Below are 115,343 nucleotides of genomic sequence, written 5' to 3'. Positions count from 1 at the left end.
TTGGATGCTGTAGCTTTGGCCACCATATAGGGCTAAAACTTCCACACCACGAGTATGCTTAGCATATTGTTCGAATGCCTCAGCTACTTGGATCGCAAGTTCACGCGTAGGCGTTAAAACAAGGATCTGTGGCTGCTTCACAGACGGGTCAATATTATTTAGTAACGGCAGTGCAAATGCTGCTGTTTTACCTGTACCCGTTTGCGCTAGTCCCAGTACGTCCTTTCTTTCTAGCAATAACGGTATACATTGAGCTTGGATTTCAGATGGAGTCTTGTAACCCAACTCTTCAACTGCTTTAAGGATTGCAGGAGAAAGATTTAGAGATTCAAACGTGACTGGTTCTGACATTAATACGCCTCAACGAATTTAAAGAGGCGCGCATTGTATAGGAAATACAAGGCAATTGCTTGTATAAATTACAACTAATTTGTATGTGGTTGATGTTGGTCATAATTTAATCAATTTAAATTTGCAAAAATCAACCACGTTTACAATTTATTGATATAACCCTAAATTTTCTTTAGCGTATGCTTCGAACTCAGTGAAGCCACCAATGTGGGCTTGGTCAATAAAAATCTGTGGTACGGTTGGGCAAGGTTTGCCAGCAGACTGCTCTAAATCTGCTTTGCTGATCCCTTCTTTGATGATATCGATATAGCGGTATTTAAAATCATCACGCTCATTAGCTAGTTTTTCAGCAACGTCTTTTGCACGTACACAGTATGGGCAGCCTTCACGGCCAAAAATTACAGTTAACATATCGCTCTCCTCGATGGTTTATCTGGTTATCATCTTAACGAATTAAATGAATAAAAACAGTGCATAAAATCGATTGTACTGTTCTATTTTTTCTCAGCAAATGTGATTGAGCTAATCAAGTGTGCGTATTCTGAGGCCAAGCTCTGTTGAGTAACCCATAGAATGCGCAGTGATAGCCAGCTGCTCATCAATAACATAATAAGTTGGGTAGGCACTGATTTTATAATCTTGGCCTGTACTTTTACTACCAAGTAACACAGGCATGGTTAATTCGAGTGAATCAGTAAACTGTCTTACTTCAGTAATATTCTCATAATCGAGGGCAATCGCTATCGCATTTAACTTACCTTGCTGATAGGCAGTTTCTAAATTTGGCATACTGTAGCGGCAAATTGAGCACCATGGCGCAAAGAAATACACCACTGTTTGCTTTCCTTGCAATTGCGCAATGGTCATCCGCTCTGTCGGGTCTTTTAACGTGGCCAAATTAAAATAGGGGGCAGGGGTTTTATCAGTTGAGAGTAAATTTCGCTGCTGAAATGTGGTCACGGCATACACAATGACTGCCATTAACACGACATTTTTTAGCACACTTAAAAATTTTTTTAAAAAAGTTGGATTTTTTTTCATTGTTATTTTGTACGTGGTTAGCCCTTTAAAATCAACTTATTCAGACCAGTTTGAGAGAACTTAACTTTCATTTAATTTAAAAAAATTGCAATTTTTTTTGCTAAAAATCTTGAAAAGAATTTACCCGCCCATAAATAGTTTAGTGAGGACGCCTGATGGGTCCAAAACAAACTAAAGTAATTGAAATATATAATATTAATTTAACTTTGTTAGCGCTGGTTCAATAGAAGAGCACTAACAAAATATCGCTTAAATATGAGGATATAATTATGCGTACAGTAGACTTATCACCACTTTATCGTTCATTCATCGGCTTCGATCATTTAGCATCATTAATGGATGCGGCAGCTCGTACAGACAAGCAGCCAAGTTTTCCTCCGTATAACATCGAAGCACTCGATAAAGACAAATATCGTATCACTATGGCTGTAGCTGGTTTTAGTGAAAGTGAATTGACCATCGAGTCAGAAAACAACACATTAAAAGTCAGTGGCACAAAAGCTGACAAAGAAGACAATGCAGAGCGTAAGTTCATTCATCAAGGCATTGCTGAGCGTAACTTTGAACGTAAGTTCCAATTAGGCGACCACGTTAAAGTATTAGGCGCTGACCTTGAAAACGGCTTACTAAGTATCGATTTACAACGTGAAATTCCAGAAGCGCTGAAACCACGTAAAATCGAAATTGGTAATGGTAAATTACTCGAGAATAAGTAATTTTATACTTATCAACAAAGCATTGTTTCCCTAGTTATTTGTTAGTAATAAGCCGCCTCAATTGAGGCGGCTTTTTTATTACAGCTTTTCTAAATTATTTAAACACCAGTTGGCTCGCTCAAGCGTCGCTTGCTGAAGAGCTTCATCTTGTTTATACCAGTTTTTATAGATCATACCGATCCGTGGGTTTTGCGATAACTGTTCCTCATGCTCTAACATAAAGTGCCAATATAAACTGTTAAATGGGCACGCATCGTCAGTGGTTTTCTCTTTTACTTTGTAGCTGCAGTGCTTGCAGTAATCACTCATTTTATTAATGTAATTGCCACTAGCAGCATAGGGTTTAGTGGCAATTAACCCACCATCAGCAAACTGACTCATTCCCCGAGTATTGGGCATTTCAACCCATTCAATAGCATCGATGTAAATACCTAGATACCATGCATCAACTTCAGTTGGCTCGATTGCGGTCAATAAGCAAAAATTCCCAGTGACCATTAAGCGTTGTATGTGATGGGCATAAGCTGTTTCAAGGCTTTGTTTGATGGCATGCTGCATACAATTCATGTTTGTTTTACCATGCCAAAAATACTCTGGCAGGGAACGCTGTGCATTTAAGTGATTTTTTTCACTGTATTGAGGCATATTCTGCCAGTAAATCCCTCTTACATACTCGCGCCAGCCGAGGATTTGTCTAATGAATCCTTCAACTTGCGCAATATCTATATCATCAGTATGTTGCTCGTAGGTGTCTAACACTTGTTTAATGACTTGCATCGGATGCAGCATCTTGGTGTTAAGAGCAAATGACAAGCGGCTATGATACAAAGACCATTGATGCTGTGAATTGCAGGTCATTGCGTCTTGAAATTGGCCAAAATGGGGCAGCAGGTTTTCACAAAAAAAGCGCAGCAGTTGTTTGGCATCATTACGTGTAGTTGGCCACAGCAAAGTTTTTCCGCATTCGCCAAATGTATTTACTTTATGTTTTTCGATACGTTTTAAGATGTGGCTCACGTCATGGCTAAAACATAATGGAGCTGGGATTTTATCAAGGTCGTTTTGTTTTAACTTATTTCTGTTTTGCTGGTCAAAATTCCATTGCCCACCGCAAGGTTGATTATCGTCGTCTATGAGAACATTAAAGCGCTTTCGCATTGCACGATAGAAAAATTCCATTTTGACGTGTTTATCTTTTTTAAAGTGCGTACTTATATCTTCAAACTGCAGGAGAAAGTGCTCTGTATCGTAGCCTTTGACGTCTAAATCACTTTGCTCAGCAAATTCTGACATTTGTTTTTTTAGTCTGAACTCATCAGGGTATTGATATTCAATAGTGCTGCACTGATAGTGTTTGGCCAGTCGGGTCAATAATTCACACAAGGTGCTGTCATCTTTTGTATCATCAAGCGTAAGGTGTAGGCAATTTAACCCGACTTTATCAAGCGCCTTAGCAAAGTTTTCCATGGCTGCGAAGAATGCTGCTACCTTTTGGATATGGTGCTTCACATAGTTTGTTTCTTGTTTTAATTCGGCAACAACATATAGTATATGTTGTTGATCTTGCTCTTTGTACCAGCTGTGGTTGGCGTTTAGCTGGTCGCCAAAAATAAATCGGATGGTAGAAAATTGCACGCTGTGTAGACCCAGTCTGAGGTAAATTATGCTTTACGACGAAAACCTGAATATCGATCTATTATAGAATATGAATAGCTATTAGGGTGTTACCATTTTATTGATGTACACCACTACGGAAGGTGAAATATGAACAATAATGTCATTCAATTAGTAATTGTCATCACAGGGGTGTTGGCAAGTTCAATTGCAAATGCGGCCATTTACAAGTGCGAGCATGATGGTACTGTTGAGTTTAGTCAGCAACCATGTGGTTTTGATGCAAAGCTGATAGTTATCGAAGACCATCAGCTTCAAACTAACCCTAACTCAGTACCTAAACCTGTCGCACTTGCTAAGCAAAATGATGAGCTTGATAGATATATTCGTTTGAAACAAATCGCTGTGAAAAAGGCTGAGCATTTCGATAAGATAGATACCTATACCGCGCGATTAAATAGTGAAATAGCTGCATTGAATAATCAGGCAGATGAGTACTTTCGCTCTTCATTTGGAGCAAAAAAGGCAGCCGCAGTTGCTGAACAAATGACTGCTGTTTCAGAGCGTTATAATTTATTAATCGATAATGAACAACGTAATATTGATAGATTAAATGCAGAGCAAGCTAGCTTAGAGTCAACGCTATCAAAGACTGAAAACACCGAGATTTATAGCTATATTCGCAGTGAACAGATCAAGCGAAAAATGACTGAACACAAGAACAAGATAGACAGCTATTACGATGAATTGAATCAACAGATAGCCAAATTACAACAGCAAGCTGATAAACAGGCAATTAATCTTAGTAATGTGAATAAAGATTATGCGTTGTCCGCCAAAATGAGTGCAGTAACTAAAAAGTACAATACTCTAATTGCAGTAGAACAACGCCAATTAGACAGATTGAGTAATGAGCTGGTTAAATTATGAGGTTCGTCTTACTGCGAAATTATCTTGCAGTGGTATGACATTGCTGTATGAAAACAAATAGCACTTAACGATATTTGCAAAAAGGCGAGTTGCTAACTGCCACGCATCTTTAAGTTGTTCACTCATAGGTTCTTGCATTGATTCAACGGTTTTCATAAAAGCATTCGTTAAATTATCTATATCTTGACTTGTTACGTTTAAAAAACTGAGGTTGTTGGCTAAGTATTCTATGAAAGGTGTTACTTGTTTCAAATCATCTAAGTGCATGACAACTTTATTCAAAGCACAAAAAAGCAGATAACTACGTCTATTAATACTTTCTTGACTGGGCAGGGTCATGTGTAAACTATGCTTATTGGCCAGTGTGTGAAACTGTAAAGTAAATTGATGGAAATTAGGTTTTAAATGTTTAATGTTTTGCTGTAAAAGCCTTTTTTGTGCAGTGGATAAACTCATCGCAGCTCACTTATATAGTCTTGGCTATAGGTTGTTCTTATTATATGACTTAATATAGACCAGATTTAATAAAACAATAAATTTTATGACAATGCTGTCATAAAATTTTTAGGTAAAAAATAGTCTAACTAATTCATGCTGGAAGGTTGCTAATTGAGCGCTACATGCTTATAATGGCCGCCATTGAATTGAGGTGTTAATACTCGATTAGAAGATATTAAGTAATTTACTTTAATATCGATTGGCGCGGGATGGAGCAGCCTGGTAGCTCGTCGGGCTCATAACCCGAAGGTCGTCGGTTCAAATCCGGCTCCCGCAACCAACTACATACTAAGGCATTTTAAATGCGCTTAGTGTGCTCAGTAATTAATTTACTGTATGAAGTCGCGCATTCTGGGTAATGCGCGTTTTGCGTTTAGGCTATCTAGTTTAATTTAGTCAGATATTTGACTCGCAACCAAGCTTGGCCCTAGGCCACACAGTTTTATGCTTTAGGTGTGACGCCCCGCTTGGTTCGGGGCGTTGTTGTATCTGGTCTAGCATGATGTGTTTTAATCATCATTAAACTCAGTATTTCAGGGCTTTATGCCCTTTTTTTGTTTGTATGGAGGATTTTCGTGACAAAACTTGAGCAAGATTTAGTAACCATGCTCTCACCAGCCGTAGAAATGTTAGGCTTTGAGTTACATGGTCTTGAGTTTGTGCAAGCTGGTCGCCACTCTACATTACGTGTTTATATCGATCACGATGCAGGGATTACGGTTGACAATTGTGCCGACGTAAGTCGTCAAGTTAGCGCAATTTTGGATGTCGAAGATCCAATTACAAATGAATATGATTTGGAAGTGTCGTCTCCTGGTGTTGATCGTCCATTATTCAAACAAGATCATTACGAGAAGGCGCAAGGAGAAGAAGTACGCGTGCGTACTAAGCTTCCACAAGATGGTCGTCGTAACTTTAAAGGCGACTTAGTATCAGTTAGCAGTGATATGATCACACTTTCGGCAGATGGCACTGAGCATATGATTATGCTTAGTAATATCGAACGTGCGAACATCATCGCAAAGTTTTAATTCGAGTGCGAAGGAATAGGGCAAGCGAGGCATAACCCATGGCAAAAGAAATATTATTGGTTGCTGAAGCCGTCTCCAATGAGAAAGCGGTTCCAAAAGAAAAGATTTTTGAAGCGTTAGAGTTCGCATTAGCGACTGCTACAAAGAAAAAACACGATGGCGAAATTGATGTTCGCGTAGCAATTGATCGTAAAACAGGTAATTACGATACATTCCGTCGTTGGAAAATTGCAGAAGTTCTTGAAGATGGTTCATTAGAACATCCTTACAGCGAAATCACATTAGAAGCAGCACAAGTTGAAGACCCGTCTTTACAACTTGGTGATTACGTTGAAGAGCAAATCGAATCAATTAAATTTGACCGTATTACAACGCAAATGGCGAAGCAAGTTATCGTACAAAAAGTACGTGAAGCTGAGCGCGCACTTGTTGTTGAAGAATATAAAGATCAACAAGGTGAATTAGTAACAGGTGTTGTAAAAAAAGCAACACGTGACGCTATTATCCTTGACCTAGGTAACAATGCTGAAGCGGTTATTTACCGTGACGACATGCTACCGCGTGAAAACTTCCGTCCGGGTGACCGTATTCGTGGTTTACTTTACGAAGTAAAACCAGAAGCACGTGGAGCACAATTGTTCGTAACACGTTCTAAGCCTGAGATGCTAATGGAGTTATTCCGCATTGAGGTGCCAGAGATTGGCGAAGAAATGATTGAATTACGTGCCGCGGCGCGTGATCCTGGTTCTCGTGCAAAGATCGCTGTTAAATCAAACGACAAACGTATTGACCCTGTGGGTGCGTGTGTTGGTATGCGTGGTGCACGTGTACAAGCTGTTTCTACAGAGCTTGGCGGTGAGCGTGTTGATATCGTTCTTTACGATGACAACCCAGCTCAATTCGTTATTAATGCGATGGCACCAGCAGAAGTTGCGTCAATCGTAATGGACGAAGACACGCATTCAATGGATATCGCTGTAGAAGCAGATAACCTAGCGCAAGCAATCGGTCGTAACGGTCAGAACGTACGTCTTGCTAGCCAATTAACTGGCTGGGAATTAAACGTAATGACAGTTGATGAAATGCGTGAAAAGAATGAAGCTGAGTCTGATAAACTAATCAATTTATTCACTGAGTACCTAGATATTGATGATGAGTTTGCAACATTACTTATCAACGAAGGTTTCTCAACACTTGAAGAAGTTGCTTACGTTCCAGCATCAGAATTCTTAGAAATCGACGGTTTAGATGAAGAAACAGTTGATATCTTACGTTCACGTGCAAAAGACGCGTTAACAACAAAAGCGCTTAAGACAGAAGAAAGCCTTGAAGGTGCAGAGCCTGCAGAGGACTTACTTGCACTTGAAGGTCTTGAGCGTCACCTTGCATTTGTTATGGCAAGTAAAGGTGTAGTAACACTAGAAGATTTAGCAGAGCAAGGCATTGATGAGTTAGTGGATATCACTGAACTTTCAGAAGAAGAAGCTGGCAAGCTAATTATGGCTGCGCGTAACATTTGTTGGTTCGCAGAAGAGTAATTTATTAACGGAGGTATTACACACTATGGCAGAAGTAAATGTTGAAAAACTAGCCGGAGATATTGGTACAACTGTTGATAAACTACTACAGCAGCTTGAGCAAGCCGGTATTTCTAAAAAAGCAGGTGATATGGTAACTGAGTCTGAAAAGTCGACGTTACTTGACCACTTGAGCAAGCAGCATGGCGGTACGGGTTCTGAAGGCCCAGCCCGCATGACTTTGCAACGTAAAAGCAAAAGCACGCTTAGCGTGACTGGCTCAACAGGTAAAGCAAAGTCTGTCCAAGTTGAAGTACGTAAAACTCGTACTTATGTTAAGAAAAGCGCCATTGAGCAACAGCAAGAAGAAGAGCGTTTAGCTGCAGAAGAAGCTGCCCGTAAGGCAGCAGAGCTTAAAGCCCAGCAAGAAGCTGAGGAGCTTAAAGCGAAACAAGAGGCAGAACGTAAAGCGAAAGAAGAAGCTGACCGTAAAGCCAAAGAAGAGGCTAAACGCAAAGCTGAAGCTGAGCGTAAAGCGAAACAGAAGCAGATGACCCCAGAGCAAAGTGCTAAGTCTGAAAAAGATCGCGCCGAAGCTGAGCGTCTGCAAAAAGAAGCAGAAGAGGCCGCATTGAGAAAAGCTGAAGAAGAAGCGAAACGTCAAGCAGAAGAGGCAAGAAAGCTAGCTGAAGAAAATGAAGCTCGCTGGAAAAAGGAAGAAGAAGAGCGTAAGCAGCGTGAAGAAAACGCTGATCACCACCTTACAACTTCAACTTACGCACGTGAAGCAGAAGATGAGTCTGATGCACGTGAAGAGCAAAGCGCTCGTCGTAAGAAAAAGAAAAAAGGACCTCAAAAAGAGAAAATGCCTGTTGGTCCTAAAGGCAAAAAAGGCAAGCTTAAAGCACCAACGTCTTTACAACATGGTTTCCAAAAACCAACGGCTGACGTGAAAAACGAAGTTCGTATCAGTGAAACAATCACTGTTGCAGAGCTTGCATCACGTATGGCGGTTAAAGGTGCTGAAGTTGTTAAAACAATGATGAAGATGGGTGACATGGTTACCATCAACCAAGTGATCGACCAAGAAACAGCACAACTAGTTGCTGAAGAAATGGGCCACAAGGTTATCATCGTTAAAGAAAACGAATTAGAAGAGAAAGTACTAAGCGACCGTAGCGAAGAAGGTAAAGCCATTCCTCGTGCACCGGTTGTGACAGTAATGGGTCACGTTGACCACGGTAAAACGTCAACACTTGATTACATTCGTTCAGCAAAAGTTGCTTCTGGCGAAGCCGGTGGTATTACTCAGCACATTGGTGCATACCACGTTGAAACAAATGGTCACATGATCACATTCTTAGATACTCCGGGCCACGCCGCGTTTACATCAATGCGTGCTCGTGGTGCGAAAGCAACAGATATCGTTATTCTAGTTGTTGCTGCGGATGATGGTGTAATGCCACAAACTAAAGAAGCGGTTCAGCACGCCCGTGCAGCAGGCGTTCCTTTAATCATCGCAGTTAACAAGATGGATAAAGAAGGTATCGACCCAGATCGCGTTAAGAACGAGTTAGCTCAGTTAGACGTTATCCCTGAAGAGTGGGGCGGTGATACGCAATTTGTACACATCTCTGCAAAAACTGGTTTAGGTATCGATGACTTACTTGAAGCTGTATTAATGCAAGCTGAGATCTTAGAACTTACTGCACCAGCAGAAGGCATGGCGGCAGGTGTTGTAATTGAGTCACGTCTTGATAAAGGCCGTGGTCCAGTTGCGTCAATCCTAGTTCAGTCTGGTACGCTTAACCAAGGTGATATCGTACTTTGTGGTCTTGAATATGGCCGTGTACGTGCGATGAAAGATGAGAACGGTAAAGACATCAAGTCTGCAGGTCCATCTATCCCAGTTGAGATTTTAGGTCTATCTGGTATCCCTGCTGCGGGTGATGAAGCTACTGTTGTTAAAGATGAGCGCAAAGCGCGTGAAGTAGCACTTTATCGTCAAGGTAAATTCCGTGAAGTGAAGCTTGCTCGTCAACAAAAAGCGAAGCTTGAAAACATGTTTACTAACATGACGGAAGGCGATGTTTCAGAAGTTAACATCGTACTTAAAGCTGACGTACAAGGTTCGATTGAAGCGATTGCTGATTCACTAACTAAGCTTTCTACTGATGAAGTTAAAGTGAAGATTGTTGGTTCAGGTGTAGGTGGTATCACTGAAACTGATGCAACGCTTGCTGCGGCATCTAACGCAATCGTTGTTGGCTTTAACGTACGTGCTGATGCTTCAGCTCGTAAAGTGATTGAGTCAGAAAACCTAGACTTACGTTACTACAGCGTAATCTACAGCCTGATTGAAGAAGTTAAACAAGCGATGTCAGGTATGCTTGCTCCAGAATTTAAGCAAGAGATCATTGGTCTTGCTGAAGTTCGTGACGTGTTCAAGTCACCTAAGATTGGTGCAATCGCAGGTTGTATGGTTACTGAAGGTATCGTTAAGCGTAGCGCGCCTATCCGTGTACTTCGTGATAACGTGGTTATCTATGAAGGTGAACTTGAGTCACTACGTCGCTTTAAAGATGACGTACAAGAAGTACGTAACGGTATGGAATGTGGTATCGGCGTTAAGAACTACAACGATGTTAAAGTTGGCGACCAAATCGAGGTATTCGAGACGGTTGAAGTACAACGTTCACTTTAATTTCGTTTAAGTCACTATTTTAAATGGGGGCCTAGCCCCCATTTGTGTATTCGTAATTAAATTAACTTATTGTTTAACATCAATAAGTTATTATTTTAGAGTGAAATGAAATGAGAGAATTTTCTCGCACTGATCGTGTTGCTCAGCAAATTCAAAAAGAGATTGCTGTTATTCTTCAACGCGAAATCAAAGATCCACGCTTAGGCATGGTGACAGTGTCTGCGGTTGAGGTATCTCGCGACTTATCTTATGCAAAAGTATTTATCACAGTGTTTAATACTGATGATGAAGATAAAGCCAAGCAAAGCGCTAAAATCTTAAATGAAGCAACGGGTTATATTCGTTCTTTATTAGGTAAACGCATTCGTGCGCGCATCATGCCTGAGTTACGATTTGTAATCGACAACTCGCTAATGGAAGGTATGCGTATTTCAAACTTGGTTGACTCAGTTATTCGTGAAGATAATGCCAAGCATGTAAACGAAGATGATAGCGAAGAAGGCACTAAAGACTAATGGCTAGACGCAGTAAAGGTCGTGCTATTGACGGCATTTTATTACTTAATAAGCCGCAAGGTATTTCATCAAACAAAGCATTGCAGCAGGCAAAGGGTATTTTCTTTGCACAAAAAGCAGGCCATACCGGTGCGCTTGATCCGCTCGCGACGGGTATGCTGCCAATTTGTTTTGGTGAAGCGACTAAGTTTACCCAGTTTTTGCTTGATACAGACAAAACTTATGTTGTACGCGCAAAACTTGGCGAGCGAACTACCACCTCTGATTCAGATGGTGAAATCGTTGAGACGCGTGAAGTATCAGTTACGCGTGAGCAATTAGCTGAGCAAATTGCCAGTTTTATAGGTGAGTCGGATCAATATCCTTCAATGTATTCAGCGCTTAAATACCAAGGTCAGCCTTTGTATAAATATGCGCGAGAGGGCATTGAAGTGCCGCGCAAGTGTCGAAAAATTAATGTATTTAGTTTAAAGCTTGATGAGTTTGACGAAGCGAACAACGAAGTACAAATGACGGCGCATGTGTCTAAAGGTACCTATATTCGTACAATTGTTGACGACTTAGGTGAAAAGCTAGGTTGTGGTGCGCATGTTATCATGTTACATCGCAGTGCTGTGGGCCATTATCCTAGTGAGAAAATGGTCACTCTTGAGCAACTTGAAGAAAAGCTACAACAAGCAAAAGCAGATGATTTGGCACCTTCAAGCTACCTAGATGAGCTACTTTTGCCAATGGATACCGCACTGGTTGATTTACCTGTGATTGAAATTACACAAGAGCAGGGCGTGGCGTTCAGCCATGGTCAAACAGTGGTAATTGGTAAACCTGTGCCTGATGGCGTGGTAAAAGTTATGGCTGATGGCGTGTTTATTGGCACTGGTGAGCGTCATAAAGATGGGCACCTAAAATCAAAGCGCGGTTTATCAAATCAATTGCCTGAGTAAAGATTACCTTGTAGTTATTACTAAAGCTGGTAGAATACGCCCGCTCAATCGTTTTGGCTGAATTAGTGATCGGCTAAAACACAATTTAAATTAATTTTTGGAGTTACTATGTCACTAAGCAATCAAGAAAAAGTTGAAATCATCGCTAAATTTGCACGCGCTGAAGGCGACACTGGTTCACCTGAAGTACAAGTTGCACTTCTAACTTTCGATATCAACAAGCTTCAAGGTCACTTTGCTGATCACAAGCACGACTTCCACTCACGTCGTGGTCTTTTACGCAAAGTAAGCCAACGCCGTAAACTGCTTGATTACCTTAAAGGTAAAGACATTGCACGTTACACTGCGTTAATCCAAGAGCTTGGCCTACGTCGCTAAGAACTAGATTACGAGAAAAGGGGCTATATAGCCCCTTTTTTTGTGCGCTTATGAAAGGTATACTAGCGCACATCTTAGTAGGCAAATCTGCTAAGTGATTGAAAAAACATCATTGCCAATTGTAGTACTTAATTAATTTTTCTTAAGTTTAATTAAGTACTGTAATTGGTACTTTGATGGACTATTTTTTACCAATTCGGAGCACTGCTCTGAGTTGCTTTTACATTTAAAGGACATTTTTAAGTGCAAGCAATTATTAAAGAATTTCAACTAGGTCAACACACTGTGACTCTAGAAACAGGTGCTATCGCTCGTCAAGCTGACGGCGCAGTACTAGCAAGCATTGGCGACACTTCAGTATTAGTTACTGTTGTTGGTAAGCGTGATGCACAACCAGGTCAAGACTTCTTCCCACTAACAGTTAACTATCAAGAGCGTATGTACGCTGCGGGTCGTATCCCTGGTGGTTTCCTTAAGCGTGAAGGTCGTCCAAACGATGGCGAAACACTTATCGCTCGTCTAATCGACCGTCCGATTCGTCCACTTTTCCCAGACGGTTTCGTAAACGAAGTACAAGTAATCGCGACTGTTGTTTCTGTTAACCCAGAAATCCAACCTGACATGGTTGCTATGATTGGTACTTCAGCAGCACTTGCTATCTCTGGTATTCCATTTAATGGTCCTATCGGTGCAGCACGTGTTGGTTTCATCAACGGTGAATACGTACTTAACCCAACACTCGCTGAGCTTGAAGAAAGCCAATTAGACCTAGTTGTTGCAGGTACTGATAACGCAGTACTTATGGTTGAATCAGAAGCTGAAACACTATCTGAAGACGTCATGTTAGGTGCGGTTGTTTATGGTCATGAGCAATCTCAAGCTATCATCAACGCAATCAACGAGTTCAAAGCAGAAGCTGGTAAACCAGCTTGGGATTGGACTGCACCAGAGAAAAACGTAACTCTTGCTGAGAAAATCTCTGCAACCGCTGCTGAAAAAGTAGGTGAAGCTTACCGCATCACTGACAAAGTAGCGCGTAAAGAAGCACTTGGTGTTGCGAAAGAAGAAGTTGTTGCTAAATTAACAGCGGAACTTGCTGAAGGCGAAGAGCTAGATACACAAGAAGTTGGCAAACTATTCGGTTCTTTAGAAAAAGAAATCGTTCGTGGTCGTATCATCGCTGGTGAAAAGCGTATCGATGGTCGTGAACCAGACATGGTTCGTGCACTGGACGTGATGACGGGTGTTTTACCACGTACTCACGGTTCTGCAATCTTCACTCGTGGTGAGACGCAAGCACTTGTGACTGCAACACTTGGTACTGAGCGTGATTCACAGTTAATCGACGACTTAACTGGTACTAACAAGCATCACTTCATGCTTCACTATAACTTCCCTCCGTTCTGCGTAGGTGAAACAGGTTTTGTAGGTTCTCCTAAGCGTCGTGAAATCGGTCACGGTAACCTAGCTAAGCGTGGTATTGCTGCGGTATTACCAACATTAGCTGACTTCCCATATTCAATCCGTGTTGTTTCAGAAATCACTGAATCAAACGGTTCATCGTCTATGGCATCAGTATGTGGTACATCACTAGCACTTATGAACGCTGGTGTACCAATCAAAGCATCTGTTGCTGGTATTGCGATGGGTCTAGTTAAAGAAGGCGACGATTTCGTTGTTCTTTCTGACATCTTAGGTGATGAAGATCACTTAGGTGATATGGACTTTAAAGTAGCGGGTACTTCAAACGGTATCACAGCACTACAAATGGATATCAAGATCGAAGGTATCACTAAAGAAATCATGCAAATCGCGCTTAAACAAGCGAAAGCTGCACGTTTACACATCTTAGGTGTTATGGACGAAGCGATTTCTGCTCCTTCTGAAGAGTTATCTCAGTTCGCACCACGCATCTACACAATGCAAATCCCTGCGAAGAAAATCGCTGAAGTTATCGGTAAAGGTGGCGCAACTATCCGTCAACTTACTGAAGAAACTGGCACAACGATTGAAATCGAAGATGACGGTACAATCAAGATCGCTGCAACTGATGGCATGAGTGCAAACGAAGCTATTAAGCGTATTGAGCAATTAACTGCTGAACTAGAAGTAGGTGCAATCTACACTGGTAAAGTTGTACGTATCGTTGATTTTGGTGCGTTCGTTAATATCCTTCCGGGTAAAGACGGTCTAGTGCACATTTCACAAATCAGCACTGAGCGTGTTAACAACGTAACTGACCACCTAAGCGAAGGCCAAGAAGTTAAAGTTAAAGTTCTTGAAGTAGATCGCCAAGGTCGTGTACGTTTAAGCATCAAAGAAGCAATGGAACCAGCTGCTGAAGAAAAAGCTGAAGAGCCAAAAGACGCTTAATGATGATTGAGTAGCCAGTTATTTGCTGGTTATAAGAAAAAGGGGCTGTTTAGCCCCTTTTTTTATGCTTTAATGAAACCTATTAGCTTCGATTTTGTCTACAGAAAATTCAGGTATTAAGGAATTTAATGATTTTTAAACACTTAGCATTGACCGCAGTGGCTATTTTTTCTTTAAGTGCGTGTCAAACAACCTCACAACCTGAGTCAGTTCCGATTGTTAATGTTCCATTTACTGCGCCGCTACTGCCTGATTTCCGCAATGAAATTACGATTGCGCGCTACTCTGAACTTTTAAATCGTGCAGATTTGAGTGCAGAACAACAAGCCAAACTTTATTATGACCGCGGTGTATTATTTGACAGCTTAGGCATGTCGACACTGGCACGTATCGATTTTAACCGTGCGATTAAGCTTAAACCTGATTTAGCTGAGGTGTATAACTTTTTAGGTATTCACCACACACTCATGCAACAGTATGAACAAGCTTATGAGTTTTTTGATTCAGCACTAGAATTAAATGAGCAGCATGAATATGCTTATTTAAACAGAGGGATTGCGCTCTACTATGCTGATCGCCCGTTACTTGCTCAAGATGATTTGCAACAGTTTTTAAATCGCTCACCAAGCGACCCATACCGTGTACTTTGGCTTTACTTAGCTCAATCAGAAGCCGATAAAGCACAGGCCTTAATTGACTTAAAAGCAAATGCACAAGGTGTTGACGAGTCTCAATGGGGTTACCAGTTACTTGCACTGTATCTAGGCGATGTCAGTGAGTTTGAATTCTTGTCTGGTATCATCGAAGGGGTTACCTCTGAACAAGAGTATGCACACCGCTTATGTGAAGCCTATTTTTACCTCGCTAAGATGCATCAAGCGGCAGGTGATAATTACTTGGCTGCTGATTACTTTAGACTTGCCCTTGCCACCAATGTGCATGAGTTTGTTGAATATAAATACGCTCGCTTAGAACTTGAGTTAATGGCTGGTGAAGACGCGAGCTAGTGTTTATTTGCTGGTTATTACTTTACTGAGCTTGGGCTGTGTTTCAAGCTCAGTATCATTGTTTTCTCCAAGTTACGTTTTTTACGCTCAGAAGAGACCTTCCCAAGCCGTTGCTATTTATCACCTAGCGCCTAATGCCCTCAACACGCAATTGGACACACTTTCAACCCTGCAATTACGAAGGCTCGCTGAACTTAAAAATATTAATGCAACCTATCAACTTGCCATGCGATTTTTACAAAAGGGTGATTACTCTGCTGCGCAATTATGGTGGCAAACTCGGTTTGATAGCTTCAGTCGTTTACAGCAACAACGCTTAGCTGATCATCTGGCAGCGGATCAACAATGGCAGGCTATTTCTATGCTGTGGCGTAGCGGCCAATTACCAAATGGTAATGCCAAACAATCTTGGTATTTACGACAAAGCATGGCAACAGCAAATATAAGTCCTCAATATGCAGAACAACATCAATTTGTGTTATCGCTAAATGATTTGAAAGCACAGCCACAGTGCCATTTTAATGTGCTGATGATGACTGATCACGCTGATGGAATTGCTACGCTGAAGTTGTTTAAGCAACGTTACGAGTCAAAGCCAGAACCTTCGCTCAACAGTTTTTGTTTTAGCGAAGTTGTTTATGTCGCAGACCAATTTCAATGTAACAGCAGTGATAATGTGCTGCAGTGTGATTGGTATCAGGCAGAAGATTACACGTGGCCCGCTGGATTTGATTTTATTATTATGATGTCTGAACAGGGCAGTGCTAACGTGCGTGGCGGAATAATGCATATTAATTCAACACAGCCTTATGCTGTGTTTTTACATGAGTTGATGCATTTTAATGGCTTTGAAGATGAATACACATTGCCAACTCAAAAGCAGCAGTGGCTATGTCAGCAGCAGGGTCATGTTGCACCAAATTTATTTATAGCGCGTCAGCTTAAACCTCCAGTAGGCTGGCAAAAGAGTATCGCTTGTAATAATAATTTGGCCTATAAGCCAAGCCCTGATTGGTCAATTATGCAGTATCAGTTAATGGGGCTGTCTGAACAGTATCGACAACTTTGGCAAAAGCAAATTAACCAGCCCTTAACAAAGCCTGTTCGATTTTTAGATTACTTTGCTTTTTTGGGCTTAAAACCTTCAATTACAATGGCTTCAACTAAACATAGTTTTTCTGACTAATCGTCAATTTATTGCTATTTTAGTATGCAAAGTGGTTAAAACTTGTGCGAATAGGTGTGGCTGCTATAGACAAAATAGCCCCTGAACAGTATAACTATACGCATTGTAAGCTTTTTTTGAAGCCAACTTTTAACCATCCAAATGAACAGTACGCAACTAATTATAACTAGCAGCAGTATTGATATTCTTATGACACTAAAAGGCTCTTAATTATGACTTTGCTCTGGATACCCCTGTTATCCTTAATCGGCAGTGTTATTTCATCCTGCACCTCAAAACTAACGCGTAATCAAAGTACCGCTTTGACTATGCTAGCGCCTTTGCTTGCCCTTGGAATAGTATTCTCGTACACACCTGCGGTATTTTCTGGTGAAATGATTCGCTACAGCGCAGAGTGGATCCCGTTATTAAACATGCAAGTGTCTTTTAGACTTGATGGTTTAACCTTACTCTTTTTATACATGATCTTAGGTATTGGTACCTTAGTGATTTTCTATGCGCGTTATTATTTAAGTAATAACGACTCCCTGCCTAAGCTTTATTGCTACTTAATGCTATTTATGACCGCGATGGTCGGAATAGTAATGTCGAATAATGTTATCCAGCTTTGGCTATTCTGGGAGCTTACCAGTATTAGTTCCTTTTTGCTTATTAGCTATTGGTGGCATAAATCTGAAGCCCGTAAGGGGGCACGCATGGCGCTTGCTATTACAGGGGCGGGCGGTCTTGCGCTATTGGCAGGCTTATTATTGATTGGTGACATCGTTGGTAGTTATGATCTGGATGTTATCTTAGCGAGTAAAGCACTAATTCAATCTCATGCGCTCTACGAAGTAGCGTTAGTATTGGTGCTTTTGGGGGCGTTTACTAAATCGGCGCAATTCCCGTTTCATTTTTGGTTGCCGCATGCAATGGCTGCACCTACACCTGTCAGTGCCTATCTACATTCAGCTACCATGGTTAAAGCTGGTATCTTTTTGCTTGCCCGTTTCTACCCAGCATTAGCAGGCACTGATACGTGGTTTATCTTGGTTGCTATGACTGGTCTTGCTACTTTATTGGTTGGCGCTTATATCGCATTATTCAAGCATGACTTAAAAGGTCTACTTGCTTATTCAACCATCAGTCATTTGGGTCTTATCACGTTATTACTTGGTTTAGATACTGAACTTGCCACGGTTGCAGCGATTTTCCATATTATTAACCATGCAACGTTTAAAGCCTCATTGTTTATGGCGACCGGTATTATTGATCATGAAACGGGTACTCGTGACATGCGCAAACTAAACGGTATGTGGCGCTTTATGCCTTATACTGCCACGCTTGCAATGGTTGCTGCGGCTGCGATGGCTGGTGTGCCATTGTTAAATGGTTTCTTATCCAAAGAAATGTTCTTTGCTGAAACCTTGCATCAGCAAGTACTAGGTTCGATGTCGTGGCTCATTCCGGTTTTAGCAACTATAGCTGGTGCTTTATCGGTCGCTTATTCTGCACGTTTTATTCATGACGTGTTCTTTAATGGTGACCCGATTGATTTACCTAAACAGCCACACGAACCGCCACGTTACATGCGTGTGCCAATCGAAATTTTAGTGGTGTTATGTTTATTAGTGGGTATGTTCCCTCACTTTGCTGTGAGCGATATTTTAGCGTCTGCTTCGTACGCGGTACTTGGTGATGCAGCTCCAGATTATAAGCTCTCGGTATGGCATGGATTCAACTTACCTTTATTAATGAGCTTTATTGCTACTTGCTGCGGTGTGCTTATTTATGTGCAACGTAAGCACCTGTTCCATTTCCAAGCTTCATTACCGACATTAAATGCTAAAAAAGGCTTTGAACGAGGCCTGTATTCTGTGATCAAATGGTCACAAGCTAAAGTTAACCGTATTGAAAATGGTTCATTGCAACGATACGCTTTTGTAATGATTGCGGTTGTTTTGATGTGTGCTGGTTGGCCATTGTTTGAGATGCAACAACTCGCGGGCACAAGTGAATTAACACCTATTGATTTTCATAACGCCATTGGCGCGGGTCTGTTAATTATCGGTGCGCTTGTCACTGTTATTTGGCATCGTTCGCGAATGATATCTTTGATTATGATTTCAATTGTAGGTCTGATGGTATCTGTAGCTTTCACTCGATTCTCTGCGCCAGACTTAGCACTGACTCAGTTAACAGTTGAAGTTGTCACTGTGATGCTACTGATGCTCGCATTATTCTTTTTACCGCAGCGAACCCCTAAAGAATCCAGTTCATTGCGTGTCTTGCGTGACTTAGGGATTTCCTCTGCTGTTGGGGTTGTTGTGGCCAGTATCTGCTACGCGCTGTTGACCAGACCGCTTGAATCAATTTCTGATTTCTTTATTGCCAATGCTAAAACTGGCGGTGGCGGTACTAACGTTGTAAACGTGATTTTAGTTGATTTCAGGGGCTTTGATACCCTTGGTGAAATAACCGTACTGGGTATTGCCGCATTAGGTATTTATAAATTACTTATTAATCTGCCATTGTTTATGCCGGCAAGTGATAGCGAAGGGCGCCCATGGGCTAGAGAGCGTTATCCAATCTTACTGTCGAGTATTTCGCAAAGTCTATTACCACTGGCATTATTGGTGTCTGCTTATATTTTCTTACGAGGTCACAATTTACCGGGTGGTGGTTTTATTGCAGGTCTAGTAACAGCGATTGCGTTTATTTTGCAATATATGGCAAATGGTTCACACTGGATTGCAGACAGATTTGATGTGAATTATCGCAAAATTATTGCATCAGGTATTGCCATTGCGTTGTTCACAGGTGTGGGGAGTTGGTTCTTTGACCGTCCGTTCTTAACAACGTGGTTTGATTATTTTGATATTCCGTTAGTCGGCAAAACAGAACTTGCCAGTGCTATCGTATTTGATTTAGGTGTGTATTTAACTGTTGTAGGTGCAACGCTGATGATTTTGGCAAGTTTAGGTAAATTGACTGCCGATACACCCAAGCGAGAGGTAAATATTTAATGGAAGTATTGTACGCATCATGCGTGGGCGTGCTGGTTGCATGCGGGATTTTCTTAATATTAAGAGCACGTACCTTTCCGGTTGTGCTTGGTTTAACCATGTTATCGTACGCGGTTAACCTATTTTTATTCTCGTCAGGTCGCTTAACGATTAATAAAGCTGCAGTACTAGGCAGTGCTAGTGAGTATGCGGATCCATTACCGCAAGCACTTGTGCTTACCGCTATAGTTATCGGTTTTGCGATGACCGCCTTTGTGGTTATTTTAGCTATTCGTGGTCGTGCTGATTTGGGTAATGATCATGTTGACGGTCATTTATTAAAATCATCTAAGGAGCAAAAATGATTCAGCATTTAGCTTCTTTACCCATTTTAATCCCTATGTTGGCGGGCGTTATTTTATTAATGCCACCGTGCGGTAAAAACTTACATATTCGTCGTGTAGCTTCCGTTATTTTATCGATAGTTACGTTGCTAATAAGTGCTTATTTGCTATTTCATGTTAATACTACTGCATCACTGGTTTATGCTATCGGTGATTGGTCAGCACCTTTTGGTATTGTGCTTGTGGCTGATAGGCTCTCTGCATTACTGGTGCTACTAACGAGCCTATTGGGCGCAGTGATTGTGCTTTATAGCTGTGCAGGTGATGACAAAAAAGGCAGCTTTTTTCACCCGCTAGTCCATTTTTTAATTCTGGGTGTGAATGGTGCTTTTCTAACTGGTGATGTGTTTAACCTATTTGTATTTTTTGAGGTGTTACTGATTGCCTCTTATTCGCTATTGATGCATGCCGGTGACAAACACAAAACACGAGCAGCACTGCAGTACGTGATATTAAACCTAATTGGTTCAAGTGTATTCTTAATCGCGTTAGGTATTCTATATGGTGTCCTAGGAACATTAAATATCGCTGATTTAGCACAAAAAGTCCCTTTACTAAAAGGTGATGATGTATACCTTGCGAAAATAGGTGGCTTGTTACTGATTGTCGTGTTTGCACTAAAGGGCGCGCTCTTACCTTTACATTTATGGCTACCAAATACTTACGCAAGTGCAATGCCATTGGTGGCTGCATTATTTGCGATTATGACTAAGGTAGGTGTCTATGCCATGCTGCGTGTATACACCGTTATATTTGGTGAGAATGCAGGTGAGCTTGCTCATATGGCACAGCCTTGGTTGTGGGGCTTAGCACTGGCGACAATTGTGATGGGCGCTATTGGTGTTTTAGCTAGCCAAGATTTCCGTAAGTTGATTGCCAACTTGGTGGTGGTGTCGGTTGGTACTCTCGTTGCGTTGGTGGCCATTCAAAATGTCTCTGCCACAGCTGCGTTACTCTACTATTTAGTTCATTCAACTGTAATTTGTGCTGTCCTGTTTTTATTGGCTGATTTAATTGCGCAGCAGCGCGGTAAGGTCGCTGACCGATTAGTGGCGGGGCGTGCAGTTGCTCAGCCATTCTTGTTAGGTATTTGTTTTGTTATTGCGGCACTTGCCGTGGTGGGTATGCCACCATTGTCAGGTTTTGTCGGTAAAATTTGGATTTTAAAGAGTACTCTAGATAGCGAAAAAGCCATGTTGTTTTGGCCTATTTATATTTTATCTAGTTTGGCACTGTTGGTTGCGATATCGCGTGCTGGTACAAGCCTTTTTTGGGATCACAAATATAAAGATAGTGAAGCAATTGAGGGCGTAAAAGCACACCCTTTACAAGTGACTGCGGTCATTGTGCTGTTAGCATGCTCGCCGTTAATGGTTATTTTTGCAGGGCCAATATCTGAATATATGCTAGCAACCTCTGAGCAATTGTTTGATATAAACCAAGGCATTCAGAATGTATTACAAGGAGGCCAATAATGCGTTTAGAAGCTCGTTTTAGTTGGCTACCGACTCCATTTCGTAGTGTATTACTTTTTGTTGTTTGGTTATTACTCAATAATAGCGTGTCGCCAGGGCATCTGCTGTTAGCTGCTTTTTTTGCTATAACAATTCCGTGGATCACTTTTCCATTTCGCGATCCACAGCCCCTTATTGTTAGACCAGGATTGGCGTTTAAGTACTTACTTTTAGTGCTGTACGATATTGTCACTGCCAATTTACAAGTTGCGCTTTTAATACTCGGGCCGACTAAAAAGTTGCGTCCGGGATTTATAAAAGTACCACTTGATTTAAGTCATGAAATGCCAATCACTATTTTGGCAAGCACTGTGTCACTAACCCCAGGCACAGTTAGTGCAGAGGTTTATCCTATTCCTGAGTCACTCGAAGAGGGCGAAGAAATTGAGCAGCGCTATTTACTGATCCATGTGCTCGATTTAGCAGATGAACAGGCGTTAATTAATACTATTAAGCAGCGCTATGAAGCACCGCTTAAGGAGATTTTTAGATGCTAGATACCGTATTTTTAATTGTCTATGCGATGATCGCCATCTCGTTATTACTAAATTTATGGCGCTTAATAGTGGGTCCATCGGTACCTGACCGTATATTAGCGCTAGATACGATGTTTATTAACACCATTGCGCTGATAATTCTTTATGGCATGAGTATGGATACCGGGCTTTATTTTGAGGCCGCTTTATTAATTGCCATGCTTGGTTTTGTTAGTACCGTTGCAGTATGTAAATATTTGCTGCGCGGCGATATTATTGAATAAGGTAACAAATAATGAGTGAATGGATTGTATCAATCTTACTGTTAATTGGTGGTTGCTTTATTTTGATTGGTTCGATTGGCTTAGTGAAAATGCCAGACTTTTTTATGCGTTTACATGGGCCAACTAAAGCCACTACTTTAGGAATGGCATCATTACTTATCGCTGCAATGGTGTATTTTAGCTATCACCATGATGGAGTGAGCGTTAAAGAGATCCTAATTTCAATTTTCTTACTGATCACCGCACCTATCAGTGGTTACATGTTGATTAAGTCAGCTATTCATCACAAACTTCGCGCTAAAGAAGGTACCAAGGGCTTAGACAACGTTGAGGACGATTAAAAACTAATCGTGCTAACAGGGTGAAGTACAAGGGTGCTTTTATTGCGCGAGCAGATCGCATAAAATGCCCTGTCATTTAGCACAGTAGGTAAATAGATCATTATGCGAGTAGCACTTGGAGTAGAGTACAACGGCGCCCGTTACAGTGGTTGGCAACGTCAATCACATGTCAATAGCGTACAGCAAGAAGTAGAAACGGCGTTGTCGCGGATTTGTAATCACCCAGTCGAAATCGTATGTGCTGGCCGCACTGATGCTGGTGTTCACGGCACAGGGCAAGTGGTTCACTTTGACACTCATGCAGAACGTGAAATGGTTGCATTCACAATGGGCATGAATACCCTGTTACCGAAAGATATTTCTATTCGGTTTGCCGAGCCTGTCAGTGAAGATTTTCATGCTCGTTTTAGCGCCACAGCTCGTCGCTATCGTTACGTTATTTATAATTACACCTATCGCGGTGCAATCATGAGCGAAGGGGTGACGCATTTTCATCACCCACTCGATGAAACTAAAATGCAAGAAGCCTGTCAGTATTTAATTGGTGAGCATGACTTTACCTCTTTTAGGGCACTGCATTGCCAAGCGAATACAGCAAATCGTACGATTCACCATTTGTCGGTAAAACGCCAAGGTGACTATGTGATAATTGATATTAAAGCGAATGCATTTTTACATCATATGGTACGAAATATTACTGGCTGTTTGATGGATATTGGTCTGCATAAACATGAACCAGTCTGGTTAAAAGAATTACTTGATTTAAAAGAACGCGCTAAGGCAAGTGCCACAGCAAAGGCTGCTGGTCTTTACTTAGTGGATGTGGATTACCCTGAACACTTTGGTATTCCTAAAACACCATTAGGACCTCTGTTTTTACCTGATTCAGATAGTTAACTGAAAGTGCTGCACTACTAAGACCAGTTTTTTATATCGTCTACGGGTAATTCATGTTTTAATTGAAAAAATCTGTCTGTTTAATTACTAGAAGTAGTGCATCGAGCATACTTGATTAAACAGACTGCGACACAGAACAGCATTTAAGAGAGTTGCAAATGAGTTGGTTAGAAAAAATCTTACCTAAAACGACTAAATCATCAGGTCGTAAAGAAATCCCTGAAGGGGTTTGGGCTAAGTGTACAGACTGTGATTCAATTTTATACAAAGCAGAATTAGAAAAAGCACTCAACGTATGTCCTAAGTGTGATCATCACATGCGCTTAAGTGGCCGTAAACGTTTAGAAAACTTTTTAGATGATGCTGATCGTCACGAAATTGGTGCTGAACACGAACCAAAAGACGTATTAAAGTTTAAAGATTCTAAAAAATACTCTGACCGCATCACCCAAGCACAAAAAGCAAGTGGTGAAAAAGACGCACTTGTTGCAATGAAAGGCCGTTTAAAAGGCATTCCTGTTGCTGCTGTTGCATTTGAATTCTCATTTATGGGTGGTTCAATGGCGTCAGTAGTAGGTGCACGTTTTGTTGAAGCTGTTGACCAATGCTTAGAGCATGATATGCCACTTATTTGTTTTTCTGCATCGGGTGGTGCACGTATGCAAGAAGCCCTTATGTCATTAATGCAAATGGCTAAAACAAGTGCTGCGCTTGCAAAGATGAGCGAAAAAGGTTTACCGTTTATTTCAGTATTAACTGATCCAACAATGGGTGGTGTATCTGCATCGCTGGCAATGCTTGGTGATGTGAACGTTGCAGAGCCTAAAGCATTAATTGGTTTTGCGGGTCCTCGCGTAATCGAGCAAACAGTACGTGAAACGCTACCAGAAGGTTTCCAACGCAGTGAATTCTTGCTAGAGCATGGTGCAATCGACATGATTGTTGACCGCCGTGAAATGCGTGACACCCTTGCACGTATCTTAGCGAAATTTATGAACTTGCCTTCTACTGAACAAGAGCATAGAGTAGCGTAAATTTCAGCTTAACTGATTAAACGCTATGACAGAAATCCTTCCTAGCCAATCATCAAGCCTTGATGATTGGCTTTGTTATTTAGAAAGTGTACATCCAGCCAATATCGAAATGGGTCTTGAGCGCGTAGACCGTGTGGCAAACCAAGTCGGCTTACTCGATACATCAAGCAAAATAATCCTTATTGCAGGTACGAATGGTAAAGGAACGACAGCTCGTTGCTTAGAAAGCTTACTGCTTGCACAAGGTTTTAGTGTCGGGACTTATGCTTCTCCGCATCTTATTCGTTACAACGAACGCGTGCGTATTAATGGCCAAGAGCTTGATGATCAATACCATGTTGATGCTTTCGATATGCTCGAAAAAGGCCGAGGTGACACACCACTGACTTATTTTGAATACGGAACACTGGGCGCTTTAGCTATTTTTAAACGCCATGCGGTTGATTATGTACTCTTAGAAGTGGGTCTAGGTGGTCGTTATGATGCTACTAATATAGTCAATCCATATGCTTGTGTGATCACCACCATAGATTTAGACCATAAAGAATACCTAGGTGATACTCGTGAACTTGTTGGGTATGATAAAGCCGGTATTTTCCGTACCAATACGCCCGCAATCGTTGGCGATTTAGCTATTCCACACACAGTAACTGATTACGGTAATGAAATTAACGCCGATATGGTGTTATCAGGTCGCGACTTTAAATTTACAGAAGACAGTGAAGGCTTTAATTGGCAATACAAAGCCAATGACTGGCGTTTAGCTAAACCTGCGATCCCTTGTCAAAATGCTGCCACAGCATTGACTCTACTTAGTAAGCTTGATTTATTACCAAATGAACAACAAGTAAGAGACTGTTTAGCAAACTTAACGGTTGAAGGTCGCTTTCAGCAGCTAAGTGAGCAACCACTTATTTTTACTGATGTAGCTCATAACCCAGAGTCGGCTCGTTATTTAGCACGTAAATTAAGCGTGTATAAAGATCAAGGGTTTAAAATTCATGCATTAGTCGCTATGCTTGCAGATAAAGATAAAGTGGCTGCTATGTCGGCTGTGGCCGATGTAGTTGATGAATGGTCGTTGGCGAGTTTAGACTGTTTTCGCGGAGATACCGTCGAAAACCTTGCCAGCGCATTAGCAGAAACGCCATCAACAGCGCCTAGCACCCATTATAAGAGTGTTGAAGCTGCATTAGATGCAATGTTACCAAAGCTAGATAAAAGCACCTTATTGATTGTGTTTGGGTCATTTATAACTGTGGCTGCTGCTATCAATTACTTTAAAGAATAGAGAGGAAATCGGTGAACGCAGGGTTTATTAATCGCTTAGTAGGAACCACCATTGTGGTTGTAGCGGCTATTGTCTTCATTCCAAATATTTTGGACGGAGAGAAAGTTCATCATGCAGAAAACTTTAAAGCGATCCCTGACCGCCCTGAGTTCACCACGATTGACTTACAACAAGCTATAGACAATAAAGTGGCATCAGCTGAGCAACCCGCCGAAGTTGCTGTTGAAGATGTTAAAGCTAATGATGCCGAGTTAACGGCAACAGAACAGCAATCATTTAGCGATGCCCCGAAAATGATTGAAGCATCAATAGATGAGCCTGTGATTAATCAAGCTGAGCCAAAAGTTGCAGTGCAAGAGCCTGCAAAGCCGGTCGCTAATACTCCTGAGCCAACCCGTAAGCCAGAAGAAAACCTCACCAAAATGGCGTATGTTATTCAATTGGGGAGTTTTTCTCATGCACCTAATGTGAAATCGCTTCAAGAAAAACTAAAAGCGAATGGTTTCAAAACTTTCACGCGCCCGATAAAAACCCCGAACGGCACACTGACAAAAGTCTTTGTAGGTCCTTCACTTAACAAGAAAGAGTTAGAGAGTAAGCTTCCTGAGTTAAAGCAGTTAACCAAGTTAAATGGTAAAGTTACTCAGTTTGAAATTACAAAGTGATTTAACTTTGAAGCGCCCGAAGGGCATGGCTAAAACGTATTTATTCTGCGTTATTGATTTTGCTAATGGGTACACCATTACCTACAATCAATGCCTTGCCTAAATACGTTTTATCTCATGCTGAATTCTTGCATCTACAGGTGGTTCTTATACCCAAACCACCTGTAGATCCATGATTCAGCGCTATCACAGGGCTTTCAATACACGGCGTGGCAATACAGGAATGTAGGTACCTTTCAAGTTGCCACAACACAGTAGTGGAAGCTCTGTGAAGCGCCCGAAGGGCATGGCTAAAACGTATTTATTCTGCGTTATTGATTTTGCTAATGGGTACACCATTACCTACAATCAATGCCTTGCCTAAATACGTTTTATCTCATGCTGAATTCTTGCATCTACAGGTGGTTCTTATACCCAAACCACCTGTAGATCCATGATTCAGCGCTATCACAGGGCTTTCAATACACGGCGTGGCAATACAGGAATGTAGGTACCTTTCAAGTTGCCACAACACAGTAGTGGAAGCTCTGTGAAGCGCCCGAAGGGCATGGCTAAAACGTATTTATTCTGCGTTATTGATTTTGCTAATGGGTACACCATTACCTACAATCAATGCCTTGCCTAAATACGTTTTATCTCATGCTGAATTCTTGCATCTACAGGTGGTTTGGGTATAGAATGCGCCCCAAATTAACGACTAGTTGGTTCTTATGATCTGGGTTGATTACGCCATACTTGGCATTATTGCACTATCCACTATCATCGGTTTAATACGTGGCTTTATAAAAGAAGCAATGTCTTTAGCGGTGTGGGCTGGCGCATTTATCATCTCTAGTTTGTTTTACCAATATTTAGCATCCTTCCTAACAAGTATTTCAGAACCCCTTTTAAGAAATGCAGCCGCAATTGCCATATTATTTTTTGCGACACTCCTGTTGGGTGGTTTACTAAACTATATTTTAGGTGAACTTGTACAGCGTACTGGTTTATCTGGCACAGACCGTGTTTTTGGCATTGTGTTTGGTGCTCTTCGTGGCGTGTTGGTCGTGAGCGCGTTACTTTTCTTTCTTGATGCTTTTACCGGTGCACCAAATACGCATTGGTGGGGCAACTCTATTTTGATTCCAGAATTTGGCTTTGTTGTTGAGTGGTTCTTTTCGTACCTCGAAAACAACTCAAGCTTTTTAAATTCGGTAAACCGTTAATCGGCGAGGATAAATTTAATGTGTGGTATCGTTGGCATAGTCGGCACTTCTCCTGTTAATCAGGCGTTATATGACGGCTTAACTGTTTTGCAACACCGTGGTCAAGATGCAGCGGGCATCATTACCATTGAAAACAACACGTTTAGCTTACGCAAAGCCAATGGCCTAGTGAAAGATGTGTTTCATACCCGTCATATGAAACGTCTGCAAGGCACTATTGGTATTGGCCATGTACGCTATCCGACAGCTGGTTCATCTAGCTCGTCTGAGGCGCAACCTTTCTATGTTAACTCGCCATTTGGTATTGCGCTTGCGCACAATGGTAACTTAACAAATGCAGAAGCATTAAAGCAGCAATTATTTTCAGAAGCTCGCCGTCATGTTAATACAACATCAGACTCTGAAATCTTACTTAATATCGTGGCGCATGAGTTAAGTAAGTCAAATAAGCTTAAGTTAGATGCAGAAGATATTTTCACCGCGGTAACCGAAGTTAATAACAAAGTGACAGGTGGTTATGCAACAATTGCAATGATCATTGGCCACGGTATTGTTGCTTTTCGTGACCCTAACGGTATTCGTCCATTAGTTTTTGGTAAGCGTGAAACTGCAAATGGCACTGAATATATGTTTGCATCTGAAAGCGTTGCATTAAAAACTGATGGTTTTGAGTTTGTGCGTGATGTTGCGCCAGGTGAAGCAATTTACGTTACTGAAGACGGTCAGTTTTTCTCGCAAGCGTGTGCAGAAAAAGCTACTTACTCACCATGTATCTTCGAGTTTGTTTACTTTGCGCGCCCAGATTCAACAATTGACCGTATGTCTGTTTATGCAACGCGTGTAAACATGGGTACTAAGTTAGGTGAAAAAATCGCTCGCGAATGGGCCGACAAAGACATCGACGTTGTTATTCCAATTCCTGAAACATCATGTGATGTAGCACTTGAGATTGCCTCAGCTCTTAACTTGCCATACCGCCAAGGTTTTGTTAAAAACCGTTACATTGGCCGTACTTTCATCATGCCTGGTCAAGAGATGCGTAAGAAATCAGTTCGTCAAAAACTGAATGCTATTGACCGTGAGTTCAAAGGTAAAAACGTATTACTTGTTGATGACTCAATTGTTCGTGGTACAACGTCAGCACAAATCGTTGAGATGGCTCGTGAGTCAGGTGCAAAGAACGTTTACTTCGCTTCAGCTGCGCCTGAGATTCGTTTCCCGAACGTGTATGGTATCGACATGCCATCGGCTGCAGAGTTAATTGCTCATGGTCGTGAAGTTGAAGATATCAATGCTAGCATTGGTGCGGATGGTCTTATCTATCAATCGCTAGATGACTTGATTGCGGCGGTTAGCCAAGAGAACCCTGAAATCACTCGTTTCGAAACGTCTGTATTTGATGGCCAGTACATCACCGGCGATATTGATCAAGAGTACCTAAACCACATTGACCGTTTACGTAACGATTCAGCAAAATCAACGCGTGAAAATGCTATGTCTGCGGGTTTAGAACTTCATAATCAAGAAGAAAATAGCGCTGACTAGTCACTGTTTTCAAGATGATAAAAAAGGAGCTTTACAGCTCCTTTTTTGTTTTGGAAAGAAAGGAAATAATAATGAGATCAAGTAAACATGGGGTGAACAATACCGTTTGTCCAGAGTATAGCTGTTGCAGCTAAAATAATTACTAACAGAATAAGCCCGCAAGTAACGACCGAGCTTGCATAAATAAAACCTCTTTCCTCAGGAATGTGCATGAGAATAGGCACGCCTGTGTAAAGTAGGTAAACAGAATAGGCAAGTGCAACTAAGCCAACACACACTACAAACCAAAGCTCTGGCAAAAATGCTGCAAATGACGACATAAACACTGGCGTTGCTGTATAAGCGGCAAGTTCTAGGGTTTGTGTGAAAGTGGGTTTAGCACCAAATGTTACTGCCATCCAATGAGCTAGATAAGCAAGCGCAAATACGCCTACTATGAGTGCAAAATACATCGCTACTGCGATCATCAATGCACTATCATGGGTTAAAAATACAGCTTCACCAGAACCAATACTCCATCCTAAGTGAACCGACGAATAGTAGCCCATAATTGAAGGGATACATGCAATTAATAGGATATGAGATAGGCTATAGCGCAAACTCTCATGGCGATTATCAATCGTTTGCCATTCTTCGAGTGGATGGGCGTATAAGCCCCATAAGTGGTTTAAAATCATAATTGTTGCCCCTGTAAAAAAGGAATAGTAGCTGTTTTATTTTTGTACAGCTTTGATTAAGTTATGGTTCAGTAATTAAATCTTGTCAAGAAGCTGAAATAATCGAAACAGTCGATTGAATGTAACTCTTTAGTGCATATAGGAAATTACTTTGCACTGATATGGGTCATGGAATGCAGGCTTAATTATGTGGTAAAATCAAACCAAGATTTTTGATGAGAAGTTATTCAGTGCCTTATTCTGATTTGTTAGCGCCAATTCATGCTTTTTTAAAGTGCGAAACGCCTGATGAGTGGATTGCTGCGGCAACCAAAAAAGAAAACTTAGATATAGTTTTAATCGATCACCTTATTTGTGAGTTAAAAGCGGCGCAAAGCGCGATGTTCTTAATTCGCAAATATGCCGTTGATAAAGAAAGTAGCGACGCTTTACTTGAATGGTTGAAGCCTTTTGAGACACTTATTTACAAGCGTGAAGGTGATTGGCGAGAGCTTGCAGATAAAAACAAGCTGACTAAGTCGATGATCCCAAAATCAAACTCTCCATATGGGCAAGATCTCATTGATAAAATGGTCATGCTTATTAAAGAAGAGCTGCACCACTTCTATCAAGTGTTGGAGATCATGGATGAGTACGGCATTGAATATAAAAGTATTACTCCGTGTCGTTATGCTAAAGGCATGCTTCGCCATGTAAAAACTTACGAGCCAGATGCTTTAGTTGATAAGTTAATTATCGGTGCTTACATCGAAGCCCGCTCTTGTGAGCGTTTTGCTAAATTAGCCCCGCATGTTGATAAGCGTTTAGGTGATTTTTATATCTCACTCCTGCGCTCTGAAGCGCGCCATTATCAAGATTATCTAACCCTTGCGCAAGAAATCAGTGAGTTTGATATTACTGAGCGTGTTGAATTTTTTGGTCAACTTGAAGCTGAGCTTATTTCAACCCCAGATGAAGACTTTAAATTTCACAGCGGTGTGCCTGCATAATATATTAAATCAGAGCGCCTGTTTGGCGCTCTAGTTCATTTATCTTGCCAAGTTTAGTGGGTTTTACCCCTATCCAAATTAGCTAATTCTCATTACTTTTCTAATGCTTATTCATTTATTGTTTTAGTAAATAATTTGTACCTTTTAAAATCTTGCACTACCTTTGACCTAGGTTGCTATTAACATTCGTAAAATAGAATCATAAGTTGTTAAAAGGAGAAGTCATGCGTGATTCTAATGTGCCTTTCGAGTTTAAAGAAGATGCTTCTGAACAATCGTATGCCCAAAAAACATGGAAAGTTTTAACGGTTGAAGATGACTTAAACTACCAACAAGCATTACTAAACAGTTTTAATGCCATATCTCTAGATAACAATGAGTCTCTTGAGGTATTAACGGCAAATTCAGTGTCAGAGGCATCGTCTGTTTTATCGCGCCATAAAGATATCGCTATTGTATTTCTTGATGTGGTAATGGAAGAAGATGATTCAGGCCTAAGGCTTGTAAATACCATTCGCCACGTTTTAGGCAATAACGATATACGCATAGTGCTATTAACAGGACAACCAAGCTTTGCTCCTGAACCACAAGTAATGCAATCGCTTGATATTGACGAATACTGGAATAAGTCAGATATGACGGTAGATAAGCTTAAATCTATCGTTAGTAGCCATCTTCGTACGTATCAATACATTTCGCAAATCTCAAGTGCTAAACAAGGACTGCAGCTAGTGCTCGATGCAGCAAGAAGCATTAATAGTAAACACGATATACGTGCGTTTTCTCACGCGGTGCTAGATGAAATAGGTAAAATTTTGCACCTATCTAAGGGAGGCGGCGTATTATGCGTTGGCAATGAAATGCACTTTGATAAACACCCCAAAGTTATAACTAGTATCGGCTGCTATAGAGGGCTTGATGGTAAAGAGCTCAGCACAGATGTGCTCAGTGAAGAAGCACAGGAATCGTTTATTTCAGCCAGAGATAAAAAAGAGCATGTGTTTTCTGAGCATTACAGTGTTTTTTATTTTGATACCGCAGACGTTGATATTAGCTATTACATCACGATTGTTAAATCAGATGTTCCCATCGACGAGCATAATGTATTTTTACTAAAGGTATTTAGTGAAAATGTCAGTACAGGCTTTTCGAATATTGCACTGATGAACCGGCTTACTGAGCTTGCTTACACCGATATAACGCTAAACATGCCCAACAGGAACTGGCTCCAGCGCGAAATCGATAATATGAACAAATACGAACAAGCAGAAACTCAGTTAGTGGTGTTTGAGATACTTCAGTTTGACGAAAAATCTTTTCGGTTTGGCTATGAATTTTGTAAAAAAACACATCTAAAAATGCGCGAGAATATTTTGCAAGCCTTAGCGCCATATCACCCTCGTATCGCTGTTTTTAAAAGTGATTGTTTAGGTGTTTTAGTGTCAAGCCATGCATTTGAAGATGAAAGTATTATTGACTCTTTAAAACGTCAATCTTTTGAAATTGATGGGGTAAAACAGTTTTTAGATGTGCGTATTTTAGTTATGCAGCTAATCGCCTTTGAAGATCATAACGCAGAGCAAATATTCAATTTAGCAGAGTCTACTCTTAATGATGAAAACTCACAAAGAGCTGAGCTTCTCTATTATACGTTAGATAATACCAAAGCAATCACCCGGCGCTATGAGCTTATGCAAGAGTTGCGCACTGCAATTCGCAACAAAGAACTTCAAGTAGCCCTACAGCCTAAGATTAATTTAACCACAGATGAAGTGATTGGTTTTGAAGCATTGGCGCGATGGCAAAGAGATGATGGAACATTTGTCAGACCCGATGAGTTTATTGCACTTGCCGAAACTGCAGGGCTTATCAGTGAGTTAGACAAACTTATTTTCGATAAAATAATGCAGACGATTAAGCAATTTGCAGAGCAGGGCGTTAGTTTGCCAATCGCGTTTAATGCATCGACGTTTGATTTGTTAGCCGATGATTACTTTGTTGAGGTTGCAGCACGCATTGAGGAGTATGGCATTTCACCTTCGTTACTTGAGCTTGAAGTAACAGAGACTCAAGCGATTTTTAACTATGAAAAGATCAATACATGTTTATGTCGTTTTGCGGGCTTGGGTATAAAAATTAGTATTGATGATTTTGGTACTGGCTATTCGTCACTTGCCCATATTAGCGAAATTCCTGCGCAGATAATAAAAATAGATCGCTGCTTTGTAACCGATATTCAAGAGTCAAAATCTAACCAACACATTATCGAAATGATAATGTTGCTGGCAGAAAAATTCGGCTTTGAAGTAACAGCTGAGGGCATTGAAACAGAAGCTGAACACAACTGGCTTATTGAAGCTGGGTGTTACATAGGGCAGGGCTACTATTACGCAAAACCCATGTTTTATGATGATGCATTGCAGTGGCTAAAGGGCAGGTATAATTAACTATTATGGTAGAAGTAACAAGCCAATATAAGTCACTGAAAAAAAGTCTACTTTTTAAATTTATGGTGATGGTTGCTGTTAGCTTATTAATTAGCTTGATGGTTTATGTGATCCAGTATCAAATACAAAAAAGTAGTATCACGCTTTTGCAAGATAACACCTTACTTGCCGCTCATAACACCTTAAGCAGAGAGCTTGGCGATGTGCGAAAAGTGGTTAAGTTGCTGGTGGCCGATGACATATTAAAGCAAAGTGATGAAAACGAATTACTTGAGCAACAAATACAAACCCATTTTGTGAACTTTGGTTTAGCCGCAGAAAACATTTCTCAAATTCGTTGGTTAGATAGTGAAGGCCAAGAAAAGTACCGTGTTAACTTTAAGGCAGGACAAGCAGAGCTAGTACCAAAACAACAGCTACAAAATAAAAGTAGTCGTTATTATTTTACCGAGGGGATGGAGCACAGTAAGGGGGACGTTTATATCACGCCAATAGATTTAAATGTCGAGCGCGGCGCAGTTGTTACACCACATGAACCAACATTAAGAGCATCTTATCGAACCATAAGCGATAGCTTTATTCTAAACGGGTTAATTGTTGTCAATTTTGACCTGTCGAAAACTCTGCAGCAAATAAAGTCACTCAGTACCATGCAAGCACAAATACAATTAATTAATGGTGAAGGTTATTGGTTGTTACATCCACGCAAAGATAAAGAGTGGGGGTTTATGCTGGATCAGCCGATGCTGACACTCGGTAAAGAAGATAGCCAATTATGGCAAGTCATCACCCAGCTGCCAAAATCTCAGGATCTTATTGCATCGCATAGTCATGCAACTAGCTTTTTAAAAATGACCTTAGGTAATAATAGCGCAAATGGTACAAACGATATTATTGTACTGGTAAAGGCTGATGATTCGGTGCAAAACGAGATTGTTTTATGGTCTTTTTTTATTGCTTTTGCATGTGCTGTAAGCTTGATATCAATTTCTGGCTTATATCTGAAACGCAGTTATCGTGACCAACGTCAGATTATTAAAGCCAGAGCACACTTAGAGCACGAGCAGCAGGAGCTGTTAGCAGCCAATACTAAATTACAACGTTACATAAAACAGCAGCATCAATTACAGGGTGAGCTTATTGAAGCACAAAGGTTGTCATCACTCGGTTTAATGGTGGCAGGTGTGGCCCACGAAATGAATACACCATTGGGTGGTGCTGCTATTTCACTATCAAATGCGCAATTAATTAATCAACAACTCAAAGATAAAATTGACCAAGGGTTCACAAAACAGTTTTTAGAAACGAGTGTTGAACGTATTGCCGATAATTTGTCGCTCTCAAAAGTAAATTTAGATAAAGCGATCGCTCATGTGAAAAGCTTTAAAGAAATGGCCCATGATCGCTCGAATGATCAACTTGTTAGCTTTAATATCGAAAAAGTCATCCATGATCTTCTACTGGGTTTAAAATCTCGCTTTAAAGCCTCAAAAGTAACCATAGAAACTAAAATCGATGTCAAAAAAGACATTATTAGTCGCCCTGGGATTATCTCTCAGGTTATCGAGAGTTTAATCGTTAATGCAATTTCTCACGCCTTTGACGAGGTTGATAACAAACAAATTCAATTGCATGTACATTTAAATCAACAAGGTGACCTTTGTATTAGCGTTTCTGATAATGGTTGTGGGATTGATAACTCTTTGCGTAGTAACTTATTTGACCCCTTCGTGACTACATCTAGAAACCATGGTCATACAGGGTTAGGTTTGTATCTTGTGCATGAATGGGTTACGAGTGTTCTTAACGGAAAAATCCAGCTAGTTGCAAGCAAAGACCTACCTGAAGGAATAGCAACCAAGTTTAAGATAACCTTGCCAGGCTTGAAAAAGAACAAAATTAGTTAGCATAGGTTTTTTCATATAGTTGCGTAATGTGACTAATTTCTTTTTCATTCAGTTTATAATGCTTCAGTATCTCTAAAAGCTTGCCTGACGCCGTAATTGCTTTAAGACCTAAAGATAAACTTTGCTGAAAAAGCTCAGCCTGAGGGTGATTTTTATCAGTAATCACATGTAAGTGTTGAGTAGCAAGATAGGGGGTAACTATTTCTAACTCTGTTTGCTTTGCTTGCTGTAGGCGTTCGCTATTATCGAGCCAATACAAGGCAACTTCTTTTGTGCCTGCAACTAAATCAACACGACCATGCTTTAATAGCAACAAGCTCTCAATCAAGCTACCTGTGGTTGTCACGCTAAGGTTTGGGTGGTGCTCAAATTGCTCACTTACCACATAGTCTTCACCTTTACTGATTGTATATGGCTTTAATGAATACAAAGAGCCAGTGTAAGTTATTTTGCTATCAACACGCTTGAATAACACTGTATGTGCGGTTGCTAATGAAGGTGAATATGTAAAATCTCTCGCTCTTTGCTTTGTATAAAAAGCACCTAGCACTGCGACACGTTTATGGCGCTTGGCAAGCTTTAGCGCGCGAGCCCAATGTGTGTATTCAATAGTGGCTTGATGTTTTTGTGTTTTCAGTGCTGCGATGATGACTTCGTGCAGCCAGCCCGGCTTATTTGGCTCATCAATAAAATAAGGAGGAAACGGCTCTGTGACCAATTGCCAAGTTTGGCAATTGATTGAAAAGCTAATTAGTAAACAACAACATAAAAGGCTTAACCGACTCATCATAGATAATGCATTTTTTGACAATACTGGTTAAAGCATAGTTAAAAAATTGCTTATTTAAAGGGCGTGTGGACTAGTTTTTGCTGCTCTGGAGTAGCTCTTAAGTATGAACCTTGCTCATACCAGTCACCCAGTACAGTGCGGGTTAGTGTTTTTCCATTTTGCTTATAGTGATGCACATTAGGGCGGTGAGTATGACCGTGGATCATATTAGTAACCTGATGCTTTTCAAACATGGCTAAAACCGCATCTTCGGTCACATCTAAAATCTCTAATGTTTTACCAGCTTGGCTTTGTTTTGATTTTTCGCGGGCGTTGCGAGCAATCTTCTTGCGATACCAAAGCGGCATAGCAAGCATTAATTTTGGCCACCACCAACCACGGCTTTTTTTGCGAAACTTTTGATATTCAACATCTTGGGTGCACATTTCATCACCATGCAGGATAACCGTTGGGGTGCCGTATAAATCAATAACAACTTGTTCGGGTAATAAAGTCATACTCGCGCTTTTGGCATAGCCTTCACGCATAATGAAATCGCGGTTACCATGAATAAAAAACACCTTAGTACCACTTTCACTTACCTGGCTTAAACGTGTGGCAACGCTCACTGAAAGGTCAGTTTGATAGTCATCACCTACCCATACTTCAAAAAAGTCACCTAAAATATACAGGGCATCAACGTCATCATTAATAATCTTGCTATCAAGAAAATCAAAAAATGCCGCAGTGATGTCTGGGCGGTTTTCTGTTAAGTGGAGGTCGGCAATAAAATAACTTTGTTTCATGGTTACTCGCAAAAAAGCGGGCAAAGGCCCGCTTAAAAAAGTACTAAACGATTAAATTAGCTAACCGTTACTTTTTCGATAATTACATCTTCAAGTGGTACGTCTTGGTGGAAACCTGCGCTGCCAGTTGCAACACCTTTGATTTTGTTTACCACGTCCATACCTTCAACAACTTCTGCAAACACGCAGTAGCCCCAGCCTTGTGAAGTTTCACTGCTGAAGTTTAAGAAGTCATTGTCGTTAACGTTAATGAAAAACTGCGCAGTTGCTGAATGTGGATCCGGCGTGCGCGCCATTGCTAATGTGCCTACTTTATTTGCAAGGCCATTGTTTGCTTCATTTTCGATAGGGTTGTTTACTTCTTTTTGAACCATACCTGGCTCAAAGCCACCGCCTTGTACCATAAAACCATCAATTACACGGTGAAAGATAGTGCCGTTGTAAAAGCCAGAGTTTGCATACTCTAAGAAGTTTTTAACTGTGTTTGGTGCATCGTTTTCGTGCATTTTGATGGTGATGTCACCAAAGTTTGTGTGTAGTACAACCATGAGGTTTCCTATATCTGGTTTAATAATGGCACTATTTTATAGTAGTTGTCTTTGATTAACAAAGAGCTTGTTTAAAACGATTAACAAAGTGCTTATTCAATTGATAAAGCGCTAGAGCAGCGGCTTTGCAAGTGTTAACATAGAGAATCTCGAAACACCGTTAAGGACATTTTATAAATGGTACAAATTTACAACACACTTACGCGACAAAAAGAGCAGTTTAAACCCCTTGTTGATGGCAAAATCGACATGTATGTGTGTGGTATCACCATTTATGATTACTGCCATATCGGTCATGCACGTACATTTGTAGGGTTTGATGTAATTGTTCGTTACCTTCGTCACATCGGCTACGATTTAAAATATGTACGTAACATCACCGATGTTGACGACAAAATTATCAAACGTGCTAACGAAAAAGGCGAGTCTATCAATGATTTAACGACTCGCATGACTAAAGCAATGCATGAAGACTTTGACAGCTTAAATATGTTGCGTCCTGATGTTGAGCCAACCGTAACAAACCATATGGATGAAATCATCGCTATGGTTGAACGTTTAATTGCGAAAGGCCATGCCTACATTGCAGCTGATGGTGATGTATTATTTGATGTCTCTACATTTGAGCAATACGGTGCTTTATCACAACAAGACTTAACCATGCTACAAGCAGGTTCACGCGTTGAAGTTGCACAAGATAAGCAAGATCCACTTGATTTCGTGCTATGGAAAAAAGCCAAGCCAGGTGAGCCTTCGTGGTCATCACCATGGGGTGAGGGTCGTCCAGGATGGCACATCGAATGTTCGGCAATGAGCTCTAAGCATTTAGGTGAGCATTTTGATATTCACGGTGGTGGTTCAGATTTACAATTCCCACACCATGAAAACGAAATTGCTCAGTCATGCTGCGCAAATAACGGCAAGTACGTTAATACGTGGATCCACACAGGTATGGTACAGGTTAATAAAGAGAAGATGTCTAAGTCATTAAACAACTTCTTTACCGTGCGTGACGTATTGAAAGAGTACGATGCTGAGTCAGTTCGTTACTTCTTAATTTCAGGTCATTACCGTAGCCAACTTAACTATTCGCAAGAAAATTTAGAGCAAGCGCGTTCGTCACTTGAGCGTATTTACACCGCACTGCGCGGGGTGACACCAATCGAATGTGATTTAGCCAGCAATGAATACGTGGCTAAATTCAGAAAAGCAATGGATGATGACTTTAATACGCCAGAAGCACTACCTGTGTTATTTGAGCTTGCGAAAGAACTAAATCGTGTTAAAGACAGCGATGCAGAACAAGCTGGTAAGTTGGCTTATGTACTTCGCAGTGTTGCAGAGGTATTAGGCGTTGCACAACAAGACCCAGAAGCCTTCCTACAAGGTGGCCAAGCTGATGACGAAGTCGCACACATCGAAGCCTTGATTGCAAAACGTAACGAAGCTCGTGCCAGCAAAGATTGGGCAGCTGCTGATGAAGCCCGTGATGCACTTAATGCACTCGGTGTTGTACTCGAAGATTCTGCGGGTAAAACAACATGGCGTAAAGCTTAAGTATCCACCGAGATATTACAAATTGAAAAGGTTGCCGAGAGGCAACCTTTTTTGTTTTTAACTGGGCATAGCTATTGACCTAAACCTTACTTGAGGTTTTATTTTTACGCTACTTTTCACTAACAAGGACAGACATTGAATATTTTACTTGCCATGATCCCTGCTTTTTTATGGGGTACTACCTATGCTGTGACTAAATATGCCACTCCAGATTGGCCGCCATTATTATTAGGTGCATTGCGCGCATTGCCTGCAGGATTATTACTTTTATTACTTAAGCCTAGTTTACCAACTCGATCGCAGTGGCCAAGTTTATTGACTTTAGGTGCTGTGAATATAGCGCTGTTTTTTGCCTTTATTTTTATCATGGCGGTGAATCTTCCTGCAGCTATTGCTGGGGTGGGGATGGTGTCAGTGCCGGTTGTCGCTTTGCTGTATGCATGGATTGTAAAAGGACAGCGTCCAGCAAGAGTTCAAGCATTTTGCGCCATAGCCTTGGTTGTACTGGCGTGGTTATTGTTTGATCCAGCTTACGTCACATTAAATGTATTGGGAGTAGCGGCTTTATTGGGGGCCTTACTGACTATTGTGATTGGTAGCACCTTAGTACAAAGTTTGTCGGTGCACATACATTGGTGGGTGGTACTTACTTGGCAGTTAATCATTGGTGGCAGCATATTATTGCTAGCTGCTTTTGTCGATGGAAGTTTGCTAAACCCAGAGCAATACCAAGTGGTATTTGAGCCTATTTCAGCGCTGCAATACTCTGCGCTATTTTGGTTAATCGTGCCCAATACTGCCATTGCCTATACTCTGTATGTTTGGTTATTAGGGCGCATGAGTGTGGCTGAGTTTTCATTTGGCACCATTGCCAACCCAATCGCGGGAATAGTATGCGCTGTTTTGCTCATAAACGAACAATACCAAGACTGGCAATACCTATTGATGTTTATGATGATTGTATTTTCAGTGCTACCTCAGATGCTAAAGCTTAAGCAGTTAAAACTACAAAAAACTTAAAAGCAAAAAAGGCTGCCCATTGGCAGCCTTTTGCAATAATTCAGCTCTTCTTAGCTGTGATATTTTTCACATGCTTCAAGCGTATTTTCAATTAAGCTTGCAACAGTCATCGGGCCAACACCACCTGGTACAGGTGTAATGAAATGCGCTTTTTGTTCAGCCACATCATATTGAACATCACCAACAAGCTTTCCTGATTCAAGACGGTTAATACCTACATCAATCACAATAGCGCCTTCTTTCACCCAGTCACCCGGAATAAATTCAGGTTTACCAACCGCAACCACTAATAAATCAGCGCGGCGAACATGTGTTTCTAAATCTTGTGTAAACTTGTGACATACCGTTGTTGTACAGCCAGCAAGTAAAAGCTCAAGCGACATAGGACGACCAACAATGTTAGAAGCACCAACAACGACTGCATGCATCCCTTTATAACGAACACCTGTAGAGTCGAGTAGGGTGATGATCCCCTTTGGCGTACAAGGACGAAGTGCCGGCATACGCTGTGCTAAACGACCAATATTGTAAGGGTGGAAACCATCAACATCTTTATGAGGAGTAATACGCTCAAGAATTTTTTCAGCATCAAGGCCTTGTGGTAAAGGCAGTTGCACTAAGATACCGTCTACTTCTTTGTCTTCATTAAGTTGGTCAATTAAAGCAAGTAAGTCGTGTTCTGTGGTGTCGCCAGGTAAATCGTAAGACTTAGATACAAAGCCGACTTCTTCACATGCTTTACGCTTAGAGCCAACGTAGACTTGGCTTGCTGGGTCTTGACCAACTAACACTACTGCTAGTCCTGGTGCACGTAAACCGTTTGCTACACGCTCTGCAACACGTTCAGCTACATTACTGCGTACTTGTTTAGCTATTGCTTTACCATCGATGATGTTTGCCGTCATGGGTGACCTTTCATTGGGGTTAGTTAACTTGATACTGATACATCAAAATATGATCATCCAATAAAGGGGGCGTGGATACACAAATCGTGTTTGTTTGATCATATTTATTAATGTTGTGTATTTTCGCAGAAAAGCATCATAGCGCCAAGATGCAATTGTATATAAAGCGATACTTTATAAAAAAGAGTTCAAATTTTAGCTTATATTTGCAATATTTAACCATTATGAACTAAAAGTGACCGATTGAATTATTTTCTTAAAAAAAAGTTTGACCTAACACGGCCAAATCACTATTATGCACCCCGTTGTTAACGAGGTCACTCGCAAACAACAGTAAGCATCGGCGATTAGCGCAGTTTGGTAGCGCACTTGGTTTGGGTCCAAGGGGTCGCAGGTTCAAATCCTGCATCGCCGACCACTTCTTCTTTAAGAAGCGGTGCTTACAGGCAAACTTTTGAAGTTTTCGATGCGCCCGTAGCTCAGCTGGATAGAGCAACGCCCTTCTAAGGCGTTGGTCGAAGGTTCGAATCCTTCCGGGTGCGCCATTTGAAAATATGTAAATGCCGTGGTGATTGTAGCTCAGTTGGTAGAGCCCCGGATTGTGATTCCGGTTGTCGTGGGTTCGAGCCCCATCAGTCACCCCAATTTACTTAAGATATCGGCGATTAGCGCAGTTTGGTAGCGCACTTGGTTTGGGTCCAAGGGGTCGCAGGTTCAAATCCTGCATCGCCGACCACTTCTTCTTTAAGAAGCGGTGCTTACAGGCAAACTTTTGAAGTTTTCGATGCGCCCGTAGCTCAGCTGGATAGAGCAACGCCCTTCTAAGGCGTTGGTCGAAGGTTCGAATCCTTCCGGGTGCGCCATTTGAAAATATGTAAATGCCGTGGTGATTGTAGCTCAGTTGGTAGAGCCCCGGATTGTGATTCCGGTTGTCGTGGGTTCGAGCCCCATCAGTCACCCCAATTTACTTAAGATATCGGCGATTAGCGCAGTTTGGTAGCGCACTTGGTTTGGGTCCAAGGGGTCGCAGGTTCAAATCCTGCATCGCCGACCACTTCTTCTTTAAGAAGCGGTGCTTACAGGCAAACTTTTGAAGTTTTCGATGCGCCCGTAGCTCAGCTGGATAGAGCAACGCCCTTCTAAGGCGTTGGTCGAAGGTTCGAATCCTTCCGGGTGCGCCATTTGAAAATATGTAAATGCCGTGGTGATTGTAGCTCAGTTGGTAGAGCCCCGGATTGTGATTCCGGTTGTCGTGGGTTCGAGCCCCATCAGTCACCCCAATTTACTTAAGATATCGGCGATTAGCGCAGTTTGGTAGCGCACTTGGTTTGGGTCCAAGGGGTCGCAGGTTCAAATCCTGCATCGCCGACCACTTTTAAAGATTTATGGTCAAAGAACGATTGGTTTGGGTATATCCAATTCAGTCGCAGGTTCAAATCCTGCATCGCCGACCACTTTTAAAGATTTATGGTCAAAGAACGATTGGTTTGGGTATATCCAATTCAGTCGCAGGTTCAAATCCTGCATCGCCGACCACTTTTAAAGATTTATGGTCAAAGAACGATTGGTTTGGGTATATCCAATTCAGTCTCAGGTTCAAATCCTGCATTGCCGACCACTTCTTAATATCTAAATACCTCCTTTAAATCAGCCTAATTTAACTTTGTTATTTTACTGCGTTCGTTTTTTCAGCACTTAAACGCTGAATGCTGCTATATACGCCAAATAATTGCCCCCTAGACTCGACTATCATAAATATTAGGTTATAATGCCGCGTCTATTGTTTAACATAGTGCCCATAGAGGCAAAGCAGCAATGGTATCTCATGGTTACAATGCGCCGTTTTAAGTTGAATTTTTCAGCATTAAAACTTGCTATCACTCATGGAGATCACCTTGTTTGTAAGGAAGGCGAACAGTCGCCAAAATTGAAGATTGAGGTAAATCATGCAAGTTTCTGTTGAGACGACTCAAGGCCTTGAGCGCCGTCTGACCATCACCGTTCCTGCAGAGAACGTTGAGACTGAAGTTAAAAAACGCTTACAACAACTGTCTAAAACCCAGCGTATCGATGGTTTCCGCCCAGGTAAAGTACCTGCGTCTATCATCAACAAGCGTTACGGTGCAGCAGTGCGTCAAGAAGTTGCTGGCGAATTAATGCAACGCAACTACATCGAAGCAATCGTTTCAGAAAAAATTAACCCAGCGGGTGCTCCAACTTTCGCACCTAAAGCATTAGAAGCTGGTAAAGATTTAGAATTCGATGCAACGTTTGAAGTTTACCCGGAAGTTGAAATCCAAGGTTTAGATAAAATTGCTGTTGAAAAACCAGCAGTATCTGTAACTGACGAAGACCTAGCTAACATGCTAGAAACTCTACGTAAGCAACACGCTTCTTGGGCTGAAGTTGATGCAGCTGCAGGCGAGAACGATCGTGTAACTATCGACTTCGTTGGTTCTATCGACGGTGAAGAGTTTGAAGGCGGTAAAGCTGAAGACTTCCCACTAGAACTTGGTCAAGGTCGTATGATCCCAGGTTTTGAAGACAACATCGTTGGTAAAAAAGCGGGCGAAGAAGTTGTTGCTGAAGTAACTTTCCCTGAAGAGTACCATGCTGAAAACCTTAAAGGTAAAGCTGCTTCTTTCGCAATCACTGTTAAGAAAGTTGAAACTCAAGAGCTTCCTGAGCTTAACGATGAGTTCGCAACTAAATTCGGTGTAGCTGAAGGCGGTGTTGACGCTCTTAAAGAAGAAGTTAAAAAGAACATGACACGTGAGCTTGACCAAGCGGTTAAAGCTAACGTTAAAGACCAAGCTATCAAAGGTCTTTTAGCTAACAACGAAATCGAAGTGCCTAAAGCGCTAGTTGATCAAGAAATTGATGCACTACGTCAGCAAGCTGCACAACGTTTTGGTGGCGATGCTAAAAACATGCCTGAGCTTCCAGCTGAATTATTCCACGAGCAAGCTGTAACTCGCGTTAAGACTGGCCTATTACTAGGTGAAGTTATCAAGGCGAACGAGCTTAAAGTTGACGACGCTAAAGTTGAAGAGTTAATCGCAACTGTAGCTTCTGCATACGAAGATCCAACTGAAGTTGTAGAATACTACAAGTCAAATGATCAACTTATGCAACAAATGCGTAACGTAGCGATGGAAGAGCAAGCAGTTGAAGCTATCCTAGCTAAAGCAAACGTGACTGAAGTTGAAAAAGCATTCGACGACATCATGAATCCACAGCAAGGTGCTTAATAAGTCATTGACTTAAGCTCTCGCTAGCGATTAAATGGCTCGTGTTACTCTGTATATTTACAGCGTACCCGGGCCATTTTAGTTTGTGGTAGCAAGTTTCACAAAAACCGACAATACTAGATGTTATTTCAGAACATTTTTCAGTAAAGATTGAAATAGTGCCGAACCGTTCACATATAGTTAAAAAGATTGAACAGTTACTTTAATTAACATTAGTATTAATGTGCTTTCCTTATAGTAAGGATGAGTCGCAGCGGATAAGGAATTAAATAAGAATGAATAGCGGTATGATAGACCCTCTAAACGCATTAGTCCCTATGGTTGTTGAGCAAACAGCAAAAGGGGAGCGCTCATATGATATTTACTCACGTCTTTTAAAAGAGCGCATTATTTTCTTAACAGGCCAAGTTGAAGATAACATGGCAAACCTGATTCTTGCACAAATGCTGTTTTTAGAATCAGAAAACCCAGAAAAAGATATTTATCTTTATATCAATTCGCCAGGTGGCTCTGTAACTGCTGGTATGGCAATCTACGATACAATGAATTTCATTAAACCTGATGTAAGCACTATTTGTGTGGGTCAAGCAGCTAGTATGGGTGCTTTTTTGTTATCAGGTGGCGCTAAAGGTAAGCGTTTTTGTTTACCTAACTCACGCGTGATGATCCACCAACCATTAGGTGGTTTCCAAGGTCAAGCATCTGACTTCGAAATTCATGCGCGCGAAATCTTATCGATTAAAGATAAGTTAAACCGTTTGATGGCAGAGCACACAGGTCAACCATTAGAGGTCGTATCACGCGATACTGACCGTGATAACTTTATGAGCGCAAGCGAAGCGGTTGAATACGGCCTAGTTGACTCTGTATTCTCTAGCCGCGAAACGAAGTAATCTGAATAGCTAATAATAACGTATTGTTAGCTATCACCCTTTACTATGCGAAAACTGATATTCTTTGATATAGTTAAACATAGTGAATTAGCAGTAGCCCAGTGCTACTGCCAACGTAATAAATGAGGTAGCTGAATGTCTGACACTCCTACAGACGGCGACAAAAGTAATAAATTGTTATACTGCTCTTTTTGTGGCAAAAGCCAGCATGAAGTTCGTAAACTTATTGCAGGCCCTTCAGTATACATTTGTGATGAATGTGTTGAGCTGTGTAATGATATCATCAGGGAAGAAATCAAAGACATTGCGCCAAAGCATAATGCGTCTGATAAATTACCTGTTCCAAAAGAAATTCGTAATCACTTAGATGATTATGTTATTGGCCAAGATCATGCAAAAAAAGTGCTGTCGGTAGCGGTATACAATCACTACAAACGCCTTCGTAATCAAAGTATTAATGCAGAAATTGAGCTAGGTAAGAGTAACATCCTATTAATTGGTCCTACTGGTAGTGGTAAAACATTACTTGCTGAAACCATGGCTCGTTTGCTCGATGTACCTTTCACTATGGCTGATGCGACTACGCTAACAGAAGCAGGTTATGTTGGTGAAGATGTTGAAAACATCATTCAAAAGCTACTGCAAAAATGTGACTACGACGTAGAGAAAGCGCAGCGTGGTATTGTTTACATTGATGAAATTGACAAGATTTCTCGTAAGTCTGATAACCCATCGATCACTCGTGACGTATCGGGCGAAGGTGTGCAACAAGCGTTACTTAAACTGATTGAAGGTACGGTTGCGTCTGTACCACCACAAGGTGGACGTAAGCATCCGCAGCAAGAATTCTTGCAAGTTGATACATCGAAGATTCTATTTATTTGTGGCGGTGCATTTGCTGGCCTTGATAAAGTGATCGAACAGCGTAGCCACAAAAATACAGGTATTGGTTTTGGCGCTCAAGTTAAGCAATCGGCAAGTAGCCGTAGTCTAAGCGAAACGTTTAAAGATGTAGAGCCAGAAGATCTTGTTAAATACGGCTTAATACCGGAATTTATTGGTCGTCTTCCTGTTGTCGCTACATTGACAGAACTAGATGAAGCGGCACTTATTCAAATTCTTAGCGAACCAAAGAATGCTCTAACTAAGCAATTCTCTGCATTATTTGCAATGGAAGATGTTGAGCTTGAGTTCCGTGAAGATGCGCTCAGTGCGATTGCTCACAAAGCAATGGAGCGTAAAACAGGTGCACGTGGCTTGCGTTCAATTGTTGAGGGTGTGTTACTTGATACTATGTATGAGTTGCCTTCAATGGATGATGTAAGCAAAGTGGTTATTGATGAAACCGTTATTAAAGGTGAATCAGACCCAATCTTAATTTACCAAAGTGGTAATCAAGATAAAGCTGCATCAGAATAAAGCTTTAATAGATTAATATTTAATCAGTTAAGTATAAAAAAGGAGCCAAAGGCTCCTTTTTTTACAAATATGTTGAACTTTCCCTTACATATCCCCATATACTTGAGTAATCTTTAAAATAAATGAAGTGCGAAGAGAATATAATGACGCTTGAGAGAACCGATCGAGTCGAAATCCCCGTGTTGGCACTGCGCGATGTTGTGGTATACCCGCACATGGTGATCCCGCTATTTGTTGGTCGTGAAAAATCAATAAAATGCCTAGAAGCGGCGATGGACAAGGACAAACAAATTTTCCTAGTGGCGCAAAAAGACGCCTCTGTTGATGATCCGCAGCAAGACGATATCTACCGTGTTGGCACCATTGCCACAGTACTTCAGTTATTAAAACTACCTGATGGCACCGTTAAAGTGTTGGTTGAAGGCACTCAACGCGCGAAAGTAGAAACATTTCTAGACAATGTTGATTTCTTTGTAGCTGAAGCGCAGTTTATTGAGTCAAACCATATTGATGAACAAGAGCAGGATGTCTTCATACGCAGCGCAATTAGCCAATTTGAAGGCTATGTAAAGCTTAATAAGAAGATTCCACCAGAAGTACTCACTTCTGTATCAGGTATTGATGAAGCCGCACGTCTTGCAGATACTATGGCAGCTCATATGCCACTGAAAGTGCCTGAAAAGCAAAAAGTACTTGAGATAGCTGATGTCACTGAGCGTCTTGAATACCTAATGGCGCTGATGGAAGGTGAAATTGACTTACTGCAAGTTGAGAAGAAAATCCGTACTCGCGTTAAAAAGCAGATGGAAAAATCGCAGCGAGAGTATTACCTCAACGAGCAAATGAAAGCGATTCAAAAAGAGCTTGGCGAACTTGATGATGTACCCGATGAATTCGAAGCAATTAAAAAACGCATCGAAGAGTCAGGTATGCCTAAAGAAGCGCAAGAAAAAGCGAACGCAGAGTTATCTAAATTAAAAATGATGTCGCCTATGTCGGCTGAAGCAACCGTAGTGCGCTCGTACATTGATACGCTTATCAATGTGCCTTGGAAAAAACGCTCTAAGGTGAAAAAAGACTTAGCTGGCGCACAAAAGATTTTAGACAGCGATCATCATGGTCTAGATAAAGTAAAAGAACGCATTATTGAGTATCTTGCGGTACAACAACGTACTAATAAACTCAAAGGCCCAATTTTATGTTTAGTCGGCCCTCCTGGTGTGGGTAAAACCTCATTAGGTCAGTCAATTGCACGTTCTACTGGTCGTAAATATGTTCGTATGGCCCTTGGTGGCGTTCGTGATGAAGCGGAAATCCGCGGTCATCGTCGTACTTACATTGGTTCTATGCCTGGTAAGTTAATCCAGAATATGACCAAAGTCGGCGTGAAAAACCCATTATTCTTATTAGATGAAATCGATAAGATGTCTTCTGATATGCGTGGTGACCCAGCATCAGCATTACTTGAGGTGCTTGATCCTGAGCAAAATAGTCATTTTGCTGATCATTACCTAGAAGTTGATTACGATTTATCAGACGTAATGTTCGTTGCAACATCAAATAGCTTCAACATTCCAGGCCCATTACTAGACCGTATGGAGGTTATTCGTCTATCGGGTTACACCGAAGACGAGAAGCTGAATATTGCTAAGCAGCATTTAATTCCAAAGCAAGTGAAGCGTAATGGTCTAAAAGAGGGTGAAGTTGAAATAGCTGATAGTGCAATTATTGGCATTATTCGCTACTACACTCGCGAAGCCGGTGTGCGTAACCTAGAGCGTGAAGTATCTAAACTTTGCCGTAAAGCTGTTAAGAATATCTTGTTAGATAAAGACACTAAAAAAGTGACTATCGATGAAGATAATCTAGAAGAGTTTTTAGGTGTACAACGCTTTGACTATGGTAAAGCTGAAGATGGTGACCGCATTGGTCAAGTAACCGGATTAGCGTGGACTGAAGTAGGTGGTGATTTACTGACTATCGAATCAGCTGCTGTTCCAGGTAAAGGTAAACTTACTTTCACCGGTTCACTTGGTGATGTAATGCAAGAGTCGATTCAAGCGGCCATGACGGTTGTTCGTAATCGTGCTGAAAAATTACGTATTAATAGCGACTTCCATGAAAAACGTGATATCCATGTTCACGTACCAGAAGGAGCAACACCAAAAGATGGCCCAAGTGCGGGTATTGCAATGGTAACTGGTTTAGTCTCGAGCTTAACAGGTAACCCGGTACGTTCTGATGTTGCTATGACAGGTGAAATCACTTTACGTGGTGAAGTGTTACCGATTGGTGGCTTAAAAGAAAAGTTACTAGCGGCTCATCGTGGTGGTATTAAAACCGTTATTATTCCAAAAATTAACGAACGTGACTTAAAAGAGATCCCAAACAATGTATTAGAGGGCCTTGAAATTCACCCAGTTACATGGATTGATGACGTTTTAAAACTGGCTTTAAAGCACCCAGTTGAGAGTTTTTCTGTCGAAACTGAAAAAAACCAGTAAAAAACCGCAAAAAAGTGCATTTAGGGGCTTTTCAAATACTAAGGGTATGATAAGTTAAGCACTAGTTTTCAAGCCTAGGCCTTATGTGGCCTAGGGTTGAGAAAAATATAATAAACTGAGCATAAATTTAATTTGCTTATAAATTTTCAAAACAGTGATGTTATTTTTTAAAAAATAATCGCTCTTGATAATAACAATGAAAGAGGATGATATTGTGAATAAATCTCAATTAATCGATCAAATCGCAGCTGACGCTGACATTTCTAAAGCGGCTGCAGGTCGTGCACTAGATTCATTCATCGAGGCTGTTTCAGGCGCTCTTAAAGATGGCGACTCAGTGGCGCTTGTTGGCTTTGGTACTTTCTCAGTACGTGAGCGTGCAGCACGTTCAGGTCGTAACCCGCAAACTGGTGAGACTATCCAGATTGCTGCGGCAAATATCCCTTCTTTCAAAGCAGGTAAAGCGCTGAAAGACGCAGTAAACTAATCAATAAGATTAGTTGGTGAGGATACCTAAGGACACTTAAATAGAATTTAGGTAACTTATCACCAGTTACTTCAAGTGAAAAAGCGTATCTGGTAAGATACGCTTTTTTTACATGAGCAGGGTTGATATCAATCAGCAATCATCCTTGATTATGCTAATTGGTATATTTTGTACCTGATCAGAATAGAGATAGATAAATGCTTGAGAAAATCAGAGAAGGTTCGCAGGGACCTGCAGCCAAAATTATTTTAGGCGCGGTGATTTTATCTTTTGCTTTAGCTGGGATTGGTGGTTATTTAGGACAAACCACAGAGCAACCCGTTGCAGAAGTAAATGGAGTTAAAATTAGCCAAACCGAGTTCAGCCGTGCTTACCAAAATGAACGCAATCGTTTAGAGCAACAGTTTGGTGAATACTTTGCACAAATCGCAGCTGATCCAAATTACATGGCACAAATTCGCCAAGGCGTGATTGACCGCTTAGTACAACAAGAATTGCAAACTCAACTAGCGGCAGAGTTAGGCCTTCGTGTAAGTGATGAGAGTGTTCGTAAAGCTATTTTAGAAATGCCTTACTTCCAAGTTGGCGGCCAATTTAGCAACGATCGTTACTTACAAGTTATTCGTCAGATGAACTTCCAGCCAGACGCTTTCCGAGAGTACTTACGTAAAGACATGACTCGCAGCCAACTTGTTGGTGCAGTTGCTGGTACTGACTTTATTCTTGAAAACGAATTAAATAATACTGTAGCGCTTCAACAGCAAACTCGTAGTATTGACTATTTAGTTGTGTCAAAAGAATCATTACAAGCGGGTATTGAAGTAACAGAGCAAGAAATTGCAGATTACTATGAATTAAATCAACCGCAATTTTTAGCGCCTGAACAAGTATCTGTCAGCTATATTGATTTAAATGCTGCAAACTTAACGTTGGATTCAAGTGTTTCAGAAGAAGATATCAAAGCATACTACGATCAAAACAGCGCACAATATATTGAGCCTGAAAAGCGTCGTGTATCACACATCTTAATTGATAACAGTGAAGACGATGATGCAGCAAAAGCGAAAGCTGAAGAGCTATTAGCACAACTGCAAAACGGTGCTGATTTTGCTGAACTAGCTGAATCATCTTCGGATGACGTTGTGAGTGCTGAAATGGGCGGTGATCTTGATTGGATCGAACGTGACATGATGGACCCAGCTTTTGAAGATGCAACGTATGCACTTGAGAACAAAGGTGACATTTCTGACGTTGTTGAATCAGAATTCGGCTATCACATCATCAAGCTCACTGATATTCAAAAACAGCAAGTTAAACCGTATGCTGATGTAAAAGATGAGCTTCGTGCTGAACTTGAACGTACTAAGAAAGTGAATGCGTTTTATGAAAAGCAAACTCAAATGGGAGAAATTGCTTTTGAAATTTCTGATACATTAACAGACGCTGCAGACGCAGCCGGTGTTGAAGTACAGAAAACAGAACTTGTGACACGTAACTCATTACCAGAGCCTTTAAATAACCCGCAAGTTGTTACTGCAATTTTCTCTCCTGAAGTGTTAGAAGATCGTATGAACTCAGAGGTTATTGAAGTGGGTGATGAGCACGCTGTTGTTGTTCGTGTAAACGACCATAAACCAGCAACGACTAAGCCACTTGAAGATGTATCAGAGCAAATTAAAGCAACACTGGTTGCACAGAAAGCCTCTGAACTTGCTAAAGAAAAAGCACGTACTTTATTTGCAGATATCGAAGCAGGTAAGAGCTTAAATGATGTTGCTACTGCCGAAGGTATTGAAGTGCGTCAAGAGTCTGCACTTGCTCGTCAAGCGTATACTGTGTCTCCGGCAATTGTACAGCAAGTATTTAAAATGCCGCATCCTCAGGATACGCCAGTGGTAGATGTTGTTGATCTGAATAATGGTGACTCTGCTATTGTTGCTTTAAAAGCAGTGAATGAAGCACAAAGCACCGATATTAACGAACAACAAAAACAAAACATCACTATGGCTCAAGTGAATAAAAACTACATGGTATTCATTGCTGCACTTAAAGCGCAAGCAGATGTAAAAGTACCAAAAGTTGTACAAGCTGCTGAATAAGTAGCAAAACAACTTAAATAAAAGGCGCCTTATGGCGCCTTTTTTGTTAACTTTTCAGGTAATTCTAACTCGTGAATAGGTATCAAAGGAGCATTTATGGAGTATCGCCTAATAGAGCAGTTACCAAGTGCGGAAGAATACTGTGCAATGCGCCTTAAGGCCGGCTTATCAGCTCGTTCATTAGCTGCGGCGAAAGCAGGGCTGCCAAACTCTCTTTATGCTATTTGTGTTCGCAAAGACGATGAGTTGATTGGCATGGGCCGTGTTATTGGTGATGGTGGTTGTAATTTTGAGGTAGTTGATATTGCTGTATCACCAGAATATCAAGGGCAAGGGTTAGGGCGTGTGATTATGGAACATGTTGACCGCTACATCGAATCTGCCGCCTTTGAAGGTAGTTATGTCACTATGGTCGCTGACAAACCAGGCTTTTACGAAAAGCTTGGCTACAAGTTTGTCGCACCACAAAGCCAAGGGATGTATAAAAAGTTTTGAGCACTATAGATAAACAAACAGCAGAGCACTACAAGTGGGGCAACAACTGTGATGGATGGCACTTAGTAAAGTCCAATACATTAAGTATTATTCAAGAGCATGTCCCAGCAGGTGAGGCTGAAGTAAAACACTACCATAAGCATGCAGAACAATTTTTCTTTGTACTTAGTGGCTGTGCCACCATTGAACTTGATGGCCAAATACACAAAGTGACTGCGCAACAAGGTTTGCATGTAAGTGCTGGCCGAGTTCATCAGCTAAGTAATCAAGGTACTGAACCACTGCATTTTATTGTTACATCTACACCACCAAGCCATGGTGATAGAATTGATGTGAAAAGCAGCAAGGAAAAAGAGTAAAGTTAATAGAGATATCAACATACTCGCGAAGGGAGGCGTTTAACGCCGAATTAAATTTAAAGTTGACGGCTGACACTTCAATGTCAGCAGTTCAACAATTTCTGTGTTACTTTAGATTGTGGATCTTGGAAAATTGCTTCGGTTTGGCCGTATTCAACAATCTCGCCGTGATCAAGTACTACGAGCTGGTCGCTGATGTGGCGCACCAGACTTAGATGATGGGTAATAAGCACATAGCTAAGTCCAGTATCTTTTTGTAGGCGTAGTAATAAGTTTACCGTTTGTGCGCGCACAGAAGGGTCTAGAGACGATAAAGCTTCATCAAGCACTACAACCTTGGGATCTAAAATTAAAGCCCGTGCAAGTGCTATACGTTGCATTTGGCCACTACTAAACATGTGTGGGTAATAATGTTGATGATCTAACAGCAAGCCCACCTTTGCGAGAGTTTGTTTAATTTTTTCTTCTCGCTCATCTTTATTTAAATCAGTGTTGTACTGTAAACAATCGTTCAGCATGTCGCCAATAGTTAAACCCGGATTTAATGACGCCTCAGAATCTTGGAAAATCAAGCGAATGTGGCGGCAGTCGTTATCACGTATGCCATCATTTTCTATAATATTGCCATCGAGCAATATCTGCCCTTTATCGGCACTGTCAGCGCCCGCTAATAACTTTGCAAGAGTACTTTTGCCTGAGCCAGTTTCACCGATAATAGCAATGGTCTCACCTTGGCTTAAGCAAAACGAAATATCTTTTAAAACAGAAAAGCGTTTTCGAGCAAACAAACCTGCTCGCAAGTTAAAACTTTTCGATAACGCTTGAACTTTTAGCAGCGGTTGCATTATTTCATCGCCTTAATTAACGGAAAATGACAGGCATAACTGTGACTATGGTGTTTAGTTAATTTTGGTGTAACCACACACTCTTTTTGCGCTTGCGGACAGCGCGGCCCTAGTCGGCAGCCTATTGGTAAATGCTGCAATGTAGGTATTGTGCCTTTAAGCGCATAAAAAGGTTCTTTGTGAGCAAGGCCTTGTTCGTAGTCAGGTAAGCTTTTTAATAGCGCTTGTGTATAGGGGTGATGTGGCTGGCTAAAAATACGGTTCGTCGGGCCAGCTTCAACCATTTGTCCGCAGTACAAAACATGCATACCGTGAGACCACTCAATAATCTCTTCAAGCTCGTGAGAGATCATCAAAATCGACATATTCTTTAGCTGATTCAAGCTTTTTAATAGTCTAAATACTTGCGCACGCGTGGTGCTCTCAAGGGCGGTAGTTGGCTCATCGGCAATCAATAGTTTTGGAGTACGCGCAATGGCCATGGCAATCATCACTTTTTGACAAATACCTTCAGAGAGCTCATGAGGGTAGCTGTCGAGTACCTTTTTATGATCTTTAATACCTACCTTGTGGATTAACGCTTTTACTCTGTCTTTACGCTGTTTATTACGTTTTAAGAAAAAGCCACTGGTCGCTTGTGTAGGTAAAGTTTCGGCAATTTGGTCAAATATCTTGGCAGTTGGGTCAAGACAGCGGCTTGGATCTTGGTAAATCATTGCAATGTCTTGACCAACTAGTTTACGGCGCTGTTCGTTTGATAAACGCATTAAGTCAACACCACGCCAGTGCATGCGATCAGCCGTAATATGCCAACGTTTATTTAATACGCCGACAATAGCTTTAGCGATGAGACTTTTACCTGAACCTGATTCACCAACTAATGCGTGTACTTCACCTTCTTTTAAGGTCAAACTGACCCTATCAACCGCACGAATAACGGTATCTGAGGTGCGTAACTCTATCGTTAGATTGCGAATGTCGAGTAATTGCATAGTTAGTCGGCCTTACGTTCTTTAAGCACTTGGCGTAACCCATCACCCACTAAATTGGTAGACAGTACCGCTAAAAATAATAATACGCCCGGTAAGCCTACAGTCCAAGGGGCAAGGTAAATTAAACCAAGGTTTTCTGCCAAAATTGCTCCCCACTCAGTAGTGGGTGGCTGTGCCCCCAGTTTTAAAAAGCCAAGTGCCGAGATATCCAAGATGGCTGTAGAGAGCGCCATGGTAAAAATAACCACAATGTGTTCGTAAATGTTCGGAAAGATCCCACGAGCAAGAATATGCCAGTTTGAAGCGCCATCAAGTTTAAACGCTGTAATGTAGTCTTTGTTGAGTTCTTCAACAATCAAATTACGTACCGAGTGAATGAACTGTGGCAATAAGGCTAAAATAATCGCCCAAACAGTATTCATAAGGCCAGGGCCTAAAATTGCAATAATAATGATGGCCAGCAACAGCGATGGAATTGATAAGGTAATATCGAGTAAGTGGTTCAAAAAGCTTGAGCGAATACCACGGCTGATACCCGCAAAGGTGCCCACTAACACGCCAATCACAGTAGTAATTAAGGCCGCAACAACCGACAAACCAAAGGTGTAGGTTGCGCCATTCATTAGCCTTGAGAGTACATCCCGGCCTAAATCATCGGTACCTAATAAAAAGCGCACATCGCCTGCGTCATGCCATGATGGAGGCAGCAATAGGGCGTCGCTATGTTGTTGATTCACACCATATGGCGCAAGTAATGGTGCTGAAATCGCCAGTAGTGCAAAAGCAATAAACAACCATAAGCCAACAAGGGCTGGGTGATTATTTTTGAATTTCCGCCAAAATCGCGCTAGTGGCGATTTATTCGACTCTTCAGAGAATAAATTAAACTTTGCCATGAGCTTGATTCCGCGAGAGTGGGTCGAAAAGGGTATAGGTTAACTCGGCAACGATAGTTGCTAAAATTACAAACATAGACACAGCCAACAACCCACCTTGAATTGCGGGGTAATCACGTTGATAAATGCTGTCTATTAACCAACGACCAATGCCCGGCCATGAGAAAATAACTTCGGTGATCATTGCAAGGGTGATCAAAGTACTAAACTGTAAACCGATTTGTTTGATAACCGGTAAAAGAGCATTACGAAGCGCATGGTGAAGGATTAATTGTGCACGGTTTAAGCCTTTTGCACGGGCTGTTTTAATGTAGCTTTGATCTAAAACTTTAAGCATAGAGTCACGGGTAAAGCGCACCAGTACGGTGGTTGGGTACATTGCAAGGACAATTGTTGGCAGTGTTAGATGATGTAGCGCATCCAAAAATGCCATGCCGTGATAGGGAAAATCAGTTGCAATAATATCAATAAGAATAAAGCCAGTAACCGGCTCTATTTCGTAAAGTAAGCCCATGCGACCAGACATAGGAAACCAGCCTAGTTGCAGTGAAAAAACCATGATTAATAGCAGCGCGAGCCAAAACACTGGCATCGAATAGCCAATAAGCGTGCCAGAGTTAATCAGTTTATCAGGCCAACGCTTGTAGTAGGCTGATGCTAAAATACCGCTTGGCACACCAACGGCCACAGATACAAATAACGCATAAAGGCTTAATTCAAGTGTGGCAGGGAATAGGTCTTTTATGTGTTGGAAAACACTCTCGCCAGATGCAAAAGAGACACCCCAATCGCCCTGACTAATTCGCTCTAAGAATGCAAAATACTGCACCACATAGTTTTCAGTAAAATGAAACCTTTCTTCAAGCGCATTAGTTTGCGAAAAGGTACTGTTTGTAATACCACTTAAGTTAGTAAGGGCATCACCGGGAAATAAAAAACTTAATGAAAACGTAAAGACGCTCAGAGTCAGCATCATAAACATTAATAGCGCTAGGCGGCGAAGAATATAATCGAGTATCATTATTCTTTCCTCGCATTAGCCAGTGATATACCGCCAAACGGGCTTAAATTGATACCTTTAACATCGCTACTTGCAGCTTGAAAGCGCATACCATGGGCTATCGGTAAAATAGGCAGTTCTTGCACGATAATACGCTGTGCCTGATTATAAAATTGCTTACGCTTTTCTAAATCAGTGGTATCAAGCGCTTGGGTCAGTAATAAATCGAATTCAGGGTTACACCAGTTAGCTGGGTTTTTACCGCTAAAGGTAGCAGTACAACTTAATAATGGACTCATAAAGTTATCAGGGTCAGGAGTGTCGGCAGCCCAGCCCAGTAAAACGCTGTCGTGGCGGTGTTCGCCAACCCGTTGTAAAAAAGTATTCCACTCATACTCGACGATATTAACGTTCACACCAATTTTGCGTAAATCGCTTTGCATTAGCTCTGCCATTTTACGTGCGTTGGGATTATAAATACGGCTTACCGGCATGGCCCAAATATTCATATCAAAGCCATTTTTATAGCCTGCTTCGGCAAGTAATGTTTTGGCAAGTGCAGGGTTAAATTCAGGCATGGCTTTTTGCGCTTCAAATGCCCAAGAGGCCGGAGGCAGTAATGACTGCGCCTTAATGCCGTTGCCGTAATAAACCGCTTGCATTATTTTGTCGATATCGATGGCACTGGCCAGTGCTTGACGAACGCGTACGTCATCAAAAGGTGGTCGCTCAGTGTTAAAGGCCCAATAACCAATATTTAAGTTTTGCTCTTTTTGAACAGTGATGTCGTCTCGCTGCGATAAAATACTCAACTGTGCACTGCTTGGGTGCGCAGTTACATCGCATTCTTTAGTGAGCATTTTCGCAACCCGTGTTGTGCCGTTTGGTGTTATGTCATACACCAATTGCTCAAGTACTACTGGGTGTTTCCAATAATCAGGATGACGATAATAGCGAATTAGACGATCGCGACGATACTCTTTGTATACATAAGGGCCGGTACCCACTGGGTATTGGTCAAATAAGTTTTCTTGGTTTCGTGCTTTAAGCTGCATGGCGTATTCTTCAGATAACACCACGGCAAAATCGGTTGCAAGGTTTGCTAAAAAGCTGCTTTCAGCATTATAGAGCTCAAACCGTACTTGATAATCAGAAACACGGACTATGCGACGAATTAGCTGATCAATACCCACACTTTGAAAGTAAGGGTAACTGGCATCGCCAACAAAGTGATAAGGGTTGTATACGTCAAATAGGCGACTGAAGGTAAAAATAACGTCGTCAGCATTAAACTCCCGAGTAGGAGTGAAGTATTTTGTAGTATGAAACTTTACCCCTTTACGAAGTGTAAAGGTAATGGCTTTACCATCAGGACTAATTTTCCAATCACTTGCCAACTCAGGCTGAAACTCAGCGGTGACAGGGTCAATACTGAGCAAGCGGTCATACAACTGATTAGCGATAATATCGATAGTCGAACCTGTCGTTGTCACTTGCGGATTAAACGACACAGGGTTTGCTTCAGCGCAATAGACTAAGCCCTGGTTTTTTTGTTCTGTGGTTTTTTCTTCGCTGTCTAGGCAGCCGACTAAGCACACCAAAGACAAAGCAAGTAACGGTTTAAACACCTGATTAGCCTCTAACTATTGCTGCTGATCTAATAAATTGTATTTTTTCAAATAGCCACGTAATTGATGATACGTTAATTCTAAGTGTTCTGCAGTTTTCTTTTGATTAAATTGGCTATGTTCGAGTGCTTTTTTGATCACATCTATCTCAAAGTCATTTGATAGCTGTTTTAGATTACAAGGAAATTGAATTTCAGGTTTATTCAGTGTCACCGTTTCTTGATTTTGAACTGTAGCAATAGGGGCAGCATGTTCGACACTAGCAACTGGAGCACTTGCAACCGCAGCTTTAACCCGTTGTTTAGGTCTAAATTTACTCGCGAATGGGTCTAAAATAATCTGGTGAACGGGAATATGTTCATTACCATGGCGATATAAGCTACGTTCAACCACATTCTTCAACTCACGGATATTACCGGGCCACTCATAAGATTGCAGTGTTTCGATGGCGCTACGAGTAAAGCCACTGAATAGCTCCCATTCAAGGTCGCGAGCCATATTAATTGCAAATTGTTCTGCTAGTAGCATGATATCTTCTTGGCGTTCACGAAGTGGAGGTAAGGTAATAACATCAAAGGCAAGACGGTCAAGTAAGTCGCTTCTAAATTCGCCTTGTTCAGCAAGCGTAGGTAAGTCTTCATTGGTGGCACACACTAAACGAGTATCTACTTTAACCGTTTGCTTACCACCAACGCGTTCAAATTCGCCATATTCAATAACGCGTAGAAGTTTTTCTTGCACCATCGCAGAGGTATTGGCTAATTCATCAAGGAATAGCGTACCGCCGTTAGCACGTTCAAAGCGGCCTTCGTGACGTTTGCTAGCACCTGTAAATGCGCCGCTTTCATGACCAAATAATTCGCTTTCGAGCAGGTTTTCGTTAAGCGCTGCACAGTTAAGCTTTATATAGTTTTGATCCCAACGCTTAGATAAAAAGTGCAAACGGGCAGCAATAAGTTCTTTACCCGTACCGCGCTCACCAATAATAAGGACAGGCTTTTCTAAACTTGCTAGTTGTGAAACTTGATCAAGCACACTTAAGAAACTGTCAGATTGGCCGAGTAAGTTATCCTGTTGGCGAAATTGGCTCATATTCCCTAACTCTTAGTCATTTTTACTAAGATCTAGTGTATTTCATTATCTTTGAGAACTAAAGAAATTTATAAATTTAGTTTAACTATTTGAATTTATTTGGTTATTCTAGGTTTATAAAAGTTGGCAAGCATATTGATACTAGATATACCAACTGATTAAGTTAAAACACCAAAGAGGTAAATGTTATGGGAATTTTTTCACGTTTTGCAGACATCGTTAATTCTAATATCAATGCCATCTTAGATAAAGCAGAAGACCCAGAAAAAATGGTTCGCCTGATCATCCAAGAGATGGAAGATACATTAGTAGAAGTTCGCTCTACATCAGCAAAAACACTTGCTGAGAAAAAAGAGCTAGTACGTCGCGTTGACACGTTAAAAGTTCAAGTTGCAGATTGGCAAGAAAAAGCTGAATTAGCACTCAGTAAAGACCGTGATGATTTAGCACGTGCAGCACTGATTGAAAAGCAAAAGTCAGCAGATGCAGTCGCAGCAGTTGAAACTGAGCTTGAACATGTAGAGTCTCACATCGAGAAACTACAGCAAGAAGTAAGCACGTTACAAGAGAAGCTAGCTGATGCAAAAGCGCGTCAAAAAGCAATCATCTTACGCCAACGCTCTGCTGAGTCTCGTCTTGAAGTTAAAAAAGCACTCGACAGCTCAAAAGTCGAAGACGCTTTAAACCGCTTCGAACGTTACGAAAACAAGATCGATGGTCTAGAATCACAAATAGAGTCTTATGATCTTGGTAAAAAATCATTAGCTGACGAAATTGCTGGTCTTCAGCAAGACGAAAAGATTGATGATGAGCTAGCTGAGCTTAAGAAAAAACTAGCAGATAAAAAATAATAAATGGGGGCGTGTCCCCCAATGCTTAAACACATGACGGATTGACAGGAGAGTAGCATGTTTGATGCAGAAGTTTTGATGGCACCCATTATCGTTTTTATGGTGGTTGTTGCCCCACTTTGGTTAATTTTACATTACCGTAGTAAAAAGCAAGTTAGCCAAGGTTTAAGTGAACATGAGCACCGCCAATTGTTAGAGCTTGCACAAAAAGCAGACAAAATGGCAGAGCGTGTTGAAACCTTAGAAGCCTTATTAGACCAAGAGGCTCCACAGTGGAGACGTAAAGTATGAGTACCAAACGCGAATTATTTAGAGACCCTGAGCGTGGCAAAATAGCAGGTGTATGCGCAGGTATCAGCGATTACTTCAACATGGAACTTTGGCTGGTACGTATTTTAGTGGTGACAGCAGTACTATTATCAGGCGGCCCGTTTATTGTTGTTGCTTATATCGCAGCGTGGTTTATTTTAGATAAAAAACCAACTGAAAAAACAGTGAAAAGCGCAGATAGCATTCACCAAGACCCGCTTGAAGTAAAATTTAAAGTATGGCAAAAAGGGGAACCACCTCGCCGTGCATTGCAAGATTTAAAAGATCGTCTTGCTCGAGTTGATGGTCGTTTACAAGAGATGGAACGCTATGTCACATCAACAGAATTTACGGTTAGCCGTGAAATCAACAAACTTTAAAGGATATAAACGCACCTTGTTTGCATCGTGATACCCAGCGCAAATAAGGTGCCAGACACTTTATGAGCCAATCATTTGCAAAGAACACCTTTAATTCGTTAAAAAATAAAGCGGAAAAAGCCCTTCATCGTAGTTTAGACCAACACGTGAAGTTAGCCGTCACGGGGTTAAGTGGCAGTGGCAAAACCGCGTTTATTACAGCCTTAGTTAAACACCTAACAAGTCAAGCTGACGAAAAAAACTTACCTTTTTTTGATGTGATGCGCGAAAAGCGTCATATCGCCACAAAAATAGTGCCGCAGCAAGCACTGACAATACCCACATTTGAATATAACAATGCATTATCGGCGTTGTTACCTGTTGAAGGTGAGCCAACATGGCCTGCCTCTACCGAGCGTATAAATACGCTACGTTTAGCAATTAAGTACCAAAGTAACTCGGGGCTACGTGGTCACTTCGCACCGCAATCAACACTTTATTTAGACATTATTGATTACCCTGGTGAATGGCTACTTGATTTACCAATGCTAGAGCAATCATTTGCTGATTGGTGTGAGTCACAATACTCACTGTTGCAGCAAACAGCCCGTAACGAAAAGGCTAAGCCATTTTTAACAGCCCTTGCTGAACTTGATTTATCAGCCAGTGTTGATGAAAGTAAACTTGCTGATGTTGCTTCGCTCTATCAGCAGCTATTGCTCGGCCTTAAAAAAGACACCAAACTTGCCATGTTACAACCTGGTCGCATGCTGATGCCCGGTGAGCTAAAAGGCGCGCCGTTATTACAGTTTTTCCCGGTTGCGAATGTGCCTGACGATATAACCGAAGGGTCAAATCTAGCGCATCTTAAAAAGCGCTATAAGGCCTATGTAAAAGAGGTTGTAAAACCTTTTTACGAGCAGCATTTTCGTCATTTTGACCGACAAATTGTGCTGGTGGATGTGCTCAGTGCCTTGAATGAAGGCAGCGAAACGCTGCATGAGCAAAGTCGTGTTATTAACCAGTTGCTGGCGCACTTTAATTATGGTGAAGCAAGCTTCTTTAAACGTTTGTTTAAACCAAACATCGACAAGCTACTGTTTGCGGCCAATAAGTCAGATCATATTAGTGCTCAGTATCACAAAGATTTAGCGCTATTGCTTGATTCAATCGTGCATGACCAAACGAATCACTTAAAGTTCGAAGGCGTGCAAATCGAAACCATGGCAATGTCATCTATCTGCGCTACAGAGCCGCGCCAAGTGGCTGAAAAAGGCCAGCAGTTAGCCTGTATTTATGGCAAACCTTTGGGCGAGCAAGAATGGCTAACGTATTTACCGCCGCAGCCACCATCACGCCTTCTAAACAAACAAGAGTGGCCAAAACAAGGCTTTGAGTTCTTATCGTTTTCGCCACTGCCATGCCCTGATAAACGGTTAAAGCATATTCGTTTAGATCATGTCATGCAGTACCTGATAGGAGACAAACTAACATGAGTGAGCAACCAAAGGAGATGAACTTTCAGGCTGGTCGTCGTATTTCAAGCTCTGCAAGTAATGAGGTTACAGCAGAGGAGTTAACTGTTGCTAAAGTCATAGAAAACGCCGAATTTATCGACACTGAAGAAGATCAGCAAGATAGCATTGAGCTTGAGCCTGTGTATAAAAAGTCGAAATGGCAAACCCTAAAAGGGGTGTTTGTTGTTAGCTTTTTAGCGTTAGTGTTACTTGAGTTTGCGATGTCATTATTTGTGACGTTCCAGCAATCAATTATTTTAGGTTCGGTGTATTTAACGGCTGTTCTCAGTGGTGTGCTACTGATTGCCCGTGTTATTTGGCGCGAGTACCGCATGCTAAGAAGTTTAAAGCGTAATCAATTGCATCGTACCGAGGCCGACCGCTTACTCAATAGCGAGCAAGTAGGAGAAGCACTGCCGTGGCTAGAAAAGCTTAATAAACATCAAGCGCTTACAGGATTTGAAGAGTTTAAGCAGCAAATAGCAAGTCACCATACCGATAAAGAAATCATGACCTTATACGCCGATAGCTTATTGGTCAGCCAAGATCAGCAAGCGAAAAAACTGATTAACCGTTTTGCTACTGAGTCTGGTTTACTGGTTGCGCTAAGCCCACTGGCTTTAGTTGATATGATGGCGGTGCTATGGCGTGGAACTAAGCTCATTGAACAAATTGGCCGTATTTACGGTATTGGTTTTGGTTATGCAAGCCGTATTAAATTGTACCGCTTATTAGTGAAACAAGTGTTGTTTGTTGGTAGTGCAGAGTTAGTTTCAGATTTAGCAGCAACGGCACTAAGCGCTGAATTACTGGGGAAATTGTCGGGCCGTGCAGCGCAAGGGCTAAGTGCAGGTATTTTTACCGCGCGTATAGGGTATAAAGCGATGGAGCTTAGTCGCCCGTTACCTCGCTTAGAGCATAAGCGCAGCTTGCTAAAAGAAACCGCCAATAGTATTGCCCGTAAAATTGCCTCACGTACGAGCGACAAAGAGAGCGAAAATACAAAATGACAACTTTTGTGTACAGTTAATAAAAACGGCTGAGTGATATTTAGCCATCTGAGCATCCGGCATGCTTGTGCATTGTGGGTATCTACGTTTTATTTATGAGTATGAAGTACTGATAATAAAAACGAGAACACACAATGACTAAGCATCACTTACATACACAATGTATTCACGGTCCAGAAAAACCAAATGATCCACATGGCGCACTGAGTGCGCCACTTTACCAAACCTCTACCTTCTCCTTTGCTAATGCAGCCCAAGGTGCAGCCCGATTTGCCGGTGAAGAGCAGGGCTTTATTTATACCCGTTTGGGTAATCCGACAACCCAAGAGCTAGAACAAAAAGTGGCTCAGTTAGAAAACTGTGAAGCAGCGGCTGCCACTGCGACCGGTATGGGTGCCGTGTCTGCGTCTGTGCTTAGCTTTTTACAACAAGGTGACCACCTAGTCGCATCAAGCGCGTTATACGGTTGTACCTTTGCATTTTTTGCTCACATGTTGCCGCGCTTTGGTATCGAAGTCACTTTTGTTGATATGACCAACGAGGCTGAACTTCGCGGCGCGGTTAAAGCCAATTCAAAAATGATTTTTGCTGAAACGCCAATTAATCCGACCATGGCGGTGCTTGATCTAAGTTTAATTGCCGATGTTGCTAAGCAGCATCAGCTGATAAGCGTTATCGACAATACCTTCTTAACGCCTCTGCTACAGCAACCTACCTCGTTTGGCATTGATATTGTGGTACACAGCGCAACTAAATACCTAAATGGCCATGGTGATGTGGTAGCTGGGCTTGTGTGTGGCACAGAGGAGCATATCAACCTGATAAAAATGACGGTGCTAAAAGATATTGGTGCAACGATTAGCCCTCATGATGCATGGTTAATTAATCGCGGTTTAAAAACCCTTGCTGTACGCATGGAGCGTCACTGTGCGAGTGCCCAAATAGTTGCTGAATATTTAGAGCAACACCCGCTAGTAAGCCAAGTTTATTATCCAGGACTTAAATCACATCCGGGTCATAAATTTATTGGCTCGCAGATGGAAGCGGCTGGAGGTGTTATTGCCTTTGAAATTAAAGGCAGCCTAGAAGATGGCGAAACATTCATAAATAACACCCAGCTTTGCACTCTGGCGGTCAGTTTAGGGGATGCTGAAACCCTCATTCAACATCCTGCATCGATGACACATTCGCCTTATTCACCAGAAGAAAGAGCAGCAGCTGGGATAAGTGATGGTCTAATTCGACTATCAGTTGGTCTAGAGGATGTTAACGACATTATTAACGATCTTAAAACTGCATTTACATTCATTGGTTAGCTTGTAATTTTAAGTTTACGGTTTTGCTTGCCTTAGCGCCTTTAAAAACGTGGTATGTAAACTTTTAGATCTTTTGGTGTAATTTAATCTTTACGTTAGAGCTGTTTCTGCAAACCTTAGAAACAGCCAAAACTATTAAAATTTAGCTTACTTTTACATAGTATCGTCTTAACAAGTTAATGAGATTCTGATCAATGCTGATCAAGATTTAACGAAGAAGGTTATTATGGCTAAAGCAAGTAATTACACCTCCAAGCAACCTGATGAAAATGGGGTTATCCATTGGAGCGAAGAAGAAAATAAAATATGGTCTGAGCTAGTTGCTCGCCAACTCGCTTGCATAGAAGGTAAAGCCTGTGATGAATATTTAGCAGGTCTTAAGAAAATTAATTTACCAACAGATCGTATTCCACAACTTAGTGAACTCAACGAAGTGCTACTCGAAACAACGGGCTGGCAAGTTGCACCTGTTCCAGCACTGATTGATTTTGATGAGTTCTTTCGATTATTAGCAAATAAGCAGTTCCCTGTTGCGACCTTTATTCGCAGTCGTGAAGAGTTTGACTATTTACAAGAGCCAGATATCTTCCACGAGATTTTTGGCCATTGTGCCATGCTTACCAACCCAGCATTTGCTGAGTTTACGCACAAATATGGTCAGTTAGGTTATGCCGCTGAAAAGAAAGATCGTGTTTATTTAGCGCGCCTGTACTGGTTTACTGTTGAGTTTGGTTTAATGCAAACCGAACAGGGTCTGCGTATTTATGGTGGTGGTATTTTATCGAGCCCCGGCGAAACACAATACGTGTACTCAGATAAGCCTGAAATCAATGCGATGAATGTGCTAGATGTATTACGTACACCTTATCGTATTGATATTATGCAGCCTGTGTACTACACCATAAACTCAATCAATGACTTATTTGATATTTCACAAATGGATATCATGTCGCTGGTGAGTAAAGCAAAAGAATTAGGGCTACATGAGCCAAAGTTTCCTCCTAAAGAAAAATTAGCAAGTTAAGGATTTATAATGTCTTCATTAAGCACACAAAAGTGTGAAGCGTGTCGTGCGGATGCGCCAAAAGTTTCTGATGCTGAATTAGCAGAATTGATCAAAATGATCCCAGATTGGGTTCCTGAAGTGCGCGACGGCATTATGCAATTAGAGCGTGTTTACAAGTTTAAAAACTTCAAGCAAGCACTTGAGTTCACTAATAAAGTGGGCGATATGGCTGAAGAAGAAGGTCACCACCCAGGTTTGTTAACCGAGTGGGGCAAAGTAACTGTTACTTGGTGGAGCCACTCTATCAAAGGGTTACACAAAAATGATTTTATCTGTGCTGCTAAAACAGACGATGTATTCGCTGCACTGTAGATTTTAAGTTCTGCCCAGAACGATAAAAGGCGTAACCTCAGGTTGCGCCTTTTTGCTTTTTTAGAGCCCAAGAATTAACATTAGGCACTTATCTATGCAAGAACACTAGAAAAGTAAAGAATGAAAAACAAAGCGCTTATTCTGCCATTCCTACTCATTTTACTGCCCTTAATTGATAGTTTGTTTATCCCGCAAACATTTGGCATTCAATGGCATAGCCCTAAGCTGATGTATCAAGTAGGCGTGGCGCTGATGATTATAAAGCTCACTATGGTTGCCATTGGGCTTTGGTTATTACTCAAAGCAAAGCGCCTTTATATGGAAGCTAGTAAATCGACCCGTATTCTTAAATTTTCAGTCTTTTTACTCGGCGGCTTACAAGTGGTGATAATGACAGCAATATGCTTTTGGTATTTAGTAGCGGGCACGCAAGCGAAACACTTTATGCTGCAAGACAACATTGCTGTATTTACCGCTGATTATGGCGTATTTGCTCCGGTACATCATGAGTTCTCTTTTATATGCTTTGATGCAAAGGGTTTTTACCACATGCAACCAATAGCCCAGCTACCTTGGCTCGGAACCTTTACCTTTACTAGCCAAGATTCGCGTTTGATCATTCAACATAAAAACCAAAGTGGCGCGAATACTCAAGAAATTTCATTAAAAGGGTTTGGCTGTTTGTAATAAAGTGAAGAGGTGTTGGTATTGATCTTTGAAATAGTCATAACTGCCAGCTCACAACATATTCATTTGCTGGCAGTCTATTACTTACATAGCTAACTAGTTATTGCTTTACCTGAACTTCGACTTCTTGCCCAGTTTGTAGTTGCTCGGCGCCTCGTACTGCCACTTTATCGCCCGCATTTAAAGCGATGTTTGAAGTCGGGGTGACTTCAACCAGTTTATCTTTGCCATTACCGACTTTTACGGGAATTTGCAGGGCTTTGTTGTCGTTGTCGATTTTGACGATATGGGTGCCTTTTTTGCGTAAGATCAGCGCATCGCGATTCACCAGTAGTACATCCCCTTTGCTTTTTAGTGGCACGGCTACATCCACCAGTTGGCCAATTGCCCATGTTTGCTCAGCATCATTTGGTAGTAAGGCACGTACTTCTACGGTTTGTGAACGCGGATCGGTTGATGGGATCACCGCAGTTACGGTGGCTGTTGTCATATCAGGGGCTGATAAGTCCCCGGCTTGAATGGGTAACTCTATGCCTTTGTGTAAAAACTTTAAGTATTTAACAGGCACGTACAAACGCACTTCTAAGTTATTAATATCGAGCAGAGTGACCAGTTCATCTGCGCGATTTATTTCGCGACCAGCGCGTTTAAAACGCTCGCTGATCACGCCATCAAATGGGGCGCGAACGGTTGCACGCGAAAGTTGATCGTCTATTACTTTTAATTCAACCTTCGCCAGTGCAATATCAGATAACGCAAGGTCATGCTTATTTTGCATATCATCGACTTGGCTTGCTGCAGCACTGCTGGCTTTGGCGAGTTTTTGTAAACGAGCGAGCTCTTGTTGATATAAACGTAAGTTTATTTTGGCGCGATTGAGCATTTCTTGCTGGCGTGCTTTTTCAAGTTCAAGCGGTAAGGTATCCATACGAACTAGGGTGTCGCCACTTTTAACCAGAGTGCCTGGCTCTACAACATATAATAAACGGCCGCTAACGCCTGCTGTTAGGGTTACATCATCTTTGCCATACAAAGTGCCGCTAACTTCAATTTCGCTTGTCAGCGGAGCTTGTGTGACGGTTTCTACTGTAACCGGCACGACTGCGAAGGCGTTAAATGCGATAAAGCTGAATAGCGCACAAAAGCGAGCGGTTAATTTACGAAAAGGTGTGTTCATTGTTTTAATACTCATTGATTCGATACCAAGCTTAAAGGCGTTTTTTCTGGTTGCTGTTTGTTATTAGCGGGCGGCAGTTGTCTGCCAAGTTGCAATAAACTTGGCATTAATATCAGGGTGAATAGGGCACTAATGGCCATGCCGCCGACAATCACAGTGGCAAGACCACGGTAAATTTCTGATCCTACCCCCGGCATTAGCATCAGTGGCAGCATGCCAAATAAGCTGGTTAAGGTACTTAAGTAAACGGGTCTTGCGCGCAGTAGTACTGCTTGGCGAACAGCGTCTTCTCGGCTGAGTCCTGCGGCCATCGCAACACGGGTTTGGTCAACCAATAAAATGGCATTATTTACCACCAGACCCAGCAGGATAATAAAGCCAATCATGGTTAGTAAGTCGAGCGATTGAAAGGTAAATAAGTTAAGTACAAATAAAGCCAGTACACCGCCTGCAATTGCCAATGGCATGACCAGTAAAACTAACGCGCTGTCTTTGACTGATTTAAACAATGCGGTCATTAGCAAGAATAAAATAAACAGAGCCAAGATAAAGTTGATTGTCATTTCTTGCATGGCCGAATTCATTTTTTGTGCGTTACCCGCCAAAATCGCGCCAGAGCTGTCGGGCAAGCTTGCGCGAACTTTTGGCATAACTTGCTCTGAGAGAATGGTTTGTGCTTGTTGTAAGCTCATGTCTGCTGGTGGCGTGACAACAATACTCACGGTACGGCGGCCATTAACACGTCTAAGCTGGGTTGGGCCTACGGTGCGTTCAATATTGGCAAGCTCCCCTAAAGTTTGAATACCTGATTGTGGGGTCACAATGGGCAGTGCTTTAAGCTCCTCTGGAGTTTGCCATGGAATACCGCGCAAAATCACGTTCATACGTTCGTTGCCATCAAAGTATTCATTAACAAATAACCCACCTGTATAGGCTTGCACTGCTTGAGATACATCACGACGAGTTAGCCCTGCTTGGGTTATACGACGGTCATTGGGTGTGAGCCTAAGCTCTGGCTCTGCCATATCGAGTCGTGGTTGTGGCCTTGCTGTAGCATTTGGCATTGCTTCTGTAACTGCTTGCAGCGCAACATTAGCACCGGCTATTAGCTCGTCCATATTTGGGCCAGTTAAATCGATATTGATATTGCGACCATCACCGCCATTAGCAACTTGGATCATCGACCCTCTAAAGAAGAATACTTGGGTGTCGGGTAAATCAATGAAGATCTCTTCTCGGGCGACCTTCATTAATTCTTCAACACGTTGTGGATCGGCTGAATAAATAAAGCCGCCAGCATTCGAACCAAATGCATAAAAGTTAAAATCTTTTATCCCCGGCTCTTTTTCACCTGTGTAATAAGGCATTAAGCGCTTTTTAATACGCATCAGCAGCTCTTCTTCCATAAACTGTACATTGCCGCCAGGTGGGGTATTTAAGTTAAAGAAAAAGCCATCGGTTGGTGCTCGCGGCATAAAATCAGTTTTCGGGAGCATGGTCATGGTCGCGACGAGTGAGCCACCTAATAACGACACTATCCACACTATTTGTTTAACGCGGGTATTGGTAAGCGCCATGATGAAGTTAGTCAGCTTATGCCAATATTCACGATAAGGATCCGCTTTTAGCTCTTTGTCTGGCCAAAAGTGGTTAGCCAACGGAATCAGTGTAATTGCGCAAATCATCGAGGCAATTACAGCAATGGATAAGGTGAGCGCTAAGTCAGAGAATAACTGCCCTTCAATACCTGCCATAAATAAAATTGGCAAGAAGATAGCAACGCTGGTGGTGGTTGAGGCAAATAAGGCACCTGTTACTTGAGCAGCGCCTTTTATCGCTGCTTTTTTACTATCAAAGCCTTCGCTTCTGAGCCTTGCGATATTTTCTTGCACTATGATGGCGGCATCAAGTACTAAGCCAACAGCAAAGGCAAGGCCGGCCAGTGAAATAACATTTAAGCTGCGGTCAAAAATATTCAACGTTAAAAACGCGACTAACAAAGAGACAGGAATTGTCGCTGCAATCACAAACGTGGCCTTTAAGCCCCTAAAGAACAACCACAAGATTAAACACGACAGCAAAACACCTAGACCTAAGTTACTTTTAACCAACGACAAGGCATTACGAATATGCACTGAGGCATCAAAACTTAATTCAATCGATAAGCCATTTTCAGCCAGCGGCCCTTCGTTTAGTTCTTTAATGGCAAGATTAATGTCATCAAGTAGCGCAACGGTGTTGGCTTCGTTAGCGCGCGAAATACGAATGTAATACGCGGGTTTACCATTTCGACCACTCATCCCTAAACGGTCAGAAAAAGTGCGCTCTACACTTGCGATATCGCCAAGGTAAATAGGTCTATCGCCTGAATAGCCAACGCGCATTTGTGCCATGCTCGATAAATCATATTGCCCCGTAAAGCGAACTGTATATTGACGACGGCCAACATTGGCAAGACCACCTGAGGTATCGCGTGAGCTGGCTAATACATTACTGATTTGGTCCAGGCTGACGCCAAGTGCTGCGGCTTTGTGAGGGTCAAAGGTAATACGTAATTCTTTTGGTCGTTCACTGGCTAAGTCAACGCGAGCAACACCAGGAATACGTGCCAAACGGGGCTCAACAAATTCATCAATTTGTTTTTGGAACTGCGCCATGTCTAAATCAAGGCTGTCGCTATTAAAATCTTTTGGTGTGACTAATAAAGTTGCTGCAGCTTCACCATTATTACCGCCAGCGAAAACCACAGGGTCAAATGCATCTAACGGCAGAGGTGGCGCTTGGTTAAGGCTAGTTAATACATCAAGCATCGCCTGTTGCATGTTTTGCCCAACTGCAAAAGTTAACGTGATAGAGCCATTGCCACGGTTAATGTAAGTATTAACCTCTAGCGCACCCGGGGTGTTTTTTACCGCGTTCTCAAGCGGTTCAATGATCACTGATTCAATCTCTTCAGGTGCAGCTTGGCGCCAGCCAGAGAAAATAGTGATCTGCGGTTGCTCAATATCTGGTGTGAGCTGAATTGGCAACTTAAAAATACTTAACATGCCAAACAACATAATCAACACCAAGATGACAATAACACTCGCAGGGTTCTTCAGCGAACTACGTGTCAGGTTCATTGTGTGTGTTCCAAAATCAGTTTGTGTGCATTGTAGTGCGATGTAAAAAAAGTGCCAGTGAGGTAAATGAAATGTATGTCAGGAGTAACGCTGAATAGCCGTTAATTCGCGATAAAATGTGTATTTGAAATAAGATGTAACAATTTAACAGGGAGCTTTAAGGCTTAAGCGCTCAGTTTTAAGTAAAAAAGCGCGAAACTAGTTAGCAGTATCCTTTTGGCGTAGAGTAGTAACGTTTTGCTCAAATAGACGTTTTACTTCTGCACTGTAGTGATTGTGGTTGTTAATGGTGATAAAGGGATTAGTGAAACTAACATCACAGAAAGATGTATAACACTGGATTTTAACTGCAACTCGATCTGGGGTTGCAAGGCCATCTAAGGTTGTTTGCAATGCTTCAAACACATATTCTTTACGAACATGCGATGTTAAAGCAACTTCAAGTTTTTTGACCTCAGCGCGGTGTGAATTCGAATCGGTTACAAACAATTCGTATAGGTAGCTGCGTGATACAAACAGCAAGATTGCCACAAGATAGAATAGACCTGTGTAATAAAATAACTCCGTGTGAGTGAAACTCCGAAAAGACTTAAACATTTTTCTATTATTTTTGTTTGTTTTTTATACTAAAACATATTTGTCAGTATATCTCAACAAACTAACTAAAAATCACTGCATTACAAATAAAAAAGCGCGAAACTAGTTAGTATCGCGCTTCTTAAATTTTTAAACTTACAGCTCAGTTCTGTTATTCATCAATCGAGCGAAGTAGGGCATTAATACCTACTTTTTCGCGAGTTTGCTGGTCAACTTTTTTCACGATGATAGCAGCGTATAGGCTGTGCGAACCATCTTTTGACGGTAAAGAACCTGGAACAACAACTGCACCCGCTGGTACTCGGCCGTAATGAGTTTCGCCTGTTTCACGGTCATAGATGCGCGTGCTTTGGCTGATGTAAACACCCATTGAAATAACCGCACCTTCTTCTACCACAACGCCTTCAACAATCTCAGAGCGTGCACCGATAAAACAGTTATCTTCGATAATCGTTGGGTTTGCTTGCAGTGGCTCAAGTACACCACCAATGCCTACACCGCCCGACAAGTGAACGTTTTTACCAATTTGTGCACATGAGCCAACCGTTGCCCATGTATCAACCATCGTACCTTCATCAACGTAGGCACCAATGTTCACATAAGATGGCATTAGCACCACGTTTTTACCTACAAAGCTGCCTTTGCGCGCAACTGCATTAGGCACAACACGCATACCGCCTTGTTGGAATTGCTCTGGTGTGTAGTCGCTAAATTTAAGTGGTACTTTGTCGTAAAACTGATTAACACCATCGCTCATAGGTTGGTTATCACGAATACGAAAAGACAGTAGCACCGCTTTTTTCAACCATTGATGTACAACCCACTCACCACTGATTTTTTCAGCAACACGGGCAGCGCCGCTATCAAGTAATTCAAGCGCATCGATAATCGCTTGCTTTACTTCACTTGATACCGTGCTTGGGCTGATGCTATCGCGGTTGTCCCAGGCGTTTTCGATCATGGTTTTTAAATCTGACATAAGATCCTCTTATTCGGTTTCTGCGTTGAGTTTTTTACGCAATGCTTGATGAATTTTAGCCTGTTCTTCGTCTGTTAATGCTTGGTATTCGTTATTTGATACCACGAAGAAATCTTCTGCACGTTCACCAACAGTGGTGATCCGCGCGGCATGAATATGTAATAAGTGTGCTTGAAATACTTCCGCAATTTTCGTTAATAGACCCGGAATATCCACCGCTTGGATTTCAATTAAGCTGCGATCTTTACGAGCATGCGGTCTAAGCACAATTTTTGGTTTGATATTAAAGTCTTTAAAGCGCTGTGAGCGGTTCTTTTTGATGCGAATTTTCTTTTTCGGATCGCTAATCGCAAGCTCTAATGCACGCTTAATGCCTTGCGCACGGCTACTTGCAATCGGGTCACCATTAACTTCTAAAATAACAAAGCTAAAAATCACATAGCCATCTTTAGTCGTTAACACCTGGGCATGTTGGATTTGCGCTTTTTTCGAACCAATTACACTCACCAAGCGTGCAAATAAACCCCCTGAGTATGGGCTGTAAGCGAATACTTGCGTCCCCCCGTGCATTGCGGTGTCAGAAACAGTGACGCTTGGTAGGCTTAAATCTTCACAATTTAATAAGTGCTCTGTTTGCCACGAAATTTGTTGCTCACTAAAGGCGGTAAAATAATTCGCTTTAAAGCGGCTCCAAATTAAGTCGATTTGGTCTTCATTGCAGCCGTGATTCAATAAGCGCTGCTTGGCTTGCTGTTTTTTATCACGAATCTGGTCGCGCTGATCCATTGGGTTTTCAAGACCTAAACGCAGTGCTCGCTGGGTATGTAAATACAGCTCACGTAGTAGGGTGTTTTTCCAATCGTTCCATAGATTATCGTTAGTGGCACGAATATCGGCCAAGGTTAAGCAATATAAATAATCTAGCTGGCGCTCATTTTTTACTTTGCTTGCAAAGTCTTTAATTACGTCTGGGTCATTAATATCTTTACGTTGTGCTGTAACCGACATAAGTAAGTGATTAGCCACTAACCATGAAATAAGTTTGCCGTCTGATGACGGGAAACGGTGCAATTTAGCAAACGCAATCGCATCAACCGAGCCTAGTTCAGAGTGGTCGCCGCCACGGCCTTTGGCGATATCATGGAATATACCCGCTAAATAAAGTAACTCAGGTTTATCCATGCGGGTGACGATTTCACTACAAAGCGGAAACTCGCTGACTTTTGACTTATCAAAATATTTATAAATATTGTTGATTAGTTTGTGGGTGTGTTCATCCACGGTATAGGCGTGGAATAAATCAAATTGCATTTGCCCAAAGATATTACGCCACTGCGGTAAATAGGCCGCGATAATGCCGTGCTTGTGCATTAAGGTAAATGCGCGACCCATACCATTTGGGTGTTTAATTAAGCGCAAAAATGCTTCACGGCAAGCGGCGTAATCTTGTAAATCACCGAGTAACCGGCGACGTACTTGACGCATTGTGCGTATAGTACTTGGGTAGATATGGGTAATTTCAGGGTTATCAGCAATATGCTCGAACAACACAAATAGCTGATCTCGGCGGAAAAACACCGACGGGTTTTTTACGCGAATTTGATGGCCAATACGTTCAAAGTTACGGTCAAGCTCAACCACTGGTAACTCACCGGCACCTGGTAAAATACTTTGCTCGAAGTATGAAAGTAGCATTTGGTTGAGTTCACGCACGCGGCTCATAATACGGAATAAGCGCTTCATCATGCGCTCAACTGAGGCCTTACCTTCACTACCAAAGCCAAGAATTTCTGCTGCGTGAGGTTGGTGGTCGAACAGTAAACGGTTTTCAGATCGCCCCGCAGCGATGTGCAGCGCAAAACGAATGTTCCAAAGGTTTTCTAAACATTCAGAAAGCTCTTGGTATTCTTCGTGAGTAAGATAGCCGTGATTTATTAGTTCTTGTAATGTTTCGGCTCTAAAGTGCTTTTTAGCTACCCAAATAATGGTCTGTAAATCGCGCAGGCCACCTGGGTTTTCTTTGATGTTTGGTTCAAGATTATAAGCCGTACCATGACATTTTTTATGGCGTAAACTTTGTTCTTGTACTTTTGCCAAAAAGAATTCGTCTGAGCGCCAAATAGGTGTATCAATCAAATGATTTTTGAGTTTTTCAAATTCAATGTGATTACCAAAAATTAATCGGCTTTCGAGCAAGCTGGTGGCAAATGTCACATCTTCGCGTTTTTGTTCTAATGCTTGTTCTATTGTACGAACGCTGTGACCAATTTCTAAATTAAGATCCCAAAGCATGGTGACGAACTGGCCGATTTTCTCGCATACGGCTTCACTGGGCTGTTCACTAACCAGCAGCATAAAGTCGATATCGGAGTAGGGATGTAGTTCGCCACGACCATATCCACCCACAGCGATAAGTGCTAAGTCACTTTCGTGAGCAAGGTCGTAATCATGAAACAGTTTAATTAATAAGCGGTCGATAAACTCAGCACGGGCATTAATTAAGTTGCTAACGGGTTGTTTTGAGAATTCGTTCTGTAGCCATTTATAAAAATAACTAGAACAGTCGCGATAATCGCTAAGTTGCTCAGCTTGGCTGAGCAACTTTTTTACTTTATTGGGTAATGCCACAGGGGCTGGCTCCTAGTGTTCGATGATCCTGTCGATAGTATCATCTGATCGGAGCGTTAAAATTTCAACACCATTTTCAGTCACTAGTAGTGTGTGTTCCCACTGCGCAGACAAAGAACGGTCTTTTGTTACAACTGTCCAGTTGTCTTTTAGTAATTTACACTGACGTTTACCGGCATTGACCATTGGCTCGATTGTTAAGCACATACCAGCTTTCAATACTTCGCCAGTACCTGCTTTTCCATAGTGCATTACTTGTGGCTCTTCGTGGAACTCAGCACCAATACCGTGACCACAGTATTCGCGAACAATTGAATAGTTAAAGCTCTCAGCGTACTTTTGAATTGCAGCACCGATATCACCTAAGCGCACGCCAGGTTTTACCATTTTAATAGCAAGGTATAGGCTTTCTTGCGTAATATCCGCAAGGCGCTTACCTTGAATATTAGGTGTACCTACATGGAACATCTTAGAAGTATCACCGTGATAACCATCTTTGATCACAGTAACGTCAATATTTACGCTATCACCTTCTTTGAGCGGTTTGTCATTTGGAATACCGTGACAAATTACATGGTTCACTGAGGTGCAAATTGATTTTGGGAAACCGTGATAATTAAGCGGTGCTGGAATAGCATCTTGAACATTAACAATATAATCATGACAAATTGTATTTAGTTCATCTGTGGTTACACCTGGCACCACATGCGGTTCTATCATTTCAAGTACCTCGGCGGCTAAGCGCCCGGCAACACGCATTTTTTCGATTTCTTCAGGGGTCTTGATCACAGCACTCATTGAGGCTCCAAAGTTGTTTTTCAGGTCAGTTTTTAGTGCACAAATTTTGCACTAGACGTTGAGTTTTCAATTTTAATATGGTATAAAGCGCGCCGTCTTTTTACAAATAAATTCTTAACTGATTTTTTGTATTTAAGACAAACACAATTTTATTTTAACACACACACGTATCGTCACATACACTTGGGTGCACTTAAGTTACAAATTAACTACGGTGTTGGTGCTATGGGATATGTGGAGGCCTAACCCTAAATTATAGAGGATTATAAAATGGCAAACGTTTCAATGCGCGATATGCTTCAAGCTGGTGTTCACTTTGGTCACCAGGCACGTTACTGGAACCCTAAGATGAAGCCTTTCATCTTCGGCGCTCGTAACCGTGTTCATATCATCAACCTAGAGCAAACTGTACCAATGTTCAACGAAGCACTTAAGTTCTTATCGAACGCAGCTTCTAACAAAGGTAAAGTACTTTTCGTTGGTACTAAGCGCGCAGCAAGCGAAGCAGTTAAAGAAGCAGCTATTCAAAGCGAGCAGTTCTACGTAAACCACCGTTGGTTAGGCGGTATGTTGACTAACTGGAAAACAGTTCGTCAATCAATCAAGCGTCTTAAAGACCTTGAAGCGCAGAGCCAAGACGGTACTTTCGAAAAGTTAACTAAGAAAGAAGCGTTAATGCTTACTCGTGAAATGGAAAAGCTTGAAAAGAGCCTTGGTGGTATCAAAGATATGGGCGGTCTTCCTGACGCACTTTTCGTTATCGATGCAGACCACGAGCACATCGCTATCCGTGAAGCTAACAACCTAGGTATTCCAGTTGTTGCTATCGTTGATACTAACTCTAACCCAGACGGTGTTGATTACATCGTACCTGGTAACGACGATGCGATCCGTGCTATTCAACTTTACACTGGCGCTGTATCAGCTGCGATCACTGAAGGTCGTGAGAACAACATCGTTGCTCAAGCTGAAAAAGACGACTTCGTAGAAGCTGAATAATTAGCTGTCATCAAGTCTTCATCTAATCAAGGTGAAGACTTGTTATTCTTGTCAAGCGGCCCATACCGCTTCCCTATAACAGAATTCAATTGAGGATATTCTAATGGCTGTAACTGCTGCCCTAGTTAAAGAATTACGCGAGCGTACTGGCGCTGGCATGATGGATTGTAAAAAAGCGTTAACTGAAACTAACGGTGACATCGAGTTAGCGATTGAAAACATGCGTAAGAGCGGTGCTGCAAAGGCTGCTAAAAAAGCAGGTAACATCGCTGCTGAAGGTACAATCTTAATCAAAGAAGGTAACGGTTTCGCTGCGCTTCTTGAAGTTAACTGTCAAACTGACTTCGTTGCTAAAGATTCAAACTTCCTTGGCTTCGCGAATGAAGTATTAGACGCTGCTGCAGAATCTAAAGCAGACATCGATGCACTTAAAGCACAGTTCGAAGAAACGCGTGTTGCACTAGTTGCTAAAATCGGTGAAAACATCAATGTTCGTCGCGTTGAGTACATCGACGGTGACAAACTTTCTTCTTACCGCCACGGCGACCGTATCGGTGTTGTTGTAGTTGGTGAAGCTGACGAAGAAACACTTAAGCAAGTTGCTATGCACGTAGCTGCGTCTAAGCCTGAGTTCGTAAACCCAGAAGACGTACCAGCTGACGTTGTTGAAAAAGAAAAAGCAGTTCAAATCGACATCGCGATGAACGAAGGCAAGCCTGCTGAAATCGCTGAGAAAATGGTTGTTGGTCGTATGAAGAAATTCACTGGTGAGATCTCTCTTACTGGTCAAGCTTTCATCATGGAACCTAAGAAAACTGTTGGCGAAATTCTTAAAGAGAAAGGCGCAACTGTTACTAACTTCATCCGTTTAGAAGTTGGTGAAGGTATCGAGCGTAAAGAAGAAGACTTCGCTGCTGAAGTAGCTGCTCAAATCGCTGCTGCAAAAGGCGAGTAATTTTCTAACTTAGTGACGTAGGACAATTAGATGAAATTAATCTGTTATTAGCTTTTGCGTCACTGATGAAAATTCTTTAAAATAACCGCGTTTTATGTGTAACCATAGCGCGGTTATTTTTTATCTCATTATTAAGGCTGGCCCAAATATTATGACTATCAATCGTAAACCTATTTTTAGACGTGTTCTTCTTAAACTTAGCGGTGAAGCATTAATGGGAGACGAAGGCTTCGGCATCGACCCGAAAGTACTTGACCGTATGGCTCAAGAAATTAAAGAACTTGTAGAGCTCGACGTAGAAGTAGGTTTAGTTATCGGTGGCGGTAACTTCTTGCGTGGTGGTTCATTAGCAGAAGCAGGTATGAACCGCGTAGTGGGCGACCACATGGGTATGCTTGCTACGGTAATGAATGGTTTGGCAATGCGTGATGCTTTGCATCGTGCATTTGTAAATTGTCGCTTAATGTCTGCCATTCCATTAAATGGCGTGTGTGATGCTTACAACTGGGCAGAAGCTATCAGCTTATTAAAGTCTGGTCGTGTTGTTATCTTTTCTGCAGGCACAGGTAACCCATTCTTTACCACTGATTCTGCAGCGTGTTTACGCGGTATTGAAATTGAAGCTGATACCGTAATTAAAGCGACAAAAGTTGATGGTGTTTATTCAGATGACCCAGTGAAAAACCCAGACGCGACATTATATCGCCACTTAAGCTACAATGAGATCATTGATAAAGAACTAAAGGTTATGGACTTAGCGGCATTCACGCTTGCCCGTGATCATAATATGCCTTTAAGTGTATTTAACATGAATAAATCAGGCGCGCTTAAGCGTGTAATTATGGGCGAAGATGAAGGAACGCTTATCTCTTCACAAGCCTCGGATGAAATTAATAAATAGATTAGGATTGAACCGTGATTAACGATATCAAAAAAGATGCGTCAGAACGTATGCAAAAAAGTGTTGCGGCACTAGGCAGTCAATTATCTAAAATTCGCACAGGCCGTGCTCACCCTGCATTACTTGACGGTATTCAAGTGTCTTACTACGGTGCTGACACGCCACTAAACCAAGTAGCTAATGTAACAATTGAAGACTCGCGTACACTTGCAATCAGCGTGTTCGACAAGTCATTAGCGCAAGCGGTAGAAAAAGCAATAATGGCATCAGATTTAGGTTTAAACCCTATGTCTGCTGGTACTGTGATCCGTGTTCCACTTCCTCCACTTACTGAAGAGCGTCGTAAAGACCTTATCAAAATTGTACGTGGTGAAGTTGAAGGCGGCCGTGTTGCTGTTCGTAACATTCGTCGTGACGCAAATGGCGACATTAAGAGCTTATTGAAAGACAAAGAAATTTCTGAAGATGAAGCGCGTCAAGCAGAAGACGAAATCCAAAAGCTTACAGATAAGTTCATCAAAGAGATGGATACACAATTAACAGCGAAAGAAGCTGAATTGATGGAAATCTAAAAGCTCTTGTTTTTCTTTTCGGGATGAATCCTGAAAGGCAAGCAGGTCATTGCAAATTTATTAGTTTTGAAACGCCGGCTGGGGTATACTAGACGGCGTTTTTTTATGGAATACTCGATATTTATGGTTCTTAACGCTGATAAAATTTCCCAGCAAAGTTTGCCTAAGCATGTCGCTATAATCATGGATGGTAACGGTCGTTGGGCTCAAGCGAAAAATCGCCCACGTGTTTATGGGCATAAAAAAGGCGTTGATGCGGTTCGTCAATCAGTGCAATTTTGTACTCGCTTAGGTATACAGTCGTTAACACTATTCGCATTTAGTAGCGAAAATTGGCGACGCCCAGAGGACGAAGTAAATACGCTCATGGAGCTATTTTTATTCGTGTTGGGCAAAGAAGTTAAAAAGCTTCATAAAAATAATGTAAAGCTCAATATAATTGGTGATTTATCACGCTTTTCTGAGAATTTGCGTAATAAAGTTGATGCAGCACACGAGTTAACCCGTAATAATACGGGCTTGCAATTAAACGTTGCTGCTAATTATGGTGGCCGTTGGGATATTACCAATGCCGCAACCATGCTTGCAAAAAAAGTCGCAGCCGGTGAAATGGCCGCTGAAGAGATTACCGAAGAGCTCATGAGTGAACACATGAGCATGGCAGATCAAGTTGAGCTTGATTTAATGATCCGCACAGGTGGTGATTTGCGCATTAGTAACTTTCTTTTATGGCAAGCAGCTTACGCTGAGCTTTACTTTACCGATACGCTTTGGCCAGACTTTAATGAAGCTGCTTTTGCCGATGCTATCGCATGTTACGTTGCCAGAGAGCGACGATTTGGTTGTACAGGCGAACAAATAAAACAATTACTCGCCGAGACCTAATTACTAGTTGAAGGTACACACATTGCTAAAACAACGAATTTTAACCTCGCTCGTGTTGGCACCACTTGCACTTGTATTGGTATTTTATACCCCATTAACTCTATTTAGTTATATCGCCGCCGGTATCGTATTACTCGGTGCATGGGAATGGTCTGCGTTTATGGGGCTATGCGATAAAGTTAAACGTTTTGGATTTGTCGCTGCAACAGCGGTGTTTCTTGCATTATTAAATTGGCATTGGCCGATTGACTCGCTTTGGCAAAATGGTCAACTAGTAGGTGATGCAAACTATCTATTCACGCTATCGTTTGCTTGGTGGATTGTAGCTACTTACTTAGTTTGGCGTTATCCCGCTATGGCAAAAGCGTGGAATGAAGGCATTGTGATGCGTGCCATTGCCGGATTTTTAACACTCGTACCACTTTGGTTAGCTTTAAATACCCTGCGTAGCGCAGGCTATGGCGAATCAACCCATTTCGGCTCTATGCTTATTCTTGTGGTTTTAGGCATTGTTTGGAGCGCAGACATCGGTGCATATTTTACTGGTAAAAACTTAGGCAAACACAAACTAATGCCAAAAGTGAGCCCAAATAAGACCATTGAAGGCCTACTTGGTGGCGTGGTGGCCTCAGTTATTTTTGTTTTAGTATTTTGTCATTACAGCAATGTTGATATGGCTGTGTGGCCAATTTATGCGATTATGACAGCATTTATTGCGCTGTTTTCAGCGGTAGGCGATTTATTAGAAAGTATGTTTAAACGTGAAGTTGGCTTGAAAGACAGCGGTTCATGTTTACCAGGTCATGGTGGTATTCTAGACCGCATCGATAGCTTAACAGCTGCTGCACCTATTTTTGTACTTTGTTACGCATGGACATTGAGTTTATGAGCAAAGTAGAACAACTCGTCGTATTAGGCGCAACTGGTTCAATCGGTTTAAGCACCTTAGATGTTGTTGCTCGTAACCCAGAGCGCTTTGCTGTTTTTGCCTTAGCTGCTGGTAAAAATGCCGAGAAAATGGCTGAACTATGTATTGCACATCAACCTAAGTTTGCCGTAATGGCAGATCAACACGCCGCGGCTGCGCTGTCTAACTTACTTGCCAGTAGCTCTTGTAAAACAGAGATTCTTGCAGGTACAAGTGCTATGAGCGAGCTTGCTGCTCATACTGATGTTGACACTGTTATGTCGGCTATTGTCGGTGCAGCAGGCTTGTTACCTACTTTAAGCGCCGTTGAGGCGGGCAAAAAAGTATTGCTTGCTAATAAAGAGTCTCTAGTTATGTCGGGGCAGCTGTTTATTGATAAAGTAAAACAGCATGGTGCTACTTTATTGCCTATCGACAGTGAACATAATGCTATTTTTCAATGTATGCCTGCGGCTTTACAAAACGGGTCGGGTTTACTGGCCGATAATGGCGTTAGCAAAATTTTATTAACAGGGTCTGGTGGGCCATTTTTAACTCGCGATGTCGCAACATTATCAGCTGTGACCGTGACTGAAGCTGTGGCGCACCCTAATTGGTCGATGGGCCAAAAAATATCTGTTGATTCAGCAACCATGATGAATAAAGGCCTTGAATTTATTGAGGCTAAGTGGTTATTTAATTGCCAAGCAAGCGATATTGAAGTGGTGATACACCCGCAAAGTATTATTCACTCTATGGTGCAATATCAAGATGGCTCAGTGCTTGCGCAAATGGGTAATCCAGATATGCGCACTCCTATAGCTCACGCTTTAGCATTTCCTGAGCGCGTTGATGCTGGGGTTAAACCTCTCGACTTTGCACAGATTGCAGACTTTACTTTCACTAAGCCAGATTATGCACGATATCCAAATTTAAATCTTGCGATTGAAGCATGCGAAATGGGGCAGGGTGCAACAACCACTGTCAACGCTGCAAATGAAGTTGCAGTTGCTGCATTTTTAGCTGGCCAGATTAAGTTTACAGATATCTTTCGTATTAACTCACAAACCCTAGCAGCAACACAGGATGTTAATGTGCATACATTAGACGAGATCCTGGCTTGTGATGAAGCTGCTCGCATTAAAGCCACTGAGTTTGTTAGAAGAGGCATTAATTAGCATGTTTGATTTTTTTTGGAATCTGGGTTCATTTATTCTTGCCTTAGGCATTTTAGTGACAGTGCATGAATATGGTCACTTTTGGGTTGCACGTAAGGCAGGTGTCAAAGTACTGCGTTTTTCAATTGGCTTTGGTAAGCCGTTGATCAAGTGGTATGACAAACAGCAAACAGAATATGTGATAGCGGCAATCCCACTAGGTGGTTATGTCAAAATGCTTGATGAGCGTGTTGACGAAGTACCGCCAGAACAGCGTCATTTATCATTTAATGCCAAATCAGTAAAAGCACGTATAGCGATAGTTGCAGCCGGACCAATGGCGAACTTTTTATTTGCTATTTTTGCTTTAGCTGTCATGTACATGGTGGGCGTTCAGTCATTAAAACCTGTGGTTGGGGAAGTGACTCAAGGAAGCCGTGCTGCAGCTGCTAATATTGAGCCGAACCAACAAATTATTAAAATCGGTGAAGACGATATCAGCACTTGGCAAGATGCCACCTTCTCATTGATGAGCCGTTTAGGCGAGCAAAGCGTTGTTGTTACGCTTCGTGACCAAAACTATCAAAAGCATGTGCGTACCCTTAACTTAGATGGCTGGAAATTAGATCAGCAAGATGTACCACCATTAACATCGATTGGTATAGTACCTTTTCGACCTAACGCCTTACTGCAGGTAGCGATGATCAGTAAAGGGTCAGCTGCAGAACAGGCAGGATTACAGGTAAATGATAAAATTATTGCCGTAAATGGTGAAAATATCAGCACTTGGAACGAGTTAGTTTCACTAATTCAGCAATCACCTAACAAATCCTTACAAATTAGTGTACAAAGACAAGATAGTATTAAAGAGCTTATTGTTACACCTAAAGGCCAAATCAATGATTCAGGTGTTGAACAAGGTTTCTTAGGTGTGTCTCCAGTGGTTGAGCCATGGCCAGAAAATTATATTGAAACTAGACATTATGGCCCTGTCGATAGTATTGTGCTGGGCATACAAGAAACATGGCGTTTAATCACACTAAGTTTCGACATGATTGGTAATTTAATTACCGGTCAGGTGTCGGTTAAAAATTTAAGTGGCCCTGTAGGCATTGCAGTCGGTGCGGGAACTAGCGTAAGCTATGGTTTGGTTGCTTTTTTAAGCTTCTTAGCATTAATAAGTGTAAACCTAGGTGTATTTAACTTATTACCGTTGCCAGTGCTTGATGGTGGGCACTTAATGTATTACATAATTGAACTTTTTCGCAAAAAGCCGGTCTCTGAAAAGACGCAAGAATTTGGTTTTAAAGTGGGTGCGTTGCTGCTCCTGTTTTTAACATGTTTCGCTTTGTTCAATGATGTATCGCGTTTATAACAAATGAGCGAAAAATTCCAATTTGAACACGATTGTAAAACACCGCAAAAGTTTAACTTACAAGGTGTTGAGCGGTAATACAGTTGTAAAGGATAAAGATAATAAAATGGCTATAAAAAAACATTTGGCAGTTTCAAGTTTATTAGGTGCAAGCTTTGCAGCCCTAGGCCAAAACTCCTTTATTGTAGATGATTTAAAAGTTGAAGGTTTACAACGTGTTGCTCTAGGTGCAGCGCTAACGCATATTCCAATCAACGTGGGCGATAATATTGATGAGTATACAATTTCAAGAACCATAAAGGCTCTCTATCGTTCAGGTCACTTTGATAATATTAAAGCATTACGCGATGGCAACAGTGTTATTTTCCGCGTAACAGAGCGCCCAACGATCAGCATGATCGAATTTGATGGTAATAAAGACATCAAAGATGAGCAGTTAAATGAGTCGCTCGATCAGCAAGATATTCGTACGGGTGAGCCACTTGATAAAACTGTTCTTGATAATATAGAAAAAGGTTTAGTTGAGTTTTTCCATAGTATCGGTAAGTACAATGCTAAAGTGGATGTAACTATCACTAAGCTGCCACGTAACCGTGTGAAGCTATTGTTTAAATTTGATGAAGGCGATGCCGCTTCTATTCGTCAAATTAACCTCGTTGGTAACGAATTATTCTCTGATGAAGAGCTACTTAAATTAGCTGAGTCACAACAAGATTTGCCGTGGTGGAAGTTCATGTCGAGCGACCGCTATCAAAAGCAAACCATTGAAGGCGACTTAGAAAAAATTCGTAGTTACTATTTAGACCGTGGTTACCTTCGTTTTAATATCGATTCAACCCAAGTTTCAGTTAGTCCTGAACGTGACTCAGTTTACGTAACAGCTAATATCACTGAAGGTGTAAAGTACACCGTAAAAGGGTTTGATTTTATTGGTGACTTGCTTGGTCGCGAAGAGTTAATCAAAAGTGTTATCCCGCTGAAAACGGGTGAGCTTTATAATGGCTCGGTGGTTACGTCTTCTGAAGAATTCATTAAAAGCTATTTAGCGCGTTTTGGTTATGCCAACGCTGAAGTACGCACAATCCCAGAGATTGATGACGAGAAAAAAGAAGTTCAATTAACCTTGTCAGTTAACCCAGGTAAGCGCGTCTATGTTCGTCGTATTATCGTAGGTGGTAACCAAAATACCTCTGATGAAGTAGTACGCCGTGAAATGACCCAGCTTGAAGGTGCGTGGTTATCAAATCAAAGCTTAGAGCGCTCTAAACTACAAATTCAACGTTTACCTTACATGGAAAGTGTTGATTTTAATGTTGTGCCAGTACCGGGAGTTGATGACCAAGTAGATGTCGATTTTACTGTTAAAGAACAATCAGCTGGTAGCTTTAACGCTGGCCTTGCTTATGGTTCTTACTTAGGTCTGCAATTTAATATCGGTGTTAGTGAATCAAATTTCTTAGGTACCGGTAACCAAATTGGTTTCAATATCAATACCTCACGTGGTTCTGAACGCATCAGTGTTTCTTATACAGACCCTTACTTTACGCCAGATGGTGTATCGCAAGGGAGTAGTATCTTCTACAGCAACTATGATGCAAGTAAATTCAGTCTAATCGACTATAAATCAAAGAGCTATGGTATTGGTACGAACATTGGCTTCCCAATCGATGCTGTTAACCGTATCAATTTTGGTGTTCGTTGGATCCAAGAAGAGTTATCTGACATTGCTGAATACGAGCAAACTCGTGTAATGCGTGAAACTTTCTTAGACCCAGAAAACCCTGATGCAGGTTTTGACTTTACTAAGTATGAGCTTAGTGCAGGTTGGTCGCGTGTTACCGTAAACCGTGGTTTATTCCCAACGGCTGGTTCGCGTCAATCACTAAACTTAACAGCGACAACGCCGAACTCTGATTTACAGTACTTTAAGTTAAACTATGATTCGCGTTTCTACTGGCCAATTAGTAATGACCACCGTTGGGTATTCTCAACGCGTGCAGCACTTGGCTATGGTAATGGTTACGGTACAACCAATGGTTATGACCAAACACTGCCGTTCCAGGAGTTCTTCAGAATTACCGAAATGGAATTACGTGGCTTCGATCGAAATACGATTCTACCACGTGCTGTTTCTCGTGTTCCGCAAAGTATTCCTGGTACACCATTACCTGATGGTACTACAACAGGTAGCATTGGTGGTGCATCAGAGTTTGACGAGTTATACACAGCAGGCCGAATTGGTGGTAACGCCAAAGCGGTAGCAGGGATGGAGCTAATCGTTCCAACACCTTTCTTAGATGAAGAAAACACCAGCTCTGTACGTACTAGCTTCTTCGTAGATGCAGCAAACGTATGGGATACAGAGTTTAACATTGACCGTTATCAAAACCTGTCTACCGATCAACGCGCAAAATTGGATGATTATTCAGATCCAATGCGCTTTAGGGTTTCAACGGGTCTTTCATTACAATGGATCTCTCCAATGGGTCCAATGCTGATTAGTTTTGCGTATCCATTGCAAAAAGAAGAAGATGACGATACGAAGACCATCAGCTTTAATATTAGTAATACATTCTAAAGGAGTTTTTACGTGAAAAAATCAATTAAATCAACAGCCTTCGCATTGCTTGCTACTTTATCTATGGGCCTTTCAACAAGTGCATTTGCGCACAAAGTAGGTGTTGTTGATATGCAAGAAATTTACAAGCAAATCCCTCAAATGGCGAAAGTAGAGCAGTCACTTGAAGCTGAGTTTTCTGAGCGTCGTCAAGAGTTAGAAAAGTTACAAGGCGATATTCGTTTTGAAGCTGAAAAGTTCAAGCGTGAATCAACAACGATGAGCGATAAGCAGAAAGATGAATTACGTACTAAGATTCAAGGTATGCAGCAGCAACTTGCTGAAAAAGGCCGTCCTTTAGAGCAAGAAATCAAGATGCGTCAAAACCAAGAGTTAGCTAAAGTTCAAAAGCTAATCTTAGATGCAATCGAAGAAGTGGCTAAAGCTGGCAAGTTTGATGAAGTTAAAGTTAAAGAAACAACAATTTATTTTAACCCTAAAACAGTATCTGATTTATCAGATAAAGTAGTTGAAAAAGTAAGTAAGCAATAGAAATCATATATGCATAATTACACGCTTTCGCAGATTGCGGATCTTTTAGGCGCCGAACTTCAGGGTGATGGCGCCACAGAGATTACAAAAATATCAACACTTGCAAATGCCCAACCTGGGCATATTGCATTTTTAGCGAACAAGAAATATCGCTCACAATTGAACGACACATTAGCCAGTGCGGTGATTTTATCCGAGGCTGATGCAGCGTTTTTTACAGGCAATAAGCTTGTGGTTGCTAACCCCTATGTATGTTACGCCAAGCTTGCCCAGCTTATGGATACCACGCCGCGTTCAGCTGCTACTGGTATTCACCCAAGTGCAGTCATTCACGATTCAGCCAGTATTGGTGATAATGTCGCGATCGCTGCTAATGTGGTGATTGAAGCGGGGGCTGTAATCGGCAACGACGTACAACTTGGTCCAGGCTGCTTTATCGGTGAAAATACAAAAATTGGCCAAGGCACTAAGCTTTGGGCAAATGTATGTGTTTACCATGAAGTCGAAATCGGCAGTGACTGCTTATTTCAAGCGAATACAGTTGTGGGTAGCGATGGTTTTGGCTATGCGAATGAGCGTGGTGAGTGGATTAAAATTCCACAGCTAGGCCGTGTAATTATTGGTAACAAGGTTGAAGTAGGTGCATCAACGACCATTGACCGTGGTGCACTTGACGATACTATCATTCATAGTAATGTAATTATCGATAATCAATGTCAAATAGCGCATAATGTCGAGATCGGTTCGGGTACTGCAGTTGCTGGTTGTACGGTATTTGCTGGCAGTACAGTTATTGGTCGGAATTGTCAGATTGGTGGCATGGTTGCAATTAATGGTCACATTAGCGTATGCGATGGTGCTATAATCACCGGCATGAGTATGGTGACTAAGGCAATCACAGAACCTGGGATTTATTCTTCGGGCTTGCCACATCTAACCAATAAAGAATGGCGACGTAGTATTGCCCATATCCGAAACCTCGGTGATATGAAAGACCGCATTAAAGCACTTGAGTCTCTAACAAAGTCACTCAATATTGAAGACAAATAAGGATGCTATTTTGGCAAATGAATTAAATAGTCTTGATATCCAAGATATCTTGAGTTTACTTCCGCATCGTTATCCGATGCTACTTGTTGACCGTGTATTAGATTACACGCCAGGCAAGTCGTTACATGCAATTAAAAATGTAACAGTGAACGAACCTATTTTTACGGGTCATTTCCCTAACCAACCAATTTTTCCTGGTGTGTTGATCCTAGAAGCAATGGCTCAAGCTACGGGCTTGTTAGGTTTTAAAACAGTTGAAAACCGTAGTGACAATGAACTGTATTTATTTGCTGCGATTGATAATGCACGATTCAAACAGCCGGTATTACCTGGCGATACTATGCATTTGCATGTAGAGTTTGTAAAAGAGCGCCGCAATATATGGAAGTTTGCAGCAGAAGCAAAAGTTGACGGCAAAGTGGTGTGTACTGCCGAAATCATGTGTGCGAGAAGAGAGTTTTAATAGTGATTCATCCTACGGCAATAATCGAACCAGGTGCAAAACTTGGCAAAAATGTGTCAGTTGGCCCTTATAGCTATATCGGAAACGATGTAACTATTGGTGATAACTGTATCATCGAATCTCATGTGGTTGTTAAAGGCCCATCGACGATTGGTTCTGGTAACCATATTTTTCAATTTGCATCGGTTGGTGAAGCTTGCCAAGACAAAAAATACGCGAATGAACCAACTACGCTGATCATGGGTGATAACAATGTGATCCGTGAGTGTGCAACAATTCACCGTGGTACTATCCAAGACCAAGGTGTGACAAAAATTGGTAGTAACAACTTATTTATGGCGTACACCCATGTTGCACATGATGCTGTAATTGGTGATAACGTTATATTTGCTAACAATGCCTCTGTTGCTGGTCACGTACACGTAGGTGACTGGGTTATTCTCGCGGGTAACTCTGGTGTTCATCAATTTTGTAAAATTGGTGCTCATGCCTTTGTAGGTATGTACTCTGGCGTAAATAAAGATGTACCACCATTTGTAACTACTATTGGCACGCCGGCTGGCCCTGTAGCAATCAATACTGAAGGCATGAAACGCCGAGGTTTTGAAAGTGATGAAGTTATGGCAACCCGTCGTGCATATAAAACGCTTTACCGTAAGAGTTTAGGTGTTGAAGAAGCTATCGCCGAGTTAACTGAAGATGCAGCAAAGTATCCTGCTGTTCAGCTGATGATAGACTTTGTGAAAAGCTCTGAGCGCGGCATTATTCGCTAATTATAAGCGATACACTAAAAGCCACCGTAAGGTGGCTTTTTTGTTTTTATACTAATTCGCTTAATTAGGTAAATCAGTATAGTTCAGGTTTCGCTAAGTAAGCGCTTGCTACCTTTATGGCAAAAAAAAGGATTCAATAATATGAACAAACTTATCCTCTTTGCTTTATTAAGTTTAATTATAACTGGTTGTAGTACTGCGCCTTCGGTAACTAAGGGAACGATAGAAAAAGGCAAAGCCAGTTATTACGCTGATAAATATCATGGCCGAACTACTGCAAGTGGTGAGGTATTTATTCAACAGGCATTGAGCGCGGCTCATCAAACACTTGGCTTTGGTAGTAAAGTAAAAGTCACTAATATTGCTAATAATAAAAGCGTGATTGTGACCATTAATGACCGCGGCCCATTTATCCGCGGTCGCATTATTGATTTATCAAAAAAGGCGTTTTCACAAATCGCATCAACAAAGCAAGGTGTGATTGACGTTACCGTTGAACAGCTAGATTAAAAGCGGGTAATAAGCTCTACGTAGTCAGCTTCATTAGCAACTAATTCAGCATGACTTGCAAGGGCTCTCACTTGTCCTTGTTCTAACCAAATCACTTTATCAACACGACTTAGCATTGCTGGGTCGTGAGTAATGGTTAGCATGGTTTTATCTGCCCATATTTTCTCAAGCGTAGTCAGCAAGTTTTGCTTAGTGTGGTTATCTAGACTCTCTGTTGGCTCATCAAGAATGATTAAATTACCTTGCCTTAATAGAGCTTGGGCAATGGCAACACGACGCGACTGACCATGAGATAGCTTTCTGCCTGCGGTGCCTAAACGAGTGTTTAGCCCATCTTTTAAATTGCTTAACCATGAGCCAAGTTCTGCTTGTTCACAGGCTTCAATAAGCATTTCATCTGTCGCATCAAAAGCTGCATAGCGAAGATTCTCCCGAAGCGTGCCATCAAAAATATGATGCTGCTGAGCCACGATAGTCATGCATTTGAAGCGCTGCTGATGACTAAGCTTGCTTAGCTCAAAAGTATTTTCTCTAGTGGTTAGTTCAAGCGTGCCTGATTGGATAGGCCAAAGCCCTGTTAGTAAGTTAACCAGAGTGGTTTTGCCACTGCCGCTGGCACCAACTAGAGCTAATTTACTGCCTGAAGCAATTGATAAGTTAATTTCATTCAGTGCGTTACTGGTTGCGCCTTGGTATCGGTAATTAACATTTTTGAACTCAAGGCCAAGAGCACTGTGTGGTATTGCATGTGCTTGCTTCTGTTCATTATGCTCTTCGAGTTTGTCTTCGAGTGTAAATAGTCGCTGTGCTGCGCTTAAAGCATTTGGTAATTCTATAAACGCACTTGGCAAAGTTAGTACAGTCTCAAAGCTGGCTAATACAAATAACGCGAGCATAGCTAGTTCAACGTTTTTCATAGTAGCTGTTGCGACCAGTGGAATTATTATAAATACACTGGCAAGCATGGTGAGTTGGATCACCAAAGTGCTTAAGCCATTACTGTTTGCTATGGCTTTGTGTCGATTATATAGCAAGCTGTTGTATTGCTTACTGAGTGAATCACAATGGGCAAGCTGCGCGGCGTGTGCTTGATATACTGCAAGCTCTCTGGCACCTGATAGTGTATCAGCAAGCTCAGATCTTAACTCTGCTGAAAGCTGTGTTTCAGCATGTGCTTGTTGGCGAAGTTTATGGCTCAATAGAGCCGGAAGTAACACGCCAATAATCATCAATGAAATAAAGCATAACAATGCAACATCAGCGTTATACATTGCCATGAATGCCATTACGATAGGAATGCTGATAAGAGCGACGATAATTGGCAGCAGCACATTTAGGTAAAACTTATCTAACGCATCAACATCGTTTTGTAGGCGGTTGAACAAGTCGCTACTACGAGTCATTGCTAAGTCAACGTTGTTGAGTTGGCTAAGAGTCTTGAACATCTTTACGCGAATTTCGCTTAGTAACAAAAAGGTAGCGTTGTGAGTTATCATTCGCTCGCCGTAACGAGACGCTGTGCGCACGATAGCTAAAAAGCGAATCACCCCTGCAGGGGTAAAGTAGTTCATCTGCACACCGGCAATACCCGCCGCTGCCATGGCTGCTAAAAACCAGCCCGAGATAGCGAGTAAACCGACATTTGCAAGTACTGTTAAGCTTGCTAAAAAAGCCCCCAAAAGCAGCATGCCTGCATGAGGTTTGCAAAGTTTTAATAAACGTATGAAGTTATGCATGGGCTTCACCTTGGCTCACAAGCTTAGCAAATAGGCCTGCTTGTTCGGTGAGTTGCTGATAATGACCAGACTCAACAATGTGACCTTGTTGCATAACGTAAATGGTGTCGGCATGTTTAACCGTATTCAGTCGGTGAGCAATAACCAGCACTAAATGATCTTTTGCATAATCTCGGATTGCTTGGTTGATTAAGTGCTCTGTTTGGCTGTCTAAGTGAGCTGTAGGCTCATCAAGCATTAGCATAGGGGCATTTTTTAAAAATGCACGGGCAAGGGCAATACGCTGCTTTTGCCCCCCTGAGAGGCCTTCTCCTTGTTCACCAAGCTGTGTATCAAAGCCATTAGGTAGGGCGTTTATAAATTCAAGCGCACCAGCTTTATTAGCCGCTTCCTCAAGTTCAGCTTGGCTTGCATCTGGTTTTGCTAATCGTAGGTTATTTGCAACGGTTCGATAAAATAAAGTGGCTTGTTGTGGGATCCACGCAAGCTGTGCTTGCCAATCAGCTAAGGCGGTATCGCTCAGTGGCTGTCCGTTAATGTGAATGGCATTGTTGGCTTGATGATGAAAACCCAATAGGCAATCAAACAAAGTACTTTTACCCGAGCCGCTTTCACCTACAAAGGCAACTAAGCCTGTGCTTGGCAGGCTTAAGTTGATATCAGTTACCCCTTCGTTTGTCTCAGGGTAGTGAAAAGTAAGCGCATTCAGCTGTATGTCTTTTATCGGTAACTCAAGTTTAGAGGTACCCAAATGTTCATCGGCGTCGCTTTGATTGATTATATCGACCATATCAGCAGCGGCGCTGATCCCTTCGAGTTTTGCATGATAATGAGTGCCCATTTGCCGAAGTGGTAAGTAAAACTCAGGGGCCAGTAATAGCACCACAAAACCGGTCGCAAAATCGAGCGTACCAAAAAATAATCTAAAGCCAATGATCACAGCAACAAGGGCAACACTAATGGTGGCTAAAAACTCAAGAGCGAAAGATGATAAAAAGGCGACTTTCAGCACCCCCATGGTTGCACCACGGTAATCATCAGATATCTGACTTATGCTATTTAGCTCACGCTTGGTTGCATTAAAAAGCTTAAGTTGAGTCAGTCCTTGTAATCGGTCAAAAAAGTAATTGCCAAGTACCGCTAGCTGTTGCCAGCGTTCTTGGTTTAACTGCTCCGCTTTATGGCCCACTAAAATCATAAAAAAGGGGATAAGCGGGGCTGTTAAAAGGAATATGAGGCCTGCTTTGTAATCGGTTGGAAAAATTACGACCAATATGGCTAATGGAATAAGCGCACTGTAAGCCACACTTGGAATGTAGTTGGCGTAATATTGATGTAGAGCTTCCACCCCATTATGTAAGGTGTTAAGTGTTGCGCCATGGCCTTTTTGTTCAGTGTATGCTGGCCCAAGTTTGCTGAGCTTTTCTAGCAATGTATTACGCATCACGTTTTTTATTTTTAACGCGGCAAGGTTACTCACCCGTTCACTTAGCGCAACCAATAAAGCACGAGCTAAAATGAGCCCCGCGAGAGGCCATAACAATGGGCTTACGGCTTTCAAGTTTGCTTGTTCAAACATAACTTGATGAACTGCGTTAGCAAGAAGATAACAAGAGGCAATCATTAACAGGGCATTGAGTGTGCCCAGACTAATGCTTAATTTTAGAAGTCCTGAAGCGGACTGGCTATACTGCTTTAAAAAAGCGCGCAGCGTTTGCTGCTGCGCGCGATTTGGTCGGGGTTTAGTTGTCATCGTCGTTTTTGAGTCTCGCGTATAGCTCTAGCTCATCATCAGCGATTGAATCTTTATGTTGGTGAAATTCGTACCACATTACGTTGATCACTCCCAGTGTACAGGCTAATAGAACACCTAAAATCCAGGCAAAATACCACATATTTTAATCTCCTTAATAGCTACCGTGAGTGTTGTTTTCAATTTCACTGATGGTTACTTTGCGCCACATCTTCACATAACACCATGTTGTGTAGATAAGAATAAGTGGTACAAAAATAACCGCAGCAATAAACATCACGTTAAGTGTCATATGGCTCGAAACCGCATCCCACATGGTTAAACTAATATTAGGGTTGTTGCTCGAAGGCATAACAAACGGGAACATTGACATACCCGCAGTGAGTATCACGCCAGCAAGCATTAGGCTTGAAGCGATCAGTGCCATCGCTGGTTTTTGTAATTTAGATAACACTATTGCCAGTGCCGCCATAACGAATGCAAGGGCAGGGAACAGCATGGTTAATGGCATTTTTGTATAGTTATCAAGCCATGCCCCCGGTGCTTGCGTTACTGTTTTAGCCAGTGGGTTGGCATAGCCTTGAGTATCACCCATGCTGACGATTGTATAACCATCAAGTTGAGATACCCACACACCTGCTAAAGCAAACAATACAATAAACGCCATCAGTGCATATCGGCCATATTGTGCTGAGCGTTTTGCAACCTCCGCATCAGTTCGAAGTTGTAGCCACATACCAGCGTGGCCAACGAGCATAAGTACACTCACAAGGCCTGCAACAATGGCAAATGGATTTAATAGCGCGAAGAATGAGCCTTGGTAGCTAACACGCAGTAGGTCATCAATGTGATAAGGCACACCTTGTAGCAAGTTACCAAATGCCACACCAAATACTAGAGCCGGAATAAAACTACCTGCAAATAGGCCCCAATCCCAGTTATTACGCCAGCGTGGTGAATCTATTTTTGAGCGGTAATCAAAGCCAAGTGGTCTGAAAAATAGCGCAAATAATACCAGCATCATGGCAAAGTAAAAGCCAGAGAACGCAGCCGCGTAGACCATAGGCCAGGCTGCAAAAAGCGCCCCCCCAGCAGTGATGAACCAAACTTGGTTACCATCCCAGTGAGCACCAATGGTGTTAATAACCGTTCGGCGTTCAACATCGGTTTTACCCACTAGGCGAAGCAAAATTGCCACACCCATGTCCATACCATCGGTCACTGCAAAGCCAATCAGTAATACACCAATTAACAGCCACCAAATTAGTTTAAGAGTTTCGTAATCAAAAATCATGATTGAGCTCCTTGGCTTGCAAGACTATCTGCTTTGACAAGTTCATGGTGATATTTACCAGTATGAAGCGAGCTTGGCCCTTGTTTTATAAAGCGCAGCATCAGCCAACCTTCAACCGCAGCAAGACCTGTGTAGAATACTAAGAAACCAGTAATACTAATCAATAGGTCATTGACCGTCAGTGATGAGGTTGCCAAGAAGGTCGGTAAAATTTCCGAAATTGCCCAAGGTTGACGGCCGTATTCAGCAACAATCCAACCAAACTCAATAGCAATCCAAGGCAGTGGAATACTCCATACCGCAGCCCACAATAACCAACGCTTTTGCTCAATAATTCGGTGTGCGTTGTAATAAAAAGATAAGACAAATACGCCAAGCATGATCACACCACAACCAACCATGATCCTAAATGACCAGAACATTGGGCCCACTTGAGGGATTGAATCTTTCACTGCTTTTTGAATGTGCTCTTCTGTTGCATCAACCACGTTAGGCGTATAGCGCTTAAGTAGCAAACCATAGCCTAAATCAGCTTTTAAGGTATCGAATTTTGCAATGTTTTCAGGAGTGTCTTCACCGCTGCGAAGCTTTTCTAAGTATTCGTATGCAATCATGCCATTACGAATACGCTTTTCATGCTGCTCTTCAAGGTCTTTAATGCCCGTTACTTGCTCGTCAATTGAGCGAGTAGCAATAATACCCAGTGCGTAGGGGATTTTTACAGCGGCGTGAGTGACTTGCTCTTCTGAGTCAGGAATACCTACCAGCGTAAATGCGGCAGGGGCCTCTTCGGTGTGCCACTCAGCTTCAATCGTTGCGAGTTTTACTTTTTGTACCTCGCCAACTTCGTAGCCAGATTCATCACCCAGTAAAATCACACACAAAATTGACGCTAAACCAAACCCTGATGCGACCGAAAATGAGCGTTTGGCAAAAGCAAGGTCACGACCTTTTAAGATGTACCAACTACTAATACCCAGTACAAACATAGATGCTGCAACATAACCTGCTGATACAGTATGAATAAACTTAACTTGTGCAACAGGGTTAAATACCAGTTCAGCAAAGCTGGTCATTTCCATACGCATGGTTTGGTAATTGAATTCAGCACCTACCGGATTTTGCATCCAACCATTTGCGACTAAAATCCATAGTGCAGATAAATTAGTCCCTAATGCCATTAAGAAGGTTGCACCTAGGTGCTGACGTTTACTCAAACGCTCCCAGCCTAAAAAGAACATACCCACAAAAGTTGATTCTAAAAAGAAAGCCATTAAGCCTTCAATTGCCAGTGGTGCGCCAAAAATATCGCCCACATAGTGAGAGTAATAAGACCAATTGGTACCAAACTCAAACTCCATAGTTAGACCCGTGGCCACACCAATCGCAAAGTTGATACCAAACAATTTCCCCCAGAACTTAGTCATATCACGATAAATTTCGCGACCAGTCATCACGTAAACGGATTCCATGATCACCAAAATCCACGTCATACCTAAGGTAAGTGGAACAAATAGGAAGTGAAATAGGGCAGTGATTGCAAATTGCAATCGCGATAGATCCACAAATGTTTCATCTATCATCGTTTAGCTCCTTGTTAGCGGGTGCGGTAGACACGACAAAAATCGGTTATAAAGTTTCAGTAATTATTGAAATTTTGTGAATTCTAACCTTGTATCCATTTTAGTCAATAGAAAAGTACGAAAAAAAGACAGACAGCCTCTGTATATCTTTTCTACAGGTTAGAGATAATGCTCTACACTTTCAAATATTTAATCGTTATAAAAAGCTCATTTACTATGGCTTACTTAGTTAATTTTTATTATTTTTAAGAATCTGACTAATTATCTACCGCTACTTTGAGCGGTAAACTGTGTATAAAGAATCGACGACTTTTTAGCGTAATTTCGATTTCTAGTATTTATTAACTCTGTGACATTTATCCGACTGCTAAAACACGGTAAACTCATTTACATTAGTGCCAAAAGTTGCGAATTATCAACGAATGAAAGAACATACAAAGCCGTTACGTATTGCCTTGGTGGCAGGTGAGTTATCAGGTGATATTTTAGGTGAAGGGTTAATAAAAGCACTTAAACGCCGTTTTCCTGATGCTATTTTTGAGGGGATTGCGGGCCCGCGTATGCAAGCGGCTGGTTGCAATACATTATTCGATATGGACGAATTATCAGTGATGGGCTTAGTCGAAGTGCTTGGCCGATTACCGCGTCTACTCAAAATACGCAAACAATTGGTGCAGCATTTTATCGACAACCCACCGGATGTATTTATTGGCATTGATGCGCCTGATTTTAATTTACGTGTTGAAAAACCGTTAAAAGATGCAGGTATCAAAACGATTCAATATGTTAGTCCATCAGTGTGGGCGTGGCGCGAAAAACGTATACATAAAATCAGTGCGGCTACTAATTTAGTGCTGGCACTATTGCCATTTGAAAAAGCTTTTTACGATAAACACAATGTACCTTGTACATTTGTGGGTCACACATTAGCTGATGATATTGCGCTTGAGCACGACCAAACCGAAGCGCGTAACCAGCTTGGTTTATCACAAACAGATAAAGTACTTGCTTTGTTACCAGGTAGCCGGGGTTCTGAAGTAGGGCTTTTAAGCGAAACCTATATTCAAACAGCAGCGAAATTACAGGCGCAAAATCCTGATCTTAAAATTGTAGTGCCGTTAGTCAATGAAAAACGAAAAGCACAGTTTTGTGAGATTTTAGAAAGAACAGCCCCTGATTTAAAACTGCAATTATTGGATGGTCAATCAAACCTTGCAATGCAAGCTGCTGATGCCATTTTACTTGCCTCAGGTACCGCAACGCTTGAAGGCATGCTGTATAAAAAGCCGATGGTCGTGGGCTACAAAATTAAGCCACTGAGTTATTGGATTTTTAAAACACTATTCACTTTTAACATTAAATATTTTTCGTTGCCTAATTTATTAGCCGATGAAGAACTTGTTCCAGAATACTTACAAACTGAGTGTAATGTTGAAAACTTATCAGCTGCGCTAACACCTATGTTGAATACGGATAACAGCGAATTAAAAGCGCGCTTTTTAGCTATTCATAAAGACATAAGATTAAATGCCAACGAACAAGCTGCAGCTGCAGTCGCGGAGTTACTAAATGCAAATTGAACGACCGAATGTTAATTATATAGCAGGTGTAGATGAAGTTGGCCGTGGCCCATTAGTGGGTGATGTTGTTACCGCTGCGGTAATACTTGATCCGAATAAGCCAATAGCAGGTTTAGCTGATTCTAAAAAGTTAACAGATAAAAAACGCCAATTATTAGCGATAGAAATAAAAGAAAAAGCTCTGTGCTATGCCATTGGCCGTTGCAGCCCAACTGAAATTGACGAGTTAAATATTCTTCATGCCACTATGCTTGCAATGAGCCGTGCGGTTGAAGGCTTAAGTGTAAAGCCTGAGTTTGTTTTTATTGATGGTAATCGTGTGCCTAGCCAGTTAACTGTGCCAGCACAGGCGGTAGTAAAAGGTGACAGCCTCGTTGAAGAGATTTCTGCGGCATCTATTTTAGCGAAAGTTGCCCGTGACGAAGAAATGATTGAGCTTGATAAGCGTTATCCTGACTATGGCTTTGCAGGTCATAAAGGCTATCCAACTAAAGCGCACTTTGCGGCACTCGAACAATACGGGGCAATTGCAGAGCATCGTAAGAGCTTTAAACCTGTTCAGCGCATTTTGGCGTTGAAAGGAGAGCAATTGTAATGCCTGCGCCGCAATTTGTTCACTTACGTGTTCACTCAGATTTCTCAATGGTGGACGGCCTTGCTAAAACCAAGCCGATTGTAGCTAAAGCTGAAGAGTTGCAAATGCCAGCGCTGGCAATCACTGACCAGATGAACTTATGTGGTTTGGTGCGATTTTATGGTGCGGCGCATGGCGCTGGGATTAAGCCTATTGTTGGTGCTGACTTTTGGTTAAGAAGCCCTGAATTTGAGGATGAACCAAGTCGCATTACCATCTTAGCGAAAGATAACGAAGGCTATAAAAACCTTACCTTATTGATCTCTAAAGCGTACCAGCGTGGGCATTTATTTCATCGCCCTGTGGTTGATCGCGAATGGTTGGTAGAGAATAAAAATGGCCTGATTTTATTATCAGGCGCTAAAGATGGCGACTTAGGTAAAGCCCTACTAAAAGGCAACCCTGGTCTTATTGAGTCTGTGGTTAGCTTTTATAAGCAGCACTTTAGCGATCATTATTATATTGAGCTTATTCGTACTGAACGCCCCCTAGAAGAAGATTATCTGCATCTGGCTGTTGAGCTTGCCGCAAAAGAGCAGTTACCAGTGGTAGCAACGAATGAAGTGGTGTTTTTAAAACCAGAAAACTTTGAAGCCCACGAAATCCGAGTGGCAATCCATGACGGATATACCCTAGAAGATAAACGCAGACCAAAACGTTTTTCTGAGCAGCAATATCTAAAAACAGCGGAGCAAATGGCTGAGCTATTTAGCGATATTCCAGAAGCGTTAGAAAACACCGTAGAAATTGCCAAGCGCTGTAATGTAACCGTGCAGCTAGGAACTTACTTCTTACCTGATTACCCAACCGGTTCACTGAAAATTGAAGACTTCTTGGTTAAAGTCTCTGAAGATGGTCTTGAAGAGCGTTTACAGTTTTTATTCCCTGATGAGCAAGAGCGTAAAGAAAAACGGGGTGAGTATGATGAGCGTCTGAAAATAGAGCTCGACGTAATCAACCAAATGGGTTTCCCGGGTTACTTCTTGATCGTAATGGAGTTCATTCAGTGGAGTAAAGATAACAATATTCCAGTAGGTCCAGGACGTGGTTCGGGTGCCGGTTCACTGGTTGCTTATGCTTTGAAGATTACCGATCTTGATCCGCTAGAGTTTGACCTACTCTTCGAACGTTTCTTGAACCCTGAGCGTATTTCAATGCCCGATTTCGACGTCGACTTCTGTATGGATAGGCGCGATGAGGTAATTGACCACGTAGCGGCGCTTTATGGCCGTGACGCGGTATCTCAGATCATCACCTTTGGTACCATGGCTGCAAAAGCGGTTATCCGTGACGTAGGCCGTGTACTTGGTCACCCTTACGGCTTTGTTGATCGTATTTCAAAATTAGTACCGGGCGATCCGGGCATGACCTTGGCTAAAGCGTTTGATGTAGAGCCTCGTTTACAAGAAGCCTACGACGGTGATGAAGAGGTAAAAGAGCTTATCGATATGTGTCGCATCCTCGAAGGGTGTACACGTAACGCCGGTAAACACGCTGGTGGTGTTGTAATATCACCAACCACTATCACTGACTTTGCGGCCCTTTATTGTGATGATGAAGGTAAATTCCCGGTTACTCAATTTGATAAAAACGACGTTGAGACGGCGGGCCTAGTTAAGTTTGACTTCTTAGGTTTAAGAACGCTTACCATCTTGCAGTGGGCGCTTGATATGACCAATGAGCGCCTAGCCCGCGAGGGTAAAGAGCCGGTTGATATTAACGCCATTCCACTTGATGACAAGCCAAGTATTGAGTTATTGCTACGCGCCGAAACCACCGCGGTATTCCAGCTCGAATCTCGTGGTATGAAAGATCTTATTCGTCGTCTAAAGCCCGACTGCTTCGAAGATATGATCGCACTGGTGGCACTGTTCCGCCCAGGTCCATTGCAATCAGGCATGGTAGATAACTTTATCGACCGTAAGCACGGCCGAGAAGAAATATCTTACCCAGACGTTCAGTGGCAACATGAAAGCCTAAAGCCTATTCTTGAGCCGACCTACGGTATCATTCTTTATCAAGAACAAGTAATGCAAATTGCGCAGGTACTTGCCGGTTATACCCTTGGTGGCGCTGACATGCTTCGTCGTGCAATGGGTAAGAAAAAGCCTGAAGAGATGGCAAAGCAACGTTCGACTTTTGAAGAAGGCGCTATAAATAATGGCGTTGACGGCGAACTTGCAATGAAAATCTTCGACTTGGTAGAGAAATTCGCGGGTTATGGTTTTAACAAATCGCACTCTGCTGCTTATGCACTGGTATCGTATCAAACCCTGTGGATGAAGACCCATTATCCAGCTGAGTTTATGGCGGCAGTAATGTCGGCGGATATGGATAACACCGATAAAATTGTTACCTTGGTTGATGAATGTGAAAACATGAAACTGACCTTGTTACCACCTGATGTAAATGCCGGTGAGTACAAGTTTACTGTTAATCTAAAAGGTGAGATTGTTTATGGCATTGGTGCCATTAAAGGCGTGGGTGAAGCACCGGTTGAAGCTATTTTAGAAGCTCGAAGTGAAGGCGGCCCGTTTAAAGACTTATTTGATTTTTGTGCCAGAGTTGACTTAAAACGCTTAAACAAACGCGTGGTCGAAAAACTTATCTATGCAGGCGCACTCGATCAACTTGGTCCAGATAAAACCCAGCCAGGTCGTGCGACCTTATTAGCGAGCTTAAAAGATGCCATGCGAGCAGCTGATCAACATCATAAAGCAGAGTCATTAGGGCAAGCAGATTTGTTTGGTTTATTGGCTACTGAACCAGACGAAGTTGAACAGGCGTTTATCAAAGCGACAGACTTAACTGATAAGCAATGGCTAGACGGTGAAAAAGAGACCTTAGGGCTTTACTTAACTGGCCATCCAATTAACCAGTACCGTAAAGAACTAAAGCATTACACCTCGGGAAGGCTAGTAGACTTGCAGCCCACAAATCGTGATGTGCAGTCAACAGCGGCTGGCCTTGTTATCAATGCCCGAACCCTGATAAATAAAAAGGGAAATCGTTGGGGTCTTATAACTTTAGATGACAAGAGTGCCCGTATTGATGTACGCTTATTCCCAGAACAGTTTGAAATGTACCAAGATATGCTGCAAGTTAACAATATCTTGGTAATATCCGGACAGGTCAGCTTTGATAACTTCTCTGGTGGCATTACAATGACTGCTAGAGACATATGCACCATTGCCGAAGCGCGAGAAAAACGTATAAAAGCGATTAAAATGACGCTGAATATGGTGCAGATCGAGGCAAACTTCTTCGATAATTTACAAAAAGTACTTGAACCTTATAAGTTTGGTACATGTCCTATTAAAGTATTCTATCAACGTCCGGATGCGTTGGCTGAGATTACCTTAGGGACTGAATGGTGTGTTACGCCTAGTGATGACTTAATTCATAAGTTGTCATTGATGGCGGCGCAAGATGTAGAACTAGAATTTAATTAATTAGGTAGTTTAGAGCATGAGCCTCAATTATCTTGATTTTGAGCTTCCAATCGCAGAATTAGAAGCAAAAATTGAAGAATTACAAAATGTAAGCCGCGCTGGCGAATTAGACCTTGGATTAGAAGAGGAAGTCAGTCGATTAAAAGAAAAAAGTGCTGAAATGAAAGAGAAAATTTTCTCTGAATTAGGTGCTTGGCAGGTTTCTCAGTTAGCCCGTCATCCGTTGCGTCCTTATACTCGTGATTACATCGAGCGCATTTTCACGGAATTTGACGAACTAGCAGGCGACCGTACCTTCGCTAACGACCCAGCTATATTAGGTGGTATTGCACGTTTTGAAGGTCAACCTGTAATGGTTATCGGCCAACAAAAAGGTCGTGACACGGCTGAAAAAATCAAACGCAACTTTGGTATGCCAAAGCCAGAAGGTTACCGTAAAGCATTACGCTTAATGGAAATGGCTGAGCGCTTTAAAATGCCAATTATGACATTTATCGACACACCAGGGGCATACCCAGGTGTTGGTGCTGAAGAGCGTGGTCAAAGTGAGGCTATCGCACGCAATCTTAAAGTAATGGCTGCGTTAAAAGTACCAACGATCTGTACTGTAATTGGTGAAGGTGGTTCAGGTGGTGCACTTGCAATTGGTGTGGGTGACCGCGTTAACATGTTGCAATACAGCACTTACTCTGTGATCTCGCCAGAAGGTTGTGCATCAATCTTATGGAAAAGCGCAGATAAAGCACCATTAGCTGCAGAAGCAATGGGTGTAACCGCAGCGCGCGTTAAAGAGCTTGATTTAATCAACAATGTGATTGAAGAGCCTTTAGGTGGTGCGCACCGCAATTACGATGCGATGGCACGTAATCTTAAAAACCAACTTAAACGCGACCTAGCTGAATTACAAGGCCTTTCACTTGATGAAATGCTTGATCAGCGTTACAAACGTTTAATGTCGTTTGGTTATTGCTAAACACTGCTTAAAATTGAAAAAAGCCGCTTTTGCGGCTTTTTTTGTTTTATAATGCTGATAACACAGACGCTTGTATACTCATTGGTTTTTAATGCAAACATCAGATTTATATCACCATTTTTTAGCTCAATTACGGCCGTTGCTGAACGCTGAACACAGCTGCTTTAGTGTTGCCTTATCAGGCGGTGTTGACTCTGTTGTGTTGTTACATTTAATGAACCAAGTTCAAAAGCAGCTCCCAGAGCTTAAGCTTGAAGCTGTGTATGTTAATCATGGTTTGAGTAAGTATGCCGATGAGTGGCAAGGATTTTGTAAGTCACTATGTGAAGAGCTCGGTGTAGCATTTAAAGCGGTGCGCGTTGAAATCCAAGAGCGCTCGCGCACTTCACTCGAGGCACAAGCGCGAGAGGCAAGATACCAAGCTCTTGACGAAAACTGCGTGGCAGGCAGTGTAATACTGCTTGGTCAGCACTTAAATGACCAACTCGAAACCTTCTTGTTGCGGCTTAAACGCGGCTCAGGCCTGCAAGGCTTAGCATCAATGCCACAAACGCGGTTATTAGCGTCTGGGCGAGTATGTTTTAGACCGCTGATTAATATCACACGTGAGCAAATTGAACAGTTTGCCATTAAATTTGCCATTACCCATATCACTGATGATTCAAATGTTGATGAGCGCTTTGACCGCAATTTTTTACGTCATCAAGTTTTGCCTATTTTAATGGATCGTTTTCAAGGGTTTGAAAAAAGTGCAGCGCGCAGTATTCGGCTGTTACAACAACAGCAATCGCTGCTCGATGAATATACGCAAAGTGACCTTGCACATTGCCAAAATTCACAGGGTGGTTTAAGCTGTGTTGCAATTGCGGAGTTTAGTAAGCCCAGACAAGCAAATCTTGTGCGTGCGTGGCTAAATCAGTTTACCCATCAACTACCTTCAGAAAATCAGCTACAGCAAATTATTGAGCAAGGTTTAACGGCACAAGCAGATGCGCAGCTAAAAATTTGTTTGCAAAGCGGCGATGTTCGTCGTCATCAGCAACATTGGTACTTTGTGACTGAGCAGGCAATACCACAGGCAATGGATATTAACTTACAGCCTATAGAGCTCACTGATGGCCGTAAACTTATCGTTAAGCAGGGGAAGGGCATCAGAAAGCCTTTAAAAAATGAGCAAGTAAGCGTTGAATTTAATAAGCCGCAAGCACGTATAAAACCCTTAAAAAAGCCTGGCTCAAACACCTTAAAACATTGGTTTAAAGATGCCAAAGTGGCCCCTTGGTTACGTGCGCAAACACCACTTATTTTTTATAACGATCAACTCGTGCAAGTAGTGGGCTATTTCACTAGCGCTGAGCACAGTGTTGATGAAGGAATTTTTTGGGAGATATTCTATGAGTGAACAACCACATGTTGGTTTATCACTAGTTAATAAGGCACCACTAGGTTTGGTGTTGTCACTGTTAGTTGCTGTTATTGCTGGTTTTGTTTATACAGACTTGAGCTTACTGACACTACTTTATGCCTTAGCTGGCGGCCTGTTGTGTTCAGTATTGCTACTAGGATATTGGTCAGGTAAAGGTGGTATATTCTTTATTTTAGGCGTACTTACGCCATTGGCCTTAGTGATGGTATCACCCCTTACCACCATGGCTGCATTGCTCTACTTGTTAAGCGGCTTTTTTGCTGGCTTTTGGCTGGTATTACTTTGCTATAAGTTTAAAGTTAAAAAAGCCTAGCGGGGGATGCTAGGCTTTCTGTTAATTAAAAAGCTCTGGCGCAGTTTCTTCCTGCTGCTTTAGCTTTGTACAGACCTTTATCTGCACGGGCAAATACATCATTTTCGCAATCTTGGTTAGTTGCTAAAGTATAACCAATACTTGAAGTTACGCGGTATTGTGTCATCAAGTTAGACTTTTTCACCAGCCGCATAATTCGTTCTGCAACTACTTTGTTAGTTGTGAATTCTGGGTCGTCAATTAATAGTGCAAACTCGTCGCCACCAAAGCGAAAAATTGAGTCTGTTCCTCTAACACTACTGCATAGTACTTCTGAGAACTCTTGTAAAACATCATCACCAATTTTATGACCGAAACTATCGTTCACTTGTTTGAAATTATCTAAATCAAGCAACATTAGGCTAAATGGTCGGTTTTGGCGACGACAACGTTCAAGCTTTTGCGCCAAACTGTCATTAAATTGACTTCGGTTATTTAAGCCTGTTAGGGCATCTTTCGTTGCCAAACGTAATACGCGGTTATACATAATGGCATTACGAAGTGGATAAACCAGCGCACTGTGTAACTGTTCTAATTTAGCTTCTATGCCTTTACCCATTGGGAATTGGCTAAAGTAAATTAATTGCCCTAAACGCTCACTTTCGATATCTAAATCAAAAGAGTAAGGCGTTTGAGATGTATCACTCCCTGCACTCTGAGACACGCCGAGTGAAGACTGGAACTGTAATCCCGATAAATTAATCAGTTGTTTTGCATGATTAGCAAAAATCGTCAGTATATTCTCAATTGAAAGTGTGGTTTGCAGCTTAGCAATTAAGTCATGTGGATTATTTGTTTCATTTATTCGGTAATGCTCTGCCGAAAACGGCAGAAATTCGCCTCGCGCAGACACTCGCTGCGTCAAAATATGGACATTTTCCATTAAAATTCTCCCCCCGGAGTGTTTAGTTACTCCTACTTAGCGAGATTTGTGCCACTTTTTTAAACTGGCTGAAAAACAAATGGTTGCTATAGTTAAAGAAGGCTACAGCTTTATCATCAAGTAGAAGGGAGTTTATTGCTTGCAAAATGTGCTGATTCAAGTGTTTGGCTTGCTAGTTGCTGCCGTATTATTTGTTTGGTTCTTCAAACGAATTGGCTTACCACCTATTCTTGCGTACCTGGCAACTGGGGTGTTGGCGGGGAGTCACGGTATTGGCTGGATGGCGCAAAGCCATGAAATGCACTTTGTGGCTGAGCTAGGTATTGTGTTTTTATTATTTAGTTTAGGTCTAGAGTTTTCGTTACCCCGTTTAAGGGCTATGCGTAATATCGTATTCGGCCTTGGCTCATTACAAGTGGTTGTCACCAGCATTGTGTTTATGCTGATTTTGTTGCTGCTTGATTACAGCTTACTAAATAGTTTTACCATTGCCAGCTTAATGGCGCTATCTTCAACCGCAGTGGTTGTAAAGCTACTTAAAGAATCTGGAGAGCTTAACCAACGACGAGGCCAACTTGCCATTGGCGTATTGCTATTCCAAGACATCGCGGTTGTGCCATTACTTATTGTTTATCCACTGCTAGCACAAAGCGGCTCAGAGGAAATTGTAGGCGCATTGGCGTTTGCACTCACTAAAGGCGCATTGGTTTGTGTTTTACTCTTTGCTATAGGTAAGTGGATACTCCCCAAGGTATTTAGCGAAATCGCATTAGTGAGAACCGATGAGCTATTTATGTTAACCACGCTATTGGTTGCATTATTCGCAGCTGGGCTTACATACTTGTTTGGCCTATCAATGGCATTAGGCGCTTTTTTAGCAGGGATGATGTTAGGAGAAAGTCATTACCGTCACCAGCTAGAGGCGGATATTCGGCCATTTCGCGATATTTTAATGGGGCTGTTCTTTGTCACAGTCGGTATGCAGCTTGATGTACTTTATGTGCTTAGTAGTTGGTATTGGATCATCACTGTACTGGTTGGCTTGTTGCTCTTTAAAATAGCGGTGTTATCGATTGCTGCTCAAGTAATGGGTGAGCGTAAGCAAGATGCTGTTTCTGCGGGGATCATGCTTTGGCAAATGGGGGAGTTTGGTTTTGTACTTATTGCCCTTGCTTCGCAGCACCTTTTAATCAGTGCAGAGCAAGCATCGTTTTTAATTGCAGTAGGGGTGCTATCGATGGCACTCACGCCTTATCTTATCGAAAAAACACCGTTAATTATTAAAAAACTCGGCCTTTTAAGTCAAACCGGGCAACATTGGCAGCAACCCGCTGCGAGTAGTCCGTTGTACCATAACCATGTTGTGATCTGTGGGTTTTCACGGGTTGGACAAACCATCGCGCGGTTTTTAAAGCCCGAGGCAATTGAGTACGTAGCAGTAGAGAGTAATCCAATCTTATTGCAAGAAGCAAAAGCCGCTGGCGAGCCTGTTATATTTGGTCATGTAAATCAAAAAGATATTTTAAAGTCAGCTGGGGTAGAGCGAGCAAGGCTAGTGATCATTACCTTTACCGACTTTGAGCAAACACAAATAGTGGTTGATGCCATCAAGCAAATCGCTCCCAAGGTCAAGATTCTTGTGCGTATGCGTGATGATAGTGAGCTCGAAACACTAAAAGAACTGGGTGTGACAGAAGTGGTGCCCGAAACCCTTGAGGCAAGCTTGATGCTAGTTTCTCATGTTCTTTATATGTCGGGAGTGCCTATGACTCGCATTATCCGCAGAGTAAGTAAAGAACGTCGTAACCGCTACCAATTTTTAAATGGCTTTTTTACCGGCGACAAGCTCGATGGAGAAGAAGCAAGTTCAGACCGCTTAGAATATTTGCATGTTATTGCTTTACCCGAGCGAGCTTATGCTGTGAACCAAAAAATCAGCGAATTAAAACTTGAACAGCGCCGTGTATCTGTAAGGGCACTTCGTAGGCAAGACCGTGAAATTGACGCTCCATCATCGCAAACTATTTTACTGGCTGGCGACATTTTAGTGCTACAAGGTAAACCACGCCGAGTAGAGCGAGTAGAGCGGTTTTTGCTGGATGGTTTGGAGTAGCTAATCCAGCTCTAAGAATTTACGAATTTCAGGGAGTTTATTAAGGCCATCTTGGTAGCCAATCTCGATGAGCTTTTGTGTGTAACGCTTCTCAAACAATAAGTAGCTGGTTAAGCTTGATTGCGAGCGTTTTTTTACCCCGATAAGACGTAATAACACTTTAATCGCCATTGGCATATCGTCATAAAACTGTGCGGCAATCACATTAAAGTTCTGTGAGGGGTTAATCACACAGGTTTCGATTTGCTTTAATTCTTGATGTTTGTCGCGAGCAGGTAACAGGCTCAAGGTTCGGTTGATACGTTGTAAACGCTCTAAATCAGACTGCAAGGTATCGGTAAATACACTGTCGAGTAAGTGACCCGCAATATTTGAAAGTCCTGGGTAATGTGGTTGATAGCCCGGAGGATGTGGTGCTTTTGGTTCGTCTACACCAATGATAAAAATTTTCTCAGCGCCTAAATGCACAGAAGGGCTCAAGGGCGATAGCTGGTGGATTGAGCCATCACCAAAATAATGGTTATGTACATTCACACTTGGAAAAACCATAGGAATGGCACTTGATGCCATTAAATGCTCTACATTTATACGTGTTGCTTGTCCCTCGCGCTTTGCTCGGCGCCAAGGCTTTTGAGTAAGCGACTGAAAAAACGCCACAGAGTCACCCGTGGTATAACTAGAAGCAGTAATAGACACAGCATCTAAATAATTTTTATGCAGATTTCGCTCAATACGTGATAAATCGAGTATTTCATTGAGCAGTTTTCTCAGCGGCTTGTTATTCAATAAGCTCGCTGGTGGGTGGTTTATATGCTCTGACTGGAAGCTTGTTAGCATATTGCGCAGAATATGCAGAAAAACACTGATAAAGTCGCTTTTATAAACTTGTGAAGTAGAAAAGTTCTTCCATACCCATTCTAGTTTTTTGCTCGCTAAATGAGCACAAGAAGCATAACATGCTAATGCAGCGGAATTAATTGCGCCTGCTGATGTCCCATTAATTATAGTAAACGGTAAAGGGGCAGTACGCGGCATGCTTTGAGTAACTGCTTTTAGCACGCCCACTTGATAAGCAGCACGAGCACCACCACCTGTAAGTAGTAAGGCGACTTTTGAATGCTGTGTTTTTTTTAACTTAGTACCCATATTTGCATTTAACTAGTTGTGCGTCTTTACTTTATTTATCAACTGTAAGTCTTTAAGCTAGAAGAAGCAAAGTTTAGCTCGCGAGTTACGTTAATTTTCGTCTTTTTGTTTGTTTTTAAAGGGAGTGTGTATGTCTGAGCATTCGTCAGAGCCTACAGTTAAATCAGGTTCATCAAATAATAATCTTATTTTTGCGGTTGTTATATTAATTATTATCGCCGGTGTTGCGGCGTTTATTTTATTGAAACCAGAAGAGCAGCCAGTGCAAGTTGTTGAAGACATTGTCACTGAAGAAGTGCCTGTGGTTGAGTATCAAAACCCTGAGCCTGAACCTGAAACCTCAGAGCCAGAACCAGAGCCAGTCGTGGTTGAAACGGCCCCAGAGCGAACCCCAGAGCCACTACCAGAGGTAGAGCCATTGCCTACGCTCAATGAAAGCGATGAAGTGGTTGTAGCACGTATGGATGAGTTATTAAGCGATCAAGTGATGAGCTTAATGGTGACCGATGACCTTATTCGTCGCGGTGTTGTGTATGTTGATAATATCGCCAAAGGTAAAGTGGCATTGAGCCATGCGCCTGTTGAGCGCCCTAAAGAGTCATTTAAAGTGATTGAAGGGGATATTTTAACAATCGATCCAAATAGCTATGAGCGTTACACGCCTTACGTAAAACTATTTACTAGTTTAAGTGCTGCACAAGTTATACGTATGTATGACGAATACAAGCCACTGATTAACGAAGCTTATGCTGAAATTGGCTACGAAGGTGATGCATTCACTGGCACGCTAGAAGAGGCGATTGACGTTCTGCTTGATACTCCAGAACCAAAAGGTGAAATGCCGTTAGTACGTAACTCAGTTACTTATCAATATGCTTATTCTGAGTGGGAAAATTTACCTGATGCGCAAAAACAATTGCTGCGTATGGGTCCAGAGAACATGAAAAAAGTAAAAGCAGCTCTGCGCAACATTAAAGCTGAGCTTGAAAAGTAATTAACGAAAATCACTTATTTACTGTGCGATTGTATACTAAGCATGCAATCGCACTTTCTTTTTCGAATACCCCTTGAATAACAGGCTAAAACTAGAGATAATCCCTCCCGCGCCGAACGAGGCTCTCAATGGTAGTCTTATTGGTCCTCTCGCAACACTAGCAGGTGAATCTGGTCAGGCCCGGAAGGGAGCAGCCACAGCGTGTGACGTGTGTGCCGAGATGTGGCTGGTAAGACTGCCACCCAAAATCTTCTTTGGGTGACTTTCTTTATACTTATCTCTTTTTTAAACACGCTTTCGATACCCGCTTTAATTTTCTATTAAATTACACCGATTTATTAGCTGGTATGAATGATGCCTTCTTTCTTACAATTTACTTTAGAACCTAGAACCTAAAACCTAGAACCTAGAACCTAGAACCTAGAACCTAGAACCTAGAAGCTAGGCTCTTAAAACTATTTCACAAACACTCTAAATCCCCACGCCGGAATTGTGAGTTCTGTTGTTTCAGTAAATTCTATTAGCTGTTTTGAAAAAGCATCAGTGTACTTACCTAAATATAATGGTTCCTCAAAACTGACTGTTTTTGGTTCTTTCGAGAAATTAAATACGGCAAATACTTTATCGTTGCCTTTTGCGCGAACAAAGCTAAGTACTGTTTTTGGTGCAGTGTTTGGTACATGTACCATGCGTCCACCAAATTGGCCATTCCATAGTGCTTCATTATTATGTTTGAGTTCAAACAGTGACTGATACAAGTCACCAATAGGGTGCTTTTGCCATTTTATAGGGTCACGTTCGAAAAATTCGAGTCGTTTATCGTTGCCTGCTTCTTGGCCGTTGTAAATCATCGGGAAGCCTTCGCCAACTACAGACAGCGCAATGACAGATTCAAGCGCCTCACCGTAATGTTCAAACATGGTACCTTCCCAAGCATTGGTGTCATGGTTGGCAACACCTACAAGGCGGTAAGCTTCAGCTGGGAATGCGCTTTCATTCCATGAATAATAAATAAATAGGGCGCTGACATCTGCATGACCATTTACAATTTTGCGCATGTGTTCAGACCATGACCAAGCGTATGTCATGTCAAAGGCTTCGGCATGTAAATCGCGCGATTCCCATTCAGCAAGCATTAAAACAGGCTTTATGTCATCAAGCTCACGGCGTACATTGTTCCAAAAGTCTACGGGTACAAAGCCTGCTACATCACAACGATAGCCATCAATACCGACTTCTTTTACCCAGTATTTCATCGACTCTGTCATGTACTCACGAAGCGCTGGTTTTGAATAATCAAAGTCGATAATGTCAGACCAATCCCACCAAGGCGTCGGTCTAAATTGGCCTTGATAATCTCTATCGTACCAATCGGGGTGTTCATATCTAAGCCAGTTATCCCATGCGCTGTGGTTTGCTACCCAATCTAAAATAACGTACATGCCCATGTCATGTGCTTTATTCACAAAGGCTTTAAGATCATCTAGTGTGCCAAATTCAGGGTTTACTTTTCGGTAGTCTTTTACTGAGTAGGGGCTGCCTAAACTGCCTTTGCGATTTTCTTCACCAATAGGGTGAATTGGCATTAACCAAATAACATCGACACCTAATTTCTTTAAGCGCGGCAGTTGTTGCTGTGCGGCATTAAAAGTGCCTTCTTTAGTAAACTGGCGAGTATTTAGCTGATACATCACTGCATTTTTTGACCATGCCGGATGCGTTATCTTTACATAGGGTTTTGGTTGGTAGGCACTATTTGTTGTTTGAGTACACGCCGAAGCGAGTAAACAAAGTATGAATATAAATAAGCACTTTTTTGTAATATGAGTCATTTTAAGGTCTTGTTGTCTAGTTTTATATGCTGATTGAAAAATCAGCAGGTGTCCTTACTATAGCCTTCGCGTTTAGCTGCAACAATAAAGTGCATACGTATTCACTTTGTGTTTACATAATCGATTAAGTTGATTATTGCTATTCGCTGAGAGTAAGCAACTAATAAAGTACTTAAATGATTAAATAAATGTGTTGAACAAAAGCCACTGCTAACAACCAAATAGTCAGTGGCTTGGCCCGCTTTTAAGCGGATAGTTGAAAAGTTGATTTGCTGGGATCCCAGCTAATGAGTTGGTTGATTTCAAGCTCTTTTAAAACGGTTAGCAATTCGGACTCACTTAAACAACAGCCTTGTTTTAGCTTATCAAGTGAAATCGCTTTGTCACGGCTATGAAACTTAGAGGCCAACATAATACGGTATATTAGTTTAGACTTACGGTTCATAACGCACCCCTCCACATTTTAATTTTGATAGCAGCGGTTGCTACTAATTGGTTTTATAATTAGGTTCAATGTGTACCGATGATTAATGACTATGGGCGATCTTTTTTTGTAAGTCAATCGTTATATAAAGGTTAAATAAGTGTTTTGGAGTGGGCTGTTCATTTGTCATTTTTTGAAAATCTATAGCTTATTGAAATAGCAAAATAAGCTGTGAATTTTGATGAAAACTTTAATCTAAGCCTTCATTTTGGTTAATTTCGAGTACATCATTAATCGTGTTAAACAGCAGGTGTTTTTCAATAGGCTTACCAACGTGACCGTTAAAGCCGCAGTTCATATACTCGATAATATTTTCTTTCATTACATTGGCAGTAAGAGCGATAATAGGAACTGCTTCGTTAACTCTTCGTATATGAGCACACGCTTCAATGCCCCCCATATTTGGCATTTGTATGTCCATAAGTACTAGCCTAGGATTGAGCTTATTAAATAACTCTATAGCTTGTTTACCATCTTGTGCGAAGTGTAGTTCAGCATTGGTTTCTCCTAGCATTGATTTAATAATCATGGTGTTTAAAGGGTTATCCTCTGCTATTAATACCGTCTGATTTGTTAAGTCAGGTACTTTAATGTGAGTAATTGTTTCATCAATATGAGCTTTTTGAGATAGCTTAAGTGGTAAATACACTGTAAAACGGGTGCCCTTACCAAGTTCACTTTTTACATCAATACTACCACCCATGCGGTTTATTAAATTAACTGTAATCGACATGCCAAGACCTGTACCTCCAAAGCGCCTGGTAATGCTGTTATCGGCTTGCTGAAATCGATTGAAAAGATGAGACAGTCCTTCTTTGCTCATGCCAATACCCGTGTCGATAACATCTAATTCTATTCCCTCGCGCTGAGCAGCTTTTTTGACAATAACTTTTACACCTCCTTGTTCAGTGAATTTAACTGCATTAGATACTAGGTTTAACAGTATTTGTCTTATGCGTACCGGATCGCCAACCCATAAATCCTCTATATCATCACTAACTTCAATTTTTAAATAGATAGATTTTTCATTACAGACAGGCAAAAAATCAGAATTAATTGACTCAACGACCCGCGAGAGAGAGAAGTCTATTCGTTCAACTGATAGCTCGTTCGCCTCCATTTTAGAAAAGTCTAAAATATCGTTGATGATGGTAAGTAGTGATCGACAAGAAAACAGCGCCTTAGCAACAACTTCTATATTGTTCGGTTTTTGAATGTTTGGCTGCAAGATTTGTAATAGCCCCATAATACCGTTTAAAGGGGTGCGGATTTCATGACTCATGTTAGCTAAAAACTCTGATTTTATTCGTGTGCCTTCTAAAGCACGCTCGGTGAGTTCAATCTGTTGTTTATAAGAGTTTGAAAGCTTTCTAAAGTAAACAAGCAATATGCTGGCAAGCAAGATTATGGTTAAAATGTGTACGATATAAGCGAGTTGAAAGTTGTTATTGATAGCAAGGCTTTTGTCTTTTAGTATCGTACTTATGTATGTTTCGAATTCTGAAAGAGCCTTTAAGGCCGCAGCATCATCCACTTTAGCCACTAAATCGATTTGCTCACTTGTAGCGCCTTCAGCAATCATTTTTATTGCAATGTTGAGTTTAGCTTCATACTCACTAACTGTTTTTGTAACGTCAGTAAGCGCTGTTTGATCGTATTCTTCTATTGCGCTGAGTTTGGATAGTAAGTCTTTTATTGCGGCAAGTTCATTTTTAATTTTGGGAAGGTAAAGCTCAGTGTTTTTTCTTAGCACCAAGTTTTTAAAATGATGAATAAAACCACCATAACCTAGTTTCTGAATAAGCTTGTCGTGAAGGACATAAACATTTGCTGCTGTTTCAGAATAATCATGCCATTGCGAGTCGACATTTTTATAAGAGAATAAAGAAGTAAAAGTAAGCAATATGACTAATGCAATCAAGATAGATGCATTCATTTTTAACTTTTTTTTAGTTTGCAGCAGCGCTTTTGTCATTAGATTAATGCATCTATCCCATTATTATTTTAAGCATAGCAGCATTTTTTTATGTTCACATAAGAATGGACTAAAGTCAGAATGGCTTTTTATGTGAATAATAAAAAGCCTTAACGAATAACATGAAAATAACCTAAAGCGATTAATAAGCTATTTATAAAAATATTTTAAATCAATAGCACTGTACTTTTTTCGTACTTGTTGTATCTTAAGTTGGTACAGAATTTTAAGGTTTAATTGAGTGTAAGCTAACACTCATTTGTTAAGTGGAGTAAAGGATATGCAAGCGCAAACAGTCAAAGAATCAATGGCAACTATTCAATCAGGTGTTGCAAAAGCAGATGGGAAGCTTTTAGTTACAGAGCAAGACATTGTTTTTGAGCCATTTAACAAAGAGTTAGGCCTAGGTCCATACACATTTTCACGAACGCAAATCAATAACATTGATAAGTGTTCAGGTAAAGGCGCGGGTATTTTACCAATTACAGCTGATGGAATTCGTATTACGTTAAATAACCATGATGTATTTGAGTTTATTTTAGCAAACCCTGATGAGTGGCTAAGCGTACTTTCTCACTAAGTAAATAGCCAATAGGCGGCATATTAATTGACGTATTACTATGCCGTTTTTTTACGCAATGAATACTCTTTCTGCGCAACTAGTTGATCTCAAGCAATACTAAGGTAAACCTCTTAGGCTACTTTACACATCTAAACCATTAAATTGCTCGTTGCTTAATAAAGGAGGCTCTTGAGCAAATGATCAACTTAGATGAACAACGCCTAGTTTCGCTTGAACGCGGTTTTCATATTCCACCTAAACCTGAATTATTGAGCCAAATTGCTGATGAAATGCAAAAGTCGGATGCAAGTTTAGATAAAATAGCCAATTTGATTTCTCGAGACATTAGCCTGTCGGCCTTATTGTTAAAAACTATAAACAGCCCGGTGTTTGGCTTGCAACGCACTATAAGTGATATACGCCAAGCCGCGATGTTTTTGGGGTTAGAGCAGCTTAATCGGTTGGTAACGATGGCCTTACTTAAGCAAAATTTTAAAGGCAATGCCTGCATAAGCCTAGAGCGCTTCTGGGATGAGTCGCTTGAGGTTGCTAATGCTTGTGTGCTGCTCGGTAATAGTTATAAGTCATTAATGCCAGTAGATGAGCTTTATTCTTTAGGGCTTTTTCATAATGTGGGTATTGCCGCAATGGCATTAAAATTTACAGATTATGTCGAGGTACTTAAACAAGCAAATCTAGCTAAAGAGCATGCGATTACAGACCTTGAACAAGCACGTTACCAGTGCGACCACGCGGTGATTGGTTACTTTATCTCTGTTTCTTGGCATTTACCTAAGCCACTTTGTCACGTTATTTTAAACCATCATAACACGCACTTTTTAGCGCAAAATAATGATGAACAACAACGTATGGCCTATGCCATTTTAAAATGTGCAGAAAGTGCTGTGGATTATGCCCGTCACCAACAGTATTCAAGCGAATGGTTTAAAATCAAAGAGGCGTGTTTTACTGAGCTTGGTATTGTTGAGCAAGATTTTGCTGATATGGTCGAAGATTACGTCGACAATGCGATGGCAAGTTAAGGCCATTTAGTTTTATTTCCTCTTTTCTTAACTTCGATGAGTTTGCGAGTGGTGAGTTTTCATCACTCTTTTTTAATTAGGCAGAAACTATTCAATATTAAATTTTCTGGTGTT

The 115,343-nt window shown here is 41.6% G+C and carries 101 protein-coding genes, 11 tRNA genes and 1 other RNA gene (1 of these 113 cut by a window edge); 81 read left to right on the top strand and 32 right to left on the bottom strand.

Features of this window, described 5'->3' with window-relative positions:
- The 3 genes from QL229_RS02570 to QL229_RS02560 form a co-directional block, all read right to left on the bottom strand.
- Window positions 1-351: the 5' end (the start) of a DEAD/DEAH box helicase gene (locus tag QL229_RS02570; RefSeq protein ID WP_138557473.1), read on the bottom strand. Its footprint begins 1,476 nt before the window's first position; the window shows 351 of its 1,827 coding nt (coding positions 1-351); its start codon is at window positions 349-351; its stop codon lies beyond the left edge, outside the window.
- Window positions 352-498: 147 nt separating this feature from the next.
- On the bottom strand, window positions 499-762 hold the full coding sequence (locus QL229_RS02565) for a GrxA family glutaredoxin (RefSeq protein WP_054553185.1): 264 nt from the start codon (window positions 760-762) through the stop codon (window positions 499-501).
- A 111-nt stretch (window positions 763-873) separates the two neighbouring features.
- Window positions 874-1,332, bottom strand: coding sequence for a TlpA disulfide reductase family protein (locus QL229_RS02560; RefSeq protein ID WP_281546449.1), 459 nt, complete (start codon window positions 1,330-1,332; stop codon window positions 874-876).
- A gap of 329 nt (window positions 1,333-1,661) precedes the next feature.
- On the opposite strand from QL229_RS02560, the gene QL229_RS02555 reads away from it, so the two are divergent.
- Complete coding sequence (locus QL229_RS02555) at window positions 1,662-2,108, top strand: Hsp20 family protein (RefSeq protein WP_135923951.1); 447 nt, start codon at window positions 1,662-1,664, stop codon at window positions 2,106-2,108.
- Between the two features lie 78 nt (window positions 2,109-2,186).
- Here the strand turns inward: QL229_RS02555 and QL229_RS02550 are convergent, their stop codons facing one another.
- The gene (locus tag QL229_RS02550; protein WP_138557475.1) at window positions 2,187-3,743 is read right to left on the bottom strand and encodes a cryptochrome/photolyase family protein; all 1,557 of its coding nucleotides are present in this window, start codon (window positions 3,741-3,743) and stop codon (window positions 2,187-2,189) included.
- 129 nt (window positions 3,744-3,872) lie between these two features.
- Here QL229_RS02550 and QL229_RS02545 point away from each other — a divergent pair, with 129 nt between their 5' ends.
- The gene (locus QL229_RS02545) at window positions 3,873-4,652 is read left to right on the top strand and encodes a hypothetical protein (RefSeq protein ID WP_281546448.1); all 780 of its coding nucleotides are present in this window, start codon (window positions 3,873-3,875) and stop codon (window positions 4,650-4,652) included.
- Here the strand turns inward: QL229_RS02545 and QL229_RS02540 are convergent.
- Window positions 4,647-5,108 (bottom strand): globin, encoded by a 462-nt coding sequence (locus QL229_RS02540; RefSeq protein WP_135923954.1) that lies wholly within the window; start codon window positions 5,106-5,108, stop codon window positions 4,647-4,649. The genes QL229_RS02545 and QL229_RS02540 overlap by 6 nt on opposite strands.
- 245 nt (window positions 5,109-5,353) lie before the next feature.
- Between QL229_RS02540 and QL229_RS02535 the strand changes: the two genes are divergently transcribed.
- The 22 genes from QL229_RS02535 to purF all read left to right on the top strand — a co-directional run bounded on the left by QL229_RS02535 (window position 5,354) and on the right by purF (window position 29,445).
- Window positions 5,354-5,430 (top strand) — tRNA-Met (locus QL229_RS02535).
- A gap of 295 nt (window positions 5,431-5,725) precedes the next feature.
- The gene (gene rimP, locus QL229_RS02530; RefSeq protein WP_062569821.1) at window positions 5,726-6,181 is read left to right on the top strand and encodes a ribosome maturation factor RimP; all 456 of its coding nucleotides are present in this window, start codon (window positions 5,726-5,728) and stop codon (window positions 6,179-6,181) included.
- A gap of 38 nt (window positions 6,182-6,219) precedes the next feature.
- Entirely contained in the window at window positions 6,220-7,719 is a 1,500-nt protein-coding gene (nusA, locus tag QL229_RS02525) for a transcription termination factor NusA (RefSeq protein ID WP_135923955.1), read from the top strand.
- A 25-nt stretch (window positions 7,720-7,744) separates the two neighbouring features.
- Window positions 7,745-10,402 (top strand): translation initiation factor IF-2, encoded by a 2,658-nt coding sequence (gene infB / locus QL229_RS02520; protein WP_135923956.1) that lies wholly within the window; start codon window positions 7,745-7,747, stop codon window positions 10,400-10,402.
- Between the two features lie 110 nt (window positions 10,403-10,512).
- Window positions 10,513-10,917, top strand: a complete 405-nt coding sequence (gene rbfA, locus QL229_RS02515; protein ID WP_036969898.1) for a 30S ribosome-binding factor RbfA — start codon at window positions 10,513-10,515, stop codon at window positions 10,915-10,917.
- Entirely contained in the window at window positions 10,917-11,861 is a 945-nt protein-coding gene (gene truB / locus QL229_RS02510) for a tRNA pseudouridine(55) synthase TruB (RefSeq protein ID WP_138557812.1), read from the top strand. The genes rbfA and truB overlap by 1 nt, the downstream gene beginning before the upstream one ends.
- Before the next feature lie 108 nt (window positions 11,862-11,969).
- A complete protein-coding gene (gene rpsO / locus QL229_RS02505; RefSeq protein ID WP_036969894.1) occupies window positions 11,970-12,239 on the top strand; it encodes a 30S ribosomal protein S15 in 270 nt (89 codons plus the stop codon).
- 243 nt (window positions 12,240-12,482) lie between these two features.
- Complete coding sequence (pnp, locus tag QL229_RS02500; RefSeq protein WP_281546447.1) at window positions 12,483-14,612, top strand: polyribonucleotide nucleotidyltransferase; 2,130 nt, start codon at window positions 12,483-12,485, stop codon at window positions 14,610-14,612.
- A gap of 128 nt (window positions 14,613-14,740) precedes the next feature.
- Complete coding sequence (gene nlpI / locus QL229_RS02495; protein ID WP_135923959.1) at window positions 14,741-15,619, top strand: lipoprotein NlpI; 879 nt, start codon at window positions 14,741-14,743, stop codon at window positions 15,617-15,619.
- A 151-nt stretch (window positions 15,620-15,770) separates the two neighbouring features.
- Window positions 15,771-16,805: a hypothetical protein gene (locus QL229_RS02490; RefSeq protein ID WP_281546446.1), complete on the top strand. Its 1,035-nt coding sequence runs from the start codon at window positions 15,771-15,773 to the stop codon at window positions 16,803-16,805.
- 212 nt (window positions 16,806-17,017) lie between these two features.
- Window positions 17,018-19,810 carry a monovalent cation/H+ antiporter subunit A gene (locus QL229_RS02485; RefSeq protein ID WP_138557815.1) on the top strand — a complete coding sequence of 931 codons (2,793 nt, stop codon included), beginning with the start codon at window positions 17,018-17,020 and terminating at the stop codon, window positions 19,808-19,810.
- Complete coding sequence (locus QL229_RS02480) at window positions 19,810-20,154, top strand: Na+/H+ antiporter subunit C (RefSeq protein WP_135923962.1); 345 nt, start codon at window positions 19,810-19,812, stop codon at window positions 20,152-20,154. The genes QL229_RS02485 and QL229_RS02480 overlap by 1 nt, the downstream gene beginning before the upstream one ends.
- Window positions 20,151-21,668 carry a monovalent cation/H+ antiporter subunit D gene (locus QL229_RS02475; RefSeq protein WP_138557816.1) on the top strand — a complete coding sequence of 506 codons (1,518 nt, stop codon included), beginning with the start codon at window positions 20,151-20,153 and terminating at the stop codon, window positions 21,666-21,668. The genes QL229_RS02480 and QL229_RS02475 overlap by 4 nt, the downstream gene beginning before the upstream one ends.
- The gene (locus QL229_RS02470; RefSeq protein WP_138557817.1) at window positions 21,668-22,204 is read left to right on the top strand and encodes a Na+/H+ antiporter subunit E; all 537 of its coding nucleotides are present in this window, start codon (window positions 21,668-21,670) and stop codon (window positions 22,202-22,204) included. The genes QL229_RS02475 and QL229_RS02470 overlap by 1 nt, the downstream gene beginning before the upstream one ends.
- Window positions 22,198-22,467, top strand: coding sequence for a K+/H+ antiporter subunit F (locus QL229_RS02465; protein WP_135923965.1), 270 nt, complete (start codon window positions 22,198-22,200; stop codon window positions 22,465-22,467). The genes QL229_RS02470 and QL229_RS02465 overlap by 7 nt, the downstream gene beginning before the upstream one ends.
- Before the next feature lie 8 nt (window positions 22,468-22,475).
- Window positions 22,476-22,808, top strand: a complete 333-nt coding sequence (locus QL229_RS02460) for a Na+/H+ antiporter subunit G (protein WP_135923966.1) — start codon at window positions 22,476-22,478, stop codon at window positions 22,806-22,808.
- 102 nt (window positions 22,809-22,910) lie between these two features.
- On the top strand, window positions 22,911-23,705 hold the full coding sequence (gene truA / locus QL229_RS02455; protein WP_135923967.1) for a tRNA pseudouridine(38-40) synthase TruA: 795 nt from the start codon (window positions 22,911-22,913) through the stop codon (window positions 23,703-23,705).
- 158 nt (window positions 23,706-23,863) lie between these two features.
- Window positions 23,864-24,739 (top strand): acetyl-CoA carboxylase, carboxyltransferase subunit beta, encoded by an 876-nt coding sequence (accD, locus tag QL229_RS02450; RefSeq protein WP_135923968.1) that lies wholly within the window; start codon window positions 23,864-23,866, stop codon window positions 24,737-24,739.
- A 25-nt stretch (window positions 24,740-24,764) separates the two neighbouring features.
- The gene (folC, locus tag QL229_RS02445; protein ID WP_138557818.1) at window positions 24,765-26,030 is read left to right on the top strand and encodes a bifunctional tetrahydrofolate synthase/dihydrofolate synthase; all 1,266 of its coding nucleotides are present in this window, start codon (window positions 24,765-24,767) and stop codon (window positions 26,028-26,030) included.
- Between the two features lie 11 nt (window positions 26,031-26,041).
- Window positions 26,042-26,695 carry an SPOR domain-containing protein gene (locus tag QL229_RS02440; protein WP_138557819.1) on the top strand — a complete coding sequence of 218 codons (654 nt, stop codon included), beginning with the start codon at window positions 26,042-26,044 and terminating at the stop codon, window positions 26,693-26,695.
- Window positions 26,696-27,405: 710 nt separating this feature from the next.
- Window positions 27,406-27,900 carry a CvpA family protein gene (locus QL229_RS02435; protein ID WP_135923971.1) on the top strand — a complete coding sequence of 165 codons (495 nt, stop codon included), beginning with the start codon at window positions 27,406-27,408 and terminating at the stop codon, window positions 27,898-27,900.
- Window positions 27,901-27,918: 18 nt separating this feature from the next.
- Complete coding sequence (gene purF / locus QL229_RS02430; RefSeq protein WP_135923972.1) at window positions 27,919-29,445, top strand: amidophosphoribosyltransferase; 1,527 nt, start codon at window positions 27,919-27,921, stop codon at window positions 29,443-29,445.
- Window positions 29,446-29,522: 77 nt separating this feature from the next.
- Here purF and QL229_RS02425 read toward each other — a convergent pair whose 3' ends face one another.
- Window positions 29,523-30,122, bottom strand: a complete 600-nt coding sequence (locus QL229_RS02425) for a Yip1 family protein (protein WP_135923973.1) — start codon at window positions 30,120-30,122, stop codon at window positions 29,523-29,525.
- Between the two features lie 230 nt (window positions 30,123-30,352).
- Between QL229_RS02425 and miaE the strand changes: the two genes are divergently transcribed.
- From miaE to QL229_RS02410, 3 genes are all read left to right on the top strand, one after another.
- Entirely contained in the window at window positions 30,353-31,111 is a 759-nt protein-coding gene (gene miaE, locus QL229_RS02420) for a tRNA isopentenyl-2-thiomethyl-A-37 hydroxylase MiaE (protein ID WP_135926255.1), read from the top strand.
- A gap of 224 nt (window positions 31,112-31,335) precedes the next feature.
- Complete coding sequence (locus QL229_RS02415) at window positions 31,336-33,558, top strand: EAL domain-containing protein (protein ID WP_138558168.1); 2,223 nt, start codon at window positions 31,336-31,338, stop codon at window positions 33,556-33,558.
- 5 nt (window positions 33,559-33,563) lie between these two features.
- Complete coding sequence (locus tag QL229_RS02410) at window positions 33,564-35,465, top strand: ATP-binding protein (protein WP_138558167.1); 1,902 nt, start codon at window positions 33,564-33,566, stop codon at window positions 35,463-35,465.
- Here QL229_RS02410 and QL229_RS02405 read toward each other — a convergent pair.
- Genes QL229_RS02405 through ppiB form a run of 3 tightly spaced genes read right to left on the bottom strand, consistent with a single transcriptional unit; the run spans window position 35,458 to window position 37,588 of the window.
- A complete protein-coding gene (locus QL229_RS02405; protein ID WP_138558166.1) occupies window positions 35,458-36,255 on the bottom strand; it encodes a transporter substrate-binding domain-containing protein in 798 nt (265 codons plus the stop codon). The two genes, QL229_RS02410 and QL229_RS02405, sit on opposite strands and share 8 nt — an antisense overlap.
- Window positions 36,256-36,305: 50 nt before the next feature.
- Entirely contained in the window at window positions 36,306-37,040 is a 735-nt protein-coding gene (locus tag QL229_RS02400; RefSeq protein WP_138558165.1) for a UDP-2,3-diacylglucosamine diphosphatase, read from the bottom strand.
- A gap of 56 nt (window positions 37,041-37,096) precedes the next feature.
- On the bottom strand, window positions 37,097-37,588 hold the full coding sequence (gene ppiB, locus QL229_RS02395; RefSeq protein ID WP_135923978.1) for a peptidylprolyl isomerase B: 492 nt from the start codon (window positions 37,586-37,588) through the stop codon (window positions 37,097-37,099).
- A gap of 177 nt (window positions 37,589-37,765) precedes the next feature.
- Between ppiB and cysS the strand changes: the two genes are divergently transcribed.
- Window positions 37,766-39,145 (top strand): cysteine--tRNA ligase, encoded by a 1,380-nt coding sequence (gene cysS, locus QL229_RS02390; protein WP_138558164.1) that lies wholly within the window; start codon window positions 37,766-37,768, stop codon window positions 39,143-39,145.
- A 135-nt stretch (window positions 39,146-39,280) separates the two neighbouring features.
- Complete coding sequence (locus QL229_RS02385; protein WP_138558163.1) at window positions 39,281-40,165, top strand: EamA family transporter; 885 nt, start codon at window positions 39,281-39,283, stop codon at window positions 40,163-40,165.
- A 50-nt stretch (window positions 40,166-40,215) separates the two neighbouring features.
- Here the strand turns inward: QL229_RS02385 and folD are convergent, their stop codons facing one another.
- Window positions 40,216-41,070: a bifunctional methylenetetrahydrofolate dehydrogenase/methenyltetrahydrofolate cyclohydrolase FolD gene (folD, locus tag QL229_RS02380; RefSeq protein WP_135923981.1), complete on the bottom strand. Its 855-nt coding sequence runs from the start codon at window positions 41,068-41,070 to the stop codon at window positions 40,216-40,218.
- Window positions 41,071-41,411: 341 nt separating this feature from the next.
- On the opposite strand from folD, the gene QL229_RS02375 reads away from it, so the two are divergent.
- The 18 genes from QL229_RS02375 to QL229_RS02290 all read left to right on the top strand — a co-directional run bounded on the left by QL229_RS02375 (window position 41,412) and on the right by QL229_RS02290 (window position 52,577).
- Window positions 41,412-41,488: transfer RNA gene (locus QL229_RS02375), tRNA-Pro, on the top strand.
- Window positions 41,489-41,538: 50 nt separating this feature from the next.
- Window positions 41,539-41,615 (top strand) — tRNA-Arg (locus QL229_RS02370).
- Window positions 41,616-41,638: 23 nt separating this feature from the next.
- Window positions 41,639-41,714 (top strand) — tRNA-His (locus QL229_RS02365).
- Between the two features lie 15 nt (window positions 41,715-41,729).
- A tRNA-Pro gene (locus tag QL229_RS02360) sits at window positions 41,730-41,806 on the top strand.
- A 50-nt stretch (window positions 41,807-41,856) separates the two neighbouring features.
- Window positions 41,857-41,933, top strand: a tRNA-Arg gene (locus QL229_RS02355).
- A gap of 23 nt (window positions 41,934-41,956) precedes the next feature.
- Window positions 41,957-42,032, top strand: a tRNA-His gene (locus tag QL229_RS02350).
- A 15-nt stretch (window positions 42,033-42,047) separates the two neighbouring features.
- Window positions 42,048-42,124: transfer RNA gene (locus tag QL229_RS02345), tRNA-Pro, on the top strand.
- 50 nt (window positions 42,125-42,174) lie between these two features.
- Window positions 42,175-42,251, top strand: a tRNA-Arg gene (locus QL229_RS02340).
- A 23-nt stretch (window positions 42,252-42,274) separates the two neighbouring features.
- Window positions 42,275-42,350: transfer RNA gene (locus tag QL229_RS02335), tRNA-His, on the top strand.
- Window positions 42,351-42,365: 15 nt separating this feature from the next.
- Window positions 42,366-42,442: transfer RNA gene (locus tag QL229_RS02330), tRNA-Pro, on the top strand.
- Between the two features lie 574 nt (window positions 42,443-43,016).
- Window positions 43,017-44,321: a trigger factor gene (gene tig / locus QL229_RS02325; protein WP_135923982.1), complete on the top strand. Its 1,305-nt coding sequence runs from the start codon at window positions 43,017-43,019 to the stop codon at window positions 44,319-44,321.
- A gap of 275 nt (window positions 44,322-44,596) precedes the next feature.
- Window positions 44,597-45,214 carry an ATP-dependent Clp endopeptidase proteolytic subunit ClpP gene (gene clpP, locus QL229_RS02320; protein WP_138558162.1) on the top strand — a complete coding sequence of 206 codons (618 nt, stop codon included), beginning with the start codon at window positions 44,597-44,599 and terminating at the stop codon, window positions 45,212-45,214.
- A 135-nt stretch (window positions 45,215-45,349) separates the two neighbouring features.
- Window positions 45,350-46,633 (top strand): ATP-dependent protease ATP-binding subunit ClpX, encoded by a 1,284-nt coding sequence (gene clpX / locus QL229_RS02315; protein ID WP_135923984.1) that lies wholly within the window; start codon window positions 45,350-45,352, stop codon window positions 46,631-46,633.
- Between the two features lie 143 nt (window positions 46,634-46,776).
- Window positions 46,777-49,137: an endopeptidase La gene (lon, locus tag QL229_RS02310; protein ID WP_281546445.1), complete on the top strand. Its 2,361-nt coding sequence runs from the start codon at window positions 46,777-46,779 to the stop codon at window positions 49,135-49,137.
- Between the two features lie 196 nt (window positions 49,138-49,333).
- Entirely contained in the window at window positions 49,334-49,624 is a 291-nt protein-coding gene (locus tag QL229_RS02305; RefSeq protein ID WP_175580427.1) for an HU family DNA-binding protein, read from the top strand.
- A 197-nt stretch (window positions 49,625-49,821) separates the two neighbouring features.
- Window positions 49,822-51,723 carry a peptidylprolyl isomerase gene (gene ppiD / locus QL229_RS02300; RefSeq protein ID WP_253038056.1) on the top strand — a complete coding sequence of 634 codons (1,902 nt, stop codon included), beginning with the start codon at window positions 49,822-49,824 and terminating at the stop codon, window positions 51,721-51,723.
- Between the two features lie 96 nt (window positions 51,724-51,819).
- On the top strand, window positions 51,820-52,218 hold the full coding sequence (locus QL229_RS02295) for a GNAT family N-acetyltransferase (protein WP_138558160.1): 399 nt from the start codon (window positions 51,820-51,822) through the stop codon (window positions 52,216-52,218).
- Window positions 52,215-52,577 carry a cupin domain-containing protein gene (locus QL229_RS02290; RefSeq protein WP_138558159.1) on the top strand — a complete coding sequence of 121 codons (363 nt, stop codon included), beginning with the start codon at window positions 52,215-52,217 and terminating at the stop codon, window positions 52,575-52,577. Before QL229_RS02295 ends, QL229_RS02290 begins: the two co-directional genes overlap by 4 nt.
- Before the next feature lie 83 nt (window positions 52,578-52,660).
- Here the strand turns inward: QL229_RS02290 and QL229_RS02285 are convergent, their stop codons facing one another.
- The 6 genes from QL229_RS02285 to pspF are packed head-to-tail and all read right to left on the bottom strand — an operon-like array spanning window position 52,661 to window position 59,030.
- Window positions 52,661-53,422, bottom strand: a complete 762-nt coding sequence (locus QL229_RS02285; RefSeq protein ID WP_138558158.1) for an ATP-binding cassette domain-containing protein — start codon at window positions 53,420-53,422, stop codon at window positions 52,661-52,663.
- Complete coding sequence (locus QL229_RS02280) at window positions 53,422-54,414, bottom strand: oligopeptide/dipeptide ABC transporter ATP-binding protein (protein ID WP_135923990.1); 993 nt, start codon at window positions 54,412-54,414, stop codon at window positions 53,422-53,424. The genes QL229_RS02285 and QL229_RS02280 overlap by 1 nt, the downstream gene beginning before the upstream one ends.
- 2 nt (window positions 54,415-54,416) lie before the next feature.
- Window positions 54,417-55,310 carry an ABC transporter permease subunit gene (locus QL229_RS02275; protein ID WP_135923991.1) on the bottom strand — a complete coding sequence of 298 codons (894 nt, stop codon included), beginning with the start codon at window positions 55,308-55,310 and terminating at the stop codon, window positions 54,417-54,419.
- Window positions 55,297-56,331 carry an ABC transporter permease gene (locus tag QL229_RS02270; RefSeq protein ID WP_138558157.1) on the bottom strand — a complete coding sequence of 345 codons (1,035 nt, stop codon included), beginning with the start codon at window positions 56,329-56,331 and terminating at the stop codon, window positions 55,297-55,299. The genes QL229_RS02275 and QL229_RS02270 overlap by 14 nt, the downstream gene beginning before the upstream one ends.
- The gene (locus QL229_RS02265) at window positions 56,331-57,908 is read right to left on the bottom strand and encodes an ABC transporter substrate-binding protein (RefSeq protein ID WP_235382079.1); all 1,578 of its coding nucleotides are present in this window, start codon (window positions 57,906-57,908) and stop codon (window positions 56,331-56,333) included. Before QL229_RS02265 ends, QL229_RS02270 begins: the two co-directional genes overlap by 1 nt.
- A gap of 45 nt (window positions 57,909-57,953) precedes the next feature.
- A complete protein-coding gene (pspF, locus tag QL229_RS02260; RefSeq protein ID WP_135923994.1) occupies window positions 57,954-59,030 on the bottom strand; it encodes a phage shock protein operon transcriptional activator in 1,077 nt (358 codons plus the stop codon).
- 188 nt (window positions 59,031-59,218) lie between these two features.
- Between pspF and pspA the strand changes: the two genes are divergently transcribed.
- The 9 genes from pspA (at window position 59,219) to QL229_RS02215 (ending at window position 66,457) form a co-directional block, all read left to right on the top strand.
- Window positions 59,219-59,881, top strand: a complete 663-nt coding sequence (pspA, locus tag QL229_RS02255) for a phage shock protein PspA (RefSeq protein WP_135923995.1) — start codon at window positions 59,219-59,221, stop codon at window positions 59,879-59,881.
- Window positions 59,882-59,938: 57 nt separating this feature from the next.
- Window positions 59,939-60,172: an envelope stress response membrane protein PspB gene (pspB, locus tag QL229_RS02250; RefSeq protein ID WP_036969793.1), complete on the top strand. Its 234-nt coding sequence runs from the start codon at window positions 59,939-59,941 to the stop codon at window positions 60,170-60,172.
- On the top strand, window positions 60,169-60,570 hold the full coding sequence (pspC, locus tag QL229_RS02245) for an envelope stress response membrane protein PspC (RefSeq protein ID WP_135923996.1): 402 nt from the start codon (window positions 60,169-60,171) through the stop codon (window positions 60,568-60,570). Before pspB ends, pspC begins: the two co-directional genes overlap by 4 nt.
- Before the next feature lie 62 nt (window positions 60,571-60,632).
- Entirely contained in the window at window positions 60,633-62,045 is a 1,413-nt protein-coding gene (locus QL229_RS02240) for a YcjX family protein (protein ID WP_138558156.1), read from the top strand.
- Complete coding sequence (locus tag QL229_RS02235; protein WP_138558155.1) at window positions 62,042-63,076, top strand: TIGR01620 family protein; 1,035 nt, start codon at window positions 62,042-62,044, stop codon at window positions 63,074-63,076. Before QL229_RS02240 ends, QL229_RS02235 begins: the two co-directional genes overlap by 4 nt.
- Window positions 63,077-63,210: 134 nt before the next feature.
- On the top strand, window positions 63,211-64,392 hold the full coding sequence (gene megL / locus QL229_RS02230; RefSeq protein WP_138558154.1) for a methionine gamma-lyase: 1,182 nt from the start codon (window positions 63,211-63,213) through the stop codon (window positions 64,390-64,392).
- 226 nt (window positions 64,393-64,618) lie between these two features.
- On the top strand, window positions 64,619-65,416 hold the full coding sequence (gene phhA / locus QL229_RS02225; RefSeq protein WP_054553132.1) for a phenylalanine 4-monooxygenase: 798 nt from the start codon (window positions 64,619-64,621) through the stop codon (window positions 65,414-65,416).
- 9 nt (window positions 65,417-65,425) lie between these two features.
- Window positions 65,426-65,770 (top strand): 4a-hydroxytetrahydrobiopterin dehydratase, encoded by a 345-nt coding sequence (locus QL229_RS02220; protein WP_036969771.1) that lies wholly within the window; start codon window positions 65,426-65,428, stop codon window positions 65,768-65,770.
- A 120-nt stretch (window positions 65,771-65,890) separates the two neighbouring features.
- A complete protein-coding gene (locus QL229_RS02215) occupies window positions 65,891-66,457 on the top strand; it encodes a hypothetical protein (RefSeq protein ID WP_138558153.1) in 567 nt (188 codons plus the stop codon).
- 100 nt (window positions 66,458-66,557) lie between these two features.
- Here the strand turns inward: QL229_RS02215 and QL229_RS02210 are convergent, their stop codons facing one another.
- The 6 genes from QL229_RS02210 to map all read right to left on the bottom strand — a co-directional run bounded on the left by QL229_RS02210 (window position 66,558) and on the right by map (window position 75,782).
- Window positions 66,558-67,649, bottom strand: coding sequence for an efflux RND transporter periplasmic adaptor subunit (locus QL229_RS02210; RefSeq protein ID WP_235382024.1), 1,092 nt, complete (start codon window positions 67,647-67,649; stop codon window positions 66,558-66,560).
- Window positions 67,646-70,756: an efflux RND transporter permease subunit gene (locus QL229_RS02205; protein WP_138558152.1), complete on the bottom strand. Its 3,111-nt coding sequence runs from the start codon at window positions 70,754-70,756 to the stop codon at window positions 67,646-67,648. The genes QL229_RS02210 and QL229_RS02205 overlap by 4 nt, the downstream gene beginning before the upstream one ends.
- Window positions 70,757-70,954: 198 nt before the next feature.
- Window positions 70,955-71,287, bottom strand: coding sequence for a hypothetical protein (locus tag QL229_RS02200; RefSeq protein ID WP_138558151.1), 333 nt, complete (start codon window positions 71,285-71,287; stop codon window positions 70,955-70,957).
- A 217-nt stretch (window positions 71,288-71,504) separates the two neighbouring features.
- Complete coding sequence (gene dapD, locus QL229_RS02195) at window positions 71,505-72,332, bottom strand: 2,3,4,5-tetrahydropyridine-2,6-dicarboxylate N-succinyltransferase (RefSeq protein ID WP_063706839.1); 828 nt, start codon at window positions 72,330-72,332, stop codon at window positions 71,505-71,507.
- Between the two features lie 9 nt (window positions 72,333-72,341).
- On the bottom strand, window positions 72,342-74,960 hold the full coding sequence (gene glnD / locus QL229_RS02190; RefSeq protein WP_135924003.1) for a [protein-PII] uridylyltransferase: 2,619 nt from the start codon (window positions 74,958-74,960) through the stop codon (window positions 72,342-72,344).
- Window positions 74,961-74,972: 12 nt separating this feature from the next.
- The gene (gene map / locus QL229_RS02185; protein ID WP_268833789.1) at window positions 74,973-75,782 is read right to left on the bottom strand and encodes a type I methionyl aminopeptidase; all 810 of its coding nucleotides are present in this window, start codon (window positions 75,780-75,782) and stop codon (window positions 74,973-74,975) included.
- Window positions 75,783-76,028: 246 nt separating this feature from the next.
- Here map and rpsB point away from each other — a divergent pair, with 246 nt between their 5' ends.
- From rpsB to QL229_RS02115, 14 genes are all read left to right on the top strand, one after another.
- Entirely contained in the window at window positions 76,029-76,757 is a 729-nt protein-coding gene (rpsB, locus tag QL229_RS02180; RefSeq protein ID WP_054562046.1) for a 30S ribosomal protein S2, read from the top strand.
- 103 nt (window positions 76,758-76,860) lie between these two features.
- Window positions 76,861-77,712, top strand: a complete 852-nt coding sequence (tsf, locus tag QL229_RS02175) for a translation elongation factor Ts (protein WP_135924005.1) — start codon at window positions 76,861-76,863, stop codon at window positions 77,710-77,712.
- A 151-nt stretch (window positions 77,713-77,863) separates the two neighbouring features.
- Window positions 77,864-78,613, top strand: coding sequence for a UMP kinase (gene pyrH, locus QL229_RS02170; protein WP_135924006.1), 750 nt, complete (start codon window positions 77,864-77,866; stop codon window positions 78,611-78,613).
- A gap of 14 nt (window positions 78,614-78,627) precedes the next feature.
- Complete coding sequence (frr, locus tag QL229_RS02165) at window positions 78,628-79,185, top strand: ribosome recycling factor (RefSeq protein WP_135924007.1); 558 nt, start codon at window positions 78,628-78,630, stop codon at window positions 79,183-79,185.
- 105 nt (window positions 79,186-79,290) lie between these two features.
- Complete coding sequence (locus tag QL229_RS02160) at window positions 79,291-80,070, top strand: isoprenyl transferase (protein WP_135924008.1); 780 nt, start codon at window positions 79,291-79,293, stop codon at window positions 80,068-80,070.
- Between the two features lie 22 nt (window positions 80,071-80,092).
- Window positions 80,093-80,959: a phosphatidate cytidylyltransferase gene (locus QL229_RS02155; protein WP_135924009.1), complete on the top strand. Its 867-nt coding sequence runs from the start codon at window positions 80,093-80,095 to the stop codon at window positions 80,957-80,959.
- Complete coding sequence (gene ispC, locus QL229_RS02150; protein ID WP_138558150.1) at window positions 80,956-82,155, top strand: 1-deoxy-D-xylulose-5-phosphate reductoisomerase; 1,200 nt, start codon at window positions 80,956-80,958, stop codon at window positions 82,153-82,155. Before QL229_RS02155 ends, ispC begins: the two co-directional genes overlap by 4 nt.
- Before the next feature lies 1 nt (window position 82,156).
- Window positions 82,157-83,509 (top strand): sigma E protease regulator RseP, encoded by a 1,353-nt coding sequence (rseP, locus tag QL229_RS02145; protein ID WP_135924011.1) that lies wholly within the window; start codon window positions 82,157-82,159, stop codon window positions 83,507-83,509.
- A 106-nt stretch (window positions 83,510-83,615) separates the two neighbouring features.
- The gene (gene bamA, locus QL229_RS02140; RefSeq protein ID WP_138558149.1) at window positions 83,616-86,087 is read left to right on the top strand and encodes an outer membrane protein assembly factor BamA; all 2,472 of its coding nucleotides are present in this window, start codon (window positions 83,616-83,618) and stop codon (window positions 86,085-86,087) included.
- 12 nt (window positions 86,088-86,099) lie between these two features.
- Window positions 86,100-86,618, top strand: a complete 519-nt coding sequence (locus QL229_RS02135) for an OmpH family outer membrane protein (RefSeq protein WP_138558148.1) — start codon at window positions 86,100-86,102, stop codon at window positions 86,616-86,618.
- Window positions 86,619-86,627: 9 nt separating this feature from the next.
- The gene (gene lpxD / locus QL229_RS02130; protein ID WP_135924014.1) at window positions 86,628-87,668 is read left to right on the top strand and encodes a UDP-3-O-(3-hydroxymyristoyl)glucosamine N-acyltransferase; all 1,041 of its coding nucleotides are present in this window, start codon (window positions 86,628-86,630) and stop codon (window positions 87,666-87,668) included.
- A gap of 10 nt (window positions 87,669-87,678) precedes the next feature.
- Complete coding sequence (fabZ, locus tag QL229_RS02125) at window positions 87,679-88,131, top strand: 3-hydroxyacyl-ACP dehydratase FabZ (protein WP_135924015.1); 453 nt, start codon at window positions 87,679-87,681, stop codon at window positions 88,129-88,131.
- 2 nt (window positions 88,132-88,133) lie between these two features.
- Window positions 88,134-88,904, top strand: a complete 771-nt coding sequence (gene lpxA / locus QL229_RS02120; protein ID WP_135924016.1) for an acyl-ACP--UDP-N-acetylglucosamine O-acyltransferase — start codon at window positions 88,134-88,136, stop codon at window positions 88,902-88,904.
- A 141-nt stretch (window positions 88,905-89,045) separates the two neighbouring features.
- The gene (locus tag QL229_RS02115) at window positions 89,046-89,414 is read left to right on the top strand and encodes a septal ring lytic transglycosylase RlpA family protein (RefSeq protein ID WP_138558147.1); all 369 of its coding nucleotides are present in this window, start codon (window positions 89,046-89,048) and stop codon (window positions 89,412-89,414) included.
- On the opposite strand, the gene cydC is transcribed toward QL229_RS02115, so the two are convergent.
- From cydC to QL229_RS02090, 5 genes are read right to left on the bottom strand one after another with little or no spacing between them, the layout of a single operon-like run.
- The gene (cydC, locus tag QL229_RS02110) at window positions 89,411-91,150 is read right to left on the bottom strand and encodes a thiol reductant ABC exporter subunit CydC (protein ID WP_138558146.1); all 1,740 of its coding nucleotides are present in this window, start codon (window positions 91,148-91,150) and stop codon (window positions 89,411-89,413) included. The two genes, QL229_RS02115 and cydC, sit on opposite strands and share 4 nt — an antisense overlap.
- A complete protein-coding gene (gene cydD, locus QL229_RS02105; RefSeq protein ID WP_138558145.1) occupies window positions 91,143-92,903 on the bottom strand; it encodes a thiol reductant ABC exporter subunit CydD in 1,761 nt (586 codons plus the stop codon). The genes cydC and cydD overlap by 8 nt, the downstream gene beginning before the upstream one ends.
- Complete coding sequence (gene cydX / locus QL229_RS02100; protein ID WP_138558144.1) at window positions 92,893-93,045, bottom strand: cytochrome bd-I oxidase subunit CydX; 153 nt, start codon at window positions 93,043-93,045, stop codon at window positions 92,893-92,895. The genes cydD and cydX overlap by 11 nt, the downstream gene beginning before the upstream one ends.
- A 12-nt stretch (window positions 93,046-93,057) precedes the next feature.
- A complete protein-coding gene (gene cydB, locus QL229_RS02095; protein ID WP_135924020.1) occupies window positions 93,058-94,197 on the bottom strand; it encodes a cytochrome d ubiquinol oxidase subunit II in 1,140 nt (379 codons plus the stop codon).
- Complete coding sequence (locus tag QL229_RS02090) at window positions 94,194-95,780, bottom strand: cytochrome ubiquinol oxidase subunit I (RefSeq protein ID WP_135924021.1); 1,587 nt, start codon at window positions 95,778-95,780, stop codon at window positions 94,194-94,196. The genes cydB and QL229_RS02090 overlap by 4 nt, the downstream gene beginning before the upstream one ends.
- Before the next feature lie 422 nt (window positions 95,781-96,202).
- Here QL229_RS02090 and lpxB point away from each other — a divergent pair, with 422 nt between their 5' ends.
- The 6 genes from lpxB to QL229_RS02060 all read left to right on the top strand — a co-directional run bounded on the left by lpxB (window position 96,203) and on the right by QL229_RS02060 (window position 104,158).
- Window positions 96,203-97,360 carry a lipid-A-disaccharide synthase gene (gene lpxB, locus QL229_RS02085; protein WP_138558143.1) on the top strand — a complete coding sequence of 386 codons (1,158 nt, stop codon included), beginning with the start codon at window positions 96,203-96,205 and terminating at the stop codon, window positions 97,358-97,360.
- On the top strand, window positions 97,350-97,955 hold the full coding sequence (rnhB, locus tag QL229_RS02080) for a ribonuclease HII (protein WP_199525896.1): 606 nt from the start codon (window positions 97,350-97,352) through the stop codon (window positions 97,953-97,955). Before lpxB ends, rnhB begins: the two co-directional genes overlap by 11 nt.
- Window positions 97,955-101,446, top strand: a complete 3,492-nt coding sequence (gene dnaE / locus QL229_RS02075; protein WP_138558141.1) for a DNA polymerase III subunit alpha — start codon at window positions 97,955-97,957, stop codon at window positions 101,444-101,446. Before rnhB ends, dnaE begins: the two co-directional genes overlap by 1 nt.
- 16 nt (window positions 101,447-101,462) lie before the next feature.
- Window positions 101,463-102,419 (top strand): acetyl-CoA carboxylase carboxyl transferase subunit alpha, encoded by a 957-nt coding sequence (gene accA / locus QL229_RS02070; RefSeq protein WP_135924025.1) that lies wholly within the window; start codon window positions 101,463-101,465, stop codon window positions 102,417-102,419.
- Window positions 102,420-102,510: 91 nt separating this feature from the next.
- Window positions 102,511-103,821, top strand: a complete 1,311-nt coding sequence (gene tilS / locus QL229_RS02065) for a tRNA lysidine(34) synthetase TilS (RefSeq protein ID WP_135924026.1) — start codon at window positions 102,511-102,513, stop codon at window positions 103,819-103,821.
- Window positions 103,814-104,158 carry a hypothetical protein gene (locus QL229_RS02060; RefSeq protein WP_135924027.1) on the top strand — a complete coding sequence of 115 codons (345 nt, stop codon included), beginning with the start codon at window positions 103,814-103,816 and terminating at the stop codon, window positions 104,156-104,158. The genes tilS and QL229_RS02060 overlap by 8 nt, the downstream gene beginning before the upstream one ends.
- Before the next feature lie 25 nt (window positions 104,159-104,183).
- Here the strand turns inward: QL229_RS02060 and QL229_RS02055 are convergent, their stop codons facing one another.
- Entirely contained in the window at window positions 104,184-105,080 is an 897-nt protein-coding gene (locus QL229_RS02055; RefSeq protein WP_135924028.1) for a GGDEF domain-containing protein, read from the bottom strand.
- A 139-nt stretch (window positions 105,081-105,219) separates the two neighbouring features.
- Here QL229_RS02055 and QL229_RS02050 point away from each other — a divergent pair, with 139 nt between their 5' ends.
- The gene (locus QL229_RS02050; RefSeq protein WP_135924029.1) at window positions 105,220-107,193 is read left to right on the top strand and encodes a monovalent cation:proton antiporter family protein; all 1,974 of its coding nucleotides are present in this window, start codon (window positions 105,220-105,222) and stop codon (window positions 107,191-107,193) included.
- Here the strand turns inward: QL229_RS02050 and QL229_RS02045 are convergent, their stop codons facing one another.
- On the bottom strand, window positions 107,194-108,339 hold the full coding sequence (locus QL229_RS02045) for a patatin-like phospholipase family protein (protein ID WP_135924030.1): 1,146 nt from the start codon (window positions 108,337-108,339) through the stop codon (window positions 107,194-107,196). It lies immediately after the preceding gene.
- 130 nt (window positions 108,340-108,469) lie between these two features.
- On the opposite strand from QL229_RS02045, the gene QL229_RS02040 reads away from it, so the two are divergent.
- Entirely contained in the window at window positions 108,470-109,333 is an 864-nt protein-coding gene (locus tag QL229_RS02040; RefSeq protein WP_138558140.1) for a DUF3014 domain-containing protein, read from the top strand.
- 138 nt (window positions 109,334-109,471) lie between these two features.
- Window positions 109,472-109,568, top strand: an RNA gene (ffs, locus tag QL229_RS02035) — signal recognition particle sRNA small type.
- Window positions 109,569-109,788: 220 nt separating this feature from the next.
- Here the strand turns inward: ffs and QL229_RS02030 are convergent.
- The 3 genes from QL229_RS02030 to QL229_RS02020 all read right to left on the bottom strand — a co-directional run bounded on the left by QL229_RS02030 (window position 109,789) and on the right by QL229_RS02020 (window position 113,624).
- Window positions 109,789-111,165, bottom strand: coding sequence for an alpha-amylase family glycosyl hydrolase (locus QL229_RS02030; RefSeq protein ID WP_138556999.1), 1,377 nt, complete (start codon window positions 111,163-111,165; stop codon window positions 109,789-109,791).
- Window positions 111,166-111,409: 244 nt separating this feature from the next.
- Window positions 111,410-111,610 (bottom strand): hypothetical protein, encoded by a 201-nt coding sequence (locus QL229_RS02025; protein ID WP_135924033.1) that lies wholly within the window; start codon window positions 111,608-111,610, stop codon window positions 111,410-111,412.
- A 229-nt stretch (window positions 111,611-111,839) separates the two neighbouring features.
- Window positions 111,840-113,624: an ATP-binding protein gene (locus QL229_RS02020; RefSeq protein WP_281546444.1), complete on the bottom strand. Its 1,785-nt coding sequence runs from the start codon at window positions 113,622-113,624 to the stop codon at window positions 111,840-111,842.
- A 280-nt stretch (window positions 113,625-113,904) separates the two neighbouring features.
- Between QL229_RS02020 and QL229_RS02015 the strand changes: the two genes are divergently transcribed.
- Both QL229_RS02015 and QL229_RS02010 read left to right on the top strand, forming a co-directional pair.
- Window positions 113,905-114,204, top strand: a complete 300-nt coding sequence (locus QL229_RS02015) for a hypothetical protein (RefSeq protein ID WP_138556997.1) — start codon at window positions 113,905-113,907, stop codon at window positions 114,202-114,204.
- 179 nt (window positions 114,205-114,383) lie between these two features.
- A complete protein-coding gene (locus QL229_RS02010) occupies window positions 114,384-115,229 on the top strand; it encodes an HDOD domain-containing protein (RefSeq protein WP_138556996.1) in 846 nt (281 codons plus the stop codon).
- The last annotated feature ends 114 nt before the right edge of the window (window positions 115,230-115,343 follow it).

The organism is Pseudoalteromonas sp. PAR1 (assembly GCF_947311895.1).
In the GTDB taxonomy this organism is placed as follows: Bacteria; Pseudomonadota; Gammaproteobacteria; order Enterobacterales; family Alteromonadaceae; genus Pseudoalteromonas; species Pseudoalteromonas lipolytica_C.
This window is presented reverse-complemented; position numbering and strand designations above follow the sequence as displayed.

Coding starts and splice junctions, on each gene's coding strand:
- QL229_RS02565 (WP_054553185.1), bottom strand. CDS start 762: ATGTTAACTGTAATTTTTGGCCGTGAAGGCTGCCCATACTGTGTACGT.
- QL229_RS02560 (WP_281546449.1), bottom strand. CDS start 1,332: ATGGCAGTCATTGTGTATGCCGTGACCACATTTCAGCAGCGAAATTTA.
- QL229_RS02555 (WP_135923951.1), top strand. CDS start 1,662: ATGCGTACAGTAGACTTATCACCACTTTATCGTTCATTCATCGGCTTC.
- QL229_RS02545 (WP_281546448.1), top strand. CDS start 3,873: ATGAACAATAATGTCATTCAATTAGTAATTGTCATCACAGGGGTGTTG.
- QL229_RS02540 (WP_135923954.1), bottom strand. CDS start 5,108: ATGAGTTTATCCACTGCACAAAAAAGGCTTTTACAGCAAAACATTAAA.
- nusA (WP_135923955.1), top strand. CDS start 6,220: ATGGCAAAAGAAATATTATTGGTTGCTGAAGCCGTCTCCAATGAGAAA.
- infB (WP_135923956.1), top strand. CDS start 7,745: ATGGCAGAAGTAAATGTTGAAAAACTAGCCGGAGATATTGGTACAACT.
- rbfA (WP_036969898.1), top strand. CDS start 10,513: ATGAGAGAATTTTCTCGCACTGATCGTGTTGCTCAGCAAATTCAAAAA.
- truB (WP_138557812.1), top strand. CDS start 10,917: ATGGCTAGACGCAGTAAAGGTCGTGCTATTGACGGCATTTTATTACTT.
- rpsO (WP_036969894.1), top strand. CDS start 11,970: ATGTCACTAAGCAATCAAGAAAAAGTTGAAATCATCGCTAAATTTGCA.
- nlpI (WP_135923959.1), top strand. CDS start 14,741: ATGATTTTTAAACACTTAGCATTGACCGCAGTGGCTATTTTTTCTTTA.
- QL229_RS02485 (WP_138557815.1), top strand. CDS start 17,018: ATGACTTTGCTCTGGATACCCCTGTTATCCTTAATCGGCAGTGTTATT.
- QL229_RS02480 (WP_135923962.1), top strand. CDS start 19,810: ATGGAAGTATTGTACGCATCATGCGTGGGCGTGCTGGTTGCATGCGGG.
- QL229_RS02475 (WP_138557816.1), top strand. CDS start 20,151: ATGATTCAGCATTTAGCTTCTTTACCCATTTTAATCCCTATGTTGGCG.
- QL229_RS02470 (WP_138557817.1), top strand. CDS start 21,668: ATGCGTTTAGAAGCTCGTTTTAGTTGGCTACCGACTCCATTTCGTAGT.
- QL229_RS02465 (WP_135923965.1), top strand. CDS start 22,198: ATGCTAGATACCGTATTTTTAATTGTCTATGCGATGATCGCCATCTCG.
- truA (WP_135923967.1), top strand. CDS start 22,911: ATGCGAGTAGCACTTGGAGTAGAGTACAACGGCGCCCGTTACAGTGGT.
- accD (WP_135923968.1), top strand. CDS start 23,864: ATGAGTTGGTTAGAAAAAATCTTACCTAAAACGACTAAATCATCAGGT.
- folC (WP_138557818.1), top strand. CDS start 24,765: ATGACAGAAATCCTTCCTAGCCAATCATCAAGCCTTGATGATTGGCTT.
- QL229_RS02435 (WP_135923971.1), top strand. CDS start 27,406: ATGATCTGGGTTGATTACGCCATACTTGGCATTATTGCACTATCCACT.
- purF (WP_135923972.1), top strand. CDS start 27,919: ATGTGTGGTATCGTTGGCATAGTCGGCACTTCTCCTGTTAATCAGGCG.
- QL229_RS02425 (WP_135923973.1), bottom strand. CDS start 30,122: ATGATTTTAAACCACTTATGGGGCTTATACGCCCATCCACTCGAAGAA.
- QL229_RS02415 (WP_138558168.1), top strand. CDS start 31,336: ATGCGTGATTCTAATGTGCCTTTCGAGTTTAAAGAAGATGCTTCTGAA.
- QL229_RS02410 (WP_138558167.1), top strand. CDS start 33,564: ATGGTAGAAGTAACAAGCCAATATAAGTCACTGAAAAAAAGTCTACTT.
- QL229_RS02405 (WP_138558166.1), bottom strand. CDS start 36,255: ATGATGAGTCGGTTAAGCCTTTTATGTTGTTGTTTACTAATTAGCTTT.
- QL229_RS02400 (WP_138558165.1), bottom strand. CDS start 37,040: ATGAAACAAAGTTATTTTATTGCCGACCTCCACTTAACAGAAAACCGC.
- ppiB (WP_135923978.1), bottom strand. CDS start 37,588: ATGGTTGTACTACACACAAACTTTGGTGACATCACCATCAAAATGCAC.
- cysS (WP_138558164.1), top strand. CDS start 37,766: ATGGTACAAATTTACAACACACTTACGCGACAAAAAGAGCAGTTTAAA.
- folD (WP_135923981.1), bottom strand. CDS start 41,070: ATGACGGCAAACATCATCGATGGTAAAGCAATAGCTAAACAAGTACGC.
- tig (WP_135923982.1), top strand. CDS start 43,017: ATGCAAGTTTCTGTTGAGACGACTCAAGGCCTTGAGCGCCGTCTGACC.
- clpP (WP_138558162.1), top strand. CDS start 44,597: ATGAATAGCGGTATGATAGACCCTCTAAACGCATTAGTCCCTATGGTT.
- clpX (WP_135923984.1), top strand. CDS start 45,350: ATGTCTGACACTCCTACAGACGGCGACAAAAGTAATAAATTGTTATAC.
- lon (WP_281546445.1), top strand. CDS start 46,777: ATGACGCTTGAGAGAACCGATCGAGTCGAAATCCCCGTGTTGGCACTG.
- QL229_RS02305 (WP_175580427.1), top strand. CDS start 49,334: ATGAAAGAGGATGATATTGTGAATAAATCTCAATTAATCGATCAAATC.
- ppiD (WP_253038056.1), top strand. CDS start 49,822: ATGCTTGAGAAAATCAGAGAAGGTTCGCAGGGACCTGCAGCCAAAATT.
- QL229_RS02295 (WP_138558160.1), top strand. CDS start 51,820: ATGGAGTATCGCCTAATAGAGCAGTTACCAAGTGCGGAAGAATACTGT.
- QL229_RS02285 (WP_138558158.1), bottom strand. CDS start 53,422: ATGCAACCGCTGCTAAAAGTTCAAGCGTTATCGAAAAGTTTTAACTTG.
- QL229_RS02280 (WP_135923990.1), bottom strand. CDS start 54,414: ATGCAATTACTCGACATTCGCAATCTAACGATAGAGTTACGCACCTCA.
- QL229_RS02275 (WP_135923991.1), bottom strand. CDS start 55,310: ATGGCAAAGTTTAATTTATTCTCTGAAGAGTCGAATAAATCGCCACTA.
- QL229_RS02270 (WP_138558157.1), bottom strand. CDS start 56,331: ATGATACTCGATTATATTCTTCGCCGCCTAGCGCTATTAATGTTTATG.
- pspF (WP_135923994.1), bottom strand. CDS start 59,030: ATGAGCCAATTTCGCCAACAGGATAACTTACTCGGCCAATCTGACAGT.
- pspA (WP_135923995.1), top strand. CDS start 59,219: ATGGGAATTTTTTCACGTTTTGCAGACATCGTTAATTCTAATATCAAT.
- pspB (WP_036969793.1), top strand. CDS start 59,939: ATGTTTGATGCAGAAGTTTTGATGGCACCCATTATCGTTTTTATGGTG.
- pspC (WP_135923996.1), top strand. CDS start 60,169: ATGAGTACCAAACGCGAATTATTTAGAGACCCTGAGCGTGGCAAAATA.
- QL229_RS02240 (WP_138558156.1), top strand. CDS start 60,633: ATGAGCCAATCATTTGCAAAGAACACCTTTAATTCGTTAAAAAATAAA.
- QL229_RS02235 (WP_138558155.1), top strand. CDS start 62,042: ATGAGTGAGCAACCAAAGGAGATGAACTTTCAGGCTGGTCGTCGTATT.
- megL (WP_138558154.1), top strand. CDS start 63,211: ATGACTAAGCATCACTTACATACACAATGTATTCACGGTCCAGAAAAA.
- phhA (WP_054553132.1), top strand. CDS start 64,619: ATGGCTAAAGCAAGTAATTACACCTCCAAGCAACCTGATGAAAATGGG.
- QL229_RS02220 (WP_036969771.1), top strand. CDS start 65,426: ATGTCTTCATTAAGCACACAAAAGTGTGAAGCGTGTCGTGCGGATGCG.
- QL229_RS02215 (WP_138558153.1), top strand. CDS start 65,891: ATGAAAAACAAAGCGCTTATTCTGCCATTCCTACTCATTTTACTGCCC.
- QL229_RS02210 (WP_235382024.1), bottom strand. CDS start 67,649: ATGAGTATTAAAACAATGAACACACCTTTTCGTAAATTAACCGCTCGC.
- QL229_RS02205 (WP_138558152.1), bottom strand. CDS start 70,756: ATGAACCTGACACGTAGTTCGCTGAAGAACCCTGCGAGTGTTATTGTC.
- dapD (WP_063706839.1), bottom strand. CDS start 72,332: ATGTCAGATTTAAAAACCATGATCGAAAACGCCTGGGACAACCGCGAT.
- rpsB (WP_054562046.1), top strand. CDS start 76,029: ATGGCAAACGTTTCAATGCGCGATATGCTTCAAGCTGGTGTTCACTTT.
- tsf (WP_135924005.1), top strand. CDS start 76,861: ATGGCTGTAACTGCTGCCCTAGTTAAAGAATTACGCGAGCGTACTGGC.
- pyrH (WP_135924006.1), top strand. CDS start 77,864: ATGACTATCAATCGTAAACCTATTTTTAGACGTGTTCTTCTTAAACTT.
- QL229_RS02160 (WP_135924008.1), top strand. CDS start 79,291: ATGGAATACTCGATATTTATGGTTCTTAACGCTGATAAAATTTCCCAG.
- ispC (WP_138558150.1), top strand. CDS start 80,956: ATGAGCAAAGTAGAACAACTCGTCGTATTAGGCGCAACTGGTTCAATC.
- rseP (WP_135924011.1), top strand. CDS start 82,157: ATGTTTGATTTTTTTTGGAATCTGGGTTCATTTATTCTTGCCTTAGGC.
- bamA (WP_138558149.1), top strand. CDS start 83,616: ATGGCTATAAAAAAACATTTGGCAGTTTCAAGTTTATTAGGTGCAAGC.
- lpxD (WP_135924014.1), top strand. CDS start 86,628: ATGCATAATTACACGCTTTCGCAGATTGCGGATCTTTTAGGCGCCGAA.
- QL229_RS02115 (WP_138558147.1), top strand. CDS start 89,046: ATGAACAAACTTATCCTCTTTGCTTTATTAAGTTTAATTATAACTGGT.
- cydC (WP_138558146.1), bottom strand. CDS start 91,150: ATGCATAACTTCATACGTTTATTAAAACTTTGCAAACCTCATGCAGGC.
- cydD (WP_138558145.1), bottom strand. CDS start 92,903: ATGACAACTAAACCCCGACCAAATCGCGCGCAGCAGCAAACGCTGCGC.
- cydX (WP_138558144.1), bottom strand. CDS start 93,045: ATGTGGTATTTTGCCTGGATTTTAGGTGTTCTATTAGCCTGTACACTG.
- cydB (WP_135924020.1), bottom strand. CDS start 94,197: ATGATTTTTGATTACGAAACTCTTAAACTAATTTGGTGGCTGTTAATT.
- QL229_RS02090 (WP_135924021.1), bottom strand. CDS start 95,780: ATGATAGATGAAACATTTGTGGATCTATCGCGATTGCAATTTGCAATC.
- lpxB (WP_138558143.1), top strand. CDS start 96,203: ATGAAAGAACATACAAAGCCGTTACGTATTGCCTTGGTGGCAGGTGAG.
- rnhB (WP_199525896.1), top strand. CDS start 97,350: ATGCAAATTGAACGACCGAATGTTAATTATATAGCAGGTGTAGATGAA.
- dnaE (WP_138558141.1), top strand. CDS start 97,955: ATGCCTGCGCCGCAATTTGTTCACTTACGTGTTCACTCAGATTTCTCA.
- accA (WP_135924025.1), top strand. CDS start 101,463: ATGAGCCTCAATTATCTTGATTTTGAGCTTCCAATCGCAGAATTAGAA.
- tilS (WP_135924026.1), top strand. CDS start 102,511: ATGCAAACATCAGATTTATATCACCATTTTTTAGCTCAATTACGGCCG.
- QL229_RS02060 (WP_135924027.1), top strand. CDS start 103,814: ATGAGTGAACAACCACATGTTGGTTTATCACTAGTTAATAAGGCACCA.
- QL229_RS02055 (WP_135924028.1), bottom strand. CDS start 105,080: ATGGAAAATGTCCATATTTTGACGCAGCGAGTGTCTGCGCGAGGCGAA.
- QL229_RS02045 (WP_135924030.1), bottom strand. CDS start 108,339: ATGGGTACTAAGTTAAAAAAAACACAGCATTCAAAAGTCGCCTTACTA.
- QL229_RS02040 (WP_138558140.1), top strand. CDS start 108,470: ATGTCTGAGCATTCGTCAGAGCCTACAGTTAAATCAGGTTCATCAAAT.
- QL229_RS02030 (WP_138556999.1), bottom strand. CDS start 111,165: ATGACTCATATTACAAAAAAGTGCTTATTTATATTCATACTTTGTTTA.
- QL229_RS02025 (WP_135924033.1), bottom strand. CDS start 111,610: ATGAACCGTAAGTCTAAACTAATATACCGTATTATGTTGGCCTCTAAG.
- QL229_RS02020 (WP_281546444.1), bottom strand. CDS start 113,624: ATGACAAAAGCGCTGCTGCAAACTAAAAAAAAGTTAAAAATGAATGCA.
- QL229_RS02015 (WP_138556997.1), top strand. CDS start 113,905: ATGCAAGCGCAAACAGTCAAAGAATCAATGGCAACTATTCAATCAGGT.
- QL229_RS02010 (WP_138556996.1), top strand. CDS start 114,384: ATGATCAACTTAGATGAACAACGCCTAGTTTCGCTTGAACGCGGTTTT.